The following is a 115,343-nucleotide window of genomic DNA, read 5'->3' on the forward strand; positions in this document are numbered from 1 at the left end:
CAGGCGGCCATCGTTCAGTCCGGCAATCAGGTACCGACCAATATCGGCGGCAACCCGGATCTGCAACCGGAAGAAGCGAAAACCTTCACCGCCGGCGTAGTCTGGACTCCGTCCTTCGCGGACGATCTGTCCATCACCCTGGACTACTTCGACATCGAGGTGGAAGACGCGATCACTTCTCCGGACCTGCAGCGCATTCTGGATGACTGCTACCGTGCTGGTATCGCCTCCGCCTGTGACCGCGTAGTGCGTAACAACAACGGTGCGGGTCAGATCGTCGCTCTGGAAGGTGCACTGATGAACATCGGTGAGATCACCACCAAGGGTATCGACATCGACGTAGTACAGAACTTCCACTACGACGCTGGCCAGCTGGCCCTGCGCGCTCAGGCGACTCGCCTGCTCGAGTACGAGGAGTTCAACTCTCAGACCGGCCAGACTACTGACCGCCTGGATTACATCGGCACCACCGATACCGCCTACGTAAAATGGCGCGGTCTGGCCAGCGCCACCTGGTACGGCAACGGCTGGGATCTGGGCGCTGACGTTCAGCACCTGAGCGATGGCCACAGCCCTTACATGGACGTACCGTCTCACACCTACCTGAACCTGAAGGCAGGCTGGGACGTGAACGACGCTACCCGTGTGAGCGCAGGTATCGACAATGTGACTGATCGTGAACCGGCGACCACCTCCGGTTCCGACTGGAACAGCGCCTACGACTTCCAGGGCCGTTACGCCTGGGCTGGTGTCAGCTACCAGTTCTAAGTGACGACTCAATAAGTCTATGTGACAAGGGGCGCCCGATGGGCGCCCCTTTTTTATGGATACTGCACTGGTTGATTGCTTGAGCCTGCGACGGGCTTATTCGCGCTGCTGCCTCATTACCATCCAAGCATGTCCGACAGTTCAGGGCGCCGTTGCCGCCTGATAACGTTGATTGTCGGAGCAGGGGCCTCAGGATTCATATCTGGCTGCGACCGCTTGAGGTATTCCAGTTTGCGCAAATAGGCATTCTTGGTGCCCTGATTTTCCGCCAGGGCAAAGGCCTCCCTGAAGCTCTCCCGGGAGTCCTCCACTTCACCCAGCCTGAAGCTGGTCAGCCCCATCAGAAAATGGAAACGGTGATCATCCTCGTACTTCCACAAGGCGCGACGCAGCTGTTTTTTCGCCCGCTGATATTCCCCGTGTTCATAGGCATTACGCGCCTGGTAGAAAAGGTAATAGGGATTGCGTTCGCGGTGATATTTCGCCCGCTGGGCATAGTACTCGGCCAGCTCCACTCGGCCAGAGTGACGGTAGAGGCGCTCCAGATTACTGATGGCCACCAGATGGCTGGCATTTAACGCGAGCGCCTGGCGATAGCTCTGTTGCGCTTCATGCTGGTGACCGAAACGACTGTACAACGCGCCCAGATTGGACCAGAGGTCACTGTCGCCGGGGCGCAACGCCAGCGCCTTGCGCAGATGCAGGAATGCCGTCGCTCGCTCGCCCTGCTGCATCAGTTCGATACCGCGATTGCTGTAGTACTGGGCAAAGGCGGCGATATCGGAGAGCTTGCGCTGATCGTAAATCGGGTCATAGGCCGCGAGATTGAAGTCCACCACCCGGCGTCCGCGTGTATTTTCCGACACCATATTGATGTGGCGATAGACCACGAACGTCTGCGCTTCGTCGTGCCCCCATACCGGCGGCACATCCACCTGATTGAAATAGGCTTCGGCACCCAGCTCGCGCGCCATCGCGACCATCATCAGCGTAAACGCCAGGCAGTTCCCGCGCTGCTGGCGATAGGTCTCCATCGCGGACAGGGTGCTGTCTTCATCATACTCGACGTGAAACTCGCGCCGCTCAAATGCGCGGATCAGTTCCGCCAGGCGCCGCCGCGGGCTGGCATCCGGCGCCACCGTTGCCAGATAGGCGCGCATTTCCGGCGTCAGTGCCAGCAGATCCTCCTCGGGCAGGCTGGCCATATCGACGGGCTGGCCCAGTATCACCGCGCCGCTCAGGGCAGACTCGATATCAATGGCTGAACTTTCGCGCGGCGGGTTACTGGCGCAGCCGGTCAGGAAGCACAGCAGAAGTATCAGGATCGGGGTTTTCATCATTATTTTCCCCTGTGGACCAAATTCTATACAGCATTTACCACTAAACGGGCCGGCTGTGAATACCCCCGCGGCAAATCATACGGTTTCAACTGCAACGATTCGCCTGCCTAACGGACAACTGTTACACTTCCGGGGTTTCTTTTGGAAGCTCTGGGCACAGTCTGCAAAGCACTCGGGCGCGTTATCCCATCTATTGGCTATCACCGCTTGAGACACCGGCTGACCGAGGTTCCCCAATAACTATTACAGACAGAGGAACTTCTATGTCTTCTAATGTCGCGGACGTCACCACGACGGCCACTACTACCGGTTCGGGCGAGTTGCTCGGCCACCCCAAAGGGCTCTACATATGTTTTGCCACCGAGCTCTGGGAGCGCTTCTCCTTCTACGGCATGAAGTATCTGCTCCTCCTTTACCTCACCAAGTACCACCTGTTTACCGATAGCGCCGGCTATGACGTGCTCGGAGCCTATGCCGGCCTCGTATATGCACTGCCGCTGATCGGCGGCCTGCTGGCCGACCGCTACCTGGGCATGCGCAAGGCGGTACTGTTCGGCGGTATCCTGCTGTGCCTGGGGCACCTGTTGATGGCGGTGGAAGGGCACCAGGCCATTACCTATGCGGCGGGCACTCTCCTCAGTGAGGCCATCACCCTGAACGACGGCACCGTGATCGCCGCCGGCACCACGCTGGCCAGCGATGTGGTCATTCAGGATGTGGTCGCCCTGAAAGTGTTCTTTATGGCACTGGCATTGATCACCGTGGGGGTCGGCTTCCTGAAACCGAACATCTCCACCATCGTCGGTCAGCTCTACAGCAAGAATGACCCGCGTCGCGATGCCGGCTTCACTATCTTCTACATGGGCATCAACGTCGGCTCCTTCATCGCCACCCTGCTGTGCGGCTGGCTCGGGGAAACCTACGGCTGGGGCTACGGCTTCGGCCTCGCCGGTATCGGCATGGTGGTCGGCCTGATTACCTTCCTGTGGGGCCAGAAATACCTGGACGGCCTGGCCGAGCCGAGCCGCCCGGAAGTGCTGAAGCAGAAAGCCATCGGCCCGATCAACAAGGAATGGGCCGTGTACCTGGGCGGCATCGCCTCCCTGGCCGTGGTCTGGTTCCTGGTACAGAGCGAGCCGGTCGTGCACCTGGCGCAGAACAGCCTGCTGATCGTCGCCATCGTCGGCCTGATCCTGTTCTCCATGCTGCACCAAGATAGCAAGGGCAAGGATCCGATTGCGATAGGTGTGGCAGTGGCAACCGCGACGCTGGGCCTGATTTGGGCGTTCGCTGGCACGCTTGCGCCGGAATGGATGGAATACAAATCTAATCTTGATCCGTTGGTAGCTGGCGAAGTAAATACCGTACTCGCCGGTATTACCCCGATCATTGACTGGATCGTTACCGATGTCGACAAGTGGCTGGGTGTCATGCTGCTGAGCCTGGTAGGCTTTATCGGCTACGGCTTTACCCGCCACTACAGCGAGGAGTTCTCCCGCACCGTGGTGCTGATGGTACTGATCACCTCCACCATCGTGTTCTGGGCGCTGTTTGAGCAGTCCGCCGGCTCCATGACCCTGTATGCCGACCGCGTACTGGATCGTACCGTTGGCGACGGCGAGATCCGCGCGTCCATGTTCGGCTCTCTGAACGCCGGCTTTATCATGCTGCTGGCCATTCCGTTCGCCGCCCTGTGGGTGTGGCTGGGCAAGCGCGGCTGGGAGCCCAGCACGCCGGTCAAGTTCGGCCTCGGCATCATCCAGGCCGGCCTGGGCTTCGGCGCGCTGGTACTGGGCGCGGCTTTCCCGACCGAAGCCGGCAAAGTGGCAATGATCTGGCTGGTGCTGGCCTACCTGCTGCACACCACCGGTGAGCTGTGCCTGTCTCCGGTCGGCCTGTCCGCGGTGACCAAGCTGTCCATCGGCAAAGTCGTGAGCGTGAGCATGGGTACCTGGTTCCTGGCGACCGCCCTGTCCGAGACTGTGGCTACCCGTATCGGTAAGATGGCCGCGGTACCTCAGGAGGGCGCCACCGACCTGGCTTCTACCCTGTCCACCTACACCAGCCTCTACGAGTACCTGATGTGGTGGGGCCTCGGCGTCGGCGCGCTGATGATCGTCATCTCGCCGCTGCTGAAGAGAGGCATGTGCGGCATCCGTTAAGCACGGATACCCAAAACGCAAAAAGGCCGCTGCGGAAGCAGCGGCCTTTTTTGTTTTAAACGACTGTATTTGGGCGAAACCCAAGGTTCGCCCCTACCTCCTTTTGTCGTCATGCCGGCGCAGGCCGGAATCCAGGGGTTCCAGCTCTGGATGCCGGCCTGCGCCGGAACGACGAGGAGTTTTTATCGAAGCCATCCAGAATTCGCCCCATCAGCCGAGAAGCAATCCGGCGTTCAGCCAGATAAATCGCAACCCAATCACACAGAGCAGACCGGCAAAACAGTTCTTCAACAGTTGCGGTGACAGGCGGTGGGCCAGGTTGGCGCCGAAGCGGGCGAAAGGCGTGCTGGCGAGTACTATGCCGAAAAACGCCGGCCAGTAGATATAGCCGCTGCTCCAGCGCGGCAGGAGTTCGTACCCCCAACCCTGCACGGCAAAACTGATGGCGCCGGCCACCGCGATCGGCAGGCCACAGGCGGCGGAGGTGGCGACAGCGCGCTGCATCTGCACGCGGCAGCGGGACAGGAAAGGTACCGTCAGCGAACCGCCGCCGATCCCAAAGATCGCCGAGGCCCAGCCGATAATGCCACCGACGCCGGCCAGCAGTGGTGCACTGGGCAGTCCGCTGGCGTCATCCGGCAACTGTCCGCGACGCAGGCCGGCAAGCCACATTCTCGCCGCAATCACCAGTGCAAATACGCCGATCAACAGCTGCAGCCAGGCACCCGGCAGTAAGTGGGCGGTTACACCGCCGAGCCAGGAGCCCAGCAATATACCCGGTGTCATGGATAGGAAGATGGACCAATCCACCGCACCTTTCAGATGGTGGGTGCGAATCGAGCTGAGCGAAGTGATGACGATAGTGGCCAGGGAAGTCGCCACCGCCATATGGGTCAGGATTTCCGGCGCTATACCCATAGCGGTGAAGACCAGCACCAATGCCGGCACGATAATAAGACCGCCGCCAACGCCGAACAGGCCGGCGATGGTACCGGCGGCGGCGCCGACCAGCAGATAGATCAGTAGCGTTTCCATTGCCCTCCCCCCGGCCTGACTCCCGTGGCGCGGGAGGCGGGCCGCAATATTTCACCGCAAAGCGGCACCGTGAAGTTGAACGCGGATACAGTCCGCAATCAGCCGCGGCTGTCGACATTCAGCCAGTCAAAACCCTGCTGCTGGCAGGCAAAAATGCAGTTCGCGACCCGCTCGGCCGCGTCCGCCAGGGCCTCACGGGCCAGCTCGAGGCTGTTGTTCTTTTCGCTGATATGCGCGACGACCAGGTGCTGTAGCTGATCGCAGCCAACCCGCTGCAGAAAGCCCGCGGCCTGCTGATTACTCAGGTGGCCGTAGGCACCGCCGACGCGTCGCTTCAGGGAAGGTGGATAGGGCCCCTGGGCCAGCATCTGCGGATCGTGGTTGGCCTCCAGCAACAGCGCGTCGCAGTCGCCGAAATGCTCTTCGATATGGGGGGTCACCGTACCGAGATCCGTGAGCAGGCCAAGGCTGCTGCCGCGGGCACGGAATACGAACTGCGCGGCCTCGCGGGCATCGTGCGGCACGGCCACCGGGGTAACGTGGATATCTGCCACGGCAAACGGCTGGTGCCCCTCGATCAGGTGCAACTGGGGCAGTTTGCCGATGTCGCGCGCGCGGAAAGTGCCGGGGGTCAGATAGACCGGCAGGCCGTACTTGCGTGCCAGCGGGGCGACACCGGACAGGTGATCGCTGTGCTCGTGGGTTACCAGAATCGCGGACAGCTCGGCCGGGGACATACCGAGCCGCGCCATGCGCCGCTCGGTTTCCTTGATGGTGAAACCGCAGTCCACCAGCAGACAGTGGTCGCCACTGGCGACCAGCGTGCCGTTGCCTTTGCTGCCGCTTCCCAGTGAGGCGAAGCGAAGGGCCATTGAGCGACCCTTAAATCAGGTTCTGGCGGATCGCCAGCAGCAGCTGTGAAGCCTTGGCGCGGGACAGCGGCTGGCCGCGGGTGTTGCGGATGCGCACCTCAATGACATCGTCGCCACCGCGCAGTATGACCAGATAACCGGGGTACTCCGCCGCCGGTGCACCGCCGATTCCCTGCATATCGGTAAACAGGGCCGGTTGGGCATCGCTGGCTGTGTCAATGTTGGCCAGGATCTGCTGCAGGGTTACGGCTTCGGCTCGCTTGGCCAGCTTGTCTTCACCCTTCTTGCCCCAGGAGAACCAGCCGCCCTCGTCCTCATCGGACAGTTCGCGGTTCTCGTCAAAGGTGACGTAGAGGATACCGAGATCGGGATTTTCCTGGTGCAGGCGGTAGGCGCCGGCATTGACGGCGTGGGCAACCGTCGCCCAGGCGCGGTCCATCGCCAGCCCCATGGAAATATACGGTTCGCGGCCGGCCGGTTCCTGCAGCTGCACCTTGACCGAAGTACCGCCGATGGCCTGGGCTACCAGGGACGCAGCGGCACCGGTGGACTCTGCCGCCAGCGCAGAAGACATCTCATCGATCATCCAGCCCTCGCGTTCCGGGCTGGTTGATTGCTCCGGCCAGGTAACGGCGACAGTTGTCGGCGTTTCGGCCGGCAGGGAAAAGTGGCGCACATGAATTTCGGTGGTATCCGGCTGTACGCCCGATTCGACCCGCAGGCGGTACTTGTCCTTGATTTCCGGCGTTTCATTGAAGGTGAGCCAGGTGGTCTCCATGATGCCGGCGCTGGCATCGGACTTTTCCAGTCGCAGACCGGAGGTGCGCAGGAAGTAGTGCAGCTGCGGCCACACCTCGGCTGGGGGTTGACTGACCAATACCCAGCGTCGGTTGCCGAGCTTCTGGATCTTGACCCGGTCCAGGCCCACATTGACCGACAGCGCCTGCGGACGCGGCACTTCGAACTCGCCTTCCGTCAGCTCGTTGCTGGCAATCTGCGGAACTTCATACAGCTCCTCCTGATGCTTGGCGGTCACACCGGGGGGCATCTGCAGCGGCGGCAGGCTGTCCGCCCGCTGGTAGTCGTTGCTGCGGTCGCGAAAATAGCCCTCGTTGCCGAACATGCCACAACCGGTCAGCGTGATACCGGCGATACAGAGCACGGCTCCAGCGGTCAATCTTGTCATTATTACGTTCCTAATTAATCCTCGGTTCGCAGGTGTCAGAGTACACCTGCGCTGCGCAGTGCTTCGCGCACAGTGGCGTGGTGTTCCGGGGAGAGGCTGGTGAGCGGCAGGCGGATGCCGCCGTCGATACGCCCCATTTCCCGCAGCGCCCATTTCACCGGTATCGGGTTGGACTCCACAAACAGCACTTTGTGCAATATGCGGATGCGCTGGTCGATGGCCCGCGCCGTCTCCGCGTCGCCGCTGATCGCCGCCTCGCACATCTGCGCGACCGCGGCCGGCGCCACGTTGGCCGTTACGCTGATATCGCCGTGACCACCCATCAGCATCAGCTCCATCGCCGTGGCATCGTCACCGGAATAGATGGCGAAATCCTTCGGCAGTATGTCCATCAGCACGCGGGCGCGTTCAAGGTCACCGGTAGCCTCCTTGATGCCGACGATATTACTGATCGCCGAGAGACGCAGCACTGTCTCCGGCAGCATGTCGACAGCGGTACGGCCCGGTACATTGTAGAGAATTTGCGGTATGTCCACGGCTTTGGCGACCGTGCGGTAGTGCTGATACAGGCCCTCCTGGGTGGGCTTGTTGTAGTAAGGGGTAACCAACAGACAGGCATCGGCGCCGCATTTGGCCGCGTTTTCCGTCAGCTCGATCGCCTCGGTGGTGGAATTGGCACCGGTGCCGGCAATCACCGGGATACGACCGGCCACCTGATCGACCACGCGGCGGATCACTTCCAGGTGCTCATTGACATCGAGAGTGGCGGATTCACCGGTGGTTCCGACCGCGACCAGGGCCCGAGTGCCCTGTTCGATATGCCATTCCACCAGGTTGTGCAGGCTGTCCCAGTCCAGGCTGCCGTCTGCATACATTGGGGTAGCCAGCGCCACCATACTGCCGGTAAACATCCTCACTCCTTACTTTTCGCACTTGGCCCGGGCTAACACGCCGAAAAAGAAACCGGTATGTTACTGAGGGCACAGGATCTATGCCAGCGGCCAGGGCCTGATAATTCGGGATTCTCGGGCCTTATTTCGCCACTTTCCTGCGCTTCTTTTTCTTCTTGCGCACGCCTTCGTAAACGTTGGGCGCCCCTTCCGGGCGGGTTTTGAAGCGACGATGCACCCACATGTACTGTTCCGGGTTCTCGCGCATGCGCGCCTCTACAAACTGATTGACCAGCACCGCGTCCCGCAGTTCGTCGCCGGACGGAATTTCCTCGATCGGCGGATAGACCTTGACCCGGTAGCCGGCGCCGCCCTCCAGGCGCGTCACCGTGTAGGGCACCACCAACGCCCGCCCGACGCGGGCGAAGCGCGAGGTTCCGGTCACCGTCGCCGCCGGCACTCCGAACAGCGGCGCGAACACGCCCTGCTTGATGCCGTAGTCCTGGTCCGGCGCATACCAGACGGCGCGACCGCGCTGTAACGCTCGCAGCATGCCGCGTACGTCCTTACGCTGAAACACCTCAGAGTCCTCGCCGTGGCGCTCGCGCCCCTTGCGCTGCATATAGTCGTAGACCGGGTTCTTGTGCGGCCGGTACATACCGTCGATCTTGTGGCACAGGGACATAAACTGGGCGCCGATCTCCAGCGTGGTGAAATGCATCGCCAGCATCACCACCCCCTGGCCGCGAGACTGGGGCTCCTGCAGGTATTCCAGGCCCTCGATGGTAAAACGCTTGCGCAGCCAGCGGCTCGAGCGAAACCAGGCCATGCCGGTTTCCATCAGCGCGATGCCATTGGACTCGAAGTTGCGCCGCAGCAACTCGGCGCGCTGCGCATCACTCTGCTCGGGGAAGCACAGCGCCAGATTGCGCTCGGCGATGGTGCGGCGGCTCGGTGCCAGACGCAGCATCAGCCTGCCGAGCAGGCGTCCCAGCGCCAGCTGCCAGCGATACGGCAGCTGGGCGACGAGAAACCAGAGCGCAAATGAGAGCCAGGTGAGCCAGTAGCGCGGATGCAGCAGCGCCGCGCGGAATCGGGGTTTTTCCATCGGATGTTGTTATCTGGCCCGCGATATCACAGCGCCGGGCGAATTGGTCGAAAGCCGCGCATTATAGCGGAAGAAGGCGGGGACTGGGACGTAAGTGCTGGGGGCGCGCCGGCACGGCGTTGCCGGCGCCCGGGGTTCACGGGTCAGTGGCGCAGCAGGGTGTCCAGCTCATCGACTGCTTCACACCAGTCGGAGTCATCCTGTATCGCCTCCTGCAGGAACTCGCGCTGTACATCGGACCAGAATGGCGCCTTGGCCAACTTTTCATCGCCCTGCAGGTGGTGGCGAGCCAGAAACTCGTCAACGGCCGCATCCTCCGAGGGCAGTCCCAGCTGGGCAAAGAGATCGTTGAGGTTGTGATGTCCGGAGGTGTCCATAGTCGCTCCCGATTTATTTGCGTTCAGATCGACAAGTAAAAACCGATTCCATCAGTATAGTAAGCCATGGGCGCGGCAGGCCAGCCGCACTCAGGGCGCCGGATTGGGGTTCATGCCGTGCACAGACTCAATAGCGGCCAGCTGATCATCATCCAGCACCACGTCGACGCTGGCAATATTGCTGCGCAGCTGCTCCATTGTGGTGGCACCGATAATATTGGATGTCACGAACGGCTGCCGGTTGACGAAAGCGAGCGCCATCTGCGCCGGAACCAGGCCGAATTCGCGCGCCAGCGCCACGTAGGCCTCGGTCGCCTGCACCGCTCGCGGGCCGGTATAGCGCTGGAAGCGCTCGTACAGGGTCAGGCGCGCGCCGTCGGGCTTGCTGCCGCCCAGGTACTTGCCGGACAGGACACCAAAACCCAGAGGCGAATAGGCCAGCAGTCCGCACTTCTCGCGGATCGCCATCTCGGCACACCCCACTTCGAAGGTGCGGTTGAGCAGGCTGTAGGGGTTCTGGATGGAGGCGACGCGCGGCTTGTTGCCATGGGCGGCGAGGCGCAGGTATCTGTGCATGCCCCAGGGGGTCTCGTTGGAAACTCCGATATGGCGCACCTTGCCGGCCTTTACCAGCTCGTCCAGCGCATCCAGGGTCTCGGCGATGGCGATACCGTCATCATCGCCGTGCTCGTAGCCGAGGCGGCCGAAGAAATTGGCCTGACGCTCGGGCCAGTGCACCTGATATAGATCGATATAGTCGGTGCGCAGGCGCTTTAGGGAATCGTCGCAGGCCTCGAGTATCTGTGTGCGGTTCAGGCGCGGGCCGCCGCGGATATGGCCGACGCCGGAGTTTGCGTCGCCGCGGCCGGTGACCTTGGTGGCGAGTACAAATTTGTCGCGGTTACCCCGCGCCGCCTGCCAGTTGCCGATGTACTCCTCGGTGCGCCCCTGGGTCTCGGGTCGCGGCGGTACCGGGTACATCTCGGCGCAGTCGATAAAGTTCACCCCGTGATCCAGCGCGTAGTCCAGCTGTTCGAAAGCCTCCGCTTCCGTGTTCTGCTCACCGTAGGTCATGGTGCCGAGACAGATCAGGCTGACGTTGAGATCGGTGGTGCCGAGCTGGCGGTATTCCATGGAGAAGCTCCTGCAGATCAAAGAGGGTGATTATGCAGGCTCGGGGGGAGGAGTTGTAGGAGCGCTCGTTGGCCGCGATCTTGCTGGCTGCCTTAGGAAAGGTGCCGCAGTCAGAAAGCCCTGAGGCGGCCCTGCGGCCGGGGGCATTCGCTCAACAGCCTTATCGGCAAATGTTTCACGAACGCCCCCGGCCGCAGGGCCTTCACTTCCGGATTCGGATTGTTCCGAATCCGAGGATTATTTGAAATCCGCGTCGACTATCGGGCTGACATCGGCGTCGTAGTCGACACCGTCAACACCGAAACCGAACAGCTTCAGAAAATCCTCCTGATAGCCCTTGTAATCGGTCAGCTCGAACAGGTTTTCCTCGGTCACTTCCGGCCACAGCTTCTCGATCTTGGCCTGGGTCTCCGGGCGCAGCTCCTTGTCGTCCATGCGGAAACGGTTGGTATCGTCCAGGCGCGGCGTGTCGGTGTAGAGACCTTCGGTGTACAGGCGATACAGCTGTTCGATACAGCCCTCGTGAGTGCCCTCTTCCTTCATCACCTTGTAGACGAGGGAGATATACAGCGGCATCACCGGGATCGCGGAGCTGGACTGAGTCACCAGCGCTTTCAGTACCGCCACATTGGCATCGGCCTTGCCGCTGTCGCTGATCGCCTTGGCGGCGCGGTCCAGGTCTTCCTTCGCCTTGCCGATGGTGGCGTGGCCGTAGATCGGCCAGGTCAGTTTCTCGCCGATATAGGTGTAGGCAACGGTCTTGCAGTCGTCGGCCAGCACGCCGGCCTTACCCAGGGCGTCCATCCACAGTTCCCAATCTTCACCGCCCATGACTTTTACCGTCGCGGCGATCTCCTCTTCGCTCGCCGGCTCAACGGAAATGTCGGAGATTTCCAGCTTGTCGGTGTTCAGGTTCTTGGCGGTGTAGGACTTGCCGATCGGCTTCAGCACGGAGCTGTACAGTTCGCCGGTCTTCGGATCGGTGCGGCGCGGGGAGGCTAGGCTGTAGACCACCAGATCCACCTTGCCCATATCCTCCTTGATCATCTCAATGGCTTTGGCCTTGATCTCGTCGGAGAAGGCATCGCCGTTGATGCTCTTGGCGTAGAGACCGGCCTTGTGCGCCTCTTCCTCGAACGCTGCGGAGTTGTAGTAGCCGGCGGAGGCGGTGCGCTTCTCCGTCGGCGGCTTCTCGAAGAAGACACCGAGGGTGTTGGCACCGCAGCCGAAGGCGGCGGTAATGCGCGAGGCCAGGCCGTAACCGGTGGAGGCACCCACCACCAGCACGTTTTTCGGGCCGTCCTCGATAGCCGGCTGGGATTTGATGTATTCAATCTGCTCGCGCACGTTGGCGGCACAGCCCTGCGGGTGGGCGTTGGTGCAGATAAAACCGCGTACTTTCGGCTGGATAATCATGCCTGTCAGTCTCCCCCTTACTCTGGGAATCGTGGTTGTTCGTTAGTCACAAATTCGTCTGGCCGACGGCGCCGCGAATACCTGGAGCGGCCGGACAGCGAGCATGGACGCGTAGGCAACCGCCATGGATGGCGGGCGAGCGCATCGACGCGCGAGTCACATTGGTGACGCATTCTAATGGCAGTTGCCCCCGAGTCCCATAGCGGCTGTCACAAGGTGGCGGAATCCGTGTCCAGAATATCCCCCTACGCGGCCAAAGCGGCCACATCCGACGCTGCCGCCCTATCCGGGGGCAGAGGCCCCGTGCCGGTGCGCGCTTACACCGCGTGACTGCCGCAACTTGGCGCCGATTTCACGGCAATCGGCGCCATTTGTGTAACTTCGCGTTGGCACGCTGTGTGCAATTCCATGAGTGGAAGCATCTGCGAACTGACAGATTGGGCAGTTCTCGGACACTTCCGGCGGGTGCGCATGGCAGCGCATCTCGTTTACTCCACCCGGCTAGGTCGGGCGGTATCAACCAAGGCAGGGCAAGTGCCTACAACTCAGGCAAGGTAAAGAGGTAAGCATGAAATACTACTCACGTCATTTCGTTAAACCCGGTGATCTCAACCCGGCACAACGGCTGTTCGGCGGTCAGCTGCTGGCGTGGATAGACGAGGAGGCGGCGATCTTCGCCGGCTGCCAGATGGGCACGCCGATGGTGGTGACCAAACTGATGTCGGAAATCGACTTCGTCAGCTCGGCTTTCTGCGGCGATGTGGTGGAGTTCGGCTTCGAGGTGGTCGCCATCGGCCGCACCTCCCTGACGGTGCACTGTGAGGTGCGCAACAAGCAGACCCGCGAACTGATTATCCAGGTCGAGCGAATCGTCTTCGTGGCGCTGGATGCCGATGGCAAACCGGCCCCGCACAACAAAGCCGGCATGTCACTGGAGGAGGCGCGCCTGGCCACGCAGCGCGAGCGGGAGCTGCGCGAGCAGCGACTGGCGAGCTGAATTCGCTCGGGCTCCGCACGGAGCCCGATCCTTCCAACGGCGGTATAATCACGCTTTTCCTGTGTCTCACCAGCAGCCGCCGTCACTATGTTCGATCTGCGATTCATCACCCCCAAAGCCTGGACCGAGCCCGTGCTCGCCGATTTCGATCGCTTTCTGCAGGACCACGCCGCCGCGGAGAAGAAAGCCTCGGGAATGGCTGTCTCGATGTTCTCCCACTATCCGGATAAACCGGTGCTGGTCGAGGCGATGGTGAATCTGGCGCTGGAGGAAATGAATCATTTCCGCCAGGTCATCAAGATCATGCACGAGCGCGGTATTTATCAGGCGCCGGACGAGAAAGATCCCTATATCCACGCCATCCGCAAATTGATCCGCCGCGGACCGCGGGAATACCTGCTGGACCGGTTGCTGACCGGCGGCATTATCGAGGCGCGTGGCTGCGAACGTTTCGGCCTGGTCGCCGCGGCGCTGCCCGAAGGCCAGCTGAAAGCCTTTTATCAGGTAATTACCGACAGCGAAGCCCGCCACCACGAACTGTTCGTGGAGCTGGCGCTGGAGTATTTCCCCCCCAATGACGTGGAAGCGCGGCTGGACCAGTTGCTCGATGCCGAGGCGGCCATTACCGAAGCTCTGCCCCACCGCGCGGCGCTGCACTGAGAGGCCCTGAATTTCGGCTCCCGGGAAAAAAATCCAACTGCAACCGAACGGCAACACTTGGCCGACGCTATCCAATACTATGAAATTTCTACACCGCTACGCTTTCCAGATCGGACTCCTGACTGTCTTCGCCCTCACCTGGGGCTGGGCCGCATGGCAACCGCTGCACCCGGATGACTGGCTGCTGGAAAACTACCTGGTGTTTATCGCGGTGCCCGTCGTGCTGGTCAGCGCGCGCGCCTTCCGGCTGTCGAATGTGTCCTATGCACTGATCACGCTGTTTATGTGCCTGCATGTGATCGGCTCTCACTACACCTACGCGGAGGTGCCGTTCGGCGCGACGCTGCAGCAGTGGGTCGGCGCGGAACGCAATATGTACGACCGCCTGGTGCACTTCTGTTTCGGCCTGCTGCTCGCCTACCCGGTGCGCGAGGTGCTGATACGCCTGGCCGGCCTGCGCGGTTTCTGGGCCTATTTCTTCCCCGTCGACGTCACTTTTGCGCTGTCTTCCATTTACGAGATCATCGAGTGGCAGGCGGCGGATCGGGTATCACCGGAACTCGGCCTCGCCTTTCTCGGCAGTCAGGGCGACATATGGGATGCGCAGAAAGATATGCTGCTGGCGGGTATCGGCGCGATTATCGCAATGCTAATCGTGCTGCTGGCCAATCTGTGGCTGAACTCGAGAGCCTGGCAGGAGATCCGCAACAGCCTGCGCGTCCCCGGCGACGACCGCATACTCGGCGAAGTGCGGATCCGGGAATGGTTGCGCAGGAGAGGAAGGCGGGGGGCGCGCCGTGCGGCCGACGCCGAGCATTAATTGCCGGAGATGTAATTGAGCGGCAGCTGCGTGGTCTGCTTCATCGTTTCCATCACGAAGCTGGAACTGACATCGAACAGGTCCGCCTTGATCAGCTCCTTGTACAGGCGATCGTAGCCCGGCATGTCGGTCACCACCGCCTTGATCAGGTAATCCAGGTCGCCGCTCATGCGGTGCACTTCCAGGATCTCCGCGATCCCCTGCACCACCTGGCTGAACTGTGCCGCCCACTGGTCATTGTGCTGGTTGGTGCGGATCGCGATATAGACCGTCAGCGGCAGGTTGACCTGGTCCTGGTTCAGCAGGGTGACCCGCTCGCGAATCACCCCGTCCTCCTCCAGCTTGTGAATGCGCCGCCAGCAGGCGGACTTCGACAGCCCCACCCGCTCGGCGATATCGCCAACGGACAGGGTCGCATCCCGCTGCAACAGCTCCAGTATCTGCCGGTCCTGCCGGCTTATCTTCGCCGCCACCGCATATCCCCCTCTCATTCCCGCCAGAAAGCGTTCCCGTTAACACAGTCTCAATGCACATTTGTTTCGAAATATGACAATACATGAAACGATAGCCCGAAAAAAGCGGACTGACTGACTCAGGCAGAGACATTGTTTCAGTGCAATACCTCTACAGTATGCGCCTCGAATAAGCGTAGAGAAGTAGGGTATGACCGCACTGATAAAAACTATTCGCGAATCGGTCATCGGCGACCTGCAGCCGATCGACACCCCATTCGGCCGTAAGCCACTGGTCTACGCCGATTACACGGCGTCCGGGCGCGCGCTGGGCTTTATCGAGGATCATATCCGCACGCAGGTGCTGCCCTACTACGCCAATACGCACACCGAGACCTCCTATACCGGCGCCCAGACCACCGCCCTGCGCGAGCAGGCCCGCGATGAGATTCGCCGTGCCGTCAACGCCGGCGCGGACGACCGCGTGATCTTCTGCGGCGCCGGCGCCACCGCCGCCGTGCACAAGCTGATCGATATCCTCAACCTGCGCCTGCCGGCGGACCTGGACCAGCGCTATCGGCTGCTGGAACAGATTCCGCCGCACGAGCGGCCGGTAGTCTTTATCGGCCCCTACGAGCACCACTCCAACGAACTGCCGTGGCGCGAGAGCATCGCCGAGCTGGTCTGTATTCCCCTCGACGCGGAGGGCATGCTGGACACCGACGCGCTGGACACCCAGTTGCGCGCCTATGCCGCACGGCCGCTGAAAATCGGCAGCTTTTCCGCCGCGTCGAACGTCACCGGTATCAAAACCGATGTCGACAGGGTGACGCGACTGCTGCACAGGCACGGCGCCCTGTCTTTCTGGGACTACGCCGCCGCTGCGCCCTATGTCGCCATCGATATGAGCGGCGAAAAGAATGCGAATGGCGATAGCAGCAAGGACGCCGTATTTATTTCCCCGCACAAATTCATCGGCGGCCCCGGCACACCGGGCATTCTCGTCGTCAAACAGTCACTGCTGAACAATTCCGTGCCGGCGGTCCCCGGCGGCGGCACCGTGCTCTACGTGACGCCGGAGGACCATCGCTATCTGGACAATGCCGAGCGCAGTGAAGAGGGCGGCACGCCCGCGATTGTCGAATCCATTCGCGCCGGGCTGGTGTTCAAGCTGCAACAGGCGGTGGGCACCGACGAAATCGAGAAACGTGAGGCGGATTTCGTGCACCGCGCGCTAGCGCGCTGGTCCGAGTGCGAAAATATCGAGATCCTCGGCAATCCAAACGCGCCGCGCCTGTCCATTACCTCACTGCGTATCAAGTGGCGTGGCGATGATCTGCACTACGGTTTTGTCGTGGCGCTGCTCAATGACCTGTTCGGTATCCAGGCCCGCGGCGGCTGTTCCTGTGCCGGCCCCTACGGCCACGCCCTGCTGGGCATGGATATGGATTACAGCAGGGCGCTGGAAGCACAGTTACTCGAAGGCTTTATGGTGTTACGGCCTGGCTGGGTACGCCTTAATTTCAACTACTTTCTCGACGAAGCGACGTTCGAATACCTGGTACGCGCGGTGGAGCTGGTCGCGGAGCACGGCTGGAGACTGCTGCCCTACTATCGATTCGACGCATCCCACGGCGTCTGGCGCTTCCAAGACATCAAAACGGCACTGGCAGCCAGCCTCGCCGAGCTGGATTTCAGCCAGCTCGAATCACCTGCCGCCCCGACCGCAGCTGCCGATGTATGCCTGCAGGAGCAGCTGGCGCTGGCGGAGCGCGAGCTCTGCCGCGAGCGGCGCGATGCCACCCGCTACAGCCTGGAACTGCCGGCGGAGGCGGAACAGCTGCGCTGGTTTGTCGCGCCGCAAGAGGTTACACAAGCGCAAGGATTCTAAAGTGATCGCCGAAACCATTGGGGTGGGTTTGGCGGTCGGGCTGATCCTGGGGCTCACCGGGGCCGGCGGCTCCATCTTTGCCGTGCCACTTTATATCGTGCTGCTGAGCCTGTCGGTCAATGACGCCATGGGACTCGCCCTGGGCGCTGTCAGCGTGGCGGCGCTCACCGGCGTCTGGCTGCGCAACAACAGCCGCGACCTGGCCTGGCATCCGGGTCTGATGCTGGCACTGTCCGGTATGTTGACCGCGCCGGCCGGACGCTGGTTGGGGTCGCAGATCGATGAGAAGTTTTTGCTGAGCGGCTTTGCGCTGTTGGCGATCGGCCTCGCCCTGCGCATGTGGCATCAGGCCGGCAGCAGTCAGGCTACTCGCCAGGCAAACCCGTACCGCGACACCGATATGGCGGATACCGCAAGAAAATCCTGGAGTAAAACCAGCTCGCTGTTGCTTACTGGCAGCCTGGCCGGACTGCTCTCCGGCCTGTTCGGTGTCGGCGGGGGTTTTCTGATAGTGCCACTGCTGACACTGCAGTTGGGTATGGAAATCAGGAGAGCGATCGGCACCTCGCTGATCGTCGTGGCCCTCGTCAGCGCTACCGGCTTCGCCTTCCACTTGCTGGCAGTGGCTGAGGTCCCGCTAGGAATTCTCGGCTACAGCAGCCTCGGCAGCGTTATTGGCATTATCGCCGGCACCCTGCTCGCCCGCGGCTTCAGCGGCCCGAGGTTACAGAAACTGTTTGCCCTGGGTGTGATCGGCCTGATGGCCGTCACGCTGTCGAAAATCCAGACATAAAACCACTAATAAGAATTCGGGATATTCCATGCTGTTGCGACAATTATTCGATGATGCTTCCTGCACCTTCACGTATTTGATTGCCGATGAACCCGGTGGCCAGGCCCTGCTGATAGATCCGGTGCTGGACAGAATGGAGACCTACCAGCAGTTGCTGCAGGAGCTCCAACTGGCTCTTGTTTACGCCATCGACACCCACTTACATGCGGACCACATTTCGGCACTGGGAAGGCTGCGCGAACTCACCGGCTGTGAAACCGTGCACGGCGAGCGCTCACTCGCCCGGGGTATCACCAGAAAAGTGGGCGACGGTGACTGGATTCGCCTGCAGCGGGTAAAGTTGCAAGCCATCTATACGCCCGGCCACACCGACGACTCCTACTGCTTCCGCCTGCCGGCAAAGCCCGCCGACCTGCTGTTTACCGGCGATACGCTGCTGATTCGCGGTACCGGCCGCACTGACTTTCAGCAGGGAGATGCCGAGGCGCAGTACCGCAGCCTGGTGGACAGGATCATGTGCTTCGACGATGACACCGTTGTGTATCCCGGGCACGATTACCGCGGTATGACCTCCAGCACCATCGGCGAGGAACGCCGGCACAACCCGAGGCTTCAGGTCGGCGACCAGCGCGAATATGTACGGTTGATGAGGCAGCTAAAACTGGACCGCCCCAAGCAGATGGATATTGCCGTACCGGCCAATCTGAACGGCGGGCTGCTGCGGGAAGCGTGACAACTTTTGACAGCTGCGCTAGCCGTATGCCACTAGCCGTGTGCCTCTGAGCGCGTGTCGCCGGACACGCTGTCCGGTCGGTAGAGGGTGCCGAACAGCCAGTCGCCGATGGGATAGGTGATATTGAAATTGAAGCGCTGCATCAGGCGCGGATCGTGATGCTGGGTATGTAGCCGGCGTAGCGTCGCCATGCCCGGCAGCCGGCCGACCCACGACTCCTCGCGCACGTGATAGGCAAAGTGCAGCAGCTCGTAATTCAGGAAATAGGCAAACACCGTGGCCACATACAGCCAGGCCACATTGGCACCGAGCAGCCAGTGCACCAGCAGTGCCGACGGCACTACCGTGGCCAACAGGAAAAACGCCACCAACACCGGTGGGAACAGCACTGCGTGGAAATCGCGGCTGTTTTCATAGGCCATGGCGTCATCGCGGAAGAAGCGGTGATGGCGCAGGGTGTGACGCCGGTAGACGCCACCGAGCCACTTGCGCCGGTTGTGCATGGGGCCGCGATGCCCCCAATACTCCATCAGGTTCGTGTATATAAAGGCGATGGGAAGCGTCAGCCACTGATACCACGTGGGCTCGTCTAACTGCAGCAGACTAAAGGCAATGACGGCGAGGCTGGCGCTGATGGTAAAGGCCAGGTGCAGCCAGCCGCTGTAGTGGGGACCGATAAACTCAGTGCGGTAGCGCTGGCGGTATTCGTCAGGTTTTTTATTATTTTTCATCGGCGGCACTCATTCACAGACAGTGATTGGCGTAGCCGCTGGAGCCCACCTTCAGAAGGATACGCCCGTAAAACTGCGAGCAGGCTCCGGCAAGCGTAGGGAGACTATCTTAACAGCAGCAGCGGCTGCTGAGTGCTCAACAACATTTTCGCCGTGATGCTGCCCATCAGCAGGTCCCGCAGGCGGTTGTGGCTGAAGGCTCCCATCACGGTCAGGTCGATTTTGTGCTGCGCCTGGTAGGCCGTCAGCGCCTCGACCGTCTTACCCTCGAGACGGCTTGCGGTCACCTCCAGGCCGGCGGTGTCCAGCACTGCGCTGGCTTCCGCCAGCAGGCCCTCGGCAGTCTCGGCCGGGCCGACAAAAACCAGGTGACAGGACAGCTCGCGGAACAGCGGGCTCTCGGCCACCAGTGCCAGCGCCTTGCGCGCCGCGTCGCTGCCGTCGTAGGCCAGCATGATCCGGCGCGGCGGTTCGAACTCCCGGTTCACTACCAGAATCGGCTTGTGCAGCGAGCGCACCACGGTTTCCAGATGGGCACCCAGGCCCTGCTCGGAGCCACCGTGCTCCTCGCCGCGGATGCCCAGGACCAGCACGCGGATGCTGTCTTCCAACTCGACCAGCGATTCGCTCAGGCTATCGTGTCGCTGGCAGGTGGCGATCTGCTTTACGCCCGCCTGCTCGGCGCGCTCCCGCGCCGCCTGCAACATCAGTTTGCCCTGCTGTACCATCAGGCGTGAGCGCTGCTGCTCCAGCGCCGTCAGTTCTTCCAGCAATTCCTCCTGGCTGCCCAGGCCGATGCTGCCGGTCAGGTCCGCCACCGCCGGCACATTGCCGCGCTCGATATTGTGCAGCAGCTTCAACGGTGCGGAGATATTGACTGCGATCCAGGCGGCGTAGTCACATACCGCGCTGGTGTAGTGGGAGCCGTCGATACAGGACAACACCAGCGGCTGCTGGCTGTGGCCGTTGACTTCTTTATTGCTCTCGCTGTTATTGTTATTGGCACTACTGTTGACGGTCATCAGTGTCCTCCGAGGACTCTCTCGATTTCTTCCGGTTTATCGTGCACGCCAAAGCGGTCGACGATCGTCTCGCTGGCTTCGTTCAAGCCCACCAGCTCCACCTGAGCGCCTTCGCGGCGGAACTTGATTACCGCCTTGTCCAGCGCGTGTACCGCCGAGATATCCCAGAAATGGGCGCGGCTCAGGTCGATGACTACTTTATCCACCACTTCCTTGAAATCAAACGCAGCGACAAACTTGTCGGCGGAATTGAAAAATACCTGTCCGACGATTTTATAGGTGCGGCGGCTCTCGGCTTCATCCAGCTCGCTGGCCACATACATAAAGTGGCTCACTTTGTTGGCGAAGAACAGCGACGCCAGCAGCACGCCGACAAATACACCATAGGCCAGGTTGTGGGTCCACACTACCACAATCACTGTGGCCAGCATCACCAGATTGGTGGACAGCGGGTGGCGCTTCAGATTGCGGATGGAGTCCCAGCTGAAGGTACCGATAGACACCATAATCATTACCGCCACCAGCGCCGCCATCGGAATCACCGCCACCCAGTCGCTCAGGAACACTACCAGTGTTAGCAGGCCGACACCCGCCACCAGCGTCGACAGGCGGCCGCGACCACCGGATTTCACGTTGATGACCGACTGGCCGATCATCGCACAGCCGGCCATGCCGCCCAGGGTGCCGGCGGCGATATTGGCGATGCCCTGCCCCTTGCACTCGCGGTTCTTGTCACTCGGCGTATCGGTGATGTCATCGACGATGGTGGCGGTCATCAGAGATTCCAGCAGGCCAACGACTGCCAGGCCGGCGGAGTACGGGAAGATAATCTGCAGCGTTTCGAAGTTCAGCGGCACCTCCGGCCACAGGAAGATCGGCAGCGTATCCGGTAACTCGCCCATATCACCCACGGTGCGGATATCCAGCCCCATAGTGACCGCCACTCCGGTCAGCAGCAGGATGCAGACCAGCGGTGACGGCACTGTCTTGCCGATCACCGGAATCAGCGGAAACAGGTAGATGATACCGAGGCCCGCCGCGGTCATCGCGTACACCTGCCAGCTGCCGCCGATCAGCTCCGGCATCTGCGCCATAAAGATCAGAATCGCCAGCGCATTCACGAAGCCGGTCACCACCGCACGGGAGACAAAGCTCATCAGGCTGCCCAGCTTCAGGTAGCCGGCGATGATCTGCAGCACGCCGGTCAGCAGTGTCGCCGCCAACAGGTACTGCAGGCCGTGCTCCTTAACCAGCGTCACCATCAGCAGCGCCATGGCGCCGGTGGCAGCAGAAATCATGCCCGGGCGACCACCCACAAAGGCAATCACCACCGCGATACAGAAAGACGCGTAGAGACCGACCCGCGGGTCGACGCCGGCGATGATGGAGAAGGCGATGGCTTCTGGAATCAGCGCCAGGGCCACCACCAGGCCGGCGAGTACGTCGCGGCGGATATTACCGAACCAGTCGGCTTTGGTTGAGGAGAGCAACATAGGTAGCAATTACGGAATTGGTCAAAAAAAGGCCGCGCACTCTACCACAAATGGCCCCTGCCCCGCATTTCCGGCAAACGCCCCCAACCTGGAGGTTGGCCGGAAAACTGGCGCTTATGTCCGGCGGACCGCGAGGCGGACAGCGGACACCTGCAGCGGACACCTGCAGTGGTGTCCGCCATCGCCAAACAAATAAAAACCTCAATAATTTCAAGCACTTAACAGGCGGCAAAAAACTGGCACGGCCCTTGCGTTAGTGCAACACAAAGCGGGGCCAAGTGGATATGCCGCCCTGCATCCAAAGTCGACCGCCCGCGCGTCACAACTTTGATAAACGCAGCGCCGGTGACAAGAAATTAAAGAGAAACACTGTTCAGGAACAACGGTAATGATCAGAGACACCTCGGGGCAGGACGTACAAGTCGCCGCAGTACCAGCGTGGAAAAACCCTAAGACACTGAAAATCGGTAGCGCCGCCCTGCTGACCCTCGCCTTCCTGGCCTGGGGTATCAGCTCCTGGCACGCCACCGGCTCGGTGGACAGCACCCTGTCACTGTCGCGCATCAACATCGCCCAGGTGGAGCGTGGCGACCTGATCCGAGATCTGGTCGTGCAGGGCAAGGTGGTGGCCGCCAACAGCCCCACCCTGTATAGCCCGGCCCAAGGCATCGTCAAGTTTGCAGTCAAGGCCGGCGATAGTGTCGAGCAGGGCCAGCTGCTGGCGGAGGTGGACAGCCCGGAGCTGACCAATCAGCTGGCGCAGGAGAAAGCGCTGCTCAACAAACTGACCGTCGAACTGCAGCGGCAGAAGATCCAGGCCAAGCGCCAGCAGCTGGAAAACCAGCAGAAGGCCGACCTGGCCAAGGTCAATCTCACCGCCGCCCGCCGCGAACAGAAACGCGCGGAATTATCGATGGAGAAGCAGATCATCTCGCAGCTGGACTTCGAGAAGACCGGCGACGACCTGGCGCGGGCGCAGCTGGAATACGAACAGGCGGTGCAGAACGCCGAGCTGGAGAAGGAGTCTCTCGCGTTTGAAACCCAGACCCTGGAACTGCAGGTCTCCCAGCAAAAACTGCAGGTGACAGAGCTGGAGCGCCGGGTACGCGACCTGAAGATTCTGTCGCCGGTAAAGGGCACTATCGGCAGCCTGGCCGTAGCCCAGCGCAGCGCCATACCGGCCAACGCCCCTCTGATTACCGTGGTCGACCTGACCAGCTTCGAGCTGGAAGCTGCCGTGCCGGAAAACTACGCCGACGACCTCGGGCTGGCGATGGCAGTGGAAATCAACCTCGGCGGTAAGAAGCTGCCCGGCGAGATCACCGCGATATCCCCCGAAGTCATCAACAACCAGGTGCAGGCACGCGTGCGCTTCACCGACGGACAGCCACAAAACCTGCGCCAGAACCTGCGCCTGACCGCCCGCATCCTGCTGGAAAACCGCAGCGACGTCATGCTGGTCAAGCGCGGCTCCTTCCTCGATCAGAGCGGCGGCCGCTACGCATTCCGCCTCAACGACGACCAGCAGGCGGAGCGGGTGCCCATCCAGATCGGCGCCCTCGGCCTGAGCCAGGTGGAAATCGTCTCGGGCCTGAAGGAGGGGGATCGCATTATCGTTTCCTCCGCCGAGCAACTGGAAAACGCACAACTGGTTGCACTCAAGCAATAAGCCTCCGTTTTTTATCGCACAACATTTAACGAAGAATCAAAGTCAAAACAAAAGGGAAATTCGCCATGCTGAAAATGCACAATATCCGCAAGAGTTATCGCACCGACACCATAGAAACCCACGCGCTGCGGGATTTCAGCCTGCAAGTGAACGAAGGCGAGTTCGTTTCCGTCACCGGCCCCAGTGGCTCCGGCAAGACCACCTTCCTGAATATCGCCGGCCTGCTGGAAACCCCCACCGGCGGCCAGTACCTGCTGGATGGCGAGGATGTCAGCAGCCTGAATGATCGCGACCGCTCCCGTTTGCGCAATGAAAAAATCGGCTTCATTTTCCAGGGCTTCAACCTGATCCCGGACCTGAACCTGTTCGACAATATCGACGTTCCGTTGCGCTACCGCGGCTTCAATGCCAAGGAGCGCAAAAAGCGCATCGAGAAAGTGCTGGAACAGGTCGGCCTGTCTGCACGCGCCAAGCATCTGCCGGCGCAGCTGTCCGGCGGTCAGCAGCAGCGCGTTGCCATCGCCCGCGCACTCGCCGGTGAACCGCGCTTCCTGCTCGCGGACGAACCGACCGGTAACCTGGACTCGCTGATGGCCCGCCAGGTAATGGAGCTGCTGGAATTCATCAACGAGTGGGGCACCACCATCGTCATGGTTACCCACGATCCGGATCTGGCGCGCCGCGCGCACCGCAATATCCAGATCGTCGATGGCCAGGTTTCCGATCTGCAGCACGGCACTGTCGGCGCCGCCCGCGAAATCGCATAAGGGAGACTGTCATGATCGGTTACTACATTTCCCTGGCGATGCGCAGCCTGCGCGGCACGCCAATATTGAGTACCCTGATGATCGCGGCCATCGCCGTCGGTGTCGGCGCGTGCATGACGGTGCTGACCCTGAACTACATGATGTCGCAGAATGCCCTCGCCCATAAAGACGACGTGCTCTACGCGGTGCAGCTGGACGGTTGGGATCCAAACGAGGCGGCTGACACCGCCAATGAGCTGCCCTGGCAGCTGACCTACCAGGATGCGACCGCATTACTGCGCTCGGATATTCCGACGCGCCAGGTGGCCATGCACCGTTTTGGCTTTACGATCACGCTGGACGAGTCGGAGATGCGCCCGTTTACTGCCGATGCCCGCATCACCACGGCGGACTTCTTCGGCCTGTTTGATGTGCCGTTCCTGTTCGGTGGCACCTGGAACGCAGATGCGGACTTCTCTCCGGTGCAACAGGTGGTGCTGTCCAAAGCCACCAATGACAAGGTGTTCGGAGGGGAAAACAGTGTCGGCAAGACCATCAACCTGAACGGTGAACCCTTCACCGTGGTCGGGATCATCGATCACTGGAACCCGTCACCAAAGGTCTATGACCTGAACAACAACCCGTTCGCCGACAGCGAGGAAATCTACATACCGTTTGGCCTGCACCGGAAATTCGAGATTTACAGCTGGGGCAACACCAACGGCTGGTCACATTCGAACGAAGAGGGTTACGAGGGGTTCCTGCAGGGCGAGAGCGTCTGGGTTCAATATTGGGTGGAGCTCGACACAGCGGCACAGAAGGAAAAATACGAGGAGTACCTGACCGGCTATATTCGCCAGCAGAAGGAGCAGGGTCGCTTCCAACGTCCACTGAAATTTGCCCTATCCAAGCCGTCCGAGTGGCTGGTGCTGAACGAAGTCCTGCGCGACGACAACCGGGTACTCGGCTGGCTGTCACTGGCCTTCCTGCTGGTCTGTGTGGTCAACGCGGTAGCGCTGCTGCTGGCCAAGTTTTTGCGCAAGGCACCGGAGGCCGGTGTGCGCCGCGCACTGGGCGCCAGTCGCAATGCAATCTTTATCCAGCACCTGATCGAGAGCAGCTGTATCGGCGTGCTCGGTGGGCTGCTGGGTATTCTACTGTCGCTGCTGGGGCTCGGCGGTGTACGCCAACTGGCCATGGGGCGGATCGATCAGATCGCGTCAATGGACTGGCTGATGGTACTCGCCGCAATCGGACTGGCGGTACTGGCCAGCTTGCTGGCGGGCCTGTATCCGGCCTGGCGTATCAGCCGCACCAACCCCTCCATCTACCTGAAAACCCAGTGAGGACAGCGCCATGTTTGAATTGAAACCCATGTTGTCCGCCCTGTGGCGCAACAAGATTTCCGCACTGCTGATCGCGTTGCAGCTGGCGCTGACGCTGGCGATTGTCAGTAACGCCACCGTAATCGTTCAGGACCGCCTGGAGAAGATCGCGCGCCCGACCGGCATAGCGGTCAGCGATATCATCTCCGTGACCTTTATGCCAGTGCCGGTAAATTACGATATGGCCAGCGCCGTTGCCGCAGACCTTGAGTTACTGCGCAATATGCCGGGAGTCATGGATGCGACGGTGACCAATCAGATACCGCTATCGGGGTCCGGCTCCGCCAGCACCTACTTCACCGAGCCGAACCAGGAAATCGGTGGTGAGAACGCCAACTACTACCAGACCGACGAACACTTCATCGATACGCTGGGATTGAACCTGGTGGCCGGTCGCAACTTCACCCGTGCGGACTTCGATGTGATTGGTCCCAATGATACCTATGAACCGCGCGTTGCCATCATCACGCAGAAATTCGCCGACGTGATGTTTCCCGGTGAAGACGCCGTGGGCAAATTCTTCTACAGCGGCGGTGACGGCAAACCGAGGGAGATCATCGGTGTGGTAGAACGGCATTTGGGCGCCTGGCCCAGCTGGTCGAAGGCAGGCCAGGTGGCCTTCTATCCACTGCTGGTGACCGGCAATCACAAGCGCTACCTGATCCGCACCGAGCCGGGCCAGCGCGATGTCGTGTACAAACAGATTGAGGAGAAACTGGCCGAACGCGATCCGCAGCGTGTTATCCACCTGGATACGCTGTCAAAGAAGATGGCGCAGAGCTACGTCAGTGACAATGTCATGGTGAAGGTATTGTCTGCCGTGATGACGCTGCTGACCTTTATCGTCGCCCTCGGCATTATCGGCCTGACGATTTTCTGGATTAACCAGCGCAGCAAGCAGATCGGTGTGCGGCGTGCGCTTGGCGCTACCCGTGCCAATATCAGTCGCTACTTCCTGGTGGAAAACACCCTGATCGCCGGCACTGGCCTGGTAATCGGCATGGCGGCAGCGCAGGTGATCAATCACTTTATGGTGAACCAGTTCAGCCAGCCCGCCCTGTCGATGGCGACATTGCTGATCTGCGCGGCGATACTGCTGAGCGTCAGCGTAACGGCAGCCCTGGCTCCTGCCATCCGCGCAGCCAATATATCTCCGGCCATGGCCACCAGAAGCGTCTAATCGCCATTTCCTGTATGAAAAACAAGGGGGAGAAATCCCCCTTGCCTTACCTGCAAAAAATTCAAGGAATTCCCATGCCAAAGCTGCTAGGAGCACTGTTATCTATTGCCGCTCTCTCTGCCACCCTATCTGCCCCGCTATCCGCACAGGCAGAGGAGCACCCTGTGGTAGCGGGTCCGACAACACCCCAGAGCCTGATCGAGGAGATTTCTGCCGCGGACCGCCGGCTATTCGAGGCCGTTTTCAATCGCTGCGACCTGAATGCTTCCCAGAGCCTGGTAACGGAAGACTTTGAGTTCTACCACGACAAGTGGGGCAAGACCGCCGATTCCGGTGCCGAGTTTCTGAAATCGATTCGCGATATGTGCGAAGGTCGTAAGACCGGCCGTAATATACAGGCGCGACGGGAGCTGATCGCCGACAGCGTCAGGATTTTCCCGCTGAATAATTTCGGAGCCATTCAGACGGGTACGCACAAGTTTTACGGGCTGCCGCCGGGTAAGGCGCCGGTCTTACGCGAAACCGGCCAGTTTACTCACGTCTGGCAAAAGGTATCCGGACAATGGAAGCTGGCTCGAGTATTGAGCTACGACCACCAGCCCGCCGCAGAAGGTTCCGAGTAACCCTGGACCATCACGCGCCAGGCGCAACGCCTGGCCAAGTCCACCCCCCTCTACGCGCCGTGCACCTGCCCGCCATTTCACGAATACCGGTATAAGGGCATAATGTCAGCGCGGCCTCAATTACGGATCTTAATAACGGCAAAGCAATGGAAAAGGTACTGATCATCGACGACAACCCGGGCATCATTTCAGCCCTTGAGTTGTTGTTGTCCCTGCACGGCATCGATACAGTGAGCGCCGTTACCCCCCCTGCTGGCCTGCAATTACTGCGTGAAAACCCGGATGTAAGCCTGGTCATTCAGGATATGAACTTCACTGCGGACACCACATCCGGAGAGGAAGGGCGCGAGCTTTTCTTTGCCATTCGGGACATCAAGCCGGACCTGCCAGTAATTCTGCTCACCGCCTGGACGCAGCTGGAAATGGCCGTGGAGCTGGTCAAGGCCGGCGCAGCCGACTACCTGGGCAAGCCCTGGGACGACAACAAGCTGATTTCGACGGTCAAAAACCTACTGGAACTGAATGAACTGCAGGAACAACAGCGCAAGTCGCAGCAGCAAGCCAGGCAGGCACGCGAGCAACTGCGCGAAAATTTCGATCTGCAAAACATCATCTACCGCAGCGATGCGATGCAGAAGCTGCTGGAAATGGCCACCCAGGTGGCCAGGTCGGATGTGCCGGTACTGATCACCGGCCCCAACGGCGCCGGCAAGGAAAAAATTGCCGATATCGTGCAGGCCAACTCGCCGCTGCGCGACGGCCCTTATATCAAAGTCAACGTAGGCGCACTGCCGGAGGAACTGATGGAGGCCGAACTGTTCGGCGCCGAGCCGGGCGCCTACACCGGTGCCGGCAATCGCGCGCGCCAGGGTCGCTTCGAAGCGGCTGACGGCGGCACTCTGTTTCTCGACGAGATCGGTGAGCTGTCCGCCAGCGGCCAGGTGAAATTGTTGCGGGTATTGCAGACCGGCGAGTTCCAGCGTCTCGGCAGCAGTCAGACCCGCAAGGTCAGGGTGCGCGTGATCAGCGCGACCAACAGCGATCTGCCGCAACAGATTGCCGACGGAAATTTTCGCCAGGACCTCTTCTACCGCCTGAATGTGATCGAGCTGAAACTGCCACCACTGTGCGACCGACCAGAAGATATATTGCCGCTGGCACGCAGCTTCCTCGATATGGGGCCGGGTGAGACGAAGCAGCTGTCGCCGCAGGCACAGTCGGCGCTGATGCGCTATCGCTGGCCGGGTAATGTGCGCGAATTGCAGAACACCATGCAGCGCGCTGCGGTACTGAGCCAGTCCGAAACGATCGATGAGCAAACGCTGGCGCTGCCGGCGGAGCAGAGTATCGACAAAGCCGATGTCAGCTTTGAGCCGAGTCGCGAGCTACTGGAACAGACCCTGACCAGCTGCAATGGCGTCATCGCCCAGGCGGCGCGGGAGCTCGGCATGAGCCGGCAGGCACTCTACCGCCGCCTGGATAAATACGGTATTCCCTACTGATGTCCAGGCAAATCTCTCTCGAGGGTCGCGTCACCGCCATCTCGGTCGTTGCAGTAATCGCCGGCACCAGTATTCCGTTTGCGCTGCTGTACTTCGACATGGATCCACGCCTCGCATGGGCGTCGGGCCTTATGCTCGCCCTGCCGATCACCCTGTTCCTGCTCAGGCTCGTCACCGGCCCGCTCAGCCGCACCCTGAATGCGCTCGAAGGCGGACTGCTGAATTTCCGCGACGGCGACTTCTCGATATCGCTGGCGACCAGACGTGGTGACCAGCTCGGACAGCTGACCAAACTATACAATGAAGTCGGCGAGATATTGCGCCGCGAGCGCGCGCACATATACCAGCGCGAACTGTTGCTCGACACGGTTATCCAGAGTTCGCCACAGGCGCTGCTGCTGGTCGACCAGGGCGATCACATCATCTACGCCAACAGCAGCGCCCGCCACCTGCTCAACAAGGGCAGACCGATACAGGGGCTGACGCTCGAGCGCCTGCTGACCAGCTGCCCCCGGGAATTGGCCGATGCCATAGCCAAGGGCGAGGACGGCCTGTTCGGTTACAGCGACGGCGACAATCGCCAAACACTGCATATCGGCAACAGCACCTTCGTGCTCAACGCACAGAAACACCGCCTGGTCGTTATTCGCGAAATGACGCGGGAGTTGACCCGTGCCGAGGTCCAGGTGTGGAAGAAGGTCATTCGCCTGATCAGCCATGAACTGAACAATTCCCTCGCGCCCATCTCTTCGATGGCCCACAGCGGCAAACTGCTGATCAAGCAGCCGGGTAAGGAAGAGGCGCTGGAGAAAGTATTCGATATTATCGCCGAGCGCTGTCAGCACCTGACCGAATTTACCCAGGGTTACGCGCGCTTTGCCAAACTGCCGGCACCCAGCTGCGAAACGGTGCAGTGGCAGGAACTGATCGATCGCCTCGCGCCGCTGCACGGATTTACCCTACAGGGCAGCCTGCCGAGCCGGCCGGGGTATTTCGATCCGGTGCAAATCGAACAGGCGCTGCTGAATTTATTCAAGAACGCCGCCGAGGCCGGCAGCGACAAAGATAATACCGAGCTGCTGATCAATGCCAACTCACTCGGACAGGAGCTGATCGTGCGCGATCGCGGCTGCGGTATGAGCGACAGGGTATTGCAGCAGGCGCTATTGCCCTTCTATTCCACCAAGCCCCAGGGCGTGGGACTCGGACTCGCCCTGTGTCGCGAGATCGTCGATGCCCACGGCGGCCATATACAACTGCACAACCGCCCCGGTGGCGGCTTGCAGATCAGCATACGACTGCCCTGGTCAAAATAAATTGATTAGTCCGTACAACCCAAATTCAATCTTTATTTAGGATTTAGCGTACCAGTTAAGGCATAAACTGAAACATTTCTCATAACTTGGCGCGCTATTCTTTCCGGTCATCCTACCCCCGCCCGTCAAACTATCAGCGATCCGCGTATATCAATAACCACTCGGGTCGCTGCGGGCTAGGGACGGCTCGAAATCGGCGCAAGGCAGCGCTTTTCTTCTTTTCCTCCCGCGTATTCAGCCCGTCATCATCCATCCCTGCTACAGGAAAGTTAAAGAAGAGGGAATCATGTTGAGACCTTACCGATTACTGGCTAGCAGTGCGCTCGCACTCAACTTACTGGCAGGCGGCGCCCTGGCTGCCGACAAACCGGCGCACACAGGCGGCCCCGTCGACCTGGCCGTTGCCAACGAAACAAAACTGATGGAAATGCTGAAGCGCTCCGGACGTATCGGCGAAAATGCCACCTTCACCGAAGCCGAACAGATCCTGCGTGACTATTTGAAAGAGCGCGCTGCACAGGGCCAGATCCAGTCCAAAAAGATGGATTCTGAAACTGCGCAAATGATGGCGAACTCTCATGGCGCCACCATGCAGGCATTGCAAAATGCCAACGGCAACAAATTGGGAATAGCCAAACAGCAACGTCCCGCACCTTTGCAGCCTGAAAATTACGATGGCGAAACGCGCACCGCGCGTGTGCTGGCCATCCTGATGGAATTCCCGGACTTCCCGCACAATAGCATTCAAGCCGGCGAATCCAATATGTACTACGAGGATTACACGCCGCAGCACTACGAGGACCTGCTGTTCTCCAACAGCGGCTTCGCCGGTCCCGCGGGCGAAAACCTGCTGTCGATGCAACAGTTCTACTGGCAGCAATCCGGCAACAGCTACAACGTCGAAGGCACCGTAGCGGGCTGGTACACGGCTGAATATCCGGCCGCCTTTTACGGCAACAACGTGAACGGCGATGCCCGCGCGCTGGTGCGCGAGGCGCTGCTGGCCGCGGCAGAGGATCCGGCAGTGAATTTGTCGGACTTCGATATCGAAGATCGCTACGACCTCGACGGCGATGGCAATTACTGGGAAGCCGACGGCCTCGTGGACCACGTAATGATCTTCCACTCTTCCGTCGGCGAGGAGGCCGGTGGCGGCCAGCTGGGCGAGGACGCCATTTGGGCGCACCGCTGGAATCTGGGCAGCGTCTTCCCAATTCCCGGTACTATATCGGAAGTACCCGATGCCGACTGGGGAGAAATGCTCGGTGCTTATGATTACACCATCCAGCCCGCTGACGCGGCCGCTGGCGTGGTCAGCCACGAGTACGGCCACGATCTGGGTCTGCCAGACGAATACGACACCCAGTACACTGGCCGCGGTGAACCGGTATCCTCATGGTCTGTTATGTCCAGCGGCAGCTGGGCGGGTGTGATTCCCGGCTCCGAGCCCACCGGTTTCTCTGCCTGGGCCAAAGAATTCCTGCAGCACAATCACGGTGGCAACTGGCTGCACGGCGCCACTGTCGCGCTGGAGGATATTCCGGCAGAAGGTCTGGAGGCATTGCTGGACGAGGCAGTGCACAAGGGCACCAACAACGATGCTGTACGCATCGACCTACCGCAAAAGAGGAATGACATCACCGTACCCGCCAGTGGCGAATACGCTTACTACAGCGGCAAGGGCAACCGGCTGAACAATTATATGCTGGTACCGGTGGACCTGAGCCAGGCCAGTAACGCCAAAGTGACCTTCAAGGCCTGGTACGATATCGAACAAGATTGGGATTACGCATTCGTGGCGACCTATAGTGCCAACGGTCTTATCTCCATTCCCGGCAATATCACCACCGACACTAACCCCAACGGAAGCAGCCCCGGGCACGGCATAACCGGCACATCGGGTGGCTGGGTGGACGCCGAGTTCGACCTCAGCGCCTATGCCGGCCAGCAGTTCTATCTGGTTCTTTACTACTGGACCGATGCCGCTGTCGCCAACCCGGGTTTCTTCGCCGACGACATCGAAATCACAGTCGATGGCAACCCAGTACTGGTCGACGGTGCCGAGGATAGCAGCGCGTTCGGCCTCGCCGGCTTCACTCGCAATCCTGGCTACACACTGCACGACCACTACTACCTGCTCGAGTGGCGCACCCATCGCGGTATCGACCAGGGGCTGGCGCACGTAAATGTCGCCGGAGAAATGCTGCCATTCAACGAAGGTCTGGTAGTTTGGTACAGAGACACCATGTACGACAATAACTGGGTCGGTGTACACCCCGGTAACGGCTTCCTCGGTGTTGTCGATGCGGACCAGAATGCGAACACCTGGAACGACCGCACGGTGGCCTCTACCCGTTACCAGGTGCGCGACGCCGCCTTCGGTATCGACAAGTCAGAAAAAGTTACCCTCGACCTGATGGATAACTACAACCTGCTGCTGCGCGACAATTACACCCAGCGCAATGCGGTGTTCGACGATAGCGGCGATTTCAGCAACGCCGCCATTCCCGATGCCGGCCGCGCGATTACGTCCTATGGACTGAAGGTGCGCGTGGTATCCCAGAGCGACGACAAGTCCGTCGGTAAGGTACTGTTATACCGTTAATTTTTCTGCGGATTACAGGGGTGGCACACTATGTGCCGCCCCTTTTAAAAAGAAACAAGATCGATTCTCAATTACCACTCCACCTGCATATTTTGCCCGACTGCGGCAAATCCGTACGCCCCAGCTAATCTGAAAGACAGAAACCCAATTCCCTCCACCTCAACACTGCGAGGTCAATCTGTCATGAGCAAACGGAATCAGGGCATTACGCGGCGGAAGTTTCTCAAATTAACGAGCAGTTCGGTGGCACTGCTGCCGGTTGCACTGATCGCCACCGACCGCGCGACTGCACAGACGAAAGCAAAAAAGGAGGCGGTGCAATACCAGGACACGCCGAAGAACGGACAGAAGTGTGTTGATTGCGTGCTCTTCGAGCCGCCCGAAGCGTGTAAGGTTGTCGAAGGCAAGATCGCCCCCGAAGGCTGGTGCAGCCTATTCGCGCCCAAGCCGTCTTAAATAGCGCTATACGTCAGGCCGGCACCCGCTGCTCGCCGCGCAGCTTGCTGACATCCGCGCGCGGCGGCAGCCCGAACAGTCGGCTGTACTCGCGGCTGAAATGGGACGGACTTTCGTAACCGACCCGGTAACTGGCTGATGCCGCCTCGATGCCCTCGGTCAGCATCAGGCGACGCGCTTCGTGCAAGCGCAGTTTCTTCTGGAACTGCAGTGGCGACATGCGCGTCACCTGCTTAAAGCTGTGATACAGGGACGACTCGCTCATATTGGCCTCATCGGCCAGATCGCTGATACGCAACGGTTCGGAAAAGCGATCCTTCAGCACCGCGATCACCCGCGAGATGCGGTTGGCTTGGCTGTCTACCGAAGCGAACTTGCGCATGCGTGCACCCATGTCCCCCATCAAAGCGCGGTAGATAATTTCCCGCCGTGCCAGCGGCGCGAGTATCGGCGCGTCTGCCGGCGTATCCAGCAACCCCACGAGGCGGCTCACTGCATCGAGTATCCCCGCATCCATTCGCGCAACCGCGAGGGCACAGTTGATTTCCGGGCAGTCAAATTCCGCTTCCAGCTCCGGTGCCTTGTCGCCCAGTTCCAGTACCAGGTCGGTGACTTCCTGCGGATCTATGACGAGCCGGATCGCCAGAAACGGCTGCTCAGGTGAGGCGTTCTCCACCTGCCCCAGTACCGGTAGATGCACAGAGGAGGCAATGTAGTTAAGCGGTCCATAGGAGATTTCCTTATCGCCGAGCTGCAGCGTCTTCTTTCCCTGGATCAGGAAACCGAGGGAGGGCTCGTATACGGAGGAAACACAGCTGGTGGCTTCGTCAGAGCGAATCAGGTCGACGCCCTCCAGGGCAGTTTCCTGCAGCCCCTGCTCCGGCGTCCAGCGCAGTAACTTTTGCACAAGACTCTGGCGCGCCGCTTCCAAATCCCTTGAAATGGCAACAGCTTGCTTGTGTTCGATCGGCATTTTCGTACCCCTCCCGAACCGGTATATACCGGACATCGTCATTCAGACCTGTCGCGAGTATACGGAGATTTAGGCAAGCCGTTTAGAACATTGCAGAATTAGGCAATCACTCTGCAGTAATATGCAACTGCCCCGCGCTCCTGCGCCCATTGCCCGGTTTACGCCTCCATCCAAAGCTACACAAAAGACAGTTGTCATAACTTTTTCTACTAGCAAAATAACAGCAGTGGCCGACTACCGTTTCAAGTCAAAAACAGAATTAGGCAATCAATACACAGTAACCGGATACCGTCCGCACACTTCCCACCGCTAAGGTTTGCGTCCACTGGGAGAGCAGTTCCACCCCATCGGGAACAGTTTCACCTCTTCCGTAACTGAGGGAGCAAATACGTTATGGCAAGAAACCTGAAATTCATTCTGATCGGTTTGAGCGCACTGGTGCTGGCGGGATGCGACACCGGCGAACAGGGCAGTCAGCAAGCACCACCGCCGGCAGTGGAAGTGGCCGAAGTGGTGGCAGAGCCAGCCACCTTGTGGAGCGGCTTTACCGGCCGTGTGGCCGCACCGGAGACGGTGGATCTGCGCCCCCGTGTCAGTGGCTATATTGGTCGGGTCTCCTTTACCGAGGGCGATCTGGTCCAGCGCGGCGACGTGCTGTTTACGATCGATCAACGTCCCTACCGCGCCCGCGAACGCGCCGCGCGGGCCGAACTCGCCAGCGCGCGCAGCCAATTGACTCTGGCAGAAGGCAGGGCAAAACGCGCGCAGCAACTGCTGAACACTCGCGCAATTTCCCGCGAAGAGTACGACCAGCGTATAGCCGCGCGGGACTCAGCCCGCGCGACAGTACAAGCCGCCGAGGCCGCGCTGGAAAACGCGCGTCTCGAACTGCAATACACAGAGGTCAAAGCGCCGATCAGCGGTCGTGTCGGCCGAGCATTCGTCACCCGTGGCAACCTGGCCAACGCGGATCAGACCCTGCTGACCACGCTCGTTTCTGTGAATCCGATGTATGTGTATTTCGAGAGCGACGAACAGACTTTTGGCAGCAGTCGCGCGCTGCTGGCACGGGAACAACACCCACAGGTGCGTATAGGTCTGGCCGGTGAGCAAGGCTATCCGCATCGCGGCGAACTGGATTTTATCGATAACCGCCTGGACAGTCGCACCGGCACCATGCAATTCCGTGCCGTAGTAGCCAACCCCGACGGTATTTTTCAACCGGGCCAGTTTGCGCGGGTAGAAATGCCGACGGAGGAACTTGGCCAGGCAGTACTGGTAAACAGCAAAGCAGTACTAACCGATCAGGATCGCCGCTTTGTTTACCTGGTCAATGAGAACAACGTTACCGAACGGCGCGAAGTCCAGACGGGTCCGCAGCAGGATGAAATGACGTTGATCCGCAGCGGCCTGCAGCCCGGTGAGCGGATCGTGGTAAACGGTGTGCAGAAAATCTTCTTCCCCGGTATGCCGGTACAACCGGAACTGGTCGCGATGCGCGTATCGGACTCCTCCCGGCAGCTGGCTGGTCGCTGAGCCATTAAACCCGCCTCGCGGACGCGGCCAACAAGGCAGAGGCTGGCGCTAGTCGCGCAGCTTCGGACCAGACACTGAATTATCTTTTGAATCGCAAGATTAAAGTCGGTGCGGCACCCAGGCGTCGCACACGGGGTAACTGCATATGAACTTTTCCCGTTTTTTCGTCGACAGACCTATTTTCGCGTCGGTGCTGTCGATCATTATTTTCGTCGTCGGCTTGATCAGTATTCCTGTACTGCCCGTCAGCGAATATCCGGAAGTGGTGCCGCCGAGCGTGCAGGTGAGCGCTCGCTACCCGGGCGCCAACCCGAAAACGATTTCCGAAACCGTCGCCGCGCCGCTGGAGGAAGTCATCAACGGCGTGGAAAACATGATCTACATGAAATCCGTCGCCAGCAGCGATGGCACCCTGACCCTCAATGTCACTTTCGAGCTGGGCACCGATCCCGATCTGGCCCAGGTCCAGGTACAGAATCGGGTGGCACAGGCCCTGCCGCGACTGCCGGAAGACGTGCGTCGCCAGGGTGTTACCACGCAGAAGCAGTCTCCCAACCTGATGATGGCCGTGCACCTGATCTCACCGGACGACCGCTTCGACGCTACCTATATCCGCAACTATGCGGTGCTGCATATTCGCGATGAGTTGGCGCGCATCCCCGGTGTCGGGCAGGCCGGACTGTTCGGTTCCGGCGACTATGCAATGCGCCTGTGGATTGATCCGCAGAAGGCCGCCGCGCTCGGTGTCACAGCGGCAGACATAGTCGCTGCCGTGCGTGAACAGAATGTGCAGGTGTCCGCCGGCCAGATCGGCGCGCAGCCGATGCCGGGGAAAAGCGACTTCCTGATTTCCATCAATGCCAAGGGACGCCTCGAAAGCACGGAAGAGTTTGGCGATATCGTGCTGAAAACCGGTGCCAATGGCGAGATCACCCGACTCGCAGACATCGCCCGTATCGAGCTGGCCTCTTCGCAGGATGCCCTGCGCGCGCTGCTGAATGGACGCCAGGCGGTGGCGGTTCCCATCTTCCAGGCGCCCGGCTCCAACTCGCTGGAAGTCTCCCGTTCGGTTCGGGACAAAATGGCGGAACTGGATGACCAGTTCCCGGAGGGCCTGGAGTGGGAAGTCGCCTACGACCCGACGGTATTCGTCAGTACTTCCATCAAGTCGGTGGTGCAGACCCTGCTGGAAGCGGTATTGCTGGTGGTACTGGTGGTCATCCTGTTCCTGCAGACCTGGCGCGCCTCGCTGATCCCGCTGCTGGCGGTACCGGTATCGATCATCGGCACCTTTGCCGTGCTGCTGATGCTGGGCTTTTCCATTAACACCCTGACCCTGTTCGCGATGGTACTGGCAATCGGTATCGTCGTGGACGACGCCATCGTGGTGGTGGAAAACGTCGAGCGGAATATCGAACAAGGGCTCACGCCACTGGCGGCAGCCCACCAGGCCATGCGCGAGGTCAGTGGCCCGATCGTCGCCATCAGCCTCGTGCTATGCGCGGTATTCGTGCCGATGGCATTCCTCGACGGCATTACCGGCCAGTTCTATCGCCAGTTCGCCACCACGATTGCCATCGCCACGATTATTTCCGCCGTCAATTCACTGACCCTGTCCCCGGCGCTGGCGGCGACCCTGCTCAAGCCCCACGGCGCTGCACCGGACGCGCCGGCGCGGTTGATCGAGCGACTGTTCGGCTGGATATTCCGCCCGTTCAACCGCTTCTTCCAGCGCAATTCGCAGCGCTATGAGGGGCTCGTTGGCCGCAGTCTGAAACGCCGCGGTCTGGTGTTCGGCGTCTATGCGGTACTGCTCGCCGGCACATTTGTACTGTTCAACCAGGTGCCGGGAGGGTTTATTCCGACCCAGGACAAGACCTACCTGGTGGGCAGTATTCGTTTGCCGGAAGGCGCTTCACTGGACCGCACCGAAGACGTCGCGCGACGCGTCAGTGAAATCGCACTCGAAACCGACGGAGTCTCGCACGCGGCAGCATTTGTAGGTTTCAACGCGCTGCAAAGCACCAACACCCCTAACGTCGGTACGGTGTTTGTATTGTTCGACGATTTCAGCGAGCGCGATCGCAGTGCTGAGGAAATTGCCGCCGAACTGAACGGCAAGCTGGCGCAGATCAAGGAGGGCTTCGCGATCAGCTTTATGCCGCCGCCGATCTTCGGTCTGGGTGCCGGTTCCGGCTATTCGCTATACGTGCAGGACCGCAGGGCGGCCGGCTACGGTGAACTGCAGAACGCCACCAACCAGCTGGCCGGTACACTGAGCCAGGTGCCAGGACTGAGCTATCCGTTCAGTTCCTACCAGGCCAATGTGCCGCAGATGGACGCGGAGGTGGACCGCCTGCAGGCCAAGGCACAGGGCGTGCGCCTGGACGATCTGTTCGGCGCGCTGCAGCTGTATTTCGGTTCGATGTACATCAACGACTTCAACCTGTTCGGCCGCACCTATCAGGTGGTCGCCCAGGCGGACGCGCCTTTCCGCGACGAAGTGAAAGACATCGACAACCTGTATACGCGCAACGCCGACGGCGACATGGTACCGCTGAATACGATGGTCGAGTTGCGCCAGAGTTACGGCCCCGACCCGGTGATCCGCTACAACGGCTATCCGGCAGCGGACCTGATGGGGCAATCCGATCCGAGCGTGCTGTCATCCGGCGAGGCACTGGCAACGGTAGAACAGGTGGCCGGCCGGGCCCTGCCCCCGGGCATGCAGATTCAGTGGACAGACCTCAGCTTCCAACAGGTCAACCAGGGCAACGCCGCCATGGTGGTATTTCCGCTGGCCGTGCTGCTGGTATTCCTGGTCCTGGCAGCGCTGTATGAGAGCTGGGTCATGCCGCTGGCGGTTATTCTAATCGTACCTATGTGTCTGCTGGCGGCACTGTTCGGCGTGTGGCTGACCGGAGGCGACAACAATGTCTTCGTGCAGGTGGGGCTGGTGGTACTGATGGGGCTGGCCTGTAAGAACGCCATCCTGATCGTCGAGTTCGCCCGCGAACTGGAAATGGACGGCCGCGATCCGGTGCGGGCCGCACTGGAAGCCTGCCGCCTGCGTCTGCGCCCGATTATCATGACGTCCGTGGCCTTTATCGCCGGCGTGGTGCCGCTGGTATTTGCCAGCGGTGCCGGTGCGGAAGTCCGCAACGCGATGGGTATTACCGTATTTACCGGTATGATCGGCGTCACCTTTTTCGGCCTGTTCCTGACGCCGGTGTTCTATGTGGCGCTGCGCAAGCTGACGCAACGCGGGGATGCCAGCGCCGGCAAGGCGCTAGAAACGGAAGAGGAAACTCAAGAAAAATCGTCACAGCTGCGCCAACTGGCGAAGGCCGCGAACAGCTAATACGTGCGTAGTTTAATTGCGTGTAACCGGCAGGCCGCCAGGGAGGGCGGCGCGAACGGTCAATCTATTATCCGAACAGGACCTGGCCTGCAGCGCTAGCGCAACGGCCTTTCATCACCTTTGCGTGCCCACGGGAAAACCAGTACGTATAGCCTGGTAATCACGGAAAGCGGTATGCAGGCAGCGACGATAATGATTCCGAGCAGACCGCGCATAATGTCGCTGCCCTCCCAGTGCTCCTCCTCGTCGGCCTCGAAAGACCGCAGGCAATGTCCCCGGCCCTCGAGCGGTTCGAACGTGAAGTCGATGACTTTTTCCATCGCCTTCCACCAGGGGCGCAAAGGCGTTTCATGCTTGTTGGCGAAGTAGCCGGTACGCGCGGAAATGGTCGCATCGGGATTGCCGCCGGCAATGGCATTGCCCAGTTGATCGATCGCGATCAGTACGCCGCGAATCCAGCTCATTTTTTTTTCGGTCATGGGCGCTGCAGATCCGTAACGCCGTCGAAGAAATCCACCGCGCCGGTTTCCAGCGAGTATTCGGCCCCGACAATCAGCAACTCGTCCTTTTCCACCAGCTGTTCGAGAATCTGCGAGCCGCGGCGCAACTGATTCGCCGATGCGCGGATATTGGCGCGCACGGCGCTTGGCACCAGCTTGTCGACTTCCTTACTGGAAGCGGCATCCAGTAGCGGTTCAACGGCCGGCCGGATACGGTCTGCGATGGAGCGCAGGTTCGGTGAACGGGTCTCCTGCGGGCGCACCAGCTCTTCCAGCGTGGCCTGAATTGCACCGCAGTTGGAATGCCCCAGCACCACTACCAGCGGCGTGCCAAAGCGCTCGGCGGCAAACTCGACACTGCCAATCTGCGATGGCGCCACCACGTTGCCGGCCACCCGAATCACGAACAGATCACCGAGTCCCTGGTCGAAAATCAGTTCTGCCGGGACCCGCGAATCCGAGCAGCCGAGAATGATCGCGAATGGCTCCTGCCCTGACACCAGCTCGCGACGTTTACTTTCGTTCGCGCCGGCGTGCTGCCCCTGCAGTCCGGCGGCAAACCGGCGATTGCCTTCCTGCAGTCGATGCAGCGCTTCCCGAGCCGATATCATATTGACCTCCCCTCAGAGACAAATGGCTGGATTGGAAAAATTTCGGCAAAGCATACACAAATTTTTCCGCAATTGTGCCACCACTCTGCGGATCGGTTCACATTGTTGCGCGAAGCCAAACAGGAAAAGTGCCGCGAATGCCTGCTGCGCTTTCGCGGAACAAAAAAAGCGCACACGAGGGACACCGGTGTAGGTTGCCGATACACAGCCGACAGCCGGCGCCATAACCCGACTAGATGGCGAATGCCGTGCTGCCTGCGCGCCCCTGCGCTTCCGGTGTGAGAATTAGCGCGGCCACTGCGGGCGGTAACTGATTACGAACGGCGAATAGGCGCCGGCACACCAGTTGCCATTGTCGAGCTGGTAGCAGTGGATACCCTGCTCCACACACTGTGCATAGCCGGCCATTGGCTGGTCATCGACGAGACAGGCGCGCGGGAAAGCCGGCCTTTCCGCGACCGGCACCGTCCGATAGGTGTAGGCTTGCGGCTTGCCGCGCACGTCGTCCCAGAAACCATCGAAGTTGGCACCCGCACAGCCGCCGATCGTCAGCGCCAATACCGGCACAAGGATGCTGCTATTTTTCATAATCGATACACCGACGGCCGCCAGAAATATCAAAGCACTTGGCTGTAGGTGGACAGATGGAACCGGGAGCCAGCTCCTCGGCGTCCCCAGGGCAGACAGATTGACTGGATTGCTGGGCCGCGGGCGCCGCCGCAGGTGCCTGGTAATCGGCGGGTGCCCGATATTCCGCTGCTCGCGGAATCGGTCTGCTGTTTGGATAGACCACTTGATCGCGGGTATCGGCAACGCCACAGCCCGTGAGTAGTGTCGCGGTGGCGAGAGCGGAAAAAACTATCGCACGATGTCGCATAGGCTTCGTCTCCGTGTTTAGCGCTCTCCTCCGCTCTCCTCCACAGCGGAAGAGAGCGGCGAATACTCCGAGTCAAACCCCGAATAACGGCACCCGATACTAGTAAACCCGCATCACCGGGAAAAACCAGCAGGCGGATCCCACCTTACCCACTTCACTATCCACAGAACAGTGGCGGCTGGCAGAGGGGGGCAAACGGGAATTGGGCTGGTAGTGACCGACTTCTACAAAATCGGCACTGTGGCTGGCGTCGTCGGGGTTGAAATAGAAGGGGTCATCTCTACCTGTATTCTCGACGGGAAGAAAAATGCAACCTTGCATTGCCAGTGCCGCCGCCAACGGCAAAGCGAATGTCCCTATGCGCTTCATTTCCGAATACCTCTCGCTTTCAGAGCTGCGCTTTTGGTTGGTACATTTTCAGTTTAGCTGGCGGAGGTTTCGGCCTGTGCTGTTACGGAACGATTTATGCGCAAAATTCTTCATTTTGGTGAATTTACGCGCCAGCAACTTCAGTCGTTGATTTCCCGGCGGCCAGCAGCAACAAACAGCGCGTGATTTCGCACCGACGTTCGCTGGAATGTTAGTGGCAAAAAAAAAGCGGCCTCCTGGCCGCTTTTTTTGTCGCTACTCAATCCATCAAAGCAGCAGGCGTCGCACATCGCCAAGCACGCTGACCAGGTAGGTCATGAAACGGCCGGCGTCGCCACCGTTAACAGCCCGGTGGTCATAGGACAACGCCAGGGGCAACATCTGCCGTGGCACAAATTCCTTGCCATTCCATACCGGCTTCACCGCCAGCTTGGACACGCCGAGGATCCCCACTTCCGGTGAATTGACGATCGGCGTAAAGCCGGTGCCGCCAATGGCGCCGAGACTGGAGATAGTGAAACACGCACCCTGCATATCGCGCGGCTTCAGCTTGCCATCGCGGGCGGCAATCGCCATCGCGGTAGCCTCTTCCGCCAGTTCGTACAGGCCTTTCTTGTCCACGTCACGGATTACCGGGACCATCAGCCCCTTGGGCGTGTCTACCGCCATGCCGACGTGCACGTAGTCCTTGCGCACTATGTGTTCGCCGTCGTTGTGCAACGACACATTGAAGCTCGGCTCCTCGCGCAGGGCTGCGGCTACTGCCTTGAGCAGGAAGGGCACCGGCGTCAGTTTCACACCGCGCTTTTCCGCCTCTGCTTTCATGGACTTGCGGAAATCTTCCAGCTCGGTGATGTCCGCATCGTCGAACTGGGTAACGTGCGGCACGTTCAGCCAGTTGCGGGACATGTTGGCCGCGGTGATCTTGTGGATCTTGGTCATCGCCTCGACGTTGACCGGGCCAAACTGGCTGAAGTCGATCTCCGGCATCGGCGCTATGCCAATACCGCCGCCGACACCAACCGCACCGCTCTCGGCTTTCTTGACCTGCTCCTTGATATAGGCGTGCAGATCGTCCTTGGTGACACGATTGCGGGGGCCGGTGGGCTTCACCTTGTTCAGGGTCACACCCAGCTCTCGGGCCAGCTTGCGCACCGCCGGACCGGCATACACCTCCGCGGAGGGCGTGAGGTCGCGCTCCAGGTGATGATCTTTCTGCGGTGCGGCGGGCGGCTCTTGTGACAGCGCCGAGGGCTCCTGGCTGGCAGCCGGCGCCGGTGCCGGTGCCGGTGCGGACGGTGCCGGAGCGGCGGCTGGCGCCGCGCCGCCGGCAACAGTTTTCATCACGCCAATCACGTCGCCGGTCGAGACCTTGTCACCTTCCTTCACGGAAATGGACACGATGGTGCCCGCCGCCGGCGAAGGTACGTCCATCGAGGCCTTGTCGCCTTCCACCACGATCAGGGAATCGCCCTCGCCCACTTCGTCGCCGGCGGAGACGGTGATTTCGATCACGTCCACCGCATCGGCGCCGCCGAGGTCGGGCACTTTGATTTCCTGTTCGGTGGCTTCACCAGCCGGGGCAGGAGTTTCCTCCGCCGGTGCCGGCGCAGCCTCGGCCTCCGGCTCAGCTGCGGGCTCCTCGCCAGCCTCTTCGGCAGTTTCGCCAGCGGCTTCCTCGCCGGCCGCCTCGGTTTCGATCTCACCGATCACGTCACCTTCGGAGACCTTGTCGCCCTCTTTTACGCTGAGGCTCAGGATCTTGCCGGCCACCGGAGCCGGCACATCCATGGAGGCCTTGTCACCCTCCACCACAATCAGCGCATCCTCTTCCGCAACCGTGTCCCCCACTGCAACGGAAATTTCAATCACGTCTACCTGATCGGCGCCGCCGAGATCAGGCACTTTAATGACTTGTTTTGCCATGTTTTTTGCCTTCTTCCTTATCAGCGGACCTTAAACCAGGCGCGGGTTTACTTTTTCCGCGTCAACGTTCAGTTTCTTGATGGCATCTGCAACCTCGCTGGCGTCGATCACGCCCTGCTTGGCGAGGCCGGTCAGCGCGGCGATGGTGACGTAGTTGCGATCCACCTCGAAGAAGCGGCGCAGCTGCTCGCGGCTGTCACTGCGGCCGAAGCCGTCGGTGCCCAAGGCGATCGTGTCACCGTCGATAAACTCGCGCAGCGGCTCCACATAGGCGCGGATGTAGTCGGTGGAAATGACCACCGGCGTCTCGTTGCCTTCAAACTGCTCACTGATCCACGCTTTGCGCGGCGTCTCGGTCGGGTGCAGCATGTTCCAGCGCGCCACGTCCTGGCCTTCGCGGGCCGCCTCGGTGGCGGAAGTCAGGTTCCACACGTCGGAGGTCACGCCGAACTGGTCGGCGAGGATATCCGCAGCCGCCAGTACTTCGCGCAGGATGGAACCGGCACCCACCAGCTGTACATGCTTCTTCGCCGCCTTGCCCTTGCCGGGCTTGCGGGAATCACCTTCCAGCTTGTAGATACCGCGGATGATGCCTTCCTCGACACCCTGCGGCATTTCCGGCTGCAGGTAGTTTTCGTTCTCGATGGTGACGTAGTAGAAGAGGTTTTTCTGCTCTTCGTACATCTCCTTCAGGCCGTGATGCATGATCACTGCCAGGTCATAACCGTAGGCCGGGTCATAGCTCTTACAGTTGGGGATGGTGGCAGACAGCACGTGGCTGTGACCATCCTGGTGCTGCAGGCCTTCGCCGTTCAGCGTCGTGCGGCCGGCGGTAGCACCAACGAGGAAGCCGCGCGCCTGCATGTCGCCGGCAGCCCAAGCCAGGTCGCCGATGCGCTGGAAGCCGAACATCGAGTAGTAGATGTAGAAAGGCACCATGGGTACGCCGTGGTTGGAGTACGCCGTGGCCAGTGCCATCCATGCGGACATGGCGCCGGCCTCGTTGATGCCCTCTTCCAGCACCTGACCTTTCTTGTCTTCCTTGTAATACATGATCTGGCCGTGGTCGACCGGGGTGTATTTCTGCCCCTGGGAGGAGTAGATACCCAGCTGGCGGAACAGGCCTTCCATACCGAAGGTACGGGCTTCGTCGGGCACGATGGGTGCCACGTTCTTGCCCATCTTCTTGTCTTTCACCAAGACAGACAGCGCGCGCACGAATGCCATGGTGGTGGAAATTTCGCGATCACCGGAACCTTTGGTCAGCGCGCTGAAGGCGTCCAGTTCCGGGATTTCCAGCTTCGCCACCTCGGTGCTACGGGACGGTACCGGCCCACCCAGCGCCTTGCGGCGCTCGGCCATGTATTTCATTTCCGGGCTGTCCGGCGCCGGGCGGTAGTACGGAACTTCCTCGATTTCCTTGTCGGTAATCGGGATCGCGAAGCGGTCGCGGAAGCGCTTCAGCGCCTCAGTGTCCATCTTCTTGACGTTGTGGGTATCCATCGCCGCTTCACCGGCAGCGCCCAGGCCGTAGCCTTTGACGGTCTGCGCCAGGATTACGGTGGGCTTGCCCTTGCTCGCCATGGCCTCGGCGTACGCCGCGTAGACCTTGTAGGGGTCGTGGCCACCGCGGTTCAGCTTCATGATCTCGTCGTCGGACATGTCCTTGACCATCTCGAGCAGTTCCGGGTACTTGCCGAAGAAATGCTCGCGGGTGTAAGCGCCGCCGTTGGCCTTGAAGTTCTGCATCTCGCCATCGACCACTTCGTCCATGACTTTCTGCAGCAGGCCCTTGTCGTCTTTTTCCAGCAGCGGATCCCACAGGCGCCCCCACAGGACCTTGAGTACGTTCCAGCCGGCACCGCGGAAGACACCTTCCAGCTCCTGCACGATCTTGCCGTTGCCGCGCACCGGGCCGTCCAGGCGCTGCAGGTTGCAGTTGACCACGAACACCAGGTTTTCCAGATTCTCGCGACCGGCCATGGAAATGGCGCCCAGAGTTTCCGGCTCGTCACACTCGCCGTCACCGAGGAATGCCCACACCTTGCGGTCGCCGCGCGGGGACAGGCCGCGCGCGGACAGGTAGCGCATGATGTGCGCCTGGTAGATCGCCTGGATCGGGCCCAGGCCCATGGAAACGGTGGGGAACTGCCAGTATTCCGGCATCAGCCACGGGTGCGGGTAGGAGGACAGGCCGTTGCCGTTCACTTCGCGGCGGAAGTTGTCCAGCTGCTCCTCGTCGAAGCGGCCTTCCAGGTAGGAGCGGGCATAGATGCCCGGCGCGCTGTGGCCCTGGAAGAAGATCAGGTCGCCACGCTCTTCACCTTCATTACCGCGGAAGAAGTAGTTGAACGCCACATCGTACAGGGTTGCCGCCGAGGAGAAACTCGCGATATGGCCACCCAGGCTGTCGCTGTTGGAGTTGGCGCGCACCACCATCGCCAGCGCGTTCCAGCGGATCAGGGAGCGGATACGGCGCTCCATGAACAGGTCGCCGGGCATGCGCTTTTCCGCCTGCGGCGGGATGGTGTTGCGATAGGGGGTAGTGATGGCCGCCGGCAGCTCCACGCCAGTATTGGTGGCGCGATCAGACAGCTGCTTCAGCAGGAACGCAGCGCGCTCTTTACCGCTGTGGCGGATCACCGCCTGCAGTGCATCCAGCCATTCCTGCGTTTCCTGAATGTCAGTTTCGTCTTGCATCAAACAATGCTCCTCGGCGAATTGTGCGACGTCGAGTCGGGGTCTTATTTCAGAGTAATCAGAGTAAATTTCGGCAAACGGGCAAAGTACAGAGCAGGCAGAAAATTGCTTCCTTTTTTCGGCAGTTCCGCCAAATCACCACCATCGTTGGCGGAAATGCAAAGTTGCGGGAACCGGTGAACCGGTACATGACCTCGCTCAACGGTTTCTCTGCGCACTTCTGCGGCGGAGAAGGGGAAACGGCGCCTGTCTAATGCCGTGATTCTTTATCTTTGACTGTGATTCTAGACCGGGCATGGCGCCGCGACGGCGGCCGAATAATCCTCCCGGGCTTATTAGCGGGAGCGATTGTAGTATTACTACAAAACTTTTTCCAGACAGGACGATTAGTAACAATTAAAACCAAATCGCAAAACAAATATTTGCCATTTCGCCCAATCAGCCGAAGATATTGCGGAAAAAAGCAGAAATTCAATTACAAAATCCAGTACTAAATTGATGCCCCGGTCACAGCTGCACCGACTCACCGCCGGGCAGGTACTCGGCGTAGACGACATAGCGCAGCGGCCCGCCGGGATTGATCGCATCGAAGGGATAGCAGGTGACCAGCAGTAGCCCGGGCTCGGCGAAGATCGGCAGCTGTTCGCGCTCGCTGTCCACCACTCGGGTCGTGCTGACCCGGTAGCTGTGCCAGCGGCCACTGCTGTCCTGCAACTGTATCGGGCTGCCGGGCCGCAGGCGCTCCAGGTCACCGAAGTGGGTGTCGCGGTGTGCGGCAATCACCGTAGTGCGCGGTTCGGCGAGGTTGCCGGGCTCACCCGATCCCGCCAGCAGGCCCGGACCGAATGCCAGCGCCTGGCCACTGCCGCCGGCCAGCACCACCAGCGGTTCCTGTGCATCCAGCTGCAAGCGGGCCACCGGCCAGGTATCCGCCCACGGCCAGGGCTTTGCCGCGCCCCCCGTCTTGAGCTGCTCCTCCCAGGCATCAGCAATCAGCACCTGGGCCAGCTCCGCCTTGGCCAGCAGCCAGGCCGCGCCGCCCAGCTGCCACAGCCCCGCGAGCAGACAGGCGGCGAATAGCATCGTGCGCAGCATTAGCGAGCCCTCACCCCGGCGCCAACCAGGCCCCGCTCGATGGCGCCGCGCGCGCGGCGCACGTCCGGCAACACCCTGCGCAGCAGTTCGCGCAGGCGCCGCAGGATTCGGCTTTTCGCCAGACGCCCGCGGCGCAACAACCCGGCCAGACCGAGCAGCCCGGCTGCGGCCAGCAGCTGCGCATGAAGCCCGGCCGCAGTGCGCGGATAGGTCTGACGCTGCAACACCTGTCCGCGGGCGACCGCGTTGGGCACCGGGCTTTTGGAGAGCCCTTCGCCCTGCGGCCGCACCACTGCTTCCTCCACCGCGACAAAACTAGTGTAAGGACTCGCCAACTGGTGATTCAGTGCCAGCTGCAGAATCTGCCCGCGCAGGGCGCTGCCCGCTTCGCTGCTCTCACCAACCGCAAGCTGCCGATCGCGCAGCGCCTCTATCTTGCTCCGCGCCCATACACTGCCGATGCCGCGGCCGTTTTCCATGCCACCGCCATTGAGCTGCAGCTTCTGCACAAACTGCCTGCCCGCCAGACGGCCGCGCAACAGCAGGTCGCCGGACAGGGTTCCCCCTTCTATCCTGGCCACCAGCTGCAACGGCTCGCCGCGATACAGATCGGGAATACGCTTCGGGTAGGCATCGACCACCAGACCCGCGGGCCAGTTGAGTTGCAGATCTGTCGTCAACGGGTTTTCCAGCTTCGCAAACAGCGCCTGCATACGCTCCTGCACTTCGCCCAGGTCGCCGATCGTGACGAAGGTGCCGCGGCCGAACTTCGCCGCCTTGCGCATAAAGTGACTGTTCGGCGCAGAGCCGATGCCGATGGTAAACAGGCGCGCATCGCGCAGGGACTGCCGGATCAGTTCAAACAGGGCGCGCTCATTGCCGACGGCACCGTCGGTGATAAACACCACCTGGCGCACCAGACTGTCGTCGCCGGGCAGCTGCTGACTCAGGGCCAGGCGCAGCGCCGGCGCCATCTCCGTGCCCCCACGCGCCTGCAGCCCCTCCACCTGAGCGCGGGCGTGCTGGATATTGGCGGGGTCGACCGCCACCGGGCGCGGGAACAGCGCGCGGGTTTCACTGTTGAATTCGATCACGTTGAAGCGGTCACCGGCCTGTAGCCGCGACAGCGCCAGCAGCAGGCTCTCCTTGGCCTGGCGAATCGAGTTGCCGCTCATCGAACCGGATGTGTCGATGACATAGACCACTTCCCGCGGCAGGCGCCGCACCTGAGCCGCGCCGTCCGGCGGCAGTAACAATACCTGCAGGTAAGTGCCCGCCTGCCCCTCGGCATTGTCCGCATCCATTTTTTCAGTAAACAGCGCCGCCCGCGGCAGTGCGGAGGCGCGCGGTCGCCAGTGCAGCGCGAAGTCCCGATCCATCACCGCTGCACCGTTGCGCAATTGAATGGTGTAGCGGCCGCCTGCCTGCTTGCTGAAGTCGATATCGTGGTAGGGGCTGCTGATCTCGGCCAGCGGCAGGCCGCCATCGAGCTCCACGTCGATGGCGATGCGGTGGCTGCCCAGGGCGGTCAGCTCCGCCGCTGGCTGCATAAACGGTGTAATCTTGTGCGCATCCGGCACCTGGTCGGTGGGCAGCGCCCAGCCGCTGCTGTCGGCCACCAGTTCCGCTTGCGCAATGGTATTGTCCGGCGCCTTTACCTCGCCCGGAATGTAGCGCGGCGTCAGCGTTGTCGGCAGTCGCAGGCTGAAAGTACCGCTGTCGTAGCCGACCTTTTGCAGGTAGCGGATATGAACACGAACGGTTTCTCCCGGAGCTATGTTGGCCACCTTGCTGGTAAACAGGTTGGGGCGCTGCTGCTCCAGCAGCGCCGCGCGCTGGCCGGCGTCGCGGGCCGCCTTGTAGATCCTGGCCGCCTGCTCGCGCTCGCGCACCTTGCCGACGATACGGCGCTCGCCCACCTCTATTTCCAGTCCGGCAACGGCGGCCTGCTCCGGCAGCGGCAGCACGTAGACGGCTTCCCGCCAGCTGTCGCTGTGATTGGCAAATTCCTGCTGCAGACGCACCTCCGCCACCAGGCCACGTACCGAAATCTGCGCGCGGCTGGCCAGATGTACGGCGGGCGCATAGCTGCCCCGCTGCGCTCCGGCAAACAGCAGATCACCGGCCTTCATATCATCCAACGTGACGGCGCCGGGCTGCGCCAGCGGCTCTGCGCGCGCGCCGACGGCGGCCACGCATACCGCCACTGCGGTAACCAGAAACAGCAGCCAGCGACCGCGCTTGCTGCTGCGGTAGCGGCGGCGGTAATACTCCTCTGTCGGCAGTACCAGCAATTCGCGCGGTATGCGCTGGCCGGAAAATATCGCCCTGTTCACAGTTATCCCTCCAGTCTTTGTTTTTACTGACGGGAATTAAACTTGGGCAAACGGGCGAAAACGGGAACGGATTGCGGCGGAAATACGGGGGAAATATGGCGAATTATGTCGAGGCCGCGGTGTGCCAAAACAAAAAACCGGCGCGAGCGCCGGTTTTTTTGCGGTCCTGACCTCAGTCGGTCAGATTCCTAGTCGATCAAGCCCTTAATCAATCAAGCCATAGTCCTTGCGCAGAACCTCGACCAGTTCCGCCTTCGGATTGTCGGAGAGCTCCAACTTCCTGCCGGTGATCTTCTCGGCGATACCGACATAGGTCGCGGACACATCCATCAGCATCGACTCCGGCAGCTCGTTGTCGCGGGCCAGGGCCTGGCGCTCGGGCATGCGATCCTTGTTCAGCAGGATATCCGGATCCGGGAAGTGCTTCAGCAGTGCCTGGCGGAATCCCTCTTTGGAATTTTCCACCACCTTGCCGTTGCGATATTGCTCGCCATCCCAGATGCGCGAGGAATCCGGCGTGCCCACCTCGTCCATATAGATCAGCTTTTCCTCGCCATTGGCATCGGTGACATAGCCGAACTCAAACTTGGTGTCGACGAAGATCTGGTCCAGCTTCGCCAGCTCCGCAGAGATCACGTCGAAGCCTTCCTTCAGCAGCTTCTCGTACAGATCGATATCGTCCTGCGAGCGGAAGTTGAACGCCTCGACGTTGTCTTCGATATTCTTGCGCGTGATGTTTACATCATCCGCCTCCGGCACGCCGGGGATACCTTTCAGGATGCCCTTGGTGGACGGGGTAATCAGCAGTTCCGGCAGCTTCTGGTCTTTCTGCAGACCATCGGGAATCTCGATACCGCAGAATTCGCGCTCGCCCTTCTGGTAGGCGCGCCACATGGAACCGGTGATGTACTGCCGCGCGATCGCCTCGATCATGACCGGGCGCGCCTTCTGTACGATCCACACCAGTGGATGGGGGATATCCAGAATATGGCTGTCCGCCAGCCCCTGCTCCTTGAACAGCTTGAACCAGTGGTTGGAGATGGCATTCAGCGCCGCACCTTTGCCCGGCACGCCGCGCATGCCACCCTCGCCGGTCCAGATGCAGTCGAACGCAGAGATGCGGTCGGAGATCACCATGACCGCCAGGGGTGCATCCGGAGCCACCGGATAACCCTTTTCCTCGATCAAACGACGGCTATCGGCTTCGGTCAACCAGTAGACTGAGCGGACCTTGCCGCTGTGAATGGGCTTGTCGGTGCGGATCGGCAGATCGTCGTTCACCGCCAGTACTTTGTCAGCCAGGCTCATGGGTCATTCCTATTCGGGATGGACTAAAAAGAAAGCGCGGGATTCTAGCAAAAGCCCCGGGCTCCAGACAGGGGGCGCAGCGCCGATTACTCGGCGCCGTTCTCCGAGGCCTCCTTGGCCTGCCACTCGGCCTGGTGTTCGCTGGTGGGCCAGGCGTTCATGATCGCCTTCAGCAGGGTCGCCAGCGGGATGGCAAAGAAAACGCCCCAGAAGCCCCAGATGCCGCCGAAGAACAGCACCGCGAGGATTATTGCCACCGGATGCAGGTTGACCGCTTCGGAAAACAGCAGCGGTACCAGCACATTGCCGTCCAGCAGCTGGATGATGCCGTAGGCAATCATCAGGTAAAAGAACTCGCTGGTCCAACCCCACTGGAACAGGCCAATGGCGGCCACCGGGATAGTCACCACCGCGGCGCCGATATACGGAATCAGCACACTGAGCCCCACCGCGACCGCCAGCAGCAACGCGTAATTGACACCCAACAGCAGGAAAGCCGCGTAGCTGACCGCCGCTACTATGCCGATCTCGATGACCTTGCCGCGCACATAGTTGGCGACCTGATCATTCATCTCGTGCCAGATCTGGCGCAGCATCGGTCGCTGCGTGGGCAGAAAAGAGGCGCACCAGTTGATCAGCCGGTCGGAGTCCTTCAGGAAAAAGAATACCAGGATCGGCACCACAACCGCATAGATCAGGAATCCGGCCAGGATCGGCAGGTTGGCCAGGGAAAAAGTCAGCAGCGTCTGCGTGACCGAACCCAGTTCGCTGCCGAGAGTAGTGAAGATCTCGTCGATCTGCTGTGCGGTGATCAGGCGCGGATAGCGTTCCGGCAATAACAGCAACAGATCCTGGCCGCGGTCGATCATATTCGGCAGCTCGGCGAACAGTCGCACCAGCTGGCGCCAGATGATCGGCAGCACCACCAGAAACAGTGCCACGATGATACCCACCAGCACCAGGCAGGCCAGGCTGACCGCCAGCCAGTGGGGAACCTTCCAGCTCTTCAACCGCTGCACCATACCCTGCATCAGGAAGGCGATGATCAGCGCCGCCAACACCGGAGCCAGCACCGGGCCGAGGGTGGCCAGCACCACCAGCGACGCCAGCATCAGCAGCACCAGCAGCACTACTTCTTCCTGACTGAAATAGCGATTAATCCAACCTTTGACGATTTCGAGCATAGATCCCCTGATCTCGTTATTTACCGGCGCGCAGCCAGTAATAGAAGCAGTCCCCGCGACGCTCGGCCCGCAACAGCGGCTTGCCGCTCAGCTCGGCAAAGCTGTGAAAGTCACGCCAGGAGCTTTCGTCGGTCGCCAGCACCTGCAACAGCGTACCCGCCGCATAATCACCCAGGGCACGGCGCATCGCCAGCAGCGGCTGCGGACACGGCAGTCCGCGCGCGTCCACGGTTACGGCGCTGTCCCAGTCCGGGGGTGGGCTCAACTCGCTGTCGGCAGCGGATACTGTCATTTGGCCTTTGGTCACAGTTTCTGATTGCGGCGGATTATAACGCGGATACTGCGTTAGATTCCGTGCAACCACAACGGTAGCGGGGATTCGGGAGAATGGAGCCAAGCGGTCACAGCTAACGGATCCGCGAACCTTCTGTCGCCGCACTGGTCAAATCCTCGACAGCCCGACAAGCTAGGGTATAGAGTTGGGCTACCGGCCCTAATTCACCGAGGCAGACCGAGCAGTATTCAAAGATGACCGATCTCAACCACATCGCGCCCCGTCGATCTGCCCGTCGCCCACTGCGGCAGCGCATCAGCGCAGGCCTGGCGGCGCTGGGCATGGGTTTGCTGCTCGGCGGCACTCCGGTTGCGGCGCTCGCAGATGACGACCAGATTCGGCTGCCCGAACTGGGCGACAGCAGCAGCGGCGTCGTTTCCCGGGCGCGCGAGAAAGAGCTGGGCCAGATGTGGCTGCGTATGTTCCGCAGCCAGGTACGCACCTCCAACGATGCACTGCTGCAGCAGTACGTGGAAAACACGGTCAAAGGCCTGTCGGAATTCAGCCCGCTGGACGACAAGAACATCGATGTGGTGGTGGTCAAGAACGACACCATGAACGCCTTTGCGGTGCCCGGGGGCATCATGGGGGTCCACACCGGCCTGTTTCTGTTTGCCGAGAACGAGGACCAGTTTGCCTCCGTCATCGCCCACGAACTTGGCCACCTGAGCCAGCGACACTATGCCCGCTCGCTGGAGGCCCAGCGCAACAACACCATCCCGACCCTCGCCGGCATGCTCGGCGCCCTGGTACTCGCCGCTACCGCCGGCGGCGATGCCGGCATCGCGGCGATGACCGCCACTCAGGCGGCGGCACTGGACAGCCAGCTGCGCTTCAGCCGCCAGAATGAACAGGAGGCGGACCGCGTCGGTATCGAAACCCTGGCCAAATCCGGTCGCGACCCGGAGGCCGCCGGCGAGATGTTCGAACAGATGCTGAAAGCCACGCGCTACTATCGCCGCCCGCCGGAGTTTCTGCTCACCCATCCGGTCACGGAAAAGCGTATCGCCGATGCCAAACTGCGCGCCAGCCGCATGCCAGCGGTGCAACCGAGCGACGGCCGCGACTACCACCTGATGCGTGCGCGTATCCGCGTGGCGGCGGAGCCGACGCCACAGCAGGCGGTCAAGCGCTTCCACGCGGAACTGAACGGCATCAACGATAACGAGGACGCCGCCCGCTATGGCCTGGCGCTGGCCCAGACCGCCGCCGGCAAGCCGGATTCGGCGCTGGAAACCCTGCAGCCGCTGCTGGACCGCGAACCCAACAAGGCCGCATTCGTATTGGCGCGGGCGGACATCGACCTGGCGCGTCACGACTACACCAATGCCACCAAGCGGCTGCAGCACGCGCTGGACAGAAATCCCGGCGACCACGCCCTGACCATGGGGCTGGCGAACGCGCACTTCAAGGCGGGCAACTATCTGACCGCCGAGCGCATCCTCGCCAAGCACAGTCGCCTGCGCAAGAAAGATCCAACGGTCTGGTACCTGCTCGCAGAGACCCACGGTCTCGCCGGCGACATCATCGGCGTACACGAGGCGCGCGCCGAGTACTACATCCTCAACGGGGTGTTCGACAAGGCCCTGCAGCACCTGCGCCACGGCATCCGCATGGCCAAGAGCGACTACCAGACCCACGCGATTCTGGAGCAGCGCATGAAGGACGTGATCAAGATGCAGGAGAAAGCGAAAGAGCTGTAAGACCCGTTGAGTAGATCGATCACCAGCAAAAAAAAGAGCGGCCACTGGCCGCTCTTTTTTTGTTGGCAATATAGCAATCAGTCCAGCGGCTTGCGGAAGTCGAGCATGCGCTGCAGCGGGATCATCGCGCGGCGGCCCAGCTCGGGATCGACAAGAATCTCATTGTCGCCGCGCTCCAGCACACCGCACAGATTCTCCAGCGAGTTCATCGCCATCCACGGGCAATTGGCACAGCTGCGGCAGGTCGCTCCGGCACCGGCGGTCGGTGCGATGATCAGCTCCTTGTCCGGGCACAGCTGCTGCATCTTGTAGAAGATGCCCTGGTCGGTGGCGACGATAAAACGCTTCTCCGGTCGCGTCTTGGCTGCATTGATGATCTGGGAGGTGGAGCCCACCACATCGGCCAGCTCCACAACGGCCGCCGGCGATTCCGGATGTACCAGCACTACCGCGTCCGGGTAGAGCGCTTTCAGATCCTCGACCCCCTTGGCCTTGAACTCCTCGTGCACGATGCAGGAGCCGTTCCACAGCAATACGTCCGCGCCCGTTTCGCGCTGCACATAGCTGCCCAGATGCTTGTCCGGCGCCCACAGGATTTTTTCCCCGTTGGCATCCAGGTGATCGACCACGTCCAGTGCGATACTGGAGGTCACCACCCAGTCCGCACGAGCCTTGACGGCGGCGGAGGTATTTGCGTAGACCACCACGGTGCGATCCGGATGCTGGTCACAGAATGCGGCGAACTCTTCCGGCGGACAGCCGAGATCCAGAGAGCAGGTGGCTTCCAGCGTGGGCATCAGCACACGCTTTTTTGGGGTCAGAATCTTGGCGGTCTCGCCCATGAACTTCACACCGGCAACCACCAGCGTATCCGCCTGGTGCTCGGCACCGAAACGGGCCATCTCCAGGGAGTCGGACACACAGCCGCCGGTCTCTTCCGCCAGTGCCTGAATCAGGGGGTCGGTATAGTAGTGAGCCACCAGAACTGCATTCTGCTCTTTCAGCAGACGCTTGATGCGCTCGCGCCACAGTTCCAGCTCTTCTTCGCTGTACTGGTGCACCGTCGGCTCCGCCAGGTGCGCCTGCACCAGCGAACGGGAATCGGCAGTGTCTGTGGAAACTAACTTCTGACTCATGGCTAACTACCACTAGCGGAAAAGCGCGCATTATAGCGCAACGGTGCCACCTGCATCGCAATGCCATTTTAGTGCCGGCAAGACCGCAATCCGCCTCTCCGCCATTGGGGGGAAGATTCAATGCGGTTACCCGAAAATCCTGCACTGCGTGCAAAAAATAAAAAGGGCTGCTTTTGGCAGCCCTTTTTTGAAGATGGTGGGTCGTGCTGGACTCGAACCAGCGACCAATTGGTTAAAAGCCAACTGCTCTACCAACTGAGCTAACGACCCGAAGAAGACGCGCATCTTACCGATCCGCGGAAAAAACTCAAGTCACTTGTCACTTCCGCCGCCGCCGGCAGGAAGCAATAAAAAAGGCCGCCTGTGGGCGGCCCTTTCGAAAGGTGGTGGGTCGTGCTGGACTCGAACCAGCGACCAATTGGTTAAAAGCCAACTGCTCTACCAACTGAGCTAACGACCCTTAGTTCCCTCAACGTGAGGAGCTGCGTATCTTACGGATCTATTTCAAAAAGACAATACTTGGCGGTAAAAAAAATCCTGCGAATTTAAGGGCTTAGCTGTGCATCTCAGATGTGCGCTCAGCCGACGTAGACCGTGGGGTCGGCCAGACCCGCCTCGATAAATCCAGCCGCGCGCAGGCGGCAGCTGTCGCAGCGGCCACAGGCAGCACCGTTCGGCTGCGCCTGGTAACAGGATACAGTTAAACTGTAGTCCACTCCCAGCTCCGTACCACGGCGTACGATTTCCGCCTTACTCATATGCATCAGCGGTGTGCGAATACTGAGTTTGTGGCCCTCCACACCGGCCCGGGTGGCCAGGTTGGCCATCTTTTCGAATGCGGAGATGTACTCCGGGCGACAGTCCGGATAGCCGGAGTAGTCCACCGCGTTGACACCGACGAAGATATCCTGGGCTCCCAGTACCTCCGCCCAGCCCAGCGCAATCGACAGGAACACGGTATTGCGCGCCGGCACATAGGTGACCGGGATTCCGCTGGTTTCCTCTTCGGGTACCTCAATATCGTCATCGGTCAGCGCCGACCCCCCGATGGCACGCAGATCCAGCTTGACCACCTTGTGCTCCCGCGCCTCCAGGTCCGCCGCCACGCGCTGCGCGGCCATCAGCTCGGCGCTGTGGCGCTGGCCGTAGTCGAAGCCGAGGGCATAGCACTCGTAGCCGTCCGCACGGGCCATCGCCAGTACGGTGGCGGAATCCAGGCCGCCAGAGAGCAGAACTACGGCTTTTTTAGCAGTCATATCTTCCTCGTTGTCAGTGCGCGGCGGTGGCAGAACCGGCCTAGCCGCCCCGCTGAAATAACGGCAGTTAGACGCCCGGGACATCGCCCCACAGCAGTTTATGCAGCTGCATCTGCATGCGGACCGGCAGGCCGTCCGCGAGAATCCACTCCGCCAGTTGCCGTGGCTGCAGCTGTTCATAACTCGGTGAGAAGAGCACTTCCCCCACCCTTTCCGGCAAGCGGTACTGGTCGAGGATGAACCTGGCCCAGTCGTAGTCGCCGCGGTCGCAGATCACGAACTTTACCTGGTCGCGCTCGGTCAGCGCGGCGATGTTCTCCATGCGGTTGCGATGCTGCTCGCCCGACGCCGGGGTTTTGAGATCGACCACCCGCGACACGCGCGCATCCACCTCTTCGATGGGCATGGCGCCACTGGTTTCCAGTGACACCGCGTAACCGGCATCGCACAGGGCCGTCAGCAATGGCAGGCAGTTGGGTTGTGCCAGCGGCTCGCCGCCGGTCACACAGACATGGCGGGCCGGATAGCTCTGCACCTTCTGCACTATCTGTTCCAAGGTCAGCCGCTCGCCACCGTAAAAGGCGTACTCCGAATCGCAATAGGTACAGCGCAGCGGGCAACCGGTCAGCCGCACGAAAACCGTGGGCAGTCCGGACTCCCGCGCCTCCCCCTGCAGGGAGTAGAAAATCTCACTGATACGGAGTGAGTCATCGCGGACACGCGATGACTCATTGTTCATATCGGTCATAATCACCCGGCCAAAAAAACAAACGCCCGGGCGGCGTGTGCCGTCCGGGCGCGGGATAATAGAGCTTTCGTGATCAAAAAACCAGCGACGCCACTGTCGCTCCGGTTCACAGAATTACTGGAAGTTCTGCTCCAGATACTGCTTGGCCAGGCCCGCGGCGCGGGCATCGCTTGCCGCGACCTGCTCGAGTAATTCCCGGGCCTTCTGCTGATCGCCGAGCTGGTGATACACGGTACCCAGCTTGTAACGACCGTCCCATACCTTGGTGGAGTTGGGATAGCCGTCCAGCAGGGCGACGAACCACTGGCGTGCCTCTTCCAGATTGCCCTGCACCAGCGCTATCTCGCCCAGCCAGTAATTGGCATTGGGAGCATACTGGCCGTTGGGATAGTCCTGCAGCAGGCGCTTGAACTCGGCGCTGGCGCCGTTGTAATCGCCATTGCGGGCCAGGCCGAAGCTGGCCTGATAGCGGTCGCGCTCGTCGGCACTGGCGGGAGCGGGCTTACCTGCCGGGGGGCGCTGCGCGCCGGCACCAGCACCGGTATCAGCGCCATTGCCATTGTCGGCACCGCTGCCGGCCGGCGGCTGCTTGGCCGGCTCTGTTCCCGACAGGCGGGCGATGCGGCGATCCAGATCCATATAGTCTTCGGTGCGCTGCTGCTTCAGGCGCTTGACCTCGTGGCGCAGCTCCTCCACCGCACCGCGCAGCTCCTGTACTTCCTGCTGCAATACCTGCATCTGGTAGTAGGCCTCCGCCTGGGGATTGGCCTGGGCGCGCTGGCTAGACACCGGGGCGCGCGCTATCTGGGTCTCCTGATAGGCGGGCTCGGTATAAGTGGAATCCGGATATGAAGACGCCGACTGTTGCGAGCTGCCACCGGACAGATCGACAATCGGCGCCTGTGAGAATACGGGCGAAGCCGCAGCCAGGCTGGCTGCGGCTATCGCGACTTTCTGTAAAGAAAATCTAATCGAAAAGTTCATCTGTCGATGCGAATTACTTGACGATTACAACGCGACGGTTCATCGCGCGGGCGCTCTCGCTGGAACCAGCCTGAGCCGGACGCTCTTCACCGTAGCTGATCACTTCCAGGCTGGCAGCGTCTACACCCTGCAGCACCAGGAAGTCGCGTACCGCGTTGGCACGACGCTCACCCAGGGCCAGGTTGTATTCGCGGGTACCCAGCTCGTCGGCGTGGCCTTCCAGGCGCACGTTCTGAGCGCTGCCACGCAGGCGGTCAGCGTGCTGGATCAGCAGATCGCGGGTTTGCGGCTTCAGCAGGGACTGGTCGAAGTCGAAGTATACGACGTTGTCCAGAGGTACTGCGGTTTCCTGGGCCGGGGTTTCAACAACCGGCTCTTGAACCTGGGTCATTTGCTGCTGCGCGCTGTCATCGGTGTCGGTGCTGGAACAACCAGCCATTACCGCCATAACGCAAGCCAGACCCAGGCCAGTTTTTACTGATTTCAACATAAGCTACTCCGCTTTTAGTGTTATCGAAAAATCCTGCAAGACTTTTAATTGGTCTTGATTACAAGCCCACCGCAAAAACTGTGGCGGGCACCCCGTTTCAATCAAAATAAGGCGACCATGCCGGCTCGCGGACATCACCCCGCTGGGACGGCAGGTTGTACTTCACCCCGGCATCCAGCGATACCGCCGCCAGTATGCCCTTGTCCCCCCGCTTGGTAGCGTACATCAGCATGGCACCGTTGGGTGCAATACTGGGGGATTCATCCAGAGTCGTCTCCGTGAGGACACGCATCCGGCCGGTATTGATATCCATCGTCGCAATAGTGAACACCCCCCTGCTGCGATGCACCATTACCAGCGTCTTCCCATCGGGTGACACTCGCGGCCTTGCGTTGTAGTCGCCATCGAAGGTTAAGCGGTCTACTTGACCAGTGGCAAGGGTCAATTGGTAAATTTGTGGCTTACCTCCCCTATCGGAGGTGAAAACCAGTGATTTACCGTCCGGCATCCAGTTCGGTTCGGTGTCAATGGAGAAGTGTCGGGTCATCCGGGTGAATCTCCCGGTGTTCAGATCCAGCACGTAGATCTCCGGATTGCCGTCCTTGGAGAGCACCATTGCCAGTTTGGTTCCATCCGGCGACCAGGTCGGCGAGCTGTTGATACCTTTGAAGTTGGTCAACTGCTGGCGCGCTCCGGTACGCAGATTCTCGCGGAAGATCGCCGGGCGCCCGGTTTCAAAGGACACATAGGCGACTTCCTGCCCATTCGGTGACCACATCGGGGACATCACCGGCGCGCTGAAGCGGCGAATTTCCCGCGCCCGCGCTCCGTCGATATCGGCCCGCATCAGCGCATAGCTGGGGCGGCCACCACGTCTTTCCTCCAGCACGTAGATCATTTCCGTGGAGAAAGCACCGCGAATACCGGTGATCGCCTCGAAGATCTCGTCAGCGGCGCGATGGGCTATATCGCGCAGCTGGCGGCTACCACCGCTGACCTGCTTGGTGAACATTTTCTGCTGTCCGAAGATGTTCACCAGATCGAAGGTAAGCAGGTAACCGGCCGCCTGGGGCTCTATACGACCGGTAACAACGTATTCAGTTCCCAGAATCCGCCAATCGCGGAAAACGACTTCTTCCGGATTCTTCGGAAACGACAGCATATCCGCCTTCGGCACCGGAGCGAACAGGCCACTGCGGCGCAGGTCGGCGGAAATAATACCGGACACGTCCTCTGACAGGACGCCGCTGCCGGACCAACTGAACGGCGACACGGCAATAGGCGTGGGATCGTCGATACCACTGGTGATATCCACCACCAGCTGGGCGCGGGCGCCGACACTCAGTGATACGGCGACGAGTACAGCAACTGTTTTCAGCAGGTTCTTCATCATTGGCGTAGATCTTCTACTCGAAAGTTCAACAGGGTCGTGCGGACTTCGCGCTCAAATACATTCGGCTCCTCGCGGGCCAGCTCTGCCACCTCGGGAAATACTTCCACCTTGCGGATAGCCTGCAACACCGAGCGGTCCAGCGCCGCGTTGCCACTGCCCTCAATAATGTTGGTTGCCACCACCCGACCGGTAGGCACAAAATTGATTTGCACCACGGTGATCATGCCATTGCGCGCGCTGGGCGGGCGACTCCACACGGATTCGATACGCTGCTGGATCGCCTGGGCCACGGACATCACAGCCTGGGCGTCCTCGCGCGCGTCGAGCAACTCTTCCTCTTCTTCCAGCGCCTCGTCGAAAGCGCTCTGGCGCTCACGCTCCAGCTGCTGCTTGCGCTCCTGCTCCTTGCGCTCCTTCTCGCGGCGGGCCTTCTCCTCGGCCGCTTTCTTCTTGCGCTCGGCCTCGGCCTTTTTCTTCTTCTCGGCCTCCGCCTTCTTCTTGCGCTCCAGTGCGGCGCGGCGCTTCTTCTCCGCTTCCGCCTGGCGCTTGCGCTCCAGCTCGCGCTGCTGGCGCTGCTTGATCTTGTCGACTTTGGGTGGCGCTTTCTTTTTAGTCACCGTGGCATCCACGGTAACCAGCTTGGCCTGCACAAACTTCGGCATCGGCTTGCGCTCGGGCTTGCTGGTGGCCTCCCAGCCGTATGTCAGCACGGCAATCAGCGCCCCGTGCAGTGCGAGGCTGACAATGATCGCCAGTGCGTAAGAGCCTCTATTCACCGGCACCCTACTCCTGCGGCGGTTCGGTGACCAGGCCGACGCTGGGCGCGCCCGCCTGCTGCAAATGGGTCATGGCACTGACAATCAGACCGTACTTGGCATCGGTATCGCCCCATACCAGCACCGGCGTCTTCGGCTTTTGACGCAAAACCTTGGCCACAGTTTCCTTGATCTCGGCCAGAGGCCTGGCCTGCTTCTCTTCCTCACCGAGATTCAGGTAATAGGTGCCGTCCGCGCGCACGGACACGATCAGCGGCTCATCGTCGGTGTCCTCGATCGGCGCCGAGGGCGCATCCGGCAGGTCGACCTTGACCCCCTGCATCAGCAGCGGCGCGGTGACCATAAACACGATCAGCAGCACCAGCATCACGTCGATGTAGGGCACCACGTTGATCTCGGATACCAGCTTTTTCTTGGTTCCCTTGCGAAACACACTCATAGGGTTCGCCTATCTACTCAGCTGGAGTGCACTTTGCGGTGCAGGATGGAGGAGAACTCCTCGGCAAAAGTCTCATAGCTGGACAACAGCCACTCTGCCTTGGCGGAATAGCGGTTGTAGGCCATTACCGCCGGGATCGCCGCGAACAGACCCATTGCCGTTGCCACCAGGGCCTCACTGATACCGGGCGCCACGGTGGCGATGGTGGCCTGGTGCATGGTGGCCAGACTGCGGAAGGAATTCATGATGCCCCAGACGGTACCGAACAGGCCGATATAGGGGCTGACCGAACCGACGGTGGCGAGAAACGGCAGGTTCATCTCCACTTTTTCCTGCTCGCGGGACATCGCCACGCGCATCGCGCGCTCGGTGCCTTCCATGACCGCCTCCGGGCCGCTGCGGCCCTGCTGGCGCAGGCGGGTGAACTCGGTGAAGCCGGCGCGGAACAGGGACTCGACGCCGTCGGTCTTGCCGCGCTCGGCGCGGGCATTGCCCTCGCGGAACAGCTGGTTCAGATCGGCTCCGGACCAGAAACGGCGCTCGAAGTTGTTCATCGCGCGCTTGGCCCGAGTCAGGTAGAGGCCGCGCTGAATGATCATGACCCAGGAGATCACCGAGGCCAGCAGCAGGATCAACATCACCAACTGCACCAGCAGACTGGCATTCTGTATCAGCCCCCACAGGGAGAGTGTTTCACCGGCGTTCATCTTTTAAATAGCTGCCTTTAATGCTGAGTAAATGGATTCTGGTAGCGCGCAGGGCTTGCGGCTGTCGTCTGCAACGCAGGCGACTTTGACCACGCCCTCGCAAATAATTTCATCGTCGCGCCAAATTTTTTGCTCGAAAGTCACCGCGGCGCGCCCCAGTTTGCCAATCGCGGCCGTAGCCCGCAACGCGTCGTCCAGCCACGCCGAGCGGCGGTACTGGATTTCCGCCGAGTGCACCACCAGCAACAGGCCCTGCTGCGGCATGGCGGGCTTATCATAGCCGAGGGAACGGACCAATTCTGTGCGCGCGCGCTCCATATACTTCAAATAATTCACGTAATACACGATTCCGCCCGCGTCGGTGTCCTCGATATAGACGCGGATCGGGATACTGAAAGCCTCTTTCACCCCTGCCCCTTCACTGTTCAGATGGTCAAATCGCGGCCGGTGGCCGCGATGAAATTATCACTGTTTGCTGTCCGGCTTCGGCAGCCCGAAATGCTCATAGGCCAGCGCCGTGACCACGCGTCCGCGCGGCGTGCGGGCAATATAGCCCTGCTGGATCAGGTAGGGCTCGAGCACATCCTCGATGGTATCCCGCTCCTCGCTGACTGCCGCCGCCAGGCTGTCGATACCCACCGGGCCGCCGTCAAACCTCTCGATCATCGCCAGCAACATGCGCCGGTCCAGCTGGTCAAAGCCGCGCGCGTCCACATTGAGCATATTCAGTGCGGCATCGGCGATACCGGCATCGACGCTGCCGTCGCCCTTCACTTCAGCGTAGTCGCGCACCCGGCGCAGCAGCCGGTTGGCAATGCGCGGCGTGCCGCGAGCGCGGCGGGCCACCTCCAGCGCGCCGCCCTCGTCCATTTCCACCCCCATCAGGCCCGCGGAACGGCGCACAATGCTGGTCAGGTCGGCGACATTGTAAAATTCGAGCCGCTGCACGATACCGAAGCGGTCACGCAGCGGCGAAGTCAGCAGGCCCGCCCTGGTGGTGGCACCGACCAGGGTAAACGGCGGCAGATCCAGCTTGATCGAGCGGGCAGCCGGGCCCTCGCCGATCATGATATCCAGCTGGTAGTCTTCCATCGCCGGATACAGCACCTCTTCCACGTGGGGGCTAAGGCGGTGGATCTCGTCGATAAACAGCACATCGCCCGGCTCGAGATTGGTCATCAGCGCAGCCAGGTCGCCGGCCTTCTCCAGCACCGGGCCGGAGGTGGTCTTGATGGCCACATCCATCTCCGCGGCGATGATGTTCGCCAACGTCGTCTTGCCCAGTCCCGGCGGGCCGAACACCAGCGTGTGATCCAGGGCCTCGCCGCGCAGCTTGGCCGCCTGGATAAAGATTTCCATCTGCTCGCGCACCACCGGCTGACCCACATAGTCTGCCAGGGACTTGGGGCGCACGGCGCGGTCGTACTGCTCTTCCTGCCCCGTTGGGCCTATGGGTTCCGGCGCTATCAGGCGATCGGCTTCAATCATGACAACAACTCCGGATTAGGCGGGGGCCATGCTCTTGAGAGCGAGGCGAATCAGCGTGGCGCTATCGGCATCCGGCTGTTCCTTGCTCGCCTTCGCCACCATCTTGGTGGCCTCGGTCGGCTTGTAGCCGAGCGCCGCCAGCGCACTCTCCGCCTCGCCGGCGTGGTCGACTTTCGGCGCCGCCGCGGCCATCAGCGGGATATCGTTGGCATCGCCGAACTGCGGCGCCAGCTTGTCGCGCAGCTCGATGATCAGCCGCTCGGCGGTCTTCTTGCCGACACCCGGCACCTTTACCAAGGCGCCAACATTGTCTTCCGCCACACAGCGGGACAGCGCGGTTCCGTCGAGACCGGACAGTATTGCAAGCGCCATCTTCGGGCCCACACCGTTGACCTTGATCAGGGTGCGGAACAGTTGGCGGTCGGCATCGCGGATAAAGCCGTACAGTGTCTGTGCGGTTTCCGAAACCGCCAGATGAGTGTGCAACTGCACCGCCTGCCCCAGTTGCGGCAGCTCGAAAATGGTGGTCATGGGTGCAAGCACTTCGTAGCCCACCCCCTGTACATCCACCAGCAACAGCGGCGGCTGAACCGCGGCCAGGGTGCCGCTCAGTCTTCCTATCATTCTTCTATCTCGTAGTTGCCAACTGGCACAGTGTTCAATGCGAAGGCACTGCTGCCGGTGCTCCCTTGCGAGACTGTCGGCCGGAGGGACCCGGCCGACAAGCCTACAGGGATGTATTCACGGTGTGTCTCGCAAGGGAGTACCGGCAGCAGTGCCGCCACGACCTTGTCTGCACATCCATCAGGAGATGCTCAGGCGGCCGCGGCGGAAGCGGCTGCGCGCGCCGCCGGCGGTCTGCACCAGGGTCTGCATCGTGTGCATATGGCAGAGGGCCACCGCCAGGGCATCGGCGGCGTCTTCCTGCGGCGATGCCGGCAGGGACAGCAGTGTCTTCACCATGTGCTGCACCTGTAGCTTGTCCGCCGCACCGGTCCCCACCACGGCCTGCTTCACCTTGCGCGCCTCGTATTCGGCCACCGGCAGATCCGCATTGGCGGCGGCGACAATCGCCGCACCACGGGCCTGCCCCAACTTCAGTGCCGAACCCGCGCTCTTGGACATAAACACGTTTTCGATCGCCATCTGCGCCGGCTGGTACTGCTGCGCTATCTGGCTTACCGCATCGAAAATGAGTTTGAGTCGCTCCGGTAGCGGGCCCTCCGGGATACGGATCACACCACTGGCGACATAGGTGGCCTTGTTGCGCTGCACGTCGATCAGGCCGTAACCGGTTTTGCGTGAGCCGGGGTCTATGCCCAGGATACGGGTCAAGGGCTCCCCCTATCTGTACGTTTATATAGTGGTGGGGAGTGTCCCAAGGTGGGGGGAAGGCGTCAAGGGAATGGGCGGTGAAGGCAATGCAGGGCGGATGCACATCCGCCCTGCGGGCTGGCGAATCAGCCCATCTGCTCCATCACCTCGGCGGGGATATCGGCATTGCTGTAGACGTTCTGTACATCGTCCAGGTCTTCCAGCATATCCACCAGCGCCATCACCTTCTCGGCGCCGTCCTTGTCCAGTGGTACGGTGGTCGACGGGATCATTGCAATCTCGGCGTTGTCCGGCTTGAAACCGGCCTCGGTCAGCGCGTCTTTCACCGCCATATAGTCCTGGAACTCGGTGGTGACTTCGATGCTGCCGTCGTCGTTGGTTTCGATATCCTCGGCGCCGGCCTCCAGGGCCGCCTCCATCAGCGCGTCCTCATCCGCTCCAGGTTCATAATAGAGCTGGCCCTTGCGCGAAAAGAGGTAGGCTACGGAGCCGTCGGTACCCAGGTTGCCGCCGCGCTTGCTGAAGGCATGGCGCACTTCCGCCACGGTGCGGTTGCGGTTGTCGGTCAGGCACTCCACCAGGACAGCAACACCACCGACACCGTAACCCTCGTAGGTCACCGCCTCGTAGTTGTCGCCCTCGGCGTTGCCGGCACCGCGCGCGATGGCCTTGTCGATGGTGTCGCGCTTCATGTTTGCGCCCAGGGCTTTATCGATGGTGGCGCGCAGGGTCGGGTTGTCCTCCGGGTTGGGGCCGGCTTTCGCGGCAACGGTCAGCTCGCGAATGATCTTGGTGAAAATCTTACCGCGTTTGGCATCCTGAGCCGCTTTGCGGTGCTTGATGTTGGCCCATTTACTATGTCCCGCCATCTGTCTTTCTCCGGTCGTTTTGTGACAGCCGAGCCCGACGGCCGGCTGCCCACTCAGCTCTTAACTTACTTTCTCTTCTTTCAGGCGCAGGCGGATGCTCAACTCGCGCAGTTGCTTGGCATCCACGGCGCCCGGTGCATCAGTCATCACACAGGCAGCGCTCTGGGTTTTCGGGAATGCGATCACATCGCGAATCGAATCGGTTCCGGTCATCAGCATCACCAGGCGGTCGAGGCCGAAGGCCAGGCCGCCGTGCGGCGGAGCGCCATACTTCAGCGCGTCGAGCAGGAAGCCGAATTTCTCGCGCTGCTCCTGCTCGTCGATACCGAGAATACGGAACACCGCTTCCTGCATTTGCTGGTCGTGGATACGCACGGAACCGCCGCCCAGCTCGGTGCCGTTCAGCACCATGTCGTAGGCACGGGACAGCGCATCCAGCGGCTTCGCCTCCAGTTCCTCCGGGGAGCAGGACGGCGCGGTGAACGGGTGGTGCAGCGCGGTCAGGCTGCCGTCATCGTCTTCCTCGAACATCGGGAAGGCCACGATCCACAGCGGCGCCCAGTCGCAGGTGTACAGGTTCAGGTCGGCACCCAGCTTGCAGCGCAGCGCGCCCAGGGCTTCAGATACGATCTTGGCCTTGTCGGCACCGAAGAAGATCAGGTCGCCGTTCTCGGCTTCCAGGCGGTCGAGAATCGCCGCGCGGGTCTCGTTCGGCAGGAACTTGACGATCGGTGACTGCAGACCGTTTTCCAGGTCGGACTTGTCGTTGACCTTGATGTAGGCCAGCCCCTTGGCACCGTAGATACCGACAAACTTGCCGTAATCGTCGATCTGCTTGCGGGTCAGCTTGTCATTGCCGCCGGGAACTTTCAGCGCGGCGACACGGCCTTTCGGATCATTGGCCGGGCCGGAGAATACCTTGAACTCCACCTCGGTCATCAGATCCTTGATTTCTACCATTTCCAGCGGAATACGCAGGTCCGGCTTGTCGGAGCCGTAGCGCAGCATCGCCTGGTAGTGGGTCATGCGCGGGAACTCACCAAGGTCCACACCCTTCAGTTCCTGGAACAGCGTGCGCACCATGCCTTCGGTGATCGACATGATGTCCTCCTCGTCGAGGAAGGAGGTCTCGATATCGATCTGGGTGAATTCCGGTTGGCGATCCGCGCGCAGATCTTCATCGCGGAAGCACTTGGCAATCTGGTAGTAGCGGTCGAAACCGGACACCATCAGCAACTGCTTGAACAGCTGCGGCGACTGCGGCAGGGCGAAGAACTTGCCCTCGTGGGTGCGGCTCGGCACCAGATAGTCGCGTGCGCCCTCCGGGGTGGCGCGGGTCAGGATCGGCGTTTCGATATCCAGAAAACCCTGCTCATCCAGGTAATTGCGGATCGCGGTCGTCAACTTGGAACGGAAACGCAGGTTGCGCTGCATCTCGTTGCGGCGCAGATCCAGGTAGCGGTACTTGAGGCGCACGTCCTCGCCCACGGCGGTGTGCTCGTCCAGCTGGAAGGGCACGGTTTCGGCACTGTTGAGAATTTCCAGCTCGGTGCCGTAGACCTCGACCTCGCCGGTCTCCATATTCGGGTTCACCGCTTCCGCCGCGCGCGCACGCACGCGACCGGTCACCTTCAGCACGTATTCGCTGCGCACCCTGTCCGCGGTCTGGAAATGCTCCGCGGCGTCCGGATCGAATACCACCTGCACGATGCCGTCGCGGTCGCGCAGGTCGATAAAGATCACTCCACCGTGATCGCGGCGGCGGTCAACCCAGCCGCAGAGGGTTACTACGCGGTCTATATCCGCGGATCGTAGGGCGCCACAGTAGTCGCTGCGCATGGATGCATTCCCGTTGTTTTACGTTAGACGATGTCGATAGGTGACTTTTCGTTGCTTAAACCGGGGGCCGCCGTCCGGCGCCCCCCGCACTCAGCTGGCCTTGGCCGCAGGCTTGTCGGACTTGGACTTGGCCGCGTCCCCGGCGAGATTCTTCTTACTGCCGGTTTTGAAGTCGGTCTCGTACCAACCGCCGCCCTTGAGGCGGAAACCGGCTGCCGAGATCTTCTTGCTCAACGCGGCCTTGTCACAGGCCGGGCAGTCGGTCAGCGGAGCATCACTCATGCGCTGCAGGGCCTCCATCTCGTGACCGCAGGCATTGCACTGGTATTCATAGATCGGCATTGCTCAGTACCCAGTGGTTTAAGGGGCGCAGATTATACATGAGCACTTGTAAGGGAAGAAGCAGTCCCCCCGCCCGGGTGCCGGAGGGAGCACCAGGGTCCAACTTTAGGGGGCAAAATAGTAAAAAAAGCACTATTTTTCCCGTATTTTCCCGTGCGGACGAACAAAAACTATATATACTTCCCCTCAACACCCGCCGTGGTGCGCAGCATCCAGGCCCGCCACAGCGGGGGTAAGAACACACTTTCACTGGAAAAACACTAATAGAAGGAAGCTACTCATGGCCGCACGCAAAAAAGCCGCAGCTAAGAAAGCCCCCGCCAAGAAGACCGCAGCCAAGAAGGCCCCGGCCAAAAAGGCAGCAGCCAAGAAAGCTGCTCCAGCCAAAAAAGTGACTGCGATCAAAGAGAAGTACACCAAAACCCAGATTCTGAACCAGATCGCCGAGAACACCGAGCTGTCCCGCAAGCAGGTTCAGGCGGTTCTGGACGAGCTGACCAACGTGATCGAAGGCCACGTGAAGAAGCGCGCGGTTGGCGAATTCGCCCTGCCCGGCCTGATGAAGATCACCACCGTGAAGAAGCCGGCCAAGAAGGCCCGCAAGGGTATCAACCCGTTCACCGGCGAAGAAACCATGTTCAAGGCCAAGCCGGCCAGCATCCAGGTGAAGATTCGCCCGCTGAAGAAGCTGAAGGAAATGGCCGAATCCTGATTCGCGCCGCTCGGCACAAAACCCCGCCCGCGCGGGGTTTTTTATTGCCTGTCTTCCCCTTCTCCCGCATCCGCGGTCAATTAGCGTAAAATGGCCGCCCCAAAAGCAATTAACCACTGAACAATCCCTATGCGCGCATCCCGCTATCTGATCGCCACCCAGAAAGAAACCCCCAACGACGCCGTCGTCATCAGCCACCAGCTGATGCTGCGTGCCGGCATGATCCGCCGCCTCGCTTCAGGCCTCTACACCTGGCTGCCCACCGGTTTGCGGGTTCTGCGCAAGGTGGAGCGTATAGTGCGCGAGGAGATGGACCGCGCCGGCGCGCTGGAAGTGCTGATGCCGGTGGTGCAGCCGGCTGAGCTGTGGGAGGAATCCGGCCGCTGGCAGCAGTATGGACCGGAGCTGCTGCGCATCCAGGACCGTCACGAGAATCCCTTTTGCCTGGGCCCGACCCATGAAGAGGTGATCACCGACCTGATCCGCAACGAGATCAGCAGCTACAAGCAGCTGCCGGCCAACTTCTACCAGATACAGACCAAATTCCGCGACGAGATCCGCCCGCGCTTCGGCGTAATGCGCGCGCGCGAATTCACCATGAAGGACGCCTACTCCTTCCATATCGATGCCGATTCCCTGCAGGAAACCTACGATGTGATGCACGGTGCCTACTGCCGCATCTTCGACCGCATCGGCCTCGACTACCGCCCGGTACTCGCCGACACCGGCTCCATCGGCGGCTCCAGCTCGCACGAATTCCACGTGCTGGCGGCGAGCGGCGAGGACGATATCGCCTTCTCCACCGCAAGCCGCTACGCCGCCAATGTCGAACTCGCCGAAGCAGTGGCACCGACCGGCGAACGCCCGGCCCCGACCAAGTCCATGGAGGAAGTCCACACCCCGGGACAGAAAACCATCGCCGCGGTCAGCGAGTTCCTGCAGTCGGATCCGGCGCATTCGGTCAAGACACTGATCGTGCTCGGCGAATGCGAAGAAGGTCCAGAATCAGAAACCAGCGCGCCCCTGGTGGCACTGGTTCTGCGCGGCGATCACGAGCTGAACGAACTCAAGGCGGAGAAGCTGCCGGGAATCGCCAGCCCGCTGGAATTTGCTCCGGAGCAGCGCATCGAATCCGAGCTCGGCTGTGGTATCGGCTCCCTGGGCCCGGTCGGCCTCGGTATCGAAACCATCGTCGATCGCTCCGCCGCGCACCTGGCCGACTTTATCTGCGGCGCCAACAAAGACGATTACCACTTTACCGGCGTCAACTGGGGCCGCGATGTGGAGCTGGGCCGTGTCGAGGACCTGCGCAACGTGGTCGCCGGCGACGCCAGCCCGGATGGCCAGGGCCGACTCGAAATCAAGCGCGGCATCGAGGTGGGCCACATCTTCCAGCTCGGCGACAAGTACAGCCGTGCGATGAACGCCAGCGTGCTGGATGAGAACGGCAAGGAACAGGTCATGGCCATGGGCTGCTACGGCATCGGCGTATCCCGTATCGTCGCCGCGGCCATCGAGCAGAACCACGACGATGCCGGCATCATCTGGCCGGACGCGATTGCCCCGTTCCAGCTGGCGATAGTGCCGATCAATATGCACAAGAGCGATGTCGTGCGGGAGAAGTGCGAGCACCTGTACGAAGCCCTGCGCGAGAAAGGCATCGACGTGCTGTTTATGGATGAGCCCAAGGCGCGTCTCGGTGCCATGCTCGCGGATGTGGAACTGCTGGGTATTCCCCACCGCATCGTCGTCGGCGACCGCGGCCTGGAAAAGGGCGTGGTGGAATACAAGGGCCGCCGCGACGCCGAGAGCCAGGAGTTCGCCGAGTCCCAGCTGGAAGAAGTGCTGCTGCAGAAAATCGGTCAGTAAGCTCAATCAGCCGTCATCCCGGATCTGATCCGGGGTGACGGGCGCTTCCTCTACCTCTACCGCGACCCACAATCCGCATTTGCCGCTGCCCTTCCTCGGCGCCTTTCCGTAAAATCCCCTGTCATGATAAGAAAAACCCTGATCACGCTACTGCTCTGCCTGACCTGGGGCGGCGCCGAGGCCCAGCAGAAAATCCCGGAGATAGACCCGGAGCTGCGTCTCGCCCTGCAGGAGGCGGTCACCCAGGCGGACAGCTTCGCCGACCGCTTCGATGCCGAGGTGTGGCTGATGGCCAAGTCCCAGCCACTGGCGCGCTATATCAAGGATCCCCAGCAGCGTATGCACGTGCTCAAGGCGGTGCACCGCGAGGCCACGCTGGCGGGGCTGCGCCCGGAAATCGTACTCGCCGTCATCCAGATAGAGAGCGCCTTCGATCCCTACGCGGTATCCCGGGTCGGCGCCCAGGGCATGATGCAGGTGATGCCCTTCTGGAAAAAAGAGATCGGCCGCCCCGACGACAACCTGATCGATATGGACACCAACCTCCGTTACGGCTGCACCATCCTCAAGCACTATATCGGCAAGGCCAAGGGCAACCTGGCCAATGCACTCGCCTACTACAACGGCAGCTACGGCCGCCACACCTATTCCAGCAAAGTGCTGGATGCCTGGGCGACACGCTGGAGGTAAATGATGAGCGTCAGCTACGTGTTTTTTACCGGCAGCGCCTGTGCGCTGTTACTGCTGGCGGTGGCCAAGCTGGCGATCAGCTATCGGCAGCAGGCCGCCGGCCGCTGGCTGATGCTGCTGCTCGGCGGAGTCTTCTTTTACCTGCTGCGCCCGATACTCCCGGTTGAAAATGCTTGGCTAGAACTTTTGCTGGACCTGCCCACCGACATGGTGCCGGCCGCCTTCTGGCTGTTTGCGTTCACGCTGTGCAGTGAGTGCGACAGATTCCCGCGCTGGGGCTGGGGGCTGGTGGCGCTATCGATCGCGGTCAGCACCGCGGCCAATCTCGAGCTCAGCGTCCTGGCGGGGCCCCACGAGATGCTGTACATACTGTCGCAGCCATTCAAGCTGGGCCTGATCAGCGCCGGGATGCTCGCGCTGCTGCAGCAGTTCCACTCCGACCTGGTGGAGGCCCGCCGGCGCCTGCGCGCCGTGCTGCTGATTGCGGTGGGCGGCTATATGCTGATCGTAGTCTGCGCCGAGTTCCTGTTTTCCTATCAGCCGGTTCCGGCCGGCGTGCCGACGCTGCACGCGGTGCTCGCCAGCCTGCTGGCCCTGGCCGCCTGCCTGTGGCTGCTGGCCGTGTCGCCCAGTGCGCTGACGGAGTCCCTGCCCCAGGTTGCGGAGCCGGAAGCCGAAATCAGTGAAACGAAAAACGAGCCACCAGCGCTGGACGAACAGCAGCGCCAGCTGTTGCAAAGGCTGCAGGCACATATGCAGAACGGCGGCTACCGTCACACGGGGCTGACCATTCGCGAGCTGGCCGAACAGCTGGATGCGCGCGAACACGTACTGCGCGCCCTGATCAATCGCCACCTGGGTTATCGCAATTTCAACGAGTATCTGAACCAGTTCCGTATCGACGAGGCCAGCGCACGCCTGGCGGATCCCGGCCAGGCACACCTGCCGGTGCTGACCATCGCCCTGGATATCGGCTACCGCTCCCTGAGCCCGTTCAATTCCGCCTTCAAGCGACGCCACAACCAGACACCCACCGAGTTCCGGCGGGAAAAACTACCGGCCTGACGCGCCTTTTTCGGAATCCGTCAGCTGTTTTTCGGTTTCCGCAAGCACCAGCGGCGGCTTTGCGCCAGACTCAGCTCACCACCTCTGGGGATTGCGCCAGACGCGCTCCGCCGAGGATGCCAGCAAAATAATAAGAAGGTGAGAGTATGGAGTTCTTGTGGGAACTGTCGCTGGACTGGACCGAGCATTTCCAGCGCGACCTCTTCCGCTATCTGCTCGCGGCTACCGCTGTCAGCCTGTCGGTCAGCTGGCTGTTCCGCGGCTGGATGGACCGGCGCCGCATTCAGAAGCGCCGCGCCAGCTGGAAGGATATCCGCCGCGAGATCAGTTTCTCCATGCTCACGCTCGGCGTGTTCGCCACTATCGGCATCATCACCAGTATCCTGCGGGACTGGGGTCTGGTGCAGCTCTACTGGCAGTGGAGCGACTACCCACTGTGGTGGAACCTGCTCAGCCTGCCCGTCGTCATCCTGCTGCACGACGCCTACTTCTACTGGACACACCGGGGCATGCATCACCCGAAGCTGTTCAGACATTTTCACCGCCTGCACCACCTGTCACGCACACCGACGCCCTGGGCCGCCTACAGCTTCTCTGTCGGCGAGGCCGCCCTGATGGCGGTCTTCTCACCGCTGATCCTGATGCTGCTGCCGCTGCACGTGCTGGTCTGGCTGGCATTTATCTTTGTCATGATCTTCCGCAACGCCATGCTGCACGCCGGCTGCGAATTCCACTCGCGCGGCTGGGTGGACGGACCGCTGGATTTTATGACCACTACGACCCACCACGACCTGCACCACCAGCGCTTCCAGGGCAACTACGGATTCTATTTCACCTGGTGGGACCGCTGGATGGGCACCGAATTCAAAAACTACAAAGAGGAATTCCGCCGCGCGGTGGACGGAGAAACCGGTGGAACAGCAGATTCAGAAAAGAATGCGCCGCAGGTTGCGGCCTGAGAATTGCGGCTGATCGGCAGATGTCCGCATGTTCTTGCGCGGCCCTTGTGGCCGCGCTTTTTTATGCGCCGCGTCAATGACCATACTCCACCGGCAGCCAGCGTGTCTCCCGGTAACAGAAGATACCCCAGATCAGCAGCAGCACCTCCAGCGCAAAAAAGATACCGTTGCGCCAGTCGAAGCCGCTGATCAACAGCATGCCGTACAGTCGCCCACAGGCGAAACCCAGATAGGCCAGCGCCAGTGACGCATAGGCGACTCTGCGGTGCTGGCGGATCGACAGCGCAATACCCAGCGCCATGGCAATGGCCAGCATAAAGCCGCCGAAAGTGGCGAGGAATTCCGGCACCGCCGGCGGCGCGAGGAACCCCAGATTGATACCGCCGGCGAAGCCCTCGGGATTCACGAACGCCGCGATGCCAATGGCTGCGTAAACCAGCAGGTTCAGGGATAGATAGGTCTTTCCGAAGTATTTCAAGCGCCTCTCCTTCCGGTGGTCTTCGGCGGCGCCCTCTCTACCCTCGCGCCGCCTACAGTCGCTGCCTAAAGGATAGCGGCCCATCGGCGGACTGTAACGACGCGGGAGATAACACCGAACGGTTGATCGTCCTGTTGCTTATGGGGACGCGGGCTATCTGTATCCCCTTTCGGCTGCGGTGGAAAGTCCGCTTGCGCCAACCATACTTAGCGGTCTAAGGCTGCCCCCTAAGGCCCTCACTGGAGGGCATGGCGGTAACGGCGCAGGAGCGAGCCCGGACCTCACCATCTGGCACAAACCACAGCAGCAAGAAATGGTCCGGCACATTTCGCAAAGGTAAAGCGAACGGAGGAAAGGGAATTCAGCCATGAGTAGAGGACTGTTACGCGAGCCGCTGTTGCATTTCACGCTTATCGGCGCGCTGCTATTCGGCATCGACGCGCTTTTCACCGATGAAAACACGAGCCGCGACGAGATCATCGTCAGCCAGAGCCGCATCGATCACCTGGCGGCGGTATTCGAGCGCGGCTGGCAGCGTCCACCCACGGCACAGGAATTGAACGGCCTGGTGGAGAGTTATATCCGCGAGGAAGTGCTCTACCGCGAGGCGCTGAACATGGGCCTGGACCGCGACGATACGGTTATTCGCCGCCGCCTGCGCATGAAAATGGAATTTCTGGCACGGGACCTGATCGATGCCGTAGAGCCCGGCGATGAAATACTGCAGCGATATTTTCACCAGCACGCCGACAAATATCGGCAGGCGGCCCGCTTCAGCTTTCGCCAGCTCTATTTTGATGCCGGCGCGCGGGAATCCGCCGCAGGCGACGCCCGCAGTGCGCTGGCACAACTGAACGCGGGCGCGGCGGCTGCGCGCTTCGGCGACCGCCATCTGCTGCAGGCAGCATACGCCGGGGAGACCGCCGGCCGCGTCGACCGCCTGTTTGGCGAAGGGTTCGCCGCCCGGCTCAGCGAACTGCCGCGCGGGCGCTGGGCGGGCCCGGTGCAGTCAGCCTACGGCCTGCACCTGGTGTATATAGAGGCATTCACACCTCAGCAGGCGGCCGATTTTTCTACGGTGCGCCCACAGGTGTTGCGCGACTGGCAGGCGCAGGAACAGAAAAATATTTTGCAGAGTCAGTACGAGGCCTACCGTTCAACCTACGATGTGCGCATTGAGGGCGAGCTTCGGGCCGAGAGCGGTGAGGTGGCGCTCAAATGAAACGCCTGCTCCCGCTACTGTCTTCCCTACTGGCTCTGCTGTGCGCGCTACCGGCCAGCGCCCACGAACTGCGTCCCGCCTACCTGCAGATAGCGCAGACCAATGCGCAGGAATTCGCGGTTTCCTGGCGCGTGCCGGCGCGCGGCGACCTGCGTCTGTCACTCAACATCCTGTTCGATGACAGCGTGACCCCCTCGGGCGAACCCATAGGCAGAATAGCCAACGGTTTCTATACCGAGACCTGGTCAATCCGTCACGACAACAATCTGGCAGGCACGTCGGTCACCATCGACGGACTCCAACACACCATGACCGACGCGCTGGTGCACATCGGCTGGCTCGACGGACGTGAACAGGTATTGCGTCTGCTGCCGGATCGGCCCCAGTTCGTCGTCGACAGCAGAGCCAGCGGCAGCCAGATAGCGGCCACCTATTTCACCCTGGGCGTCGAGCATATTCTCCTCGGCATCGACCACCTGCTGTTCGTGCTGGCGCTGGTGCTGCTGGTCAGTGGCTGGAAACCGCTGGTGAGCACCATCACTGCCTTCACGCTCGCCCACAGCGTCACCCTGGCCGCGGCGGTACTGGGGTTTATTTCGGTGCCTCAGGCACCGGTGGAAGCGATCATCGCACTCAGTATCGTGTTCGTGGCCAGTGAGATACTGCACAGGCTCCGCGGCAGCAACTCGCTGGCGATCAGGAAACCCTGGCTGGTGGCATTCGGCTTCGGCCTGTTACACGGCCTCGGCTTTGCCGGCGCCCTGGCAGATATCGGCGTGCCGCAACATGCAATACCGCTGTCGCTGGCGCTATTCAATATCGGGGTAGAGGTTGGGCAGCTGGCCTTTATCGCGGCGGTCACCGGTCTTTTCGCACTGCTGCAGTGGCTGCCGCCGGTGCAGCAGTGGCAGCTGCAGAGCGGTCGCTCGGCGGCGGCGGTCGCGAGCTGGCCGCTGGCCTACCTGGTCGGCGGGCTGGCAGCCTGGTGGCTGCTCGACCGGACCCTGTCGATGCTGGTTTAGCCGCACCCCATTAAAAAGGGGGCGTCACGCGCCCCCTTTTTTCTGATTTGATCCGGCCCGTTTATGCCGCCGGCGTCAATTGCTCATTCATTCCTGAAACAGCAGCTCCAGCGGATAGCCGGCAAACGGCTTGGTTTTCTCGATTACCAGATGCGAGGTCATGCGCGAAATCGCCGCGTCCTCGTTGGCCAGCAGCTGCTCGGATACGCGGTTGAAGTCGGCCGCATCCGGGCAGACGAAACGCAGCATATAGTCGAACTCGCCGGACATCTTCACGCAGGAGACGATCTGTGGAATATCGCTGATGGCGCGGCGGAAGTTCTCACTGGTGCGCGCATCCTGCCGCTTCAGCGCCACGTTGACGTAGAACTCGGCGTGACGCACCTTGTCCAGGTTGACCTCGGCGAGAAACTCGCGGATGTAGCGCTCGCTGGTCAGCCGCTTCACCCGCGCCAGGCACGCGCTCTCGGACAAGCCAATCTGTTCACTCAAATTCAGGTTGCTGATGCGCGCATTGGTCTGCAGCGCCTGCAAAATACGCAAATTGTGCCGGTCGATTTTCACACTCTTGTTCTTCCGTAAGAGAGGCTTCTGTTATCTGGAGAGGGGCAAGGATAGCGGCATTCGCCGGCGGCCGAAACTCCGCAGTGTCAGCGGCAGAATCACTATCGTATCGTCATTGCGGCGCAGGCCGGAATCCAGAGCCCCGATCAGAGTCCTGGATTCCGGCCTGCGCCGGAATGACGAAAGGGAGAAGTTAGCGGTACTCAGCTCGCCTGACGGTTGCCGGCGGTCACAAAGCGCTCGATGCGGTCCAGTGCGCGGGAGAGTTCGCCCTCGTCCGCGGCCAGCGTCAACCGTACGTGGTTGACTGCGCTCGGGCCGAAGGGCGCGCCCGGCAGGACGGAAACCCGCTCGGCATCCAGCAGCGCCTCGGCGAAGGCCTGGCCGCAATTTCCCTCTTCCGAGTGGGCTACCTGCGAGACGTCCACCATCACGAACATGCCCGCTTCCGGTGAGTAGCAGCTGAGGCCGGGGATCTTGCCGATACGCTCGACGATCAGGTCGCGGCGCTTCTCGTAGGCGTCGCGCATCTGCTTGACGAAATAGGTATCGAATTCCAGCGCAAAGGCAGCCGCCTCCTGAATGAACTGCGGACAGCCGAAGATGGTGGCGCCAGCAAACTCGATCAGGCGATCGACCAGCGGCCCGTGTGCAACGGCCCAGCCCAGACGCCAGCCGCTCATCGCGTGAGACTTGGACAGGCCGTCAATGACGACGATATTGTCCAGCTGCTTCGCTGCCGTGCGCAGGGAGGTGTGGCGGCGGGCGAAGGTGATCATCGAATACATCTCATCGCACACCAGCCAGATGTCGCGCTCACGACAGTAGGCGGCCAGCTCACGCAGCTGCTCTGGTGTGGCCATGGCGCCGGTCGGATTTACCGGGGTGTTGATCATGACCACGCGGGTATCGTCGCCGATGGCGGCCTTGATCGCGTCGACATCGAAGGCGAAATTGCTCTCGGCCGGACAGGCCACCCGCTTCACGTTCAGGCGCAGGGAATCGCAGATGGGGACATAGCCGATATACATCGGCTCCGGAATGACGATTTCCTCACCCGGGTTCAGCAGGCAGGACAGCACCGCGTAAATCGCGTTGGTGCCACCCGGAAAAACCACCACGTCGTCCGGGCTGCACGGATGTGGCGATACCTTGCTCTCGATATCGGCGATGGCGCGGCGCAACATCGCCTCACCGGCCGCCGGCGAGTAATGGGTTCGTCCGACACCGAGGCGGGCGCGGGCAAAATCGAGAATGGGCTCCGGCGTATCGAAGTTGGGATCGCCCACGCACAGGAAGATCACATCCTCGCCCTTGTCGGCCAGTTCGTGGGCGCGGTCGCTGACCGCCCACACATCGGCATCGGCACTGTCGAGGGCTTCACTCTGGAGGCTGAATCGGGGATTAAACTTCGTCACATCCATCACTTTGCGGTTGTTATTCATAGTCCTAACTTAACAACCGCGGGGGTAATCGATGGCGCTATCGCGGGGTAAATTTCGCATTCCCGCGCCATTTTTCACGCAATAACCGCAGAAAATTCGGTGACATTTTTGTTGCAGCACGGAGTGTGACCGTCAGGCCGATTTCGTATTCTTTATACGAATTCGACCTGTCAGTGCCGCCTGTCTTTAAGCCGCTAAAAACGGTAATTCAGGTTCAGGCCGCCGACGGTGTCTTCCGGGCGCACCAGGATATTGCCGGACAGCTGCAGTTTTTCCGTGATATTGAGCCCCACCAGCGCACCGACGCCGTTCTGGAAGAAGCCGGCATTCTGGCTGTCGTAGGCGGCGAGGCGAGCGCTGTTGCCTGGGATGGACTTGACCCCGACCCCCACTTTGGCCACATCGTCGCCGCCGTTGTGCTCCAGCCAGACTTCGCCAAACCAGCGCCAGTCCGCGTTCTCCGGCCCGTTGTAGAAGAAGCCGCCGCGCAGCCGGTAGTACTCGCGATCCTGGTGGCGCACCGAGAGTCCCAGGGGGTCCAGCGGCACCCCCCTGATACCGATGTAAGTCGGCCGCCGCCGGGTGGATTCGCGGAAACTGTCCACATCGACCTGGGTCCAGGCCGCAGCAATAAACGGCCCGGCCTGACAGGGCAGTACCGGGGCGGTGTCGTAGCCGGCGCGGGCAAAGAAACTGACGGCGCCGCCGTCGGTATCGCCATCGATCCGCGTCTGGAAGGTGCTGCCGAGGCGTATACGCCGATCGACATCGTAGTAATCGGTATCGCTGTAGGTAACACCACCATCGACAAAGAACCGCTCGTTGTCCCAGCGCGCCAGACCGGACAGGTTGAAAGAGCGCGCCTTCAGCGACAGGTCGTGCGGCGTGTAATAACTGTTGGCAAAGGACAGCGCCAATGCCCACTCGAAGCTGTCGCCGGCGGCGAAGCTCATGCCCAGCAGCCCGTCCCAGCCGAGATCCTCCTCATTGGGGGCGAAACCCTGACCGAGTTCGGTAGTGGCCAGGGTGCCGCCAAAAAATACCGTGGTGGTCGGATCGTGGAAGCGCTGCGCCACCAGATGGTGATCGATATTCGTCTGGTGCAGGCGCGTATTCTGGTAGCCCAGATCCGGAAGCATCGCGAAGCCGACCGGCGCACTCAGCACCGAGAAGTAGTAATCGCCGAGGACTTTCTGCGCGGCTAGCGTCGGGTGGATGCCGTCGTTGAAGATCAGCTGGTTGGCATTGGGCGCGGTACCCGTTTCGCTGTAGATCGGATTCGGATTGTCGCAGGCGCCGGCGGCGTAACAGGTGGCAGACTGATCGATATTCGCGAAGCCGAACAGCGTCGGGTTTTCAATTGCCAGCTCAATGACGCCAGCGGTGTCCAGAATCAGCACATTGCCGACACGATTCAGGTCGATACGCAGTCGATTGTTGAATTGCTCCGTGCTGTTATTGGCCGCATTGACCGCGGCGGATCCAAGGTCGTTTATACGTGGCGTATTGCCGATCCGCGGTACATTCGAGACCACGACATAGCGGGCACCCACTGCGCGCAACTCGGATGCGGCGGTAACCAGGAAATTGACCGAGCGACGCACCCGCTCCGGCGAGAGAGTACCCGCAGCTATGCCGGCGAGAATATCGTTGCCGCCACCGTTCAGGTAATAAAGTGTGTTCCTCGCGACACCATTCTGCGGCAGGAAACCCTGGCCGGTGGCGAAAGGCACGCCGGTCAGGGTGATATTGTTGTTGGGGTCGTCCACCAGCGCCTGCAGCGCGGCCGGATTGCCGAAGGCCGCCACCGCCGCGGCGACTTCTGCCGGGGACAGGTAGGGGCTTTCGCCTGCGGCGGGGTCGCAGACCCCGTCGCTGCCGCAGCGGGTGGAATCGGGAAGAATCGTCGTCAGCGGATTGTGGTCGGCGACGGTGGTATTCGGAAAGAGTTCGCGAAAGCGCTGCGGCCCGACCAGGTCCAGCAGCACGTCTGCGGTGCGGTTGCCGCCCACGGCCCAGTTGCTGCCGTTGGCGAGCACCGAGCCGGCGATCTGCTGGAACTGCTGCTGCGGCGTACCCGGTGCCGGCGCGCAGGGGATGGCGCCGCCGAAAGCGGGCCCCAGGCCCGAGCACGACGGCATCAATGGTGCCAGCCCGAGATCCTGCGCCAGAAAGCTGACCGCCGGCTGCTTCGGCAAAATACCGTCGGGATCACTGCTGGTAAAAATACCCGCATTGCCGCTGTCCGACAGGCTGTCACCGAACACCACGATATTGCGGTACAACAGCAGGTTGTCGTCGTCCGCAATTGCGGTGGCAGCGGAAGCGAGCGCCATTGCCGCGCAAACTGATTTAACGGTAAAGCCCATTGCGCACTCCATTGCGTACAGGTCTGATCGCGATGGGGCAAGTATAGACACGCCGCCCGCGGCAAATCGGCTGTAAAAATTCGGTGCCAGCGGCAAACCCGCGTCACTTCAAGTCGGCAAAAACCGCGATCGCGTGTTTGCGACTCTCCCCCACGTCGCAGATCGGCGGCGGATAGTTCTCCATTGGCGGCGGGCAGTGAATTTTATCGTCATCGAGTTCGCGCAACTCCGGCACGAATTCGCGAATGAATTCACCGTGCCGATCAAATTTTTTCGACTGGCTGTACGGATTGAATACGCGGAAATAAGGTGCGGCATCGGTGCCCGTGGAGGCGGCCCACTGCCAGCCACCGTTGTTGGCTGCAAAGTCCGCATCCAGCAGATGTTGCATGAAATAGCGCTCGCCCCAACGCCAGTCGATCAGCAGGTTCTTGCTCAGGAAAGAGGCCACCACCATGCGCAGGCGGTTGTGCATCCAGCCGGTCTGATTCAGCTGTCGCATGGCAGCGTCGACGATCGGCACCCCGGTTTCACCGTCACACCAGCGCCGGAATTTTGCCTCGTCGTATGACCAGGGAACTTTGTCGGTCTCCTCCTTGAACGGCTTGTGCATGCACAAGCGCGGGAAAGCCACCAGCAGGTGGGTGTAAAACTCACGCCAGATCAGTTCACTCAGCCAGCAGCTGATGCCGTCACTGCCGCCAGTCCAGCGGCCGTCGTTCAGTGACAGCGCCATATGTACACACTGGCGGATCGAGATGGCACCGCTGTTGAGGTACGGCGACAGGCGCGAAGTGGCATCGATGGCGGGAAAGTCGCGCTCATCCTCGTAGCCGTCGATATCCTCGCGAAATTGCCGCAGGCGCTTCGCCGCGGCTTTCTCCCCCGGCCTCCAGCCCAGCAGCTCGCCGTTCTTTTCCGGCACCGGCTGGAAACCCGGCAGTTGTTCCGGGATCGTCTGCACCAGGTTGTGCGCGCCCTGCACTTCAATCCAGTTGGGCCAGGACTGGTCTTCCGCCATCCCGCGCGGCTGCGGCAGCGGCGCAAAGTCCGTACCGCCACACTGTTCTATGAAGGCGCGCTTGAATGGCGTGAAGACCTTGTAGGCGTCCCCGCTGCCCGTTCTTACCGCGCCCGGCGGCAACAGGGTGCGGTCGGTACAGTATTCCACCGGCACATCGATTTTTTTCAGGGCCTCGCGCACGTCACTGTCGCGGCGCTGCTCATCGAGCGGGTATTCGGCGTTGGCAAACAGTGCATCAACGTCCAGCTTCTCGACGATCTGCGTCATTGCCCGCGGTACCTGCGCAAACTTCTGTAACTCGAGAAAATACAGCGGGATATGGCGCTCGGCCAGACTCTGCTGCAGCTCCCGCAAACAGACGAGGCGGAATGCCACTACCGGATCACCTTCATCGTGGCTGCGCCAGGTTTGCGGGCAGGCAATGAAAATTGCCGCTACCTGTGCACAGCCCTTCGCGGCGCGGTAAAGGGCGGTATTGTCCTGGATACGCAGATCGTTGCGCAGCCACACCAGTCCACGGCGAAAGGTAAAATCACTACTCATCGCAGCTGCTCCTGCAGTTCTCGCAGCGCCAGCGCTGTTTCCGCCGGCAGCACCCTGCAGTGCTGGCGCGCAATCAGCTTGTCGATATCGCGGCGCTGCAGATCGACGAATCCGCCCCCGAGCCACAGCGGCGACGTCAGGCTGCGCAGGACCCGCTCCAGTCCGGTGCCGAGTACGGCCATCGGCAGCGCGTTATGGCTGTAACAGATGATGCCGTCCGCATTGAGCTGATCCTCGGCAAAGGCGAGTTCGCCCAGTTCTGCATCCGGTCCCAGATTGATAACGTCGAGTCCCGCGGCGATCGCCGCGGCACAGAAGAGTTGCGCAAACGCCTGCTGATCACCGCCGGGGAATCCCACCAGCAGCAATCTGCGCGGCGCCTTGCCGCCGCGGCGCAGGTTCTTGCGGCTGGCGTTCACCGTCAGCGTCAGCTGCTCGGTCAACAATTGCCAGAAAAAGGCCTGGGTGACGCTGCTGCCAAAGCGCCCCTGGCGGCTGAGTATTTTGTGCAGCGGCACCAGCCAACGATCCAGCAGCAGCGGCAGCGGGTAGCTCGCCAGCAGCTGCTCCAGCTGGCGCTGCAGCGCCGTTACCGAAAACCCCTCGATCGCGGCGACAGTCTGCTGGACCAGCTGGCTCCAGCTATCGCCAGCGCGGTCTTCCACTGCCGCAACGGTGTCTTCGGCGATTACTTTGCTGCCGTCTTCCAGCAGCGGGCGCACCTGACCAATCGCGACACCGCGGGCCAGCCAGCTCAGGATTTCCTCGATACGCTGCACATCCAGCTCGCTGTACAAACGGTGTCCCTTGCCGGTGCGGGCCGGCACCAACAGGCCGTAGCGGCGCTCCCAGGCGCGCAGGGTTACCGGGTTGACGCCGGTGCGCTCGGCCACCTCGCGAATCGGCAGCAGCGTTTCCTGTTGCAGTGCAGTTTTATCCATCGAATCTGCCTCAGCGAAAATCACACAGGCCCATTTCCGCCGGCTCGGCGGCGAGCAATACCTGGCTGTGGATAAACTGATGCGGGCTGCGGGGCAGGTAGTGCCGCAACATGGTCAGCACTGCAGACAACGGCTTCAGGCCAAGGCGGTAGTCCTCGATCAGCTGCGCCAGCTCGGCTCTTTCCTCATTGCTGAGAAACCCTTTCAGATGACCGTGGATATGCATCAGCGCATTGGTTCTGTCCTTGCGGCTGGCCAGGTTTGCCAGAATTTCCATGATCTTGCCACGCACCTCGAAGGCAAACTGCTGCGGTTCCAGTGCGCGGGCATTGGCTACGAACTGACCCAGCTCACGGGTCAGCTGCTGGTGATGCGCCAGCAACAGATACTTGTAAGCGGTGTAGAACTCGATCACTCGCGCCGGCCGCGGATCCGGCGCCACATAACGGTGCCAGGCATCGTAGGCAAAGACGCGGGTGAGGAAGTTCTCGCGGATATAGCTGGCATTCAGCCGCCCGACTTCCTCTAAAGGCAGGTGCGGGAAATGTTCGCGCAGGCGCGCGGCGAACAGACCGGCGTCATGTGCCAGTACGTCCGGCCCGTCCGCCTTGAAGTGCGGCGTAGTGCGCAGGCCGCAGCTCGGCGACTTCTGCATCAAAATAAAGCCACGTAGCTGCTGCACTTCCGGCGCTATGCGATCGGCATAGCCCTCCAGCGCGTCGGTTACGTCCATCGTCGGATCATCGCGGCCGACCGCGCGCAGCCGATCGCTGACGATCAGGTGGATTGGAGGGCGCGGCACCCCCAACCCGATGGCCACCTCCGGGCAATAGGGGTGCAGCTCGAAACAGTGGGCCAGCAGTTGCGTACAGACTTTGCTGTGCTTGTGACCACCGTTGAAGCGCACCGGGTCGCCGACGGCGCACTGGCTGATACCGACCGGAATCTTCTGTGTCTGCAGCTGAATATTCATAAAGGTTGTACACGCCTGCCAACTTGTACAACTTTTATAGCGTGACGCGTACAGTTGTACAATATTTTTTTTTGTACAAGCTGCCGACTGGCCGCGCCCAGGCCCTGCACCGCTTGCGCAAACAGGTGCCGCAGCTACAATGCCAAACCCTCCCGAGAGCTATGGTTTTTGCCCCATGATTCCAGCATTGCGCGCAGTCGACGAGGTACAGGCGCTCTACCTGCAGTTTTTACAGGCACTGGCGGACGCTGGTTTTCGCGGCGATCTCAGCCCCAGCTATGCCAGCCGTACGGTGTTGGCCACCGACAACTCCATCTACCAGGTGCTGCCCCAGGCGGTGGCCTATCCCCGCGACGTGCGCGACCTGCAGCTGCTGGCGGAACTGGCCGACCGCGAGGAATACCACCAGATAGTGCTCTCCCCCCGCGGCGGCGGCACCGGTACCAACGGTCAGTCCCTGACCGACGGCCTGGTGGTGGATATCTCCCGCCACATGAACCGTATTCTCGAGATCAATGCGGAAGAGCGCTGGGTGCGCGTGCAGGCGGGCGTGGTCAAGGACCAGCTGAACGCCGCCCTCAAACCCCACGGCCTGTTCTTCGCCCCGGAGCTGTCCACCAGCAACCGCGCCACCATCGGCGGCATGATCAACACGGACGCCTCCGGTCAGGGCTCCTGCGTTTACGGCAAGACCCGCGACCACGTGCTGGAGCTGTCCACCGTGCTGCTGGGCGGCGAGCTCTGGCAGTCGGCGCCGATCGACGATGAACGGCTGGGGGAAATCAGCGCCCGCGAAGACCGCGCCGGCAAGGTGCACCGCATCTGTGACGAAATCGCGCGCGACAAGGCCGAGCTGATCGAACAGAAGTTTCCGAAACTGAATCGCTGCCTGACCGGCTATGACCTGGCCCATATCCGCAGCGAAGACGGTTTCAACCTGAACAGCGTGCTTTGCGGCTCCGAGGGCACCCTCGGTTTCATAGCCGAGGCCAGGCTGAACCTGCTGCCGATCCCGAACTGTGTGGCACTGGTGAACCTGAAATACGATCACTTCCAGGAAGCGCTGCGCGACGCCAAGGACCTGATGCAAGCGGGCCCGATGTCTATCGAGACGGTGGACAGCAAAGTGCTGCAGCTGGCGATGGAGGACATCGTCTGGCACAGCGTCAGCGAGTTCTTTCCGTCCGACGAGCGCCCGGTCAGGGGCATCAATCTGGTGGAATACACCGCCGAGTCGGAACAGGAGCTGGATCGGGCGCTGCAGCAGTTCACCGCTTATCTCGACGCCGTGATCGGCCAGCCGGGCAAGAGCTTCGGCTATTCGATCGCGCGCGGCCACGCCGAAGTAAACCGCATCTGGGCCATGCGCAAGCGCGCGGTCGGTTTGCTCGGCAATGTGCAGGGCGAGAAGCGCCCGATTCCGTTCGTCGAGGACACCGCCGTGCCGCCGGAAAACCTGGCGGACTTTATCGCCGAATTCCGTGCGGTGCTCGATGAGGCCGGCCTCAACTACGGCATGTTCGGCCATGTGGACGCCGGCGTACTGCATGTGCGCCCCGCCATCGATATGAAGGATCCCGAGCAGGCGGCGCAGATACGGCCGATCACCGACAAGGTCGTCAGGCTGACCCAGAAATACAAGGGCCTGCTGTGGGGCGAACACGGCAAGGGCGTCAGGTCCGAATACGCGCCGGAGTTTTTCGGCGAGCTGTATCCGGAACTGCAGAAGATCAAGGCCGCCTTCGATCCGCGCAACCAGCTGAACCCGGGCAAGATCGCCACCCCCAGCCGCGCCTCCGGACTGCTGAAGATCGACGGAGTCACCACCCGCGGCGAACTCGATCGACAGATTCCGGTGCAGGTCTGGGACGGCTACAGTGAGGGCGTGCACTGCAACGGCAACGGCGCCTGTTTCAACTGGAACCCGGACGACGCCATGTGCCCGTCTTACAAGGCGACCCGCGAGCGCATCCACTCGCCCAAGGGGCGCGCCGCGCTGATGAAGGAGTGGCTGCGGCTGTTGAGCCAGCGCGACGTGGACGCGGTGGAAGCCGCACGCAAGGTGCGCGAACAGTCCTTCTTCGTGAGCCTGCCGGGGCGCATCAAGAACTCCCTGGCCCGCGCCCGCGGCGAATACGACTTCAACCACGAAGTGAACGAGGCCATGCAGGGCTGCCTCGGCTGCAAGTCCTGCGTCGGTCAGTGCCCGGTCAAGGTGGATGTGCCGGAGTTCCGCAGCAAATTCCTCGAGCTCTACTACAGCCGCTACCTGCGCCCGCTGAAAGACTATTTCGTCGGCGCACTGGAATTCCTGATACCGCACCTGGCCAGGCTGCCGCAGCTGTACAACTGGCCGCTGGGCCTGAAACCGGTGCAATGGCTGATGGAGCGCGGCCTGGGCCTGGCGGACAGCCCGCTGCTGACACAGAAGACCCTGCAGGCGACCATGGACGAACTGGGGGTCCCGTTTGCCAGCACCGACAGCCTCGCCGCGCTGGGCCCCGCACAGCGCAGCCGCGCGGTCATCATTGTCCAGGACGCCTTCACCAGTTATTTCGATGCCGAAGTGGTCGGCGACGTGCTGCGCCTGCTGAAACAGCTGGACTTCGTGCCACTGGTGGCGCCGTTTCGCGCTAACGGCAAGCCACTACATGTGCACGGCTTCCTGCGCCAGTTCCGGCGCGTGGCGGAAGGCAACAGCGGCATGTTGAACGAGCTGGCCGCCAGTGGCGTACCGCTGGTGGGTGTGGACCCATCGATGACGCTGACTTACCGCGCCGAATACAGGAAACTGCTGGGAGACAAGGCGCCCGCGGTACAGCTGCTACAGGAGTGGCTGGCCGGGCAATCGCAGCATCTGGAGCAACAGCGCCCGCGGGTACGCAGCGCCAGCTTCCGCCTGCTGCCCCACTGCAGCGAGCAGACCAATGCCGCCGCATCCCTGCGCGACTGGCAGAGCATCTTCGCGGCCCTCGGGCTGGAACTGCAGACCGAGAGCCTCGGCTGCTGCGGCATGGCCGGCACTTACGGCCACGAGACCGCACACAAAGAGACCTCGCGGGTGATCTTCCAGCAGTCCTGGGCTCCGCGCCTGTCCGCAAACGGCGGCGATGATGCCCAGCTGCTTGCCAGCGGCTACTCCTGCCGCTGCCAGAGCAAGCGATTCGCGGGTGTGACTCTGCGCCATCCGTTGCAGGGAATGCTGGCGCAGCTGGAAAAATAAGGGTTTACTGACAGGTAGACCCTGACAACGCGGCGCCACCGCTCCGCAGCGCGGGAAGATCCCGCAGGAAAGACCGATGTACCGACCCCTGACCAATCTGCTGCTCTGCACGGCGCTGCTCGCTCCGGGCGCCGCCATGGCGCAGGCCGCGCCGCAGCAATTGGTCGCGCAGGCGGAGGAGCTCGCCATCGAGGGCGATTTCGACGCCGCCCTACCCCTGTACGAAAAAGCCATCGCCGCTCTCGCCCCGCAGCCCGCTCAACAGCAGGCACTGCGCTACCGCTACGGCATAGTGCTGAACGCCCTCGGCGCGCGTGCCCGCCCGGAGCTCTACCCGCTGGCGCGGGCGCAGTTCGAATCGGTGCTCAACTACCTGGACAGTGGCGCGAGCCTGGAACACTCCGCCGCCCGGGTGCGCTCGGCGCTGGCCCACACCTACCACCAGCAGTCCGCCAGCGAACAGGACGCAGTCCAGCGGTCTCACCTGCTGCGCACCGCCTACCTGCTTTACAGCGGCGCTGCCGGCGACCTGGCGCGACAGCAGGAGTGGCACAATCTGGCCATTACCTATTTCAATCTGGGCCAGGTGTGCGAGTGGCAGGGCAATCTGGAAGAGGCGGTCGAGTGGCTGGAGAAGGCGGTCGCACTGGACCGGGAACACGGCTTCCCCGATCTGGATGAGGATCGCAGCTATCTACTGGCTCTGCGCGAGCAGATTAACCCCCCGGCCCGCGCCAGCACCACCGCTATTTAGCTCCTCCCAAAAGGCCTCCCCGCAGGACACCCATCCTACAGCCGCTGTAATTTAATGCATTTCAGTGGCGTATCTTCCTATCAAAATCGGGTTTTGGCGGCCAAACAGCACGTTTTGAACCACCAGTCACAAATAATTGGGGAGAAACTTTTTACTTTTTGCACCCGCCTTAGGAGCCAGGTTGCGGTCATACTTTGCTCAAAAATTAGAATGACATCGCTGTCAGCGGGTTTTGAGCTACTGAAATCAATTACTAACGCTGTCATCGGTTTGCCATTCATCCGGTTACAAAAAATTCATTTGCAAGGATGATTTTTCGAGGAGCCAGCCGGTTTCACGATTTTTTTCTAGTCAGCCCAAATAACCAGCCAATGCATCCGGCTCTTAGGCGAATTGTGGGGAAAAGTTGATAAGGAGCCCGCTGCCGTTAATATAGCCACCACTGATTAATTATTAATCAGTTATTTCCAAAGACACTTGGAAATTTCACAAGCACCTTTTGGCTTGTGACCGTTTGAAACCTGGAGGTATCGGGAAATGGTGAAACAGACTCTGCGCAATTCAATATTTATTATGATCGCTGTCCTTTCAGCGGCTGTGAGCCTGAATGCATCTGCCGCCATACAGAAAACTTTGACCGTTGACGCAACCGCTTACAACTCAGTACCGGGTCAGACCGACGATGATCCCTGGGTAGCGGCCTGGAATAACCGTCTGCGTCCGGGTGACAAGATTATTGCCGTTTCCCGCGACCTGGAGAAACACGGCCTGACCAACGGCGCCAAGGTTAAGATCGAGGGTCTGCCCGGCACTTACACGGTGCGCGACCGCATGAACAAGCGCTTTAAAAACCGCATCGATGTGTGGATGGAAAAAGACATCAAAAAGGCGCGCAAGTGGGGTAAGAAAAAGCTGAAGATCATCTTCCAGCCGGTCAAGTAACCAGCCCTCAGACAACTTAGACCGCCCGGACTAAACCCCGGGCCTCTGAAAGCCCCGCCCTCCAGCGGGGCTTTTTTCGTTCTGCCGTTTCCCCGCCGCTACTCAGGGTTCCGTTTCCGCGGTGATTCCCGGCAGCTCTACGCATTTTGTGTCTTCGATGTAGAAAATACTCGGCTGACGATTTTCGTTGTAACGATGTTTCAGTCCGTCATCGCCAACCAGGATCAGGTATTCGGCCTTGACCCAGCCGTCGCCATCCCGATATTCGCTCAACCACAGCAGCGAGGGCTGGCCTTCATAGCAGAGCCCGTAAAACATGCGCGTCTTCTCTACCAGCTGCTTGCTCTCGTAATCGACATATTTGCCGGGGTAGGTATAGCGGTCGGCGCTTTGCGGGTCGCCCTGCTCGCCGTTTACGCCATTGCCGGGCCTGGGGATCTTGTGCAGGTAGATGGAGGTGTTTTCGTCGCAATCGACGCAACTGCGCCCGGCGACGATCGCGTAGTCATCGAGTTCGGTGATCAGTCGGGCCTCAGCAAGGTTGGTTCTGAGCAATGTCTGGTCCGACAGCGTGATATTTACGCCTTGCGCCGCATCTGACACGGCAAAGTTGAGCAGAAGAAACGATAGAAATCTGAACGCATACATCGAAAGGGACACCGCTGTCAGTCACACGCGGGGCCGACCGCTGGCATCTCCAAGAAATTTTGCGGGGCCCCTGGATCGCATTGTCTGCTGCCACAATGGCGCGAATCCCTTCTATTAATTAACCATAGCAGGGAAACAAGGAATTACATGTCAGGCGAAACGGTGACTGCCGATGGGCCAGTTGACTTGAATGGCGGAGTTGCGGCCACTCGCGCCTGCTGGAGCCGATTCGGTCGGCGTGGAAGGGTCAAAACATGGGAAAAGTAGGCGGGCGGTGGAATCCCCCGGGAGGGATTCCACCTGTTGCAGGGTTACTCGGCAGTTCCGGTATCGCTGCCACCGTGTACTTCCCAGACGCTGAGCGTGCCATTGCCAAGCGCCGCACTGGCCCGGGAGGTGCTGGTATCATTGACCACCTCTTCGCTGTGCGTCAGCTGAGCCCAGACCTCGATCGTGTGTGAGCCCGAACCGATATCGTAGGCGAGGAAATTGAATGTACTGGCCCGAGCCGTGTCCAGCATCAACCCCACTTCCTCATAGTCCATTTCGTCAAAATTACACTCTTCGTACTGGATGATTCCGTCGCCATTCCCATCGGTGCAATCCAGCACACCACTGAAACTCGCCCAGAGCTCCTGTTTACGGTAATCAAATGTCACCAATTTAGGGTTCGCCTCCTCACCATCGACATAGACCTTCATGACGATTTTGGCATCTGCAACGGACTCGCTCTTGTTGCCACCTTTGCTGCGCACCGCGGTTGACGTCATCAACATCGTCTCGAATGAGACGCCGATGACAAGGTCTTTAACGGTGCCAGAATTTTTCAGCTCTGTGGACAATACCGGGCAGAAACCATCTGCGTCGCAGACACCGGCGGCGAGCGCCTCTGCTCCGACAATACTCAAGTCTCTGTATGCCGAGGCGGAATTGTCCGCATATGACATAGAAGTAGTCATAAGGCTGGCTACTGCCAGGGCCAGACCACTCATTTTCAGGTGACGGAACGAGTTATTCCTTGCTGATTTATACATCTGTTAATCCCTTTGTTAACTATTTTAAATACAAATGATGCGGACGCGTGTTGCGCATTACAGGTGCTGAAATCAAGAAGGGAAGGAATCCCGGAAACAAGCTTATTGTTATCTCGATTCTGTGGCGTAGACATAACCGCAACGACAGCCCATCAACACCGTGCCAGCGCAGCTTAGTTCAGCAAGCAAAAAATGCGGCGTGATTCGGTCTAATTGACGGCGTAATGGACGCCTGTTTTTCTCGAGAAAATTTGTCTTGGCACAGCCGCCCTACCGGCAACCCCGTAAATACAATCTAATTCAAAAATAATTAATTTATGGCTAAGGGATTGCAGTAATCGATTAAGTTAGCCAAGTGCTGTCGGGAATACAGCAATCGAATACCCGGGTACGACGCCCGATGGTCAGCAGGACAATACTTTGCCGGTGGCGCCACGATAAGATGACATCGGCAAACGGGGAAACTGGTGACCAAGCGGCCAGCGCGATCACCGATCGAGTGGTGGGACACCGGAGGCTTCGTATCCGTGGAGCCTCGCGCTGCCCCGAGATTGGGTTGTGCTATCACACTGTCGTGATTCCCTTCACCTGTAACGATAGCAGTTGCAAGCCAAAAAGGGGGGGGGAGGTAAATGGATAACCAATGACCGCTGGATTGATTTCTAGGGCGGAATGAGGAAGTGGCACCGGTCACCAAACCGGCGCCAATCTATTGCAAGGGGAGCTAGTGCTGCCGATTTACCAGCTTTCGTCAGTCTCCTGTACCGGGCCGACGAACGTCGAGATACCCTCTTCGCGCAACGCATCCAGGGCCTCTTCCAGGGCTTCTTTTTCCGTGTCGAACGAATCCTCCCACACCGTGGAATTGTCGTTCTCGTCGACAATCTCCAGCAGCCAACCACCTTCGCCATCCTCATAGATGTCGATCTGAACGGTGACACCGCCTTCACTGTAGGCCTGGCTGAGGGGGGACTCTGTCGGTTCGAATTGGTCGTTCATGGGAATTGCCTCGCTGTGAACCGGGAGCACTTTGACAACTTGTCGCGCAGGGGTCAATCAGTAGTTTCGCCTGCTGAAAAAATGTACGACAGATGCCACAGTTTGCGATAAAATACGCGGCGATTTTTTCTGCTCCGGATTTACGCTCCGGCCCGCAATGAGGAAGTACCATGAACCAGATCGTCGTCTGCGCGCTCTACAAGTTCGTCACCCTGGACGACTTTGAATCCCTGCGCGAACCCCTGCTCAATGTCATGCTCGAAAACCGCGTGCGCGGCACCCTGCTGCTGGCCCGGGAGGGCATCAACGGCACCGTGGCCGGTAGCCGCGAGGGCATCGATACCCTGCTCGCCCACCTGAAGTCGGAGCCGCGCCTGGCGGAGCTCGACTACAAGGAGTCCTTTACCGATGAACTGCCGTTCCTGCGCAGCAAGGTAAAGCTGAAACGCGAGATTGTGACCATGGGGGTCGAGGGCATAGACCCGCGCCGCACCGTCGGCACCTACGTCAAACCGGCGGACTGGAACGCGCTGATCAGCGATCCGGAAGTGGTGCTGATCGACACCCGCAATGACTACGAATATCAGGTCGGCACCTTCAAGAATGCGGTGAATCCAAACACCGCCAGCTTCCGCGAGTTCCCGCAATATGTCAGCGAGAATCTGGATCCGGCCAAGCACAAGAAGGTGGCGATGTTCTGTACCGGCGGTATCCGCTGTGAAAAATCCACCGCCTACCTGAAAGAACAGGGCTTCGACGAGGTCTACCACCTGCAGGGCGGTATCCTGAAATACCTCGAGGAAGTGCCGAAGGAAGAGACCCTGTGGCAGGGAGAGTGCTTTGTCTTCGACGACCGCGTCACCGTGAACCACGACCTGGAACGCGGCAATTACGATCAGTGCAACGCCTGTCGCATGCCGGTAACGGAAGAGGAAAAGCAGTCACCGCAGTTCGAGCAGGGGGTCAGCTGCCCGCACTGCTTTGACCAGGTCTCTGAAGCCGATCGCGCCCGCTTTCGCGAGCGGGAAAAGCAGATTCAGCTGGCCATGGCGCGCGGCGAGCAACATATCGGGCAGGAGGCGCGGGAGGTGACTGCCGCACGCCGCCGCCAGAAACAGGAAGAGCGCCGTCGCCAGGCGGAAGCTCAGGACGCCTAAGCGTTCACTGACATTAGCGACGCCAGGGACGGCGTTTCATCCCTCGCCTGCAACAGCCAGGCTTCCGCTTCGGCTTCGATGTCGAACTCCCGCGAGCTGTGTCCGCGCGCCTTGGCCTCGCTGGCGACCATCAGCGAGGTATAGCGATCCCGCCAGTACAGCACGGCGATATGAGCCCTACCCAGCACCGGATGCTCGGCCAGGAAGCGGCCGAGCCGGCGCTGCTCTTCCGGCACCATCTCTGAACGCGTATAGCGCAGATCCACCAGCACCCGCAGCGGTGTGCGATGCTGGAATTTCTCCGCCACTAGTTCGAGAGCTTCCATACGCTCCGCCAGTCCTACGGTGCCGTGAAACAGAATCCGGACTATGCCGGCCTCGGGTCGATAGCTGATATGAAAAGTCATTGCCGCGAAGCACCTGTGTCTCAATATTGTTATTTTTTTGCAGGCCAGTTCTCATCAATGGTGAGACCCGGCTCACCAGTATAAATATCTCGACCGACGAGTACAGCCAAACTCGAATAAATACGACTTAAGAAAGGGAAAACGGCGCCGCGCGATCGAAAGCGGCGAGGGAACACGAAAACAGAGTCACAAGGTGCTGGGCAGGGTTTGGTCTTTCAACCGGCAGTTAGCGTCGCGGAGCCACTGTTCTACTGCGCTGGCAGACGCCGGCTCCGCAGCCATTGCAACGCTGCGGATTCCACCAGAAATATGCGTGTATTGTTGCCGCGCTTCGCTAACCTCTGTGCGATCAGCGCCACCGGTGTAATCCCCGGATTACAGAGCACCGCGGTCTTCGCCCGCCGTAACAGCGCGTGACGGCGCACGAAGTCGGCAAATTGTCGCTGCTCGGCGGGTGTCAGGGAGGTCTCGACAAAGCGCGTATCGACCAGCAGACGCAATTCCCGCAGGTGGCCGAATTTTGCCGCTACCTGCTCGGCGGCCTGTATGCGCTCTGCCAATCCCGCTTTGCCGATAAAGTGCAGCCGGACGATACGACCGGCCGTGAGATAGCGGATCTGGAAATTTCGGGCCATGCGGGGTTCCATGTGAACTGCAATTTCACCACGCCCAAAACCCCGGTGGCGCGAACTTATTGAGCCGACCATATTAGGAAAAATATCCCGATACAATCAACTTGCGAATAAGTCCGTCCGCTTATGAATAGATTATCGAGTCCGCTCAGCTTGTTTCGATCACCGGTACTTCTTCGTCGCCGACATTGAGCCAGATCTGTGCGGCGGCGCGCCGGGCTATCTCGCGATAGAAGCCGGCAACTTCGCCATCGGGGTCCGCGGCCACGCTGGGCCGACCGCAGTCGGTGCCTTCGCGAATCGCCATCGCCAGCGGCAACTGCCCCAGCAGGCGCGTATCGTAATCGGCGGCGATGCGGGCACCGCCGCCACTGCCGAAGATCGGTTCGCTGTGGCCGCAGTTGGAACAGGTGTGCAGGGACATATTTTCGACGATCCCCAGCACCGGCACCGATACCTTGCGGAACATCTCCACGCCCTTGATCGCATCCTTCAGCGCCAGGTCCTGGGGCGTGGTCACGATCACCGCGCCGGCCAGCGTTGTCTTCTGCGCCAGCGTCAGCTGGATATCGCCTGTGCCCGGCGGCATGTCCACCACCAGGTAATCCAGTTCATCCGCGCCTTCGCACCACAGCGTCTGGGTCAGTATCTGGTTCAGCGCACCGCTGGCCATGGGACCGCGCCACACCGCCGGTGTTTCCTCGGTCATCAGATAGCCGAGAGACATGGTCTTGAGCCCCTGCGCCTCTACCGGCACGAAGAACTTCTGCTCTTTCACCTGCGGGCGCACACCCTCGGTGCCGAGCATCGTGGGCAGGCTGGGGCCGTAGATATCCGCATCCAGCAGGCCGACACTGGCTCCCTCGGCGGCCAGCGCCAGCGCCAGGTTCACGGCGGTGGTGGACTTGCCCACGCCGCCCTTGCCAGAAGCGACCGCGACAATATTCTTTACCCCCTGCAATGGCGCCGGCCCCTGTTCAGGCGAGGTAGAGAGGGCGGCCGGCGTGGCGGGGATATCACTGAACAACTCGAACTGCAGCTGGGCATCACCCAGCGGACCACCCCTGAGCGTCGGCAGGCACGCCTCGTGCACCCGCGTGTTCCAGCTCTCCTCCTGGCTGGCACAGGGGTAACCGAGGGTGACGCCGACGAACACGGTGTCGTCCTCGAAGCCGACCTCGATTTCCGCGTCCAGTTCGTCCAGCGGCAGGCCGCTGGCCGGGTCGTGCAGCTGGCCGAGGCACTCCGCCAGGCGCTCCAGTTCCGTCTGTACTTCTTCGGGCAGGTCTTGGTGATCGTGGTCGTGCTGGTGATCGGTCACAGTGTTTCCCTCGCGTGAATGCTCGATGGGCGGCATTGTCCCGGATAGCCCCGGCCAGTGCCAGCACACCGCGCCCTCGGCCGCCGCAGCGGGTGCCGCCACAGGCCCAGATCTGCTATATTCCGCGGTCTTTTGACGATGTCCGGCCGCTCATTTGCGGGCCCCGGCCACAACCCCTCAGCCGATGGAAGATCCGATGTCAGAAACGCGCCCCTCCCCGAGAAAGATACTCGTAACCAGCGCACTCCCCTACGCCAATGGCTCCCTGCACCTGGGCCATGTGCTCGAATATATCCAGACCGACATCTGGGCGCGTTTCCAGCGCGCGCGCGGCCATGACTGCCTGTATATGTGCGCCGACGACGCCCACGGCACCGCCATCATGCTGAAGGCCGAACAGCTGGGGCTGACCGCGGAGCAGCACATCGCCAACATGCAGGCGGAACACGAGCGCGACTTCGCCGACTTCCTGATCGGTGTGGACAACTATCACTCCACCCACTCGCAAGAGAATCGCGAGCTGTCGGCGATGATCTACCAGCGCCTGAGCGAGAACGGCCATATCGCCTCGCGCACCATCACCCAGGCGTTCGACCCGGAAAAGCAGCTGTTCCTCGCCGACCGCTATATCAAGGGTACCTGCCCGCGCTGCAGCACGCCCGACCAATACGGCGACAACTGCGAGGCCTGTGGCGCCACCTACAGCCCGACCGAGCTGATCGATCCGGTCTCCGCCATTTCCGGCGCGACTCCGGTCGAGAAGGAATCCGAGCACTTCTTCTTTACCCTGCCGGCTTTTACCAATTTTCTGAAAGACTGGACCCGTTCCGGCACCCTGCAGGACGAAGTGGCGAACAAACTGGCCGAGTGGCTGGAGGAAGGACTGCAGGAGTGGGACATTTCCCGCGACGCGCCCTACTTCGGCTTCGAAATTCCGGACGCCCCGGGTAAATACTTCTACGTGTGGCTGGACGCGCCGATCGGCTATATGGCCAGCCTGAAAAACTACTGCGACCAGCACGGCCTCGACTGGCAGGAATACTGGAAGAAGGACAGCAACGCCGAGGTGTATCACTTTATCGGCAAGGACATCGTCAACTTCCACGCGCTGTTCTGGCCGGCGATGCTGGATTCGGCGGATTTCCGCACCCCGACCAAGGTGTGCGTACACGGCTTCCTGACCGTCAACGGCAAGAAGATGTCCAAATCCCGCGGCACCTTCATCAACGCGCGCAATTACCTGGATCATCTGAACCCGGAGTACCTGCGCTACTACTTCGCCGCCAAGTTGACCGCCGGCGTGGACGACCTGGACCTGAACCTCGACGACTTTATCGCCAAGGTGAATTCGGACCTGGTGGGCAAGGTCGTCAATATCGCCTCGCGCACCGCCAAGTTCGTCAGCAAGTCCGGTGGCGAACTGGCCACAGAGCTGGCGGATGAAAAACTGTGGAATCAGTTTGTCGAGGCCGCACCGCGAATCGCCGAATACTACGAGAGCCGCGAATACGCCCGCGCCATGCGCGACATCATGGCACTGGCGGATGCCGCCAATGCCTGGATCGCCGACAAGGCGCCCTGGTCGCTGGCCAAGGAGGAAGGCAAAGAATCCGAAGTGCTGGCCATCTGCTCCCAGGGTGTGAATATGTTCCGCGCGCTGATGACCTGGTTGTCGCCGGTACTGCCGAACACCGCGGCAAAGGCGTCTGAGTTCTTGAACGGTGAGCTGGACTGGGCCGCCGCCACCACGCCGCTGGCCGGCCATCAGATCAACAAGTTCAAACCGCTGCTGCAGCGCGTGGAAAAGACCCAGGTGGACGCGGTCATGGAAGCGGCGAAGGAATCCCTGGCGCAACTGCAGGCGGAAGCCAAGCCGGCCGGCGCCAGCGGCGCTTTGGACAAAGGCCCGCTGGAGGATGAACCGGTCGCCCCTCAGATCGAGTTCGATGATTTCGCCAAGGTGGATCTGCGCATCGCCCTGATCGCCAAGGCGGAGCACGTTGAAGGCGCCGGCAAACTGCTGAAACTGACGCTGGATCTCGGCGGCGAGACGCGCCAGGTGTTCGCCGGCATCAAGAGCGCCTACAAACCGGAGGACCTGGAAGGCAAGCACACCGTCATGGTCGCCAACCTGGCGCCGCGCAAAATGCGCTTCGGCGTCAGCGAAGGCATGGTGCTGGCCGCTGGTCCCGGCGGCAAGGATCTGTGGATCCTCGAACCCCACGCCGGCGCCAAGCCGGGTATGCGCGTGATGTAATCACGCACAGCTGAAACTGAAGAGGGCGAACCAGTGGTTCGCCCTCTTGCCATCGACAAGGACTGAATTATGCGCGGCGTTTTCCTCGACACCCTGACCATGAAGCTGGAGGAGCTGGACACCTCCGCGCTGGAAAAATCTCTCGACCACTGGGATTTTTATGAAACGACTGCGCCGGAGGAAACCGCCGCGCGCATCGAGGATGCGGATGTGGTCATCACCAACAAGGTGGTACTGGATCGCGAGATCATCGAAAAATCTCCCCAGCTGAAACTTATTTGCGTCTGCGCCACCGGTACCAACAATATCGATATGGAGGCAGCGCGCGAGCACAATATTGCGGTACGCAATGTACAGGGCTATGCGGGCGCTTCAGTACCGCAACACACGCTGGCACTGATCCTCGCCCTGGCCACTCGCTGGCATGAATACTATGCCGATGTCAGATCCGGCCGGTGGACGCGCTCCCAGATATTCTGCCTGCTGGATCACCCGGTGATGGAATTGGCCGGCAAGAATCTCGGCATTATCGGCTACGGTGATCTGGGGCAGAAGGTCGCGCAACTCGGCCGTGCGCTGGACATGAATATTCTGGTGGCCGAATCCTTCGTCGGGCACCAGCAACAGGATCGGGTGCCGCTGCCGCAGTTACTGGCGGATTCCGACGTGATTTCGCTGCACTGTCCGCTCAGCGAGCAGACGGATCGACTGGTCAGCAAGGAATTTCTCGCTGCGATGAAACCGGGCGCACTGCTGGTTAATACCGCCCGCGGCGGCCTGGTCGATGAACAGGCCCTCGCCGATGCATTGCGCAGCCGCCAACTCGGCGGTGCGGCACTGGATGTTTTGAGCGAGGAGCCGCCGCCCGCCGATCACCCACTGCTGGCGACGGATATTCCCAACCTGATTATCACCCCGCACAACGCCTGGATCAGCCGTGACAGCCGCCAGCGGCTGCTGGATGGCGTGGTGGCAAACATCCGCGATTGGTGCAGCGCAGCGTAAGCAGTAGCAACCACCGGCAGCTTTTATTCGCGCTGTTCCTTTTCCTGCTCCCTATCCGCCGGTTCCTGTTCCTGGGCCGCTGGCACTAGGTCGCTGACCACCTCGCCGGGCTCGGCACAGTGCCAGCCCCAGCCGGTCTGCTGCTGGGCAAACTCCCGGGCCCGTGTCTCGCAGTAGCCGATTTCATTCTGCGAGCGCCACAGAGTCTGCACGCTTCCCGCCTTGGTATAACTGACCTCACAGGGCACTTTGCTCGGCGGGCTCGCGTAGATCACCTCAATAATGCGCTGGCTGTTGCCCAGCCGGCACACGTACCGGTCCTCGGCCCAGGCAGTGCTGGCGCACAGGGTTGCCAGCGTTATCAGAACAATTTGTCGATACTTCAACACTATGCCTCCTCAGTCACGGGCTTGGCCGCGACATCATCTATACCTCCCTGCCGACGCACTTCGCTCCGAATACACGAAATATAAGGTGTCTGACACCGTGTGGCCGACCCAACGAGTTGGCGGTTGCCACACCCGCGGCCCGTGAACCGCAAGTCTCTGAAATCGCGCGCCGTGCGTGGTGATCGACCGCCGCGACTATACGATATGAAGACACTCCAACCCGTGATGAAGGAGAGTTTTATGGCGACCGCAAAAGCCCCGCACGGCAACAGTCAGGAGAAGCTCAAACAGGCATATCACCTGGCCGGTGAAGCCGCGCATGATGCAGCGGACAATCTGAAGGCGCGCGCAAGAACTTCGGTGGAGACGAACAAGAAGCGCGCCGCTGATATTGCCGAGAGAGCGGAATCCTCAATCAGACAGCATCCTGTGTTGAGCGTCGGCTGTGCCTTCGCGGCAGGATGGCTCATCGCAAAGCTATTGAAATAGAGCAATCCACACCGAGGCCGTGGGGAGCCTGATCAATGGCAAACGCAAAAAATTCTGAACGTCCCACTGATTCACCGGAGCCGGCCGCGCAAACACGCGGCCGGGATCGCGTTACACCGCCGCCCGAAGATGACGACAGTGCGGAAGCGAGTGCGCTGGCCCAAGCCGATGCCACGCTGACGCTAGTATCCGCCTGGCTTGGAAATTTCCAGACCCTGATTCGCCTGGAGTTCAGCCGCACACTTGCGGCCGGCAAGCGGATTATCGCGTTAAATCTGCTGCTGTTACCGCTGGTTGTGGCACTGGTGCTGAGCCTCTGTGGCGGGGCGGGCCTGATCGGCTACCGGATTTCACAGTCGATCTATGTGGGCTTTACCGTGTTCATACTGGCACAGATTTTCGTATTGGCGGGGATACTCCTCTACCAGCGACAGTTGAGCGCCATGCTCGGCTTCCATGAGACCAGACGACAGGCGCAGCAGGCGAAAGAGGCATTGAGCGATGTCTTTGACAGCTTTAAATAAGCGCATTCAAAGCTGTAGCCGGGACATGGACCGGCAGCGTCTTTGTGCTCAACAACTACTGCATCAGCAGAAGAACACCATTGGCCAGCAGGTGCCGACTATTCCGCTGCCGGCGGCCATGGGGCTGGCGTTCATCGGCGGACTGGTCGCGGAGCGCTTTTTCAACTCACCGGCACCGTCGAACTTGTTCCGAATTTATCTCGCGTTGCGGGCGTTCTGATCGAATCGCGCAAACGGCTCTGATCAGGATCGACTGCGGGCAGTCACTTTGGTCACGGGTCCAACTCGGCTAAAGTTGGGGGGCCAAGTTACAATTTCCCGCAGCCATGACAGTCAGCAAGCAACCCCGTGATAATGCAGTGCCGACGGCCCCGCACCAATCCCCGCTCACCACCGAGGCGGCCGCCGTGCGACTCGCCGAATTCATCCACCGCCACCCGAACCTGATGATCCTGACCGGCGCCGGCGTCAGTACCGACTCCGGCATCCCGGACTATCGAGATCAGGACGGCGCCTGGAAGCGCAAGCAACCGGTGCAGCACCAGGATTTTATCGGCAGCCTGGCCACCCGCCAGCGCTACTGGGGGCGCAGCCTGATCGGCTGGCCGGTCATTCGCAATTCCACTCCTAACCCGGCCCATCACTATCTGACTGAACTGGAGCGACGGCAACACACGAAACTGCTGGTTACACAGAATGTCGACCGGTTGCACCAGCGGGCGGGCAGCGAGCGCGTACTCGACCTGCACGGCCGCGCCGATCGGGTTATCTGTATGGATTGCGGCTATCGGTGTGATCGCCAGCAGGTGCACGATCGCTGCCACTTAATGAATCCGGCATTTCACCAGTATCAGGCCTACACAGCGCCGGATGGGGACGCCGATCTGGAGGTCGATTTCAGCAGCTTCCGCATCGCCGACTGCCCCGACTGCGGCGGCATCCTGAAACCGGACGTGGTGTTTTTTGGCGACAACGTGCCTAAAGGCCGGGTACAACAGGCGCTGGATTCGCTGCAGTCCAGTGACGCATTGCTGGTCATCGGCTCTTCACTGATGGTGTATTCCGGCTTTCGTTTCTGCCGCTACGCAAAGCAGTGGAACAAGCCGGTGGCGGCGCTGAACCTGGGCCGCACGCGAGCAGATGATCTTCTAGACGTTAAATTAAATGCACGTATAGCCGAAACGCTGAGTGGGGCATTATCGCTTATATAACTTGCTTTCACTAAGCCACTTCGAAGCCAGCATGCCGAAGCAGTCGACTCGGGCCTCTACAATTGGGCCGATAAAATTTTGGCAGCTGGTTTGCCACATAAAAACTGGTGTTGGCCAAAATCAACATACTGATAGCGCGACACACTTACGCCTCAGCCTCTTTTGATAGAAACAATAGGTCTTCGCAGGCGCCGGGGCGCTCCGTTGGCCCCAGTTCAGTACGCGCCCTCTCCACCTCCTTCAACTGAACCTGCACCACTAATCAACATGAGCACCACGGAAGAGATCAACGAAACACGTTCGGCAGCCCGGGAATCCACACCGAAACCACTCGAACCGGACGATAGGTATCAGCTTGCCGTACAAGGCCCGCGTATCGAGCGAAGCATTAACGGTGCACGGGCTCTGCTCGAGTCATGGGAAAAGGTGGATCATAAAGGTGCCCCAAGGTCTTCAGAAGTCGCTGCGTTTTTCCATTTACCCTATCTCTCCAAGCGGCAGGGACAGAACACACCCTTTGTCGCGCTGTGGGAAAAGAACGGGATGCCCGACGGTATATTGATCGGTCGCCACAGCCTCCGGCGGCCTAAGTTGTCTTTCTTGAAAATGCGCGTCCTCATGCCACGGCTGCGTGTACTCGAAATAGGCACCGGAGGACTCGAAGCATATTCCTATACAACCGCCCAGCAACAAGCAGCCTACCTGCGCCATCTCCTGGTATCAGGCAAAGTCGACCGCATTTCGATCTACAACCTGCCGCTGGACACTGACATAGGCCAAGCCCTACACGATGGATTGAGGTATGTCGGCGACGGCAATCCCGAGTCGGCGGGTCACTGGTTCGCGGAGCTGACTGACTCCGCCGGAAACCCCATTGCCAGCAACTCAGCAAAAACGCGTAGCTCATTTCGGCGCATGGACCGAAAACTGTGCCAGTTTTTTAACCACAAGGTGGAAATTCAAGAATTCCACAGCCCCGACCAGGTCGCGGATTTCATAAAGGTAGCGGCTCGAATCGGCGAGTGCACTTACCAGAGTGAGATAGGTGTCGGCGTCAAAGATGACGCGATGTGGCATAACAAACTTGGACTCTACGCCGCCAGCGGCAACCTGCGCGCCTACCTGTTGTTGGGCGGCGGCAAACCACTGGCTTACGCTGTAGGCGCACTGTGGGAAAGTACCTATACGGGATTTGCGACTTCCTTCCTGCCAGAGTACAGCACCGTGTCGCCCGGGGGCTATTTGCTCCGCAGGATGATCGAACAGTTTCAACAGGATGGAGTGCGCTGGTTCGACTTTGGAGCTCCAGATTACGGCTACAAAAAAGTCTATGGCACAATGCGACGGGAAATTATCTCGATGCACTATAGTGCGAAAACGCCCGCCGCCCTAACAGCGACCATTCTGGATGCCACTGTAAAGAAGTCCGAGCATGCTATACGTCACATTCTTGAGGCCAGCGGCCTGATGGCGCGGTTGAGGCGCATGCGACAGAGGTAAAGCACAAGTACGGGCTCCGCGCTCCACGGCACTGATTTATCGGCAGTCATTTAGTCGGCAGCCTTTTAGGAGGGCGTCGTGAATCAGCAGCGGTAAGCCTTTCCACTCGGCGCCTGCGCGCGGCGAGAAGTTACCGCGCCCAGCTACCACCGTCGCCCCTCGAGCACTCCCCGCGAGACGTTGCGCCGGAGGATATGCGATTACCCCTCTTCCGCACTGCCCAGTTTGTCTTGGGTTTTCGTATCAAAATCAGCGGCATCGTGGCGCTCGTGCAGCTGTGAACTCGGATCGCCCCAGGTGCGGTTAACCATGCGGCCGCGCTGTACCGCGGGCCGCTCGGCGATTTCATCGGTCCAGCGGATCACGTTCTTGTAAGTGTGGGCCGCAAGGAATTCTGCCGCGTCATAGACCTTGTCCTTGACCAGCGCCCCGTACCAGGGCCAGATCGCCATATCGGCAATAGTGTACTCGTGACCGGCGATATACTGGTGCTCGGCCAGTTGCCGGTCGAGCACGTCCAGCTGGCGCTTCACCTCCATCGCGTAACGGTTGATCGGGTATTCGTATTTCTCCGGCGCATAGGCGTAGAAGTGTCCGAAACCGCCACCGAGAAACGGTGCACTGCCCATCTGCCAGAACAGCCAGTTCAGGGTTTCGGTGCGTTGTGCCGGTGTGTGCGGCAGGAAGGCACCAAATTTTTCCGCCAGGTAGAGCAGGATCGAGCCGGACTCGAACACCCGGATCGGTGGGTGCATGCTCTGGTCCAGCAGAGCCGGGATCTTGGAATTGGGGTTTATGTCGACGAAACCGCTGCCGAACTGATCTCCCTCGGAGATATCGATCAGGAACGCATCGTACTCGGCGCCTTCCTGGCCGAGTGCCAGCAGTTCCTCGAGCATGATGGTCACTTTCACGCCGTTGGGTGTCGCCAGCGAATACAGCTGCAGCGGATGCTCGCCGACGGGCAGTTCCTTGTCGTGCGTGGCTCCGGCAGTGGGGCGATTGATATTGGCAAACTTGCCGCCGCTGTCCTTGTCCCAGGTCCAGACGCGTGGCGGTATATAGGTAGTGTTCGTCATAACAACGGCTCCATTTCAAAAGATTCGGTGGCCTAGATACGTTCGCTGCATACTATTGGCTTAAACCGCTTTTTGAAATGCCCCATCCCTCCATTGGCCGTGATGTGTCTTCACGCTTCATGGAGCCGGCAATCAACCCAGCTCAAAGGTGGTGATACCGAAGACCCGCTCGATTGCTATATCCGGCACCGCACCGCTGTACATCCGCGCGGTTTCAAACACCATCTCCATCTTGTGACGATCCACCAATGCCAGCGCGTGCGGATTCGATTCTGGAACATCCAGATACACCTGCCGCCCGCTCGGCACACTGGCGGTCAGCGCCAGATAGAGCTGTTCCGCCAACTCCGGATTGTCGGCGAACAGCGGCCCTATCTTGTAGCCCTCCTGACAGGCGCGCAGCACCCCGTAGCCGTGCAATTCGTCATCCTCGACACAACCGATCGCCACGGAATCCGGCTGGCTGATCCACACTCGCAGGAAGGCTTCGCGCGGTCCTGGAAACAGCTTGCGGTCATAGGCGGCGAGGGTATCGAACGGCACCCACGCCAGCGGCACGACGGAGTGACTTTGCGGCGCGGTGGCGGCTGCCTGTCCGGTCAGCCCCAGGTAGCGCATATTGCGGTGGGCGAGCGTAAAGCCGGCATTGCGGTAGCTCTCCTGCATGGCGACCACGCCATCCAGGCCCATATTGCGTCCACCCAAATGCTCGATGCCGGCTTGCGCCAGCCGTTCACCATATCCGGCATGGCGATGAGAGGGATCGACAATATAGAGACCGAGAAAACCGAAGTCCTCGCCATAGCGCACAGCAGAAACTGTACCGATCGGTTTTTCATCGAGCAGGCCGATAAAGAAGCCGTGGGGATCGGCGGCGTAGAAGCAGCCGGCATCGTGCAGGCCGGGATTCCAACCCTCCCGCGCGGCCCAGTGCAGCGCAATGGCGAGCTCGGACGGCTCCATCACCCTGACCCTGAAGTTCTCTTCATGCATGGGAATTTTCCTGATGCCTGACTGACATTTATAGCCAAGCCGGCGGTCAGCGCACAGTGCAGATAAAGAGAGACTGCGGGGGCGGGTCTTCCCCGCCGCGGCAGGCAATGGGTAAACTAGCGTCACTATCGGTATGGGGAACTCAAGATCGCTCCCATGCCGATGCATTTTGTCATCTCTCCTGAGGTACTGGGTGAGCCTATACGCCGGCTCGCGACAATAACTGCGGGCCTCAATCTCGAGGGATAAACCAATGTCCTATTTCGACGGTATGCAACGGCTGCCCGGCCTACCCGTCGGGCGAGCAGCTTACAGCGACCGCATGGCCTATATCGGCGCCGAGTTGTCACGACTGGTGTATGAGCCATTTACACCGGATGCAAGCCTCACCGAAATCCTGCACAAACTCGGCAGCGCCAGCAGTGATTCCGAGCGCAGAGCGGTGCTCGCCGAATGGAGCAGCCACCTGCAGAGCAATAGCTGCAAATTTTCCGAGGGTATCGGCGGTATTCTGAAACAATACAATTTTGAGCCGATCAATTTCTACGACGTGTCGGAAACGCAGGCGCTGCTCGCCCGCATGGATGACAGCTCCGGGCAGCAGATACTGATCCTGTGCTTTCGCGGTACTGAAATGAAGCCCAGGGATATCGCCACCGATCTCAACTTCGCGTTGACCCCCTACGGCAGCTTCGGGCGTGTGCACAGCGGTTTTAAGCAGGCCTTCGAGAACATTCGCGAACTGATTGAAAACGACCTTCGTCAGCAACCCAAACTTCCCCTGTATACCTTTGGCCACAGTCTCGGCGGTGCCCTGGCTCTGATTTGCACCAAAGAGCTAAACCCGCAGGGCGACGGCGCGACTTACGTTTACGGCACCCCGCGCACCGGCGATCGACTGTACTTCAGCAAGGTAAAAACACCGATCTATCGACTGGAAATCGGTGGCGATCCGGTGCCGCTGATACCTTTCGGATATGGGGGAAGTATCCTGCTCGGTGTGCTGTGCTTTTTTCTACCGCAGAGACTCTCCCGCTGGCTGCGCGACAAAGCGCTTGGATTTTTCCACACTGGCTTCAGGGTATTTATCAAGTACGCTGCCAACACACCGGATGCCAACAATTTTGGCTTCAGGAATATGACCGTGGAAAAATCGGCGGAATATTACTGGCGTGTCATCTGTATCTGGTGGGCCTGGGCGCGCAGCTTCCCCAACTTCAAGGCCATCGGCGCCTACCACTCGATCAAGCTGTACAGCGATATGCTGAAAGCGTATATGTTCCGCCGCAATCTGGATCAATTACTGGGTGCGGACGTTAGTGCCATTACTCGGCCAAAGGCGGCCAGGCGGCCACAAGCTGCACCGAAAACGGAACGCGAAGGCGCATAAGCGTGGGAGCGGAGCCGGCCGTAAAGCGGCCGGCTCGCCGTCAGATAGCTATCACGAAAACAGCCGGGGCTCGCTGTCGTCACCGGCCAGATCCATAACGACCGTCAGCGGGTAATCAGACAGCGAGTTCGCCGCTTCCGCCAGCAACCCCATAAAGGCGATTGTCTTTGCGGACACTTCGTCGTTCGGCTGGAACAGGAACAGCTGCTTCACCTTCAGCCATTTGTGCAGGCAGAACGCCATCAGCTCGTTGTGCCGCACCATCTGTTCCGCATCAGCGGCACCCGGCGCCATTTGATAAACCTCATGCAGCTTGCGCATCAGCAACACCCAGGACTTGGCGTGAAAGTGAATCGCACGAGCGTTGCGCAGACCGCGGGATTCGACACTGCTGACGGCGGGGTGGTGATGGGTATCGGCAAACGGCTCGGCGAAAAATGCCCGACGGCCTTTCAGCGGCCGGTCGCCACTGCGCATACCGGCATTAAAAGCAGCGAAAAGCTCGGCGGGTTCGCGGTAGCTCCGGTAGTTACTCGCACAGGATCGGACGCTACTGCAGGCTCGGTCAATAACGGACTCACTGAATACCCGATACCGCTGTAACGCGGCCAGCACATCCGCGATCATCGCGATTTCCTCGCGGCTGCCGGCATAGTCGAGCAGGTTTTCCAGTCGCTCGCCGTCGATCTGCAGCAGCACCTCAACCCGGGCGTCGATATAGCGCTTGCCGGTATCGCGCTGCCACTCGTGGTACAACGCCAGCGCATTCTCCCTGGCCATCGGCGACAGCAGTCCGCTGTCGGTCAGGCCGCTCAGGAAATCGTCCAGTTCGTCGAGCTCCAGCCGCTCGTCTTCCTGGGTCACGGTCAGATTTAGCGGCAGAGTGCGGCTGCGCTGCAACAGGTTCAGATTCAGGTGCGACACAAAGCCGGCAGACTGCATCTCGCGAATACCGTCGAGGATACGCTTGACCTCAAGGCGCGACTGGATGGCGACATTGCCTGCGGCGTCCTTCTGAATCTGCACACTGCTGTCGACAATCGACGAGGCACCGAGGGAGACGCCCAGCACGGACGACTCTGTGCCGGTGGAATAATGGTGGCCGAGCAGTTCCCGAGCACTGCCCTCGACAATCTCGACACCGGACGGCGGAGACAGCATCAAGTCCTCGAGCGCATCCAGATTTCCTTCCACCAGGGTGCTATAGAAAACCCGCGCGGACGCGCTGTGCCTGTCGAAGCTCAGCCGCATAACCACCTCGCGCTCGCGCAGGAGTTTCTCCGTGGAAAGAATCCGCAGCTTGATCTTGCGGGTCGCCGCCTGTTCCAGCTTCGACACGATACTGTGAATGCGCTCGTCGATTTCCGCCAAAGCCTCGCGCACGCCCGCAACCGCCTTGTCCAGCGGCTCGCTGGCGCCGGCGATCGCCTCCTTCACGCGCTGATTCAGTTCGTTAAGCTCGCCCACCAGCGCGCCGCTAGCCACGTCCGCACGCTGCTGTATCTCCTCCGTTAACTTTTCCTGCAGCGACTTGATCAGCCCGCCGACTTCGGTGCCGATTTTATTGCGCACGGCTTGCGGCAACTCGGCCGGCAGGCTGTCGTTGAGCCGGGCAGCAGCGCCCTGTGGCAGATCCGCCGACATGGCACGGCTGTAGATACCGACACCGCCATTGAACCATCCCACCAGCTTCGCGCTGATCTCCGCCTGCAGCTGATCCGCATCCACATCCTGCCCGAGCGCCAGACGCAGCGCCGACTGTATATGTGCATCTTCGCTGAGTCGTGCTGCCGCCTGCGACAGCGCTTCATTGCATTTCTGCTCCAGCAATGTGCCGGGGCTCAGGTAGGGTTTGAACTTCTCGTAGAAACTCTCGTAGCTACCCAGGTAGGGCTCTATCACCTTCGCGCGCACCTGCTCGACGGCCCCGACCATGTCCACCGTGACCCCGAGGCCGACGCTGCTATTGATTTGGCGGCCGCGAGTACGCTTGATCTGTACAGTGATTTGTTCGCTGTGCTGCGGATCGCACCAGGTACTGAGCTCAAATTCACGGGTCGCGTCGTAGCTGGCGGTTATTTCGATACCGGCCGTAATATCGATCAGGTCGCTGCCGTCAAAAATACTGTATTCGACACTGACCGCAGCTTTGCCGGAAGTCGCCAGGGACAGCTGCAGTCCCTGAAGCCCATGCTCGGCCGCATCGCCGATCGCTTCCAGGGAAAAAGGTGACGGCAGCTTGCGCAGACCTGCGGCCGCGGCGCTGGCGAAGAGGCTCTCCCCGGGGGCCGCGAACCAGTAGTCCAGACGGCCCTCGGTGCCGGCCTCCGCGCCGAATGCCACCGCGCTGGCACCGGCGGCGCCCCGGCCATCGAGCTGGCCGGCAAAGCCGATACGCAACAGGTTTTCCACCGTCGCCACCGGTGCCGGCGGCAGGTCACCGGCCTCCAGATCTATCTGCGCGAGCCCCGGGCCCTGCAGGGCAAAGGTCAGCGCATCGGCGGACACCAGCTCGCGATCGGCCTTGTCCTCGTACAGCTTCCAGCGCACCAGCCCCGGATCCCTCGCGTCCTCGGTCTCCGCGAATGAATCCAGCCTGCGCAGCAGCTTGCGCAGCGACTCCGGCACCTCATCCGCATAGGCCTTGCGCAACTTGCGGCCCAGTTGCTGCAGCAGCGACGGATCTATATCCAGACTCTCCAACAGCGCGCGCTGCTGTTCCAGGTTGTCGTCGAAAGAGGCGAGGTAGTCCAGCACCGACTCCGCGGGGCTCGACGCGCGCAATTCGGACCAGTGCTTGTGGAGATTGGCAATGGTGTCGAGCAGCTTGATTTCATCTTCCAGCCCGAGGCGGGCCAGGGACTGGCGGCTTAAGAAATCCATACAGCGCTCCTTGCGGTGGACTATTTGCTTTTGGTTATTGTTCGAATACAGCGCCCGGAGCATATCTCAGCAAATGTTACCAACGCCACTGCGCACGGCTGTGCAAGTTGAACGCCCCCAACGACTCACCCATAATACCGGCCCTGCGCGGCATTCCACGGTCTGTGGAGGCCCGGTGCTAGGCTGATTAAGCACCAATAGGCTTCCCGATCGCGGCTAGATACACCCCCGCCGCACGATTCAAACCGGATTACCTATGACCGAATTCGCCGTCATCCTGCTCAGTACCATTCTGGTCAACAACTATGTGTTGGTGCAGTTTCTCGGCCTGTGCCCGTTTATGGGAGTCTCCAACAAGCTGGAGACCGCCGTGGGCATGGCGGGAGCGACCACCTTCGTGCTGACACTGGCGTCCATCTGCTCCTACCTGGTGAATACCTACCTGCTGGAGCCATTCGGTATCGAATACCTGCGCACCATCTCCTTTATCCTGGTGATCGCCGTCGTCGTGCAGTTCGCACGCATGTTTATCCACAAGACCAGCCCGCTGATGTACAAGGTGCTGGGCGTCTTCCTGCCGCTGATCACCACCAACTGCGCGGTACTGGGTGTGGCCCTGCAGAACACCATGAAGGCGCACACCTTTGTGCAGTCGACCCTGTACGGCTTCGGCGCGGCGGTGGGTTTTTCCCTGGTGCTGATCCTGTTCTCCTCGATGCGCGAACGGCTGTTCGCGGCGGACGTACCGGTGCCCTTCAAGGGCGCCGCCATCGGCATGATCACCGCCGGATTGATGTCGCTGGCCTTCATGGGCTTCAGCGGTCTGGTATAGGGGGGCGCTATGCTGGAATGGTTCACTGAAATCTCTACCCCCCTGCTGATCCTCGGCGGCATGGCGCTGGCGTTCGGCGCGCTGCTGGGCTTCGCCGCGGTGCGCTTCAAGGTGGAAGGCGATCCACTGGTAGAACAGGTGGACGCCCTGCTGCCACAGACCCAGTGCGGCCAGTGCGGCTACCCCGGCTGCCGCCCCTACGCCGAGGCGATTGTGCACGGCGATGCGATCAACAAATGCCCGCCCGGTGGCCAAGCCACCATCAACGAGCTGGCTAACCTGCTCGACATGGAGCCGATGCCGCTGGACGCCGAGCACGGCGTCGAGGACGTCAAGAAAGTGGCGTTTATCCGCGAGGCGGAGTGTATCGGCTGCACCAAGTGCATCCAGGCCTGCCCGGTGGATGCCATCGCCGGCGCGGCCAAATACATGCATACGGTCATTGTCGATGAGTGCACCGGCTGCGACCTGTGTGTCGAGCCCTGCCCGGTGGACTGTATCGATATGGTGCCGCTGGAGACCTCCCTGCAGGAGTGGCACCCGGAAAAGCCCGTCGACGGCGTACAGCTGATTGCCAGTGACCGACCCCAGCGCGGCACCATCACCAGCGACAAGAGGGACGCAGCTTGAGCCTGGAGCAGGAAAAGGTGAGCGCCGAACAGCAACGAGAAGACCGTCGCCAATCGGTCGAGGAACGCCGCGCGGCCCGCGAAGCGATACTGATCGCCAGTGAAAAGGCGCGCGAATTACGCCCGAATGACTTCCCCGGCGGCGTGCACCCGCCGGAAAACAAGCACCAGTCCACCGGCGAGCCCATCGGCACCATTCCGCTGGCAGAGGACCTGATTGTGCCGCTGCTGCAGAGCGCCGGCGCCACGTCACTGCCGCTGGTGAATCTCGGCGACTATGTCATGAAGGGCCAGAAGATTGCCGAGGCCGATGGCCTGATCAGCTGCCCGGTCCACGCGCCCAGTTCCGGCAAGGTAGTGGCTATCGAGCCCTGCGCCGTGCCCCACCCGTCCGGCATGCCGGCGGATAGCATCGTGATCCGCACCGACGGCGAGGAGCGGTGGTGCGAACTGGAGCCCTGCGAGGATTTCCGCCGGCTCGAACCGGTGGATCTGCTGGAGAAAATCCGCAACTGCGGCGTCGCCGGCATGGGCGGCGCCGGCTTTCCCACCGCGGTCAAGCTGGATCCCCACGGCGGCGCCGAGATCGATACGCTGATTATCAATGGCACCGAGTGCGAGCCCTATATCACCGCCGACGATATGCTGATGCGCGAGCGCGCGGCGGAGATCATCGCCGGCGTGGAGATACTCGCCTATATCCTCGACGAGCCGGAGCGCGTGCTGATCGGCATCGAGGACAACAAGCCGGAGGCGATCGCCGCAATGCGCGAGGCCGCCGAAGGTACCCGTTTCGATATTGTCGTCTTCCCGACCAAATACCCGTCCGGCGGCGAAAAACAGCTGATCCAGATACTGACCGGGCGCGAGGTCCCCAACAGGGGCCTGCCCGCCAATGTCGGCATCGTGTGCCAGAACGTCGGCACCGCGCGCGCGGTGTACCGCGCGGTGCGCTTCGGCGAGCCGCTGATCAGCCGTGTCACCACGGTGGTGGGCGAGGCACTGGAGCGGAGCCGTAATATCGACGTGCCGATCGGCACCCCAATTCACCATATTCTCAAACAGCACGGCGCCCACCGCGGCCTGATGCAGAAGGTGATCATCGGCGGCCCGATGATGGGTTACACCATCGACGACGAAAACGCCCCGGTGATCAAGACCACCAACTGCATCCTGGTGCCCACCGTTGAGGAGCTGCCACCGTCCCCGCCGGCGCAGGCCTGCATCCGCTGCGGCTTTTGTGCCGAGGTCTGCCCGGCGTCACTGCTGCCCCAGCAGCTGTACTGGTATGCGCGCGCCGAAGATCGCGAGAAGCTGCAGGCCTACAACCTGTTCGACTGTATCGAATGCGGCGCCTGCTCCTACGTGTGCCCCAGCACCATTCCGCTGGTGCAGTACTACCGCGCAGCCAAAGGCGATATCCGTATCGCCGAGGAAGAGAAGGAAAAGTCCGACCGCGCCCGCGACCGCTTCGAGTTCCGCAAGCTGCGCCTGGAGAAGGCGGAGAAGGAAAAAGCAGCCAAGCGCGAGGCGCGACGCAAGGCCGCCGAGCAGGCGCGTCAGCAGCGCGAACAGGCGGGTGGAGCCGAGGCCGAAACCGCACAAAAGGAGGCCGATGTTGTCGCCGCGGCCCTGGCACGAGTCAAGGCCAAGCAGGCCTCGCCGGAACAGCTACTGGCCCGCGCCCAGCGCACACTCGCCAGTGCCGAGAGCCGGGTGGAGCGGATGCAGCAGAAGTTGCAGGCCGCTGAAGAGAGCCAGCGCGACCAGTTGGCGGCGCAACTGAAGGCCGCGGAGTTGAAGCTGCAGGAGGCGCGACAGAAGCTGGCCGAGGCCGAGCAAAAGGCCAAGGCCGTGCCTGAAGCCGAAGAAAAAAAGGCGGCGGATGACAGCCAGGCGAAAGCGCAGAGTGCAATAGAAAGGGCCAGGGCCGCTGCAGCGGCCCGTGCCTCCATGAGCCCTGCCGACAAGCTGGCAGCTGAAATAGAGGCCCTGAAGGCGCGGGTGGAAAAAGCCCAAATACGGCTGGAAAAGGCCTGCTCCGCAGGTGACGCCAATATAGAGGCCTTCGAGACGGCGCTGAAAAACCTGCAGATCAAACTGGAAGACAAGATGCGCGAGCAGAATCAGCAACAGGGTGGGAAACAGTAATGGCACTGATGCGCGCCTCCTCCCCCCATGCCCGCTCCGGCGACAGCACCGGCAAGGTTATGCTGCAGGTGGCCGCGGCCACCGTCCCCGGCGTGCTGGCACTGGTGCTCTATTTCGGTATCGGCGTATTGATCAATATCGCCCTGTGCACTGCCACCGCCCTCGCCTGTGAGTCGGTGGTGATGAAACTGCGCGGCCGACCGGTCGGCTTCTATCTGAGAGACTACAGCGCCTTTGTCACCGCGCTGCTGTTGGGTATTGCACTGCCCCCTTACTGTGCCTGGTGGCTGCCGATTATCGGCAGCGCCGTCGCCATAGTGCTGGCCAAGCATCTGTATGGCGGCATGGGCTACAACCCGTTCAATCCGGCCATGGTCGGTTACGTGGTGCTGCTGATCAGTTTCCCGGTGGACATGACCCGCTGGGTCGGACCAGCGGAAGTCATTCAGGGCGCGCCCAGTATCGGCGAGGCCTTCGCCCTGGTATTCGGCAACTACAACGTGGATGGCTTTACCCGCGCCACGCCGCTGGAAATCGTGCGCCTGAACGAATCCGTGCTGCTGTCGCGGCTATATGAGATGGAGCCGGTACTCAACCAGGGCACCATCGCCGGCCTCGGCTGGGAGACCGCCAGTTTTGGCTTCCTGGTCGGGGGGCTGTTCCTGCTGTTCCGGCGCATCATCACCTGGCATGCGCCGGTGGCCATGTTGGTGACCCTGAGCTTTATATCGCTGCTGTTCTACGACAGCGGCAGCTCGCTGTCCGAGGGCTCGCCGGCACTGCATCTTTTCTCCGGCGCCACCATGCTCGGGGCCTTCTTTATCATCACCGATCCGATTAGTGGCGCTACCAGCAACAAGGGGCGGTTGATTTTCGGCGCCGGTGTCGGCCTGCTGACCTATGTGATCCGCGCCTGGGGCGCCTACCCCGACGCCGTGGCTTTCGCAGTGCTGCTGATGAACTTTGCCGCGCCGACGATCGACAACTACACCGTGCCGCGCACCTATGGCCACAAGCGGCCGCGCCGTGCCACCGATGTGGAGGAGCAGTGATGCTGAAGCAATCGATGGCAACGAACGCGGTGGTATTGACGCTGTTTGCCCTGGTCACCGCAGGCACCCTGGCGGTAACCCAGATCACCACCCGCGAACCGATAGAGCGTGCCATCCGCGAGGCGTCGGCCAAGGCGCTGCTGGAGATTATCCCGCTGGAGCGCCACAGTAACGACCTGCTGCTGGATACCTACCCCATCCCCAAACCCTACTGGAACCTGCTGGGCCTGACCGACGGCGGCAATATCAATCTGGCGCGCGAAGACGACGGCCAGATCTCTGCGGTGATCATTCCCGCAGTGGCGCCCGACGGCTACTCGGGTCCGATCAAGCTGTTGGTGGGCGTGAACCGCGACGGTACCGTGGCCGGTGTGCGCGTGACCAGTCACAGCGAGACCCCGGGGCTCGGCGACAAGGTAGAACTGAAAAAGAGTGATTGGGTGCTGCAGTTCAACGGTACGTCGCTGCAGGATCCGCCCAGGGACCAGTGGAAGGTGCAGAAGGACGGCGGCGCCTTCGACCAGTTTACCGGCGCGACCATCACGCCGCGGGCGGTGGTCAACGAGGTGCGCCAGGTACTGGAGTTCGTCGCCCAGCACCACGAGCAGATTTTCAGCGCACCGGTTTCCGAGCGCGCGGTGGAAGTGGAGCAGCCCGAAGCCGCCGAGCCCCTTGAAACCAGACAAGAGATACCTGAGCCCCAGCAGGAGAAACAGTGATGACGGCCCCCTACGGTGAGATTACCCGCAATGGCCTGTGGAACAACAACCCGGCGCTGGTGCAATTACTGGGCCTGTGCCCGCTGCTGGCGGTGACCGGATCGGTGGTCAATGCCATCGGCCTGGGCCTCGCCACCACCGGGGTACTCACCTGTTCCAACCTGGCGGTGTCGCTGGTGCGCCGGCAGATGCCGGACACGGTGCGCCTGCCGGTCTCGGTCATGATCATCGCCACCTTCGTTACCTGCGTCGAGCTGCTGATGAAGGCGTTTACCTACGAGCTCTACCTGGTACTGGGCATCTTCATTCCGCTGATCGTCACCAACTGCGCCATCCTCGGTCGCGCCGACGCCTTTGCCAGCAAGAATCCGGTGCTGCCGTCGCTGGTGGACGGCTTTATGATGGGCGCCGGCTTTACCGCGGTGCTGATCACGATCGGCGCCGTGCGCGAGATCCTCGGCCAGGGCACGCTGTTCGCCGACATGGACCTGCTGCTGGGGCCGGTAGCCAAGGACTGGGCCATACCGGTGCTGGGAGCGGACTATCCCGGTTTCCTGGTGGCGGTATTGCCGCCGGGGGCTTTCCTGGTAGCCGGGCTGCTAATTGCCGCCAAGAACGCCATCGACGCCGGTATCGAGCGCCGTCGCAGTCAGCGGGTCAGGATAGTGACGGGCACCAAGCGCGTGCGGGTAACCGGCAAAATCACCTGACCGGCACTTGCGCGGGCGCCGCGAGCGCAGGCAGCCCCCACTCTCCCGCTATGCTCCTGTCACGCTGTTGCGATGTAAGGCGCTGTAATGGCTTTGGCATCCTATCCCACGTCGCGGCGGTAGCCATTTCCACTTGTTTCGCTAGAATGGGACGCCCGATCAGGATATGCATCGGCAACGAACAATAAAAACAAGGAAACCGCTATGACAGTGGACAATGGAAAGTCTGAGCTTGTTTACCACGGCCGCCGCGCCCAGCGCGCCGACAGCCGCCAGCGTCGCAAGGCCATTCTCGAGGCCACCCTGCGACTGATCGTCAAAGAGGGAATCCGCGGCATCCGTCACCGCGCCGTGGCCCGCGAGGCGAGTGTACCCCTGGCCGCAACCACCTATTACTTCAAAGACCTGAGCGACCTGATCAGCGACTCTTTCACCTATTTTGTCGAACAGGGCCTGGCGGAAACCCGCCAGCTGCAGGAAGACAGCTTCGCCGCAGCGCGCAACCTGCCGGCGGAGGAGCGCACCTCCGACGAGGGGCGCAGACTGCTGGTCCAGCAGCT

104 protein-coding genes and 2 tRNA genes (2 of these 106 cut by a window edge) are annotated in these 115,343 nt (G+C 60.9%); 46 read left to right on the forward strand and 60 right to left on the reverse strand.

Annotated elements, in window-relative coordinates:
• A protein-coding gene (locus BLW36_RS13665) for a TonB-dependent receptor plug domain-containing protein (protein ID WP_091389676.1) crosses the window boundary here: on the forward strand, positions 1-768 show its end. 1,932 nt of this gene lie to the left of the window's left edge; 768 of the gene's 2,700 nt are visible here — the last part of the coding sequence; its start codon lies beyond the left edge, outside the window; the stop codon is at positions 766-768.
• A 116-nt stretch (positions 769-884) separates the two neighbouring features.
• Here the strand turns inward: BLW36_RS13665 and BLW36_RS13670 are convergent, their stop codons facing one another.
• Positions 885-2,108 (reverse strand): tetratricopeptide repeat protein, encoded by a 1,224-nt coding sequence (locus tag BLW36_RS13670; protein ID WP_244506262.1) that lies wholly within the window; start codon positions 2,106-2,108, stop codon positions 885-887.
• A gap of 263 nt (positions 2,109-2,371) precedes the next feature.
• On the opposite strand from BLW36_RS13670, the gene BLW36_RS13675 reads away from it, so the two are divergent.
• A complete protein-coding gene (locus BLW36_RS13675; RefSeq protein ID WP_091389681.1) occupies positions 2,372-4,270 on the forward strand; it encodes a peptide MFS transporter in 1,899 nt (632 codons plus the stop codon).
• Positions 4,271-4,480: 210 nt separating this feature from the next.
• On the opposite strand, the gene BLW36_RS13680 is transcribed toward BLW36_RS13675, so the two are convergent.
• The 8 genes from BLW36_RS13680 to fabV form a co-directional block, all read right to left on the reverse strand.
• Positions 4,481-5,305, reverse strand: coding sequence for a sulfite exporter TauE/SafE family protein (locus tag BLW36_RS13680; RefSeq protein ID WP_091389684.1), 825 nt, complete (start codon positions 5,303-5,305; stop codon positions 4,481-4,483).
• Positions 5,306-5,403: 98 nt separating this feature from the next.
• Positions 5,404-6,177 (reverse strand): MBL fold metallo-hydrolase, encoded by a 774-nt coding sequence (locus BLW36_RS13685; protein WP_091389687.1) that lies wholly within the window; start codon positions 6,175-6,177, stop codon positions 5,404-5,406.
• Between the two features lie 10 nt (positions 6,178-6,187).
• Positions 6,188-7,363 (reverse strand): outer membrane protein assembly factor BamC, encoded by a 1,176-nt coding sequence (gene bamC / locus BLW36_RS13690; RefSeq protein WP_091389689.1) that lies wholly within the window; start codon positions 7,361-7,363, stop codon positions 6,188-6,190.
• 35 nt (positions 7,364-7,398) lie between these two features.
• Positions 7,399-8,274, reverse strand: a complete 876-nt coding sequence (gene dapA / locus BLW36_RS13695; RefSeq protein ID WP_091389692.1) for a 4-hydroxy-tetrahydrodipicolinate synthase — start codon at positions 8,272-8,274, stop codon at positions 7,399-7,401.
• 121 nt (positions 8,275-8,395) lie between these two features.
• Positions 8,396-9,361 carry an LpxL/LpxP family Kdo(2)-lipid IV(A) lauroyl/palmitoleoyl acyltransferase gene (gene lpxL, locus BLW36_RS13700; RefSeq protein WP_091389694.1) on the reverse strand — a complete coding sequence of 322 codons (966 nt, stop codon included), beginning with the start codon at positions 9,359-9,361 and terminating at the stop codon, positions 8,396-8,398.
• A gap of 143 nt (positions 9,362-9,504) precedes the next feature.
• Complete coding sequence (locus BLW36_RS13705; protein ID WP_091389696.1) at positions 9,505-9,738, reverse strand: DUF2789 domain-containing protein; 234 nt, start codon at positions 9,736-9,738, stop codon at positions 9,505-9,507.
• Between the two features lie 90 nt (positions 9,739-9,828).
• Positions 9,829-10,872 (reverse strand): NADP(H)-dependent aldo-keto reductase, encoded by a 1,044-nt coding sequence (locus tag BLW36_RS13710; protein ID WP_091389699.1) that lies wholly within the window; start codon positions 10,870-10,872, stop codon positions 9,829-9,831.
• Between the two features lie 237 nt (positions 10,873-11,109).
• Positions 11,110-12,288, reverse strand: coding sequence for an enoyl-ACP reductase FabV (fabV, locus tag BLW36_RS13715; RefSeq protein WP_091389702.1), 1,179 nt, complete (start codon positions 12,286-12,288; stop codon positions 11,110-11,112).
• 568 nt (positions 12,289-12,856) lie between these two features.
• Here fabV and BLW36_RS13720 point away from each other — a divergent pair.
• The 3 genes from BLW36_RS13720 (at position 12,857) to BLW36_RS13730 (ending at position 14,765) form a co-directional block, all read left to right on the forward strand.
• On the forward strand, positions 12,857-13,285 hold the full coding sequence (locus tag BLW36_RS13720; RefSeq protein ID WP_091389705.1) for an acyl-CoA thioesterase: 429 nt from the start codon (positions 12,857-12,859) through the stop codon (positions 13,283-13,285).
• 87 nt (positions 13,286-13,372) lie between these two features.
• Positions 13,373-13,945 (forward strand): tRNA-(ms[2]io[6]A)-hydroxylase, encoded by a 573-nt coding sequence (locus BLW36_RS13725; RefSeq protein WP_091389708.1) that lies wholly within the window; start codon positions 13,373-13,375, stop codon positions 13,943-13,945.
• A 79-nt stretch (positions 13,946-14,024) separates the two neighbouring features.
• Positions 14,025-14,765 carry a DUF2238 domain-containing protein gene (locus BLW36_RS13730; protein ID WP_091389712.1) on the forward strand — a complete coding sequence of 247 codons (741 nt, stop codon included), beginning with the start codon at positions 14,025-14,027 and terminating at the stop codon, positions 14,763-14,765.
• Here BLW36_RS13730 and BLW36_RS13735 read toward each other — a convergent pair.
• Positions 14,762-15,238, reverse strand: a complete 477-nt coding sequence (locus BLW36_RS13735) for an Lrp/AsnC family transcriptional regulator (protein ID WP_244506263.1) — start codon at positions 15,236-15,238, stop codon at positions 14,762-14,764. The genes BLW36_RS13730 and BLW36_RS13735 overlap by 4 nt on opposite strands.
• 190 nt (positions 15,239-15,428) lie before the next feature.
• Here BLW36_RS13735 and BLW36_RS13740 point away from each other — a divergent pair, with 190 nt between their 5' ends.
• The 3 genes from BLW36_RS13740 to BLW36_RS13750 are packed head-to-tail and all read left to right on the forward strand — an operon-like array spanning position 15,429 to position 18,634.
• Complete coding sequence (locus tag BLW36_RS13740; protein ID WP_091389716.1) at positions 15,429-17,108, forward strand: aminotransferase class V-fold PLP-dependent enzyme; 1,680 nt, start codon at positions 15,429-15,431, stop codon at positions 17,106-17,108.
• 1 nt (position 17,109) lies between these two features.
• Positions 17,110-17,901 (forward strand): sulfite exporter TauE/SafE family protein, encoded by a 792-nt coding sequence (locus BLW36_RS13745; RefSeq protein WP_170833219.1) that lies wholly within the window; start codon positions 17,110-17,112, stop codon positions 17,899-17,901.
• A 28-nt stretch (positions 17,902-17,929) separates the two neighbouring features.
• On the forward strand, positions 17,930-18,634 hold the full coding sequence (locus BLW36_RS13750) for an MBL fold metallo-hydrolase (RefSeq protein ID WP_091389722.1): 705 nt from the start codon (positions 17,930-17,932) through the stop codon (positions 18,632-18,634).
• 32 nt (positions 18,635-18,666) lie between these two features.
• On the opposite strand, the gene BLW36_RS13755 is transcribed toward BLW36_RS13750, so the two are convergent.
• The 3 genes from BLW36_RS13755 to BLW36_RS13765 form a co-directional block, all read right to left on the reverse strand.
• A complete protein-coding gene (locus BLW36_RS13755) occupies positions 18,667-19,365 on the reverse strand; it encodes a sterol desaturase family protein (protein WP_091389725.1) in 699 nt (232 codons plus the stop codon).
• 104 nt (positions 19,366-19,469) lie between these two features.
• Positions 19,470-20,387, reverse strand: coding sequence for a universal stress protein (locus BLW36_RS13760; RefSeq protein ID WP_091389727.1), 918 nt, complete (start codon positions 20,385-20,387; stop codon positions 19,470-19,472).
• Positions 20,387-21,880, reverse strand: coding sequence for a SulP family inorganic anion transporter (locus BLW36_RS13765; protein ID WP_091389731.1), 1,494 nt, complete (start codon positions 21,878-21,880; stop codon positions 20,387-20,389). Before BLW36_RS13765 ends, BLW36_RS13760 begins: the two co-directional genes overlap by 1 nt.
• Positions 21,881-22,268: 388 nt before the next feature.
• Between BLW36_RS13765 and BLW36_RS13770 the strand changes: the two genes are divergently transcribed.
• The 9 genes from BLW36_RS13770 (at position 22,269) to BLW36_RS13810 (ending at position 33,362) form a co-directional block, all read left to right on the forward strand.
• Entirely contained in the window at positions 22,269-23,549 is a 1,281-nt protein-coding gene (locus tag BLW36_RS13770) for an efflux RND transporter periplasmic adaptor subunit (protein ID WP_091389734.1), read from the forward strand.
• A 65-nt stretch (positions 23,550-23,614) separates the two neighbouring features.
• A complete protein-coding gene (locus BLW36_RS13775; RefSeq protein WP_091389737.1) occupies positions 23,615-24,316 on the forward strand; it encodes an ABC transporter ATP-binding protein in 702 nt (233 codons plus the stop codon).
• 11 nt (positions 24,317-24,327) lie between these two features.
• Positions 24,328-25,641, forward strand: coding sequence for an ABC transporter permease (locus BLW36_RS13780; protein ID WP_091389740.1), 1,314 nt, complete (start codon positions 24,328-24,330; stop codon positions 25,639-25,641).
• A 10-nt stretch (positions 25,642-25,651) separates the two neighbouring features.
• Positions 25,652-26,860, forward strand: coding sequence for an ABC transporter permease (locus BLW36_RS13785; protein ID WP_091389744.1), 1,209 nt, complete (start codon positions 25,652-25,654; stop codon positions 26,858-26,860).
• Between the two features lie 74 nt (positions 26,861-26,934).
• Positions 26,935-27,483 carry a nuclear transport factor 2 family protein gene (locus BLW36_RS13790; RefSeq protein WP_170833220.1) on the forward strand — a complete coding sequence of 183 codons (549 nt, stop codon included), beginning with the start codon at positions 26,935-26,937 and terminating at the stop codon, positions 27,481-27,483.
• A gap of 146 nt (positions 27,484-27,629) precedes the next feature.
• Positions 27,630-28,985, forward strand: coding sequence for a sigma-54-dependent transcriptional regulator (locus BLW36_RS13795; RefSeq protein WP_091389752.1), 1,356 nt, complete (start codon positions 27,630-27,632; stop codon positions 28,983-28,985).
• Positions 28,985-30,301 (forward strand): sensor histidine kinase, encoded by a 1,317-nt coding sequence (locus BLW36_RS13800; protein WP_091389755.1) that lies wholly within the window; start codon positions 28,985-28,987, stop codon positions 30,299-30,301. Before BLW36_RS13795 ends, BLW36_RS13800 begins: the two co-directional genes overlap by 1 nt.
• A 286-nt stretch (positions 30,302-30,587) precedes the next feature.
• On the forward strand, positions 30,588-32,906 hold the full coding sequence (locus BLW36_RS13805; protein WP_091389758.1) for an immune inhibitor A domain-containing protein: 2,319 nt from the start codon (positions 30,588-30,590) through the stop codon (positions 32,904-32,906).
• A 183-nt stretch (positions 32,907-33,089) separates the two neighbouring features.
• Positions 33,090-33,362: a high-potential iron-sulfur protein gene (locus BLW36_RS13810; RefSeq protein ID WP_139304900.1), complete on the forward strand. Its 273-nt coding sequence runs from the start codon at positions 33,090-33,092 to the stop codon at positions 33,360-33,362.
• Between the two features lie 13 nt (positions 33,363-33,375).
• Here BLW36_RS13810 and BLW36_RS13815 read toward each other — a convergent pair whose 3' ends face one another.
• Positions 33,376-34,335 carry an AraC family transcriptional regulator gene (locus BLW36_RS13815; RefSeq protein ID WP_091389766.1) on the reverse strand — a complete coding sequence of 320 codons (960 nt, stop codon included), beginning with the start codon at positions 34,333-34,335 and terminating at the stop codon, positions 33,376-33,378.
• A gap of 393 nt (positions 34,336-34,728) precedes the next feature.
• Here BLW36_RS13815 and BLW36_RS13820 point away from each other — a divergent pair, with 393 nt between their 5' ends.
• Positions 34,729-35,871, forward strand: coding sequence for an efflux RND transporter periplasmic adaptor subunit (locus tag BLW36_RS13820; protein ID WP_091389769.1), 1,143 nt, complete (start codon positions 34,729-34,731; stop codon positions 35,869-35,871).
• Between the two features lie 145 nt (positions 35,872-36,016).
• The gene (locus BLW36_RS13825; RefSeq protein ID WP_170833221.1) at positions 36,017-39,232 is read left to right on the forward strand and encodes an efflux RND transporter permease subunit; all 3,216 of its coding nucleotides are present in this window, start codon (positions 36,017-36,019) and stop codon (positions 39,230-39,232) included.
• Positions 39,233-39,327: 95 nt separating this feature from the next.
• Here the strand turns inward: BLW36_RS13825 and BLW36_RS13830 are convergent, their stop codons facing one another.
• From BLW36_RS13830 to BLW36_RS13875, 11 genes are all read right to left on the reverse strand, one after another.
• Positions 39,328-39,711, reverse strand: a complete 384-nt coding sequence (locus BLW36_RS13830; RefSeq protein ID WP_091389773.1) for a hypothetical protein — start codon at positions 39,709-39,711, stop codon at positions 39,328-39,330.
• Complete coding sequence (locus tag BLW36_RS13835) at positions 39,708-40,343, reverse strand: carbonic anhydrase (protein ID WP_091389777.1); 636 nt, start codon at positions 40,341-40,343, stop codon at positions 39,708-39,710. The genes BLW36_RS13830 and BLW36_RS13835 overlap by 4 nt, the downstream gene beginning before the upstream one ends.
• Before the next feature lie 285 nt (positions 40,344-40,628).
• A complete protein-coding gene (locus BLW36_RS13840; RefSeq protein WP_139304901.1) occupies positions 40,629-40,931 on the reverse strand; it encodes a hypothetical protein in 303 nt (100 codons plus the stop codon).
• Between the two features lie 388 nt (positions 40,932-41,319).
• Entirely contained in the window at positions 41,320-41,589 is a 270-nt protein-coding gene (locus BLW36_RS17225) for a hypothetical protein (protein WP_139304902.1), read from the reverse strand.
• A 267-nt stretch (positions 41,590-41,856) separates the two neighbouring features.
• Positions 41,857-43,515 (reverse strand): dihydrolipoyllysine-residue acetyltransferase, encoded by a 1,659-nt coding sequence (gene aceF / locus BLW36_RS13845; protein ID WP_091389783.1) that lies wholly within the window; start codon positions 43,513-43,515, stop codon positions 41,857-41,859.
• Between the two features lie 30 nt (positions 43,516-43,545).
• Entirely contained in the window at positions 43,546-46,215 is a 2,670-nt protein-coding gene (gene aceE / locus BLW36_RS13850) for a pyruvate dehydrogenase (acetyl-transferring), homodimeric type (RefSeq protein ID WP_091389786.1), read from the reverse strand.
• Positions 46,216-46,722: 507 nt separating this feature from the next.
• On the reverse strand, positions 46,723-47,310 hold the full coding sequence (locus BLW36_RS13855) for a class GN sortase (RefSeq protein ID WP_091389789.1): 588 nt from the start codon (positions 47,308-47,310) through the stop codon (positions 46,723-46,725).
• Entirely contained in the window at positions 47,310-49,646 is a 2,337-nt protein-coding gene (locus BLW36_RS13860) for a marine proteobacterial sortase target protein (protein WP_244506264.1), read from the reverse strand. The genes BLW36_RS13855 and BLW36_RS13860 overlap by 1 nt, the downstream gene beginning before the upstream one ends.
• A gap of 204 nt (positions 49,647-49,850) precedes the next feature.
• On the reverse strand, positions 49,851-50,954 hold the full coding sequence (locus BLW36_RS13865; RefSeq protein ID WP_091389792.1) for a phosphoribosylaminoimidazolesuccinocarboxamide synthase: 1,104 nt from the start codon (positions 50,952-50,954) through the stop codon (positions 49,851-49,853).
• Positions 50,955-51,040: 86 nt separating this feature from the next.
• Positions 51,041-52,138, reverse strand: a complete 1,098-nt coding sequence (locus BLW36_RS13870) for an AI-2E family transporter (protein WP_091389795.1) — start codon at positions 52,136-52,138, stop codon at positions 51,041-51,043.
• A 16-nt stretch (positions 52,139-52,154) separates the two neighbouring features.
• Entirely contained in the window at positions 52,155-52,430 is a 276-nt protein-coding gene (locus tag BLW36_RS13875; protein ID WP_091389797.1) for a sulfurtransferase TusA family protein, read from the reverse strand.
• 236 nt (positions 52,431-52,666) lie between these two features.
• On the opposite strand from BLW36_RS13875, the gene BLW36_RS13880 reads away from it, so the two are divergent.
• Positions 52,667-54,175 (forward strand): M48 family metalloprotease, encoded by a 1,509-nt coding sequence (locus BLW36_RS13880; RefSeq protein ID WP_091389800.1) that lies wholly within the window; start codon positions 52,667-52,669, stop codon positions 54,173-54,175.
• Positions 54,176-54,252: 77 nt separating this feature from the next.
• On the opposite strand, the gene nadA is transcribed toward BLW36_RS13880, so the two are convergent.
• The 18 genes from nadA to BLW36_RS13970 all read right to left on the reverse strand — a co-directional run bounded on the left by nadA (position 54,253) and on the right by BLW36_RS13970 (position 67,977).
• The gene (nadA, locus tag BLW36_RS13885; RefSeq protein WP_091389802.1) at positions 54,253-55,311 is read right to left on the reverse strand and encodes a quinolinate synthase NadA; all 1,059 of its coding nucleotides are present in this window, start codon (positions 55,309-55,311) and stop codon (positions 54,253-54,255) included.
• 194 nt (positions 55,312-55,505) lie between these two features.
• Positions 55,506-55,581: transfer RNA gene (locus BLW36_RS13890), tRNA-Lys, on the reverse strand.
• 114 nt (positions 55,582-55,695) lie between these two features.
• Positions 55,696-55,771 (reverse strand) — tRNA-Lys (locus BLW36_RS13895).
• A 118-nt stretch (positions 55,772-55,889) separates the two neighbouring features.
• Positions 55,890-56,567 carry a 7-cyano-7-deazaguanine synthase QueC gene (queC, locus tag BLW36_RS13900; RefSeq protein ID WP_091389805.1) on the reverse strand — a complete coding sequence of 226 codons (678 nt, stop codon included), beginning with the start codon at positions 56,565-56,567 and terminating at the stop codon, positions 55,890-55,892.
• A gap of 67 nt (positions 56,568-56,634) precedes the next feature.
• Positions 56,635-57,315, reverse strand: a complete 681-nt coding sequence (gene queE, locus BLW36_RS13905; RefSeq protein WP_091389808.1) for a 7-carboxy-7-deazaguanine synthase QueE — start codon at positions 57,313-57,315, stop codon at positions 56,635-56,637.
• Positions 57,316-57,429: 114 nt separating this feature from the next.
• A complete protein-coding gene (ybgF, locus tag BLW36_RS13910; RefSeq protein WP_244506265.1) occupies positions 57,430-58,299 on the reverse strand; it encodes a tol-pal system protein YbgF in 870 nt (289 codons plus the stop codon).
• Between the two features lie 13 nt (positions 58,300-58,312).
• Positions 58,313-58,789, reverse strand: coding sequence for an OmpA family protein (locus BLW36_RS13915; protein WP_091389811.1), 477 nt, complete (start codon positions 58,787-58,789; stop codon positions 58,313-58,315).
• A gap of 97 nt (positions 58,790-58,886) precedes the next feature.
• Positions 58,887-60,182, reverse strand: coding sequence for a Tol-Pal system beta propeller repeat protein TolB (gene tolB, locus BLW36_RS13920; protein ID WP_091389814.1), 1,296 nt, complete (start codon positions 60,180-60,182; stop codon positions 58,887-58,889).
• Positions 60,179-60,958, reverse strand: a complete 780-nt coding sequence (gene tolA / locus BLW36_RS13925) for a cell envelope integrity protein TolA (protein WP_091390286.1) — start codon at positions 60,956-60,958, stop codon at positions 60,179-60,181. The genes tolB and tolA overlap by 4 nt, the downstream gene beginning before the upstream one ends.
• A gap of 7 nt (positions 60,959-60,965) precedes the next feature.
• On the reverse strand, positions 60,966-61,397 hold the full coding sequence (gene tolR, locus BLW36_RS13930; protein WP_091389818.1) for a protein TolR: 432 nt from the start codon (positions 61,395-61,397) through the stop codon (positions 60,966-60,968).
• A gap of 17 nt (positions 61,398-61,414) precedes the next feature.
• On the reverse strand, positions 61,415-62,104 hold the full coding sequence (gene tolQ, locus BLW36_RS13935; protein WP_091389822.1) for a protein TolQ: 690 nt from the start codon (positions 62,102-62,104) through the stop codon (positions 61,415-61,417).
• 3 nt (positions 62,105-62,107) lie between these two features.
• A complete protein-coding gene (gene ybgC, locus BLW36_RS13940; RefSeq protein ID WP_091389826.1) occupies positions 62,108-62,512 on the reverse strand; it encodes a tol-pal system-associated acyl-CoA thioesterase in 405 nt (134 codons plus the stop codon).
• A gap of 57 nt (positions 62,513-62,569) precedes the next feature.
• On the reverse strand, positions 62,570-63,592 hold the full coding sequence (ruvB, locus tag BLW36_RS13945; RefSeq protein ID WP_091389829.1) for a Holliday junction branch migration DNA helicase RuvB: 1,023 nt from the start codon (positions 63,590-63,592) through the stop codon (positions 62,570-62,572).
• A gap of 15 nt (positions 63,593-63,607) precedes the next feature.
• Positions 63,608-64,216, reverse strand: a complete 609-nt coding sequence (ruvA, locus tag BLW36_RS13950; RefSeq protein ID WP_091389832.1) for a Holliday junction branch migration protein RuvA — start codon at positions 64,214-64,216, stop codon at positions 63,608-63,610.
• A 180-nt stretch (positions 64,217-64,396) separates the two neighbouring features.
• Complete coding sequence (gene ruvC, locus BLW36_RS13955; protein ID WP_091389835.1) at positions 64,397-64,927, reverse strand: crossover junction endodeoxyribonuclease RuvC; 531 nt, start codon at positions 64,925-64,927, stop codon at positions 64,397-64,399.
• A gap of 125 nt (positions 64,928-65,052) precedes the next feature.
• The gene (locus BLW36_RS13960; protein ID WP_091389838.1) at positions 65,053-65,796 is read right to left on the reverse strand and encodes a YebC/PmpR family DNA-binding transcriptional regulator; all 744 of its coding nucleotides are present in this window, start codon (positions 65,794-65,796) and stop codon (positions 65,053-65,055) included.
• 60 nt (positions 65,797-65,856) lie between these two features.
• Positions 65,857-67,635 (reverse strand): aspartate--tRNA ligase, encoded by a 1,779-nt coding sequence (gene aspS / locus BLW36_RS13965; RefSeq protein ID WP_091389841.1) that lies wholly within the window; start codon positions 67,633-67,635, stop codon positions 65,857-65,859.
• Between the two features lie 90 nt (positions 67,636-67,725).
• A complete protein-coding gene (locus BLW36_RS13970; RefSeq protein ID WP_091389845.1) occupies positions 67,726-67,977 on the reverse strand; it encodes an FmdB family zinc ribbon protein in 252 nt (83 codons plus the stop codon).
• Between the two features lie 280 nt (positions 67,978-68,257).
• Here BLW36_RS13970 and BLW36_RS13975 point away from each other — a divergent pair, with 280 nt between their 5' ends.
• The 5 genes from BLW36_RS13975 (at position 68,258) to BLW36_RS13995 (ending at position 73,272) form a co-directional block, all read left to right on the forward strand.
• Positions 68,258-68,689 (forward strand): HU family DNA-binding protein, encoded by a 432-nt coding sequence (locus BLW36_RS13975; RefSeq protein WP_091389848.1) that lies wholly within the window; start codon positions 68,258-68,260, stop codon positions 68,687-68,689.
• 129 nt (positions 68,690-68,818) lie between these two features.
• Complete coding sequence (locus tag BLW36_RS13980; RefSeq protein WP_091389852.1) at positions 68,819-70,558, forward strand: proline--tRNA ligase; 1,740 nt, start codon at positions 68,819-68,821, stop codon at positions 70,556-70,558.
• A gap of 123 nt (positions 70,559-70,681) precedes the next feature.
• The gene (locus BLW36_RS13985; protein ID WP_091389854.1) at positions 70,682-71,248 is read left to right on the forward strand and encodes a lytic transglycosylase domain-containing protein; all 567 of its coding nucleotides are present in this window, start codon (positions 70,682-70,684) and stop codon (positions 71,246-71,248) included.
• A 3-nt stretch (positions 71,249-71,251) separates the two neighbouring features.
• Entirely contained in the window at positions 71,252-72,313 is a 1,062-nt protein-coding gene (locus BLW36_RS13990; RefSeq protein ID WP_091390289.1) for a helix-turn-helix transcriptional regulator, read from the forward strand.
• Positions 72,314-72,459: 146 nt separating this feature from the next.
• A complete protein-coding gene (locus BLW36_RS13995; protein WP_091389856.1) occupies positions 72,460-73,272 on the forward strand; it encodes a sterol desaturase family protein in 813 nt (270 codons plus the stop codon).
• Between the two features lie 73 nt (positions 73,273-73,345).
• On the opposite strand, the gene BLW36_RS14000 is transcribed toward BLW36_RS13995, so the two are convergent.
• Complete coding sequence (locus tag BLW36_RS14000; protein WP_091389859.1) at positions 73,346-73,750, reverse strand: DUF4345 family protein; 405 nt, start codon at positions 73,748-73,750, stop codon at positions 73,346-73,348.
• Between the two features lie 367 nt (positions 73,751-74,117).
• Between BLW36_RS14000 and BLW36_RS14005 the strand changes: the two genes are divergently transcribed.
• Both BLW36_RS14005 and BLW36_RS14010 read left to right on the forward strand, forming a co-directional pair.
• Positions 74,118-74,972, forward strand: coding sequence for a peptidyl-prolyl cis-trans isomerase (locus BLW36_RS14005; protein ID WP_091389862.1), 855 nt, complete (start codon positions 74,118-74,120; stop codon positions 74,970-74,972).
• Positions 74,969-75,994 carry a HupE/UreJ family protein gene (locus BLW36_RS14010; protein WP_091389865.1) on the forward strand — a complete coding sequence of 342 codons (1,026 nt, stop codon included), beginning with the start codon at positions 74,969-74,971 and terminating at the stop codon, positions 75,992-75,994. Before BLW36_RS14005 ends, BLW36_RS14010 begins: the two co-directional genes overlap by 4 nt.
• A gap of 87 nt (positions 75,995-76,081) precedes the next feature.
• Here BLW36_RS14010 and BLW36_RS14015 read toward each other — a convergent pair whose 3' ends face one another.
• From BLW36_RS14015 to BLW36_RS14040, 6 genes are all read right to left on the reverse strand, one after another.
• The gene (locus BLW36_RS14015; protein WP_091389868.1) at positions 76,082-76,558 is read right to left on the reverse strand and encodes an Lrp/AsnC family transcriptional regulator; all 477 of its coding nucleotides are present in this window, start codon (positions 76,556-76,558) and stop codon (positions 76,082-76,084) included.
• 203 nt (positions 76,559-76,761) lie between these two features.
• Entirely contained in the window at positions 76,762-78,003 is a 1,242-nt protein-coding gene (locus tag BLW36_RS14020; RefSeq protein ID WP_244506266.1) for a pyridoxal phosphate-dependent aminotransferase, read from the reverse strand.
• Positions 78,004-78,197: 194 nt separating this feature from the next.
• The gene (locus BLW36_RS14025) at positions 78,198-80,372 is read right to left on the reverse strand and encodes an autotransporter outer membrane beta-barrel domain-containing protein (protein ID WP_170833222.1); all 2,175 of its coding nucleotides are present in this window, start codon (positions 80,370-80,372) and stop codon (positions 78,198-78,200) included.
• Positions 80,373-80,475: 103 nt separating this feature from the next.
• On the reverse strand, positions 80,476-81,939 hold the full coding sequence (gene phrB, locus BLW36_RS14030) for a deoxyribodipyrimidine photo-lyase (protein WP_091389874.1): 1,464 nt from the start codon (positions 81,937-81,939) through the stop codon (positions 80,476-80,478).
• Positions 81,936-82,880: a MerR family transcriptional regulator gene (locus tag BLW36_RS17635; RefSeq protein ID WP_091389878.1), complete on the reverse strand. Its 945-nt coding sequence runs from the start codon at positions 82,878-82,880 to the stop codon at positions 81,936-81,938. Before BLW36_RS17635 ends, phrB begins: the two co-directional genes overlap by 4 nt.
• Positions 82,881-82,890: 10 nt before the next feature.
• On the reverse strand, positions 82,891-83,853 hold the full coding sequence (locus BLW36_RS14040) for a YbgA family protein (RefSeq protein WP_091389881.1): 963 nt from the start codon (positions 83,851-83,853) through the stop codon (positions 82,891-82,893).
• Between the two features lie 175 nt (positions 83,854-84,028).
• Here BLW36_RS14040 and ydiJ point away from each other — a divergent pair, with 175 nt between their 5' ends.
• The 3 genes from ydiJ to BLW36_RS14055 all read left to right on the forward strand — a co-directional run bounded on the left by ydiJ (position 84,029) and on the right by BLW36_RS14055 (position 88,772).
• Complete coding sequence (gene ydiJ / locus BLW36_RS14045; protein ID WP_091389884.1) at positions 84,029-87,076, forward strand: D-2-hydroxyglutarate dehydrogenase YdiJ; 3,048 nt, start codon at positions 84,029-84,031, stop codon at positions 87,074-87,076.
• A 76-nt stretch (positions 87,077-87,152) separates the two neighbouring features.
• The gene (locus tag BLW36_RS14050; protein ID WP_091389888.1) at positions 87,153-87,830 is read left to right on the forward strand and encodes a tetratricopeptide repeat protein; all 678 of its coding nucleotides are present in this window, start codon (positions 87,153-87,155) and stop codon (positions 87,828-87,830) included.
• Between the two features lie 633 nt (positions 87,831-88,463).
• The gene (locus BLW36_RS14055; protein WP_244506267.1) at positions 88,464-88,772 is read left to right on the forward strand and encodes a 3D domain-containing protein; all 309 of its coding nucleotides are present in this window, start codon (positions 88,464-88,466) and stop codon (positions 88,770-88,772) included.
• A gap of 102 nt (positions 88,773-88,874) precedes the next feature.
• Here BLW36_RS14055 and BLW36_RS14060 read toward each other — a convergent pair whose 3' ends face one another.
• The 3 genes from BLW36_RS14060 to BLW36_RS14070 form a co-directional block, all read right to left on the reverse strand.
• A complete protein-coding gene (locus tag BLW36_RS14060) occupies positions 88,875-89,327 on the reverse strand; it encodes a hypothetical protein (RefSeq protein ID WP_139304904.1) in 453 nt (150 codons plus the stop codon).
• Between the two features lie 404 nt (positions 89,328-89,731).
• Positions 89,732-90,454 (reverse strand): hypothetical protein, encoded by a 723-nt coding sequence (locus tag BLW36_RS14065; protein ID WP_139304905.1) that lies wholly within the window; start codon positions 90,452-90,454, stop codon positions 89,732-89,734.
• 738 nt (positions 90,455-91,192) lie between these two features.
• Entirely contained in the window at positions 91,193-91,453 is a 261-nt protein-coding gene (locus tag BLW36_RS14070; RefSeq protein ID WP_091389897.1) for a baseplate wedge protein 53, read from the reverse strand.
• A gap of 170 nt (positions 91,454-91,623) precedes the next feature.
• On the opposite strand from BLW36_RS14070, the gene trhO reads away from it, so the two are divergent.
• Positions 91,624-92,610 carry an oxygen-dependent tRNA uridine(34) hydroxylase TrhO gene (gene trhO, locus BLW36_RS14075; protein WP_091389900.1) on the forward strand — a complete coding sequence of 329 codons (987 nt, stop codon included), beginning with the start codon at positions 91,624-91,626 and terminating at the stop codon, positions 92,608-92,610.
• Here trhO and BLW36_RS14080 read toward each other — a convergent pair.
• From BLW36_RS14080 to apbC, 3 genes are all read right to left on the reverse strand, one after another.
• Positions 92,607-93,017: a hypothetical protein gene (locus tag BLW36_RS14080; RefSeq protein WP_091389903.1), complete on the reverse strand. Its 411-nt coding sequence runs from the start codon at positions 93,015-93,017 to the stop codon at positions 92,607-92,609. The genes trhO and BLW36_RS14080 overlap by 4 nt on opposite strands.
• A gap of 248 nt (positions 93,018-93,265) precedes the next feature.
• Positions 93,266-93,652: a hypothetical protein gene (locus BLW36_RS14085; RefSeq protein ID WP_139304906.1), complete on the reverse strand. Its 387-nt coding sequence runs from the start codon at positions 93,650-93,652 to the stop codon at positions 93,266-93,268.
• A gap of 145 nt (positions 93,653-93,797) precedes the next feature.
• A complete protein-coding gene (gene apbC, locus BLW36_RS14090; protein ID WP_244506268.1) occupies positions 93,798-94,970 on the reverse strand; it encodes an iron-sulfur cluster carrier protein ApbC in 1,173 nt (390 codons plus the stop codon).
• 196 nt (positions 94,971-95,166) lie between these two features.
• Here apbC and metG point away from each other — a divergent pair, with 196 nt between their 5' ends.
• Together metG and BLW36_RS14100 are read left to right on the forward strand one after the other, a co-directional pair.
• Entirely contained in the window at positions 95,167-97,227 is a 2,061-nt protein-coding gene (gene metG, locus BLW36_RS14095; protein WP_091390301.1) for a methionine--tRNA ligase, read from the forward strand.
• Between the two features lie 69 nt (positions 97,228-97,296).
• Complete coding sequence (locus BLW36_RS14100) at positions 97,297-98,232, forward strand: D-2-hydroxyacid dehydrogenase (RefSeq protein ID WP_091389909.1); 936 nt, start codon at positions 97,297-97,299, stop codon at positions 98,230-98,232.
• A gap of 23 nt (positions 98,233-98,255) precedes the next feature.
• Here the strand turns inward: BLW36_RS14100 and BLW36_RS14105 are convergent, their stop codons facing one another.
• Positions 98,256-98,618 carry a hypothetical protein gene (locus tag BLW36_RS14105; RefSeq protein WP_211567209.1) on the reverse strand — a complete coding sequence of 121 codons (363 nt, stop codon included), beginning with the start codon at positions 98,616-98,618 and terminating at the stop codon, positions 98,256-98,258.
• A gap of 243 nt (positions 98,619-98,861) precedes the next feature.
• Here BLW36_RS14105 and BLW36_RS14110 point away from each other — a divergent pair, with 243 nt between their 5' ends.
• From BLW36_RS14110 to BLW36_RS14130, 5 genes are all read left to right on the forward strand, one after another.
• On the forward strand, positions 98,862-99,110 hold the full coding sequence (locus BLW36_RS14110; protein WP_091390304.1) for a hypothetical protein: 249 nt from the start codon (positions 98,862-98,864) through the stop codon (positions 99,108-99,110).
• 35 nt (positions 99,111-99,145) lie between these two features.
• A complete protein-coding gene (locus BLW36_RS14115; RefSeq protein ID WP_091389912.1) occupies positions 99,146-99,634 on the forward strand; it encodes a hypothetical protein in 489 nt (162 codons plus the stop codon).
• Positions 99,612-99,854: a hypothetical protein gene (locus tag BLW36_RS14120; protein ID WP_139304907.1), complete on the forward strand. Its 243-nt coding sequence runs from the start codon at positions 99,612-99,614 to the stop codon at positions 99,852-99,854. The genes BLW36_RS14115 and BLW36_RS14120 overlap by 23 nt, the downstream gene beginning before the upstream one ends.
• Positions 99,855-99,993: 139 nt before the next feature.
• Positions 99,994-100,845 carry an NAD-dependent protein deacetylase gene (locus BLW36_RS14125; RefSeq protein ID WP_244506269.1) on the forward strand — a complete coding sequence of 284 codons (852 nt, stop codon included), beginning with the start codon at positions 99,994-99,996 and terminating at the stop codon, positions 100,843-100,845.
• Positions 100,846-101,112: 267 nt separating this feature from the next.
• Positions 101,113-102,345 (forward strand): GNAT family N-acetyltransferase, encoded by a 1,233-nt coding sequence (locus BLW36_RS14130; protein WP_091389922.1) that lies wholly within the window; start codon positions 101,113-101,115, stop codon positions 102,343-102,345.
• Positions 102,346-102,545: 200 nt separating this feature from the next.
• On the opposite strand, the gene yghU is transcribed toward BLW36_RS14130, so the two are convergent.
• A complete protein-coding gene (gene yghU / locus BLW36_RS14135; protein WP_091389925.1) occupies positions 102,546-103,424 on the reverse strand; it encodes a glutathione-dependent disulfide-bond oxidoreductase in 879 nt (292 codons plus the stop codon).
• Positions 103,425-103,556: 132 nt separating this feature from the next.
• A complete protein-coding gene (locus BLW36_RS14140; protein ID WP_091389929.1) occupies positions 103,557-104,417 on the reverse strand; it encodes a GNAT family N-acetyltransferase in 861 nt (286 codons plus the stop codon).
• 253 nt (positions 104,418-104,670) lie between these two features.
• On the opposite strand from BLW36_RS14140, the gene BLW36_RS14145 reads away from it, so the two are divergent.
• Positions 104,671-105,807: a lipase family protein gene (locus BLW36_RS14145; RefSeq protein WP_091389932.1), complete on the forward strand. Its 1,137-nt coding sequence runs from the start codon at positions 104,671-104,673 to the stop codon at positions 105,805-105,807.
• Between the two features lie 51 nt (positions 105,808-105,858).
• Here BLW36_RS14145 and BLW36_RS14150 read toward each other — a convergent pair whose 3' ends face one another.
• On the reverse strand, positions 105,859-108,690 hold the full coding sequence (locus tag BLW36_RS14150; protein ID WP_139304908.1) for a hypothetical protein: 2,832 nt from the start codon (positions 108,688-108,690) through the stop codon (positions 105,859-105,861).
• Between the two features lie 256 nt (positions 108,691-108,946).
• On the opposite strand from BLW36_RS14150, the gene rsxA reads away from it, so the two are divergent.
• From rsxA to BLW36_RS14185, 7 genes are all read left to right on the forward strand, one after another.
• A complete protein-coding gene (gene rsxA / locus BLW36_RS14155) occupies positions 108,947-109,522 on the forward strand; it encodes an electron transport complex subunit RsxA (RefSeq protein WP_091389938.1) in 576 nt (191 codons plus the stop codon).
• Positions 109,523-109,531: 9 nt separating this feature from the next.
• Positions 109,532-110,152, forward strand: a complete 621-nt coding sequence (gene rsxB / locus BLW36_RS14160; protein WP_091389941.1) for an electron transport complex subunit RsxB — start codon at positions 109,532-109,534, stop codon at positions 110,150-110,152.
• 92 nt (positions 110,153-110,244) lie between these two features.
• Positions 110,245-112,302 (forward strand): electron transport complex subunit RsxC, encoded by a 2,058-nt coding sequence (gene rsxC, locus BLW36_RS14165; RefSeq protein ID WP_244506275.1) that lies wholly within the window; start codon positions 110,245-110,247, stop codon positions 112,300-112,302.
• The gene (gene rsxD, locus BLW36_RS14170; protein ID WP_091389945.1) at positions 112,302-113,354 is read left to right on the forward strand and encodes an electron transport complex subunit RsxD; all 1,053 of its coding nucleotides are present in this window, start codon (positions 112,302-112,304) and stop codon (positions 113,352-113,354) included. The genes rsxC and rsxD overlap by 1 nt, the downstream gene beginning before the upstream one ends.
• Positions 113,354-114,073 (forward strand): electron transport complex subunit RsxG, encoded by a 720-nt coding sequence (gene rsxG / locus BLW36_RS14175; protein WP_091389949.1) that lies wholly within the window; start codon positions 113,354-113,356, stop codon positions 114,071-114,073. Before rsxD ends, rsxG begins: the two co-directional genes overlap by 1 nt.
• Positions 114,073-114,783, forward strand: coding sequence for an electron transport complex subunit E (locus BLW36_RS14180; protein ID WP_091389952.1), 711 nt, complete (start codon positions 114,073-114,075; stop codon positions 114,781-114,783). The genes rsxG and BLW36_RS14180 overlap by 1 nt, the downstream gene beginning before the upstream one ends.
• 204 nt (positions 114,784-114,987) lie before the next feature.
• A protein-coding gene (locus tag BLW36_RS14185; protein WP_091389955.1) for a TetR/AcrR family transcriptional regulator crosses the window boundary here: on the forward strand, positions 114,988-115,343 show its 5' portion. Its footprint extends 352 nt past the window's final position; only the first 356 of its 708 coding nucleotides appear in the window; it begins with the start codon at positions 114,988-114,990; its stop codon lies beyond the right edge, outside the window.

It is taken from the genome of Microbulbifer marinus, from assembly GCF_900107725.1.
Lineage (GTDB): Bacteria > Pseudomonadota > Gammaproteobacteria > Pseudomonadales > Cellvibrionaceae > Microbulbifer > Microbulbifer marinus.

Coding starts and splice junctions, on each gene's coding strand:
- BLW36_RS14020 (WP_244506266.1), bottom strand. CDS start 78,003: ATGAATAACAACCGCAAAGTGATGGATGTGACGAAGTTTAATCCCCGA.
- BLW36_RS14050 (WP_091389888.1), top strand. CDS start 87,153: ATGTACCGACCCCTGACCAATCTGCTGCTCTGCACGGCGCTGCTCGCT.
- BLW36_RS13765 (WP_091389731.1), bottom strand. CDS start 21,880: ATGTTGCTCTCCTCAACCAAAGCCGACTGGTTCGGTAATATCCGCCGC.
- BLW36_RS14080 (WP_091389903.1), bottom strand. CDS start 93,017: ATGACTTTTCATATCAGCTATCGACCCGAGGCCGGCATAGTCCGGATT.
- phrB (WP_091389874.1), bottom strand. CDS start 81,939: ATGAGTAGTGATTTTACCTTTCGCCGTGGACTGGTGTGGCTGCGCAAC.
- bamC (WP_091389689.1), bottom strand. CDS start 7,363: ATGACAAGATTGACCGCTGGAGCCGTGCTCTGTATCGCCGGTATCACG.
- BLW36_RS13815 (WP_091389766.1), bottom strand. CDS start 34,335: ATGCCGATCGAACACAAGCAAGCTGTTGCCATTTCAAGGGATTTGGAA.
- BLW36_RS13875 (WP_091389797.1), bottom strand. CDS start 52,430: ATGACAGTATCCGCTGCCGACAGCGAGTTGAGCCCACCCCCGGACTGG.
- BLW36_RS14150 (WP_139304908.1), bottom strand. CDS start 108,690: ATGGATTTCTTAAGCCGCCAGTCCCTGGCCCGCCTCGGGCTGGAAGAT.
- lpxL (WP_091389694.1), bottom strand. CDS start 9,361: ATGGAAAAACCCCGATTCCGCGCGGCGCTGCTGCATCCGCGCTACTGG.
- BLW36_RS13685 (WP_091389687.1), bottom strand. CDS start 6,177: ATGGCCCTTCGCTTCGCCTCACTGGGAAGCGGCAGCAAAGGCAACGGC.
- tolQ (WP_091389822.1), bottom strand. CDS start 62,104: ATGAACGCCGGTGAAACACTCTCCCTGTGGGGGCTGATACAGAATGCC.
- BLW36_RS13785 (WP_091389744.1), top strand. CDS start 25,652: ATGTTTGAATTGAAACCCATGTTGTCCGCCCTGTGGCGCAACAAGATT.
- ruvA (WP_091389832.1), bottom strand. CDS start 64,216: ATGATAGGAAGACTGAGCGGCACCCTGGCCGCGGTTCAGCCGCCGCTG.
- BLW36_RS13740 (WP_091389716.1), top strand. CDS start 15,429: ATGACCGCACTGATAAAAACTATTCGCGAATCGGTCATCGGCGACCTG.
- ruvB (WP_091389829.1), bottom strand. CDS start 63,592: ATGATTGAAGCCGATCGCCTGATAGCGCCGGAACCCATAGGCCCAACG.
- BLW36_RS13775 (WP_091389737.1), top strand. CDS start 23,615: ATGCTGAAAATGCACAATATCCGCAAGAGTTATCGCACCGACACCATA.
- BLW36_RS13960 (WP_091389838.1), bottom strand. CDS start 65,796: ATGGCGGGACATAGTAAATGGGCCAACATCAAGCACCGCAAAGCGGCT.
- BLW36_RS13915 (WP_091389811.1), bottom strand. CDS start 58,789: ATGTTGAAATCAGTAAAAACTGGCCTGGGTCTGGCTTGCGTTATGGCG.
- BLW36_RS13825 (WP_170833221.1), top strand. CDS start 36,017: ATGAACTTTTCCCGTTTTTTCGTCGACAGACCTATTTTCGCGTCGGTG.
- BLW36_RS13755 (WP_091389725.1), bottom strand. CDS start 19,365: ATGAAAAATAATAAAAAACCTGACGAATACCGCCAGCGCTACCGCACT.
- BLW36_RS13870 (WP_091389795.1), bottom strand. CDS start 52,138: ATGCTCGAAATCGTCAAAGGTTGGATTAATCGCTATTTCAGTCAGGAA.
- BLW36_RS14005 (WP_091389862.1), top strand. CDS start 74,118: ATGAGTAGAGGACTGTTACGCGAGCCGCTGTTGCATTTCACGCTTATC.
- BLW36_RS14140 (WP_091389929.1), bottom strand. CDS start 104,417: ATGCATGAAGAGAACTTCAGGGTCAGGGTGATGGAGCCGTCCGAGCTC.
- BLW36_RS13830 (WP_091389773.1), bottom strand. CDS start 39,711: ATGACCGAAAAAAAAATGAGCTGGATTCGCGGCGTACTGATCGCGATC.
- BLW36_RS14120 (WP_139304907.1), top strand. CDS start 99,612: ATGTCTTTGACAGCTTTAAATAAGCGCATTCAAAGCTGTAGCCGGGAC.
- BLW36_RS13840 (WP_139304901.1), bottom strand. CDS start 40,931: ATGAAAAATAGCAGCATCCTTGTGCCGGTATTGGCGCTGACGATCGGC.
- BLW36_RS17225 (WP_139304902.1), bottom strand. CDS start 41,589: ATGAAGCGCATAGGGACATTCGCTTTGCCGTTGGCGGCGGCACTGGCA.
- BLW36_RS14040 (WP_091389881.1), bottom strand. CDS start 83,853: ATGAATATTCAGCTGCAGACACAGAAGATTCCGGTCGGTATCAGCCAG.
- BLW36_RS13670 (WP_244506262.1), bottom strand. CDS start 2,108: ATGATGAAAACCCCGATCCTGATACTTCTGCTGTGCTTCCTGACCGGC.
- BLW36_RS13800 (WP_091389755.1), top strand. CDS start 28,985: ATGTCCAGGCAAATCTCTCTCGAGGGTCGCGTCACCGCCATCTCGGTC.
- BLW36_RS13970 (WP_091389845.1), bottom strand. CDS start 67,977: ATGCCGATCTATGAATACCAGTGCAATGCCTGCGGTCACGAGATGGAG.
- metG (WP_091390301.1), top strand. CDS start 95,167: ATGTCAGAAACGCGCCCCTCCCCGAGAAAGATACTCGTAACCAGCGCA.
- BLW36_RS14115 (WP_091389912.1), top strand. CDS start 99,146: ATGGCAAACGCAAAAAATTCTGAACGTCCCACTGATTCACCGGAGCCG.
- BLW36_RS13730 (WP_091389712.1), top strand. CDS start 14,025: ATGAAATTTCTACACCGCTACGCTTTCCAGATCGGACTCCTGACTGTC.
- rsxG (WP_091389949.1), top strand. CDS start 113,354: ATGCTGAAGCAATCGATGGCAACGAACGCGGTGGTATTGACGCTGTTT.
- BLW36_RS13975 (WP_091389848.1), top strand. CDS start 68,258: ATGGCCGCACGCAAAAAAGCCGCAGCTAAGAAAGCCCCCGCCAAGAAG.
- BLW36_RS13880 (WP_091389800.1), top strand. CDS start 52,667: ATGACCGATCTCAACCACATCGCGCCCCGTCGATCTGCCCGTCGCCCA.
- ybgF (WP_244506265.1), bottom strand. CDS start 58,299: ATGAACTTTTCGATTAGATTTTCTTTACAGAAAGTCGCGATAGCCGCA.
- BLW36_RS13720 (WP_091389705.1), top strand. CDS start 12,857: ATGAAATACTACTCACGTCATTTCGTTAAACCCGGTGATCTCAACCCG.
- fabV (WP_091389702.1), bottom strand. CDS start 12,288: ATGATTATCCAGCCGAAAGTACGCGGTTTTATCTGCACCAACGCCCAC.
- aspS (WP_091389841.1), bottom strand. CDS start 67,635: ATGCGCAGCGACTACTGTGGCGCCCTACGATCCGCGGATATAGACCGC.
- BLW36_RS13680 (WP_091389684.1), bottom strand. CDS start 5,305: ATGGAAACGCTACTGATCTATCTGCTGGTCGGCGCCGCCGCCGGTACC.
- BLW36_RS13805 (WP_091389758.1), top strand. CDS start 30,588: ATGTTGAGACCTTACCGATTACTGGCTAGCAGTGCGCTCGCACTCAAC.
- BLW36_RS13810 (WP_139304900.1), top strand. CDS start 33,090: ATGAGCAAACGGAATCAGGGCATTACGCGGCGGAAGTTTCTCAAATTA.
- dapA (WP_091389692.1), bottom strand. CDS start 8,274: ATGTTTACCGGCAGTATGGTGGCGCTGGCTACCCCAATGTATGCAGAC.
- aceE (WP_091389786.1), bottom strand. CDS start 46,215: ATGCAAGACGAAACTGACATTCAGGAAACGCAGGAATGGCTGGATGCA.
- BLW36_RS13985 (WP_091389854.1), top strand. CDS start 70,682: ATGATAAGAAAAACCCTGATCACGCTACTGCTCTGCCTGACCTGGGGC.
- BLW36_RS14065 (WP_139304905.1), bottom strand. CDS start 90,454: ATGTATAAATCAGCAAGGAATAACTCGTTCCGTCACCTGAAAATGAGT.
- BLW36_RS13835 (WP_091389777.1), bottom strand. CDS start 40,343: ATGATATCGGCTCGGGAAGCGCTGCATCGACTGCAGGAAGGCAATCGC.
- yghU (WP_091389925.1), bottom strand. CDS start 103,424: ATGACGAACACTACCTATATACCGCCACGCGTCTGGACCTGGGACAAG.
- BLW36_RS14180 (WP_091389952.1), top strand. CDS start 114,073: ATGACGGCCCCCTACGGTGAGATTACCCGCAATGGCCTGTGGAACAAC.
- BLW36_RS13855 (WP_091389789.1), bottom strand. CDS start 47,310: ATGCTGCGCACGATGCTATTCGCCGCCTGTCTGCTCGCGGGGCTGTGG.
- BLW36_RS14085 (WP_139304906.1), bottom strand. CDS start 93,652: ATGGCCCGAAATTTCCAGATCCGCTATCTCACGGCCGGTCGTATCGTC.
- BLW36_RS13770 (WP_091389734.1), top strand. CDS start 22,269: ATGATCAGAGACACCTCGGGGCAGGACGTACAAGTCGCCGCAGTACCA.
- BLW36_RS13820 (WP_091389769.1), top strand. CDS start 34,729: ATGGCAAGAAACCTGAAATTCATTCTGATCGGTTTGAGCGCACTGGTG.
- ydiJ (WP_091389884.1), top strand. CDS start 84,029: ATGATTCCAGCATTGCGCGCAGTCGACGAGGTACAGGCGCTCTACCTG.
- BLW36_RS13980 (WP_091389852.1), top strand. CDS start 68,819: ATGCGCGCATCCCGCTATCTGATCGCCACCCAGAAAGAAACCCCCAAC.
- BLW36_RS14070 (WP_091389897.1), bottom strand. CDS start 91,453: ATGAACGACCAATTCGAACCGACAGAGTCCCCCCTCAGCCAGGCCTAC.
- trhO (WP_091389900.1), top strand. CDS start 91,624: ATGAACCAGATCGTCGTCTGCGCGCTCTACAAGTTCGTCACCCTGGAC.
- rsxD (WP_091389945.1), top strand. CDS start 112,302: ATGGCACTGATGCGCGCCTCCTCCCCCCATGCCCGCTCCGGCGACAGC.
- BLW36_RS13750 (WP_091389722.1), top strand. CDS start 17,930: ATGCTGTTGCGACAATTATTCGATGATGCTTCCTGCACCTTCACGTAT.
- tolB (WP_091389814.1), bottom strand. CDS start 60,182: ATGATGAAGAACCTGCTGAAAACAGTTGCTGTACTCGTCGCCGTATCA.
- BLW36_RS13990 (WP_091390289.1), top strand. CDS start 71,252: ATGAGCGTCAGCTACGTGTTTTTTACCGGCAGCGCCTGTGCGCTGTTA.
- BLW36_RS13760 (WP_091389727.1), bottom strand. CDS start 20,387: ATGACCGTCAACAGTAGTGCCAATAACAATAACAGCGAGAGCAATAAA.
- BLW36_RS14130 (WP_091389922.1), top strand. CDS start 101,113: ATGAGCACCACGGAAGAGATCAACGAAACACGTTCGGCAGCCCGGGAA.
- BLW36_RS14110 (WP_091390304.1), top strand. CDS start 98,862: ATGGCGACCGCAAAAGCCCCGCACGGCAACAGTCAGGAGAAGCTCAAA.
- nadA (WP_091389802.1), bottom strand. CDS start 55,311: ATGAGTCAGAAGTTAGTTTCCACAGACACTGCCGATTCCCGTTCGCTG.
- queC (WP_091389805.1), bottom strand. CDS start 56,567: ATGACTGCTAAAAAAGCCGTAGTTCTGCTCTCTGGCGGCCTGGATTCC.
- BLW36_RS13675 (WP_091389681.1), top strand. CDS start 2,372: ATGTCTTCTAATGTCGCGGACGTCACCACGACGGCCACTACTACCGGT.
- BLW36_RS14025 (WP_170833222.1), bottom strand. CDS start 80,372: ATGGGCTTTACCGTTAAATCAGTTTGCGCGGCAATGGCGCTCGCTTCC.
- rsxA (WP_091389938.1), top strand. CDS start 108,947: ATGACCGAATTCGCCGTCATCCTGCTCAGTACCATTCTGGTCAACAAC.
- queE (WP_091389808.1), bottom strand. CDS start 57,315: ATGACCGATATGAACAATGAGTCATCGCGTGTCCGCGATGACTCACTC.
- BLW36_RS14100 (WP_091389909.1), top strand. CDS start 97,297: ATGCGCGGCGTTTTCCTCGACACCCTGACCATGAAGCTGGAGGAGCTG.
- BLW36_RS13865 (WP_091389792.1), bottom strand. CDS start 50,954: ATGAGCCTGGCTGACAAAGTACTGGCGGTGAACGACGATCTGCCGATC.
- tolR (WP_091389818.1), bottom strand. CDS start 61,397: ATGAGTGTGTTTCGCAAGGGAACCAAGAAAAAGCTGGTATCCGAGATC.
- BLW36_RS13995 (WP_091389856.1), top strand. CDS start 72,460: ATGGAGTTCTTGTGGGAACTGTCGCTGGACTGGACCGAGCATTTCCAG.
- BLW36_RS14010 (WP_091389865.1), top strand. CDS start 74,969: ATGAAACGCCTGCTCCCGCTACTGTCTTCCCTACTGGCTCTGCTGTGC.
- BLW36_RS13705 (WP_091389696.1), bottom strand. CDS start 9,738: ATGGACACCTCCGGACATCACAACCTCAACGATCTCTTTGCCCAGCTG.
- aceF (WP_091389783.1), bottom strand. CDS start 43,515: ATGGCAAAACAAGTCATTAAAGTGCCTGATCTCGGCGGCGCCGATCAG.
- BLW36_RS13710 (WP_091389699.1), bottom strand. CDS start 10,872: ATGGAATACCGCCAGCTCGGCACCACCGATCTCAACGTCAGCCTGATC.
- BLW36_RS17635 (WP_091389878.1), bottom strand. CDS start 82,880: ATGGATAAAACTGCACTGCAACAGGAAACGCTGCTGCCGATTCGCGAG.
- BLW36_RS14145 (WP_091389932.1), top strand. CDS start 104,671: ATGTCCTATTTCGACGGTATGCAACGGCTGCCCGGCCTACCCGTCGGG.
- rsxB (WP_091389941.1), top strand. CDS start 109,532: ATGCTGGAATGGTTCACTGAAATCTCTACCCCCCTGCTGATCCTCGGC.
- BLW36_RS13790 (WP_170833220.1), top strand. CDS start 26,935: ATGCCAAAGCTGCTAGGAGCACTGTTATCTATTGCCGCTCTCTCTGCC.
- BLW36_RS13795 (WP_091389752.1), top strand. CDS start 27,630: ATGGAAAAGGTACTGATCATCGACGACAACCCGGGCATCATTTCAGCC.
- BLW36_RS13725 (WP_091389708.1), top strand. CDS start 13,373: ATGTTCGATCTGCGATTCATCACCCCCAAAGCCTGGACCGAGCCCGTG.
- BLW36_RS13780 (WP_091389740.1), top strand. CDS start 24,328: ATGATCGGTTACTACATTTCCCTGGCGATGCGCAGCCTGCGCGGCACG.